The organism is Spirosoma koreense, from assembly GCF_054777875.1.
Map to the genome: position 1 here is coordinate 288,357 of NZ_BAAHAC010000022.1, position 115,343 is coordinate 403,699.

At 53.2% G+C, this 115,343-nt stretch carries 68 protein-coding genes (2 of these 68 cut by a window edge); 36 read left to right on the forward strand and 32 right to left on the reverse strand.

From position 1 onward, the window contains the following. From ACYVC2_RS14745 to ACYVC2_RS14760, 4 genes are all read right to left on the reverse strand, one after another. Nucleotides 1-92, reverse strand: partial view of an ATP-dependent Clp protease ATP-binding subunit gene (locus ACYVC2_RS14745; RefSeq protein ID WP_461103213.1) — the beginning only. It extends 2,557 nt beyond the left edge of the window; 92 of the gene's 2,649 nt are visible here — the first part of the coding sequence; it begins with the start codon at nucleotides 90-92; the stop codon falls past the left edge of the window. A 253-nt stretch (nucleotides 93-345) separates the two neighbouring features. After that, nucleotides 346-1,461, reverse strand: a complete 1,116-nt coding sequence (locus ACYVC2_RS14750; RefSeq protein WP_461103214.1) for a caspase family protein — start codon at nucleotides 1,459-1,461, stop codon at nucleotides 346-348. Nucleotides 1,462-1,480: 19 nt separating this feature from the next. Next, nucleotides 1,481-2,230 (reverse strand): hypothetical protein, encoded by a 750-nt coding sequence (locus ACYVC2_RS14755; protein WP_461103215.1) that lies wholly within the window; start codon nucleotides 2,228-2,230, stop codon nucleotides 1,481-1,483. Nucleotides 2,231-2,341: 111 nt separating this feature from the next. Then, nucleotides 2,342-3,118 (reverse strand): formylglycine-generating enzyme family protein, encoded by a 777-nt coding sequence (locus ACYVC2_RS14760; RefSeq protein ID WP_461103216.1) that lies wholly within the window; start codon nucleotides 3,116-3,118, stop codon nucleotides 2,342-2,344. 246 nt (nucleotides 3,119-3,364) lie between these two features. On the opposite strand from ACYVC2_RS14760, the gene ACYVC2_RS14765 reads away from it, so the two are divergent. After that, on the forward strand, nucleotides 3,365-3,703 hold the full coding sequence (locus ACYVC2_RS14765; RefSeq protein WP_461103217.1) for a YrdB family protein: 339 nt from the start codon (nucleotides 3,365-3,367) through the stop codon (nucleotides 3,701-3,703). Nucleotides 3,704-3,951: 248 nt separating this feature from the next. On the opposite strand, the gene ACYVC2_RS14770 is transcribed toward ACYVC2_RS14765, so the two are convergent. The 4 genes from ACYVC2_RS14770 to ACYVC2_RS14785 form a co-directional block, all read right to left on the reverse strand. Then, the gene (locus ACYVC2_RS14770) at nucleotides 3,952-4,485 is read right to left on the reverse strand and encodes a CAP domain-containing protein (RefSeq protein WP_461103218.1); all 534 of its coding nucleotides are present in this window, start codon (nucleotides 4,483-4,485) and stop codon (nucleotides 3,952-3,954) included. Between the two features lie 396 nt (nucleotides 4,486-4,881). Then, complete coding sequence (locus ACYVC2_RS14775; protein WP_461103219.1) at nucleotides 4,882-5,781, reverse strand: dienelactone hydrolase family protein; 900 nt, start codon at nucleotides 5,779-5,781, stop codon at nucleotides 4,882-4,884. Between the two features lie 95 nt (nucleotides 5,782-5,876). After that, entirely contained in the window at nucleotides 5,877-6,548 is a 672-nt protein-coding gene (locus ACYVC2_RS14780; protein ID WP_461103220.1) for a YceI family protein, read from the reverse strand. A 370-nt stretch (nucleotides 6,549-6,918) separates the two neighbouring features. Further along, nucleotides 6,919-7,269 (reverse strand): ArsR/SmtB family transcription factor, encoded by a 351-nt coding sequence (locus ACYVC2_RS14785; RefSeq protein WP_461103221.1) that lies wholly within the window; start codon nucleotides 7,267-7,269, stop codon nucleotides 6,919-6,921. A gap of 206 nt (nucleotides 7,270-7,475) precedes the next feature. Between ACYVC2_RS14785 and ACYVC2_RS14790 the strand changes: the two genes are divergently transcribed. From ACYVC2_RS14790 to ACYVC2_RS14820, 7 genes are all read left to right on the forward strand, one after another. Continuing rightward, nucleotides 7,476-8,567 (forward strand): efflux RND transporter periplasmic adaptor subunit, encoded by a 1,092-nt coding sequence (locus tag ACYVC2_RS14790; RefSeq protein WP_461103222.1) that lies wholly within the window; start codon nucleotides 7,476-7,478, stop codon nucleotides 8,565-8,567. A gap of 207 nt (nucleotides 8,568-8,774) precedes the next feature. Continuing rightward, on the forward strand, nucleotides 8,775-11,843 hold the full coding sequence (locus ACYVC2_RS14795) for an efflux RND transporter permease subunit (protein ID WP_461103223.1): 3,069 nt from the start codon (nucleotides 8,775-8,777) through the stop codon (nucleotides 11,841-11,843). Between the two features lie 26 nt (nucleotides 11,844-11,869). Beyond that, on the forward strand, nucleotides 11,870-13,201 hold the full coding sequence (locus ACYVC2_RS14800; protein WP_461103224.1) for a TolC family protein: 1,332 nt from the start codon (nucleotides 11,870-11,872) through the stop codon (nucleotides 13,199-13,201). A gap of 166 nt (nucleotides 13,202-13,367) precedes the next feature. Then, entirely contained in the window at nucleotides 13,368-13,940 is a 573-nt protein-coding gene (locus ACYVC2_RS14805) for an RNA polymerase sigma factor (RefSeq protein ID WP_461103225.1), read from the forward strand. Nucleotides 13,941-13,995: 55 nt separating this feature from the next. Beyond that, nucleotides 13,996-15,102 (forward strand): FecR family protein, encoded by a 1,107-nt coding sequence (locus ACYVC2_RS14810; RefSeq protein WP_461103226.1) that lies wholly within the window; start codon nucleotides 13,996-13,998, stop codon nucleotides 15,100-15,102. Nucleotides 15,103-15,326: 224 nt separating this feature from the next. Further along, nucleotides 15,327-18,602, forward strand: a complete 3,276-nt coding sequence (locus ACYVC2_RS14815) for a SusC/RagA family TonB-linked outer membrane protein (protein ID WP_461103227.1) — start codon at nucleotides 15,327-15,329, stop codon at nucleotides 18,600-18,602. Between the two features lie 22 nt (nucleotides 18,603-18,624). Next, nucleotides 18,625-20,352, forward strand: a complete 1,728-nt coding sequence (locus ACYVC2_RS14820) for a RagB/SusD family nutrient uptake outer membrane protein (RefSeq protein ID WP_461103228.1) — start codon at nucleotides 18,625-18,627, stop codon at nucleotides 20,350-20,352. A gap of 465 nt (nucleotides 20,353-20,817) precedes the next feature. Here ACYVC2_RS14820 and ACYVC2_RS14825 read toward each other — a convergent pair whose 3' ends face one another. Continuing rightward, nucleotides 20,818-22,401, reverse strand: coding sequence for a PQQ-dependent sugar dehydrogenase (locus tag ACYVC2_RS14825; RefSeq protein WP_461103229.1), 1,584 nt, complete (start codon nucleotides 22,399-22,401; stop codon nucleotides 20,818-20,820). A gap of 596 nt (nucleotides 22,402-22,997) precedes the next feature. On the opposite strand from ACYVC2_RS14825, the gene ACYVC2_RS14830 reads away from it, so the two are divergent. Further along, nucleotides 22,998-26,072, forward strand: a complete 3,075-nt coding sequence (locus ACYVC2_RS14830; RefSeq protein WP_461103230.1) for a choice-of-anchor Q domain-containing protein — start codon at nucleotides 22,998-23,000, stop codon at nucleotides 26,070-26,072. Nucleotides 26,073-26,457: 385 nt separating this feature from the next. Here the strand turns inward: ACYVC2_RS14830 and ACYVC2_RS14835 are convergent, their stop codons facing one another. Continuing rightward, a complete protein-coding gene (locus ACYVC2_RS14835) occupies nucleotides 26,458-27,216 on the reverse strand; it encodes a carboxypeptidase-like regulatory domain-containing protein (protein ID WP_461103231.1) in 759 nt (252 codons plus the stop codon). Nucleotides 27,217-27,650: 434 nt separating this feature from the next. On the opposite strand from ACYVC2_RS14835, the gene ACYVC2_RS14840 reads away from it, so the two are divergent. Continuing rightward, entirely contained in the window at nucleotides 27,651-28,715 is a 1,065-nt protein-coding gene (locus ACYVC2_RS14840; RefSeq protein ID WP_461103232.1) for a tail fiber domain-containing protein, read from the forward strand. 139 nt (nucleotides 28,716-28,854) lie between these two features. Here ACYVC2_RS14840 and ACYVC2_RS14845 read toward each other — a convergent pair whose 3' ends face one another. Together ACYVC2_RS14845 and ACYVC2_RS14850 are read right to left on the reverse strand one after the other, a co-directional pair. Continuing rightward, nucleotides 28,855-29,460 (reverse strand): hypothetical protein, encoded by a 606-nt coding sequence (locus tag ACYVC2_RS14845; protein WP_461103233.1) that lies wholly within the window; start codon nucleotides 29,458-29,460, stop codon nucleotides 28,855-28,857. Between the two features lie 187 nt (nucleotides 29,461-29,647). Next, complete coding sequence (locus ACYVC2_RS14850; protein WP_461103234.1) at nucleotides 29,648-30,667, reverse strand: hypothetical protein; 1,020 nt, start codon at nucleotides 30,665-30,667, stop codon at nucleotides 29,648-29,650. Between the two features lie 621 nt (nucleotides 30,668-31,288). Here ACYVC2_RS14850 and ACYVC2_RS14855 point away from each other — a divergent pair. Further along, entirely contained in the window at nucleotides 31,289-31,756 is a 468-nt protein-coding gene (locus ACYVC2_RS14855) for an SgcJ/EcaC family oxidoreductase (RefSeq protein ID WP_461103235.1), read from the forward strand. 123 nt (nucleotides 31,757-31,879) lie between these two features. Continuing rightward, on the forward strand, nucleotides 31,880-32,620 hold the full coding sequence (locus ACYVC2_RS14860) for a hypothetical protein (RefSeq protein WP_461103236.1): 741 nt from the start codon (nucleotides 31,880-31,882) through the stop codon (nucleotides 32,618-32,620). Between the two features lie 186 nt (nucleotides 32,621-32,806). Here ACYVC2_RS14860 and ACYVC2_RS14865 read toward each other — a convergent pair whose 3' ends face one another. Beyond that, nucleotides 32,807-33,652, reverse strand: a complete 846-nt coding sequence (locus tag ACYVC2_RS14865; RefSeq protein WP_461103237.1) for an AraC family transcriptional regulator — start codon at nucleotides 33,650-33,652, stop codon at nucleotides 32,807-32,809. Nucleotides 33,653-33,887: 235 nt separating this feature from the next. Here ACYVC2_RS14865 and ACYVC2_RS14870 point away from each other — a divergent pair, with 235 nt between their 5' ends. Further along, nucleotides 33,888-36,428 (forward strand): sigma 54-interacting transcriptional regulator, encoded by a 2,541-nt coding sequence (locus ACYVC2_RS14870; RefSeq protein WP_461103238.1) that lies wholly within the window; start codon nucleotides 33,888-33,890, stop codon nucleotides 36,426-36,428. A gap of 8 nt (nucleotides 36,429-36,436) precedes the next feature. On the opposite strand, the gene ACYVC2_RS14875 is transcribed toward ACYVC2_RS14870, so the two are convergent. From ACYVC2_RS14875 to ACYVC2_RS14925, 11 genes are all read right to left on the reverse strand, one after another. Further along, nucleotides 36,437-38,779: a tetratricopeptide repeat-containing sensor histidine kinase gene (locus ACYVC2_RS14875; protein ID WP_461103239.1), complete on the reverse strand. Its 2,343-nt coding sequence runs from the start codon at nucleotides 38,777-38,779 to the stop codon at nucleotides 36,437-36,439. Nucleotides 38,780-38,907: 128 nt separating this feature from the next. After that, nucleotides 38,908-39,477 (reverse strand): antibiotic biosynthesis monooxygenase, encoded by a 570-nt coding sequence (locus ACYVC2_RS14880; RefSeq protein ID WP_461103240.1) that lies wholly within the window; start codon nucleotides 39,475-39,477, stop codon nucleotides 38,908-38,910. 49 nt (nucleotides 39,478-39,526) lie between these two features. Beyond that, nucleotides 39,527-40,039 (reverse strand): MaoC family dehydratase, encoded by a 513-nt coding sequence (locus ACYVC2_RS14885; RefSeq protein ID WP_461103241.1) that lies wholly within the window; start codon nucleotides 40,037-40,039, stop codon nucleotides 39,527-39,529. A gap of 18 nt (nucleotides 40,040-40,057) precedes the next feature. Then, nucleotides 40,058-40,999 (reverse strand): ring-cleaving dioxygenase, encoded by a 942-nt coding sequence (locus tag ACYVC2_RS14890; protein WP_461103242.1) that lies wholly within the window; start codon nucleotides 40,997-40,999, stop codon nucleotides 40,058-40,060. A gap of 133 nt (nucleotides 41,000-41,132) precedes the next feature. Next, nucleotides 41,133-41,918, reverse strand: coding sequence for an alpha/beta fold hydrolase (locus ACYVC2_RS14895; RefSeq protein ID WP_461103243.1), 786 nt, complete (start codon nucleotides 41,916-41,918; stop codon nucleotides 41,133-41,135). A 72-nt stretch (nucleotides 41,919-41,990) separates the two neighbouring features. Then, nucleotides 41,991-42,818, reverse strand: coding sequence for an alpha/beta fold hydrolase (locus tag ACYVC2_RS14900; protein ID WP_461103244.1), 828 nt, complete (start codon nucleotides 42,816-42,818; stop codon nucleotides 41,991-41,993). A 761-nt stretch (nucleotides 42,819-43,579) separates the two neighbouring features. Continuing rightward, nucleotides 43,580-44,317 carry an alpha/beta fold hydrolase gene (locus tag ACYVC2_RS14905; protein WP_461103245.1) on the reverse strand — a complete coding sequence of 246 codons (738 nt, stop codon included), beginning with the start codon at nucleotides 44,315-44,317 and terminating at the stop codon, nucleotides 43,580-43,582. Between the two features lie 67 nt (nucleotides 44,318-44,384). After that, nucleotides 44,385-45,140, reverse strand: coding sequence for an SDR family oxidoreductase (locus ACYVC2_RS14910; protein ID WP_461103246.1), 756 nt, complete (start codon nucleotides 45,138-45,140; stop codon nucleotides 44,385-44,387). 54 nt (nucleotides 45,141-45,194) lie between these two features. Continuing rightward, nucleotides 45,195-46,697 (reverse strand): aldehyde dehydrogenase family protein, encoded by a 1,503-nt coding sequence (locus tag ACYVC2_RS14915; protein WP_461103247.1) that lies wholly within the window; start codon nucleotides 46,695-46,697, stop codon nucleotides 45,195-45,197. Between the two features lie 76 nt (nucleotides 46,698-46,773). Next, complete coding sequence (locus ACYVC2_RS14920) at nucleotides 46,774-47,595, reverse strand: alpha/beta fold hydrolase (RefSeq protein ID WP_461103248.1); 822 nt, start codon at nucleotides 47,593-47,595, stop codon at nucleotides 46,774-46,776. Between the two features lie 39 nt (nucleotides 47,596-47,634). Then, a complete protein-coding gene (locus ACYVC2_RS14925) occupies nucleotides 47,635-48,465 on the reverse strand; it encodes an alpha/beta hydrolase (protein WP_461103249.1) in 831 nt (276 codons plus the stop codon). A gap of 606 nt (nucleotides 48,466-49,071) precedes the next feature. Between ACYVC2_RS14925 and ACYVC2_RS14930 the strand changes: the two genes are divergently transcribed. The 18 genes from ACYVC2_RS14930 to ACYVC2_RS15015 all read left to right on the forward strand — a co-directional run bounded on the left by ACYVC2_RS14930 (nucleotide 49,072) and on the right by ACYVC2_RS15015 (nucleotide 91,249). After that, nucleotides 49,072-51,486, forward strand: a complete 2,415-nt coding sequence (locus ACYVC2_RS14930) for a sensor histidine kinase (protein WP_461103250.1) — start codon at nucleotides 49,072-49,074, stop codon at nucleotides 51,484-51,486. After that, on the forward strand, nucleotides 51,470-53,515 hold the full coding sequence (locus tag ACYVC2_RS14935; RefSeq protein ID WP_461103251.1) for a sigma 54-interacting transcriptional regulator: 2,046 nt from the start codon (nucleotides 51,470-51,472) through the stop codon (nucleotides 53,513-53,515). The genes ACYVC2_RS14930 and ACYVC2_RS14935 overlap by 17 nt, the downstream gene beginning before the upstream one ends. A 641-nt stretch (nucleotides 53,516-54,156) precedes the next feature. Next, nucleotides 54,157-58,290 (forward strand): ATP-binding protein, encoded by a 4,134-nt coding sequence (locus tag ACYVC2_RS14940; RefSeq protein ID WP_461103252.1) that lies wholly within the window; start codon nucleotides 54,157-54,159, stop codon nucleotides 58,288-58,290. Nucleotides 58,291-58,510: 220 nt separating this feature from the next. Beyond that, nucleotides 58,511-66,019, forward strand: a complete 7,509-nt coding sequence (locus ACYVC2_RS14945) for a beta strand repeat-containing protein (RefSeq protein WP_461103253.1) — start codon at nucleotides 58,511-58,513, stop codon at nucleotides 66,017-66,019. Between the two features lie 320 nt (nucleotides 66,020-66,339). Then, a complete protein-coding gene (locus tag ACYVC2_RS14950) occupies nucleotides 66,340-71,025 on the forward strand; it encodes a beta strand repeat-containing protein (protein WP_461103254.1) in 4,686 nt (1,561 codons plus the stop codon). Nucleotides 71,026-71,087: 62 nt separating this feature from the next. Then, nucleotides 71,088-71,402 (forward strand): antibiotic biosynthesis monooxygenase, encoded by a 315-nt coding sequence (locus tag ACYVC2_RS14955; protein ID WP_461103255.1) that lies wholly within the window; start codon nucleotides 71,088-71,090, stop codon nucleotides 71,400-71,402. Between the two features lie 364 nt (nucleotides 71,403-71,766). Further along, on the forward strand, nucleotides 71,767-71,922 hold the full coding sequence (locus ACYVC2_RS14960; protein ID WP_461103256.1) for a hypothetical protein: 156 nt from the start codon (nucleotides 71,767-71,769) through the stop codon (nucleotides 71,920-71,922). 12 nt (nucleotides 71,923-71,934) lie between these two features. Further along, nucleotides 71,935-72,123, forward strand: coding sequence for a hypothetical protein (locus ACYVC2_RS14965; protein WP_461107143.1), 189 nt, complete (start codon nucleotides 71,935-71,937; stop codon nucleotides 72,121-72,123). Between the two features lie 225 nt (nucleotides 72,124-72,348). Beyond that, complete coding sequence (locus tag ACYVC2_RS14970; protein ID WP_461103257.1) at nucleotides 72,349-77,058, forward strand: beta strand repeat-containing protein; 4,710 nt, start codon at nucleotides 72,349-72,351, stop codon at nucleotides 77,056-77,058. A 166-nt stretch (nucleotides 77,059-77,224) separates the two neighbouring features. Next, nucleotides 77,225-77,410: a hypothetical protein gene (locus ACYVC2_RS14975; protein ID WP_461103258.1), complete on the forward strand. Its 186-nt coding sequence runs from the start codon at nucleotides 77,225-77,227 to the stop codon at nucleotides 77,408-77,410. A 146-nt stretch (nucleotides 77,411-77,556) separates the two neighbouring features. Then, the gene (locus tag ACYVC2_RS14980) at nucleotides 77,557-79,107 is read left to right on the forward strand and encodes a class I adenylate-forming enzyme family protein (protein WP_461103259.1); all 1,551 of its coding nucleotides are present in this window, start codon (nucleotides 77,557-77,559) and stop codon (nucleotides 79,105-79,107) included. Nucleotides 79,108-79,118: 11 nt separating this feature from the next. Beyond that, nucleotides 79,119-80,792, forward strand: a complete 1,674-nt coding sequence (locus ACYVC2_RS14985) for a tannase/feruloyl esterase family alpha/beta hydrolase (protein ID WP_461103260.1) — start codon at nucleotides 79,119-79,121, stop codon at nucleotides 80,790-80,792. A gap of 304 nt (nucleotides 80,793-81,096) precedes the next feature. Further along, the gene (locus ACYVC2_RS14990; protein WP_461103261.1) at nucleotides 81,097-81,732 is read left to right on the forward strand and encodes an RNA polymerase sigma factor; all 636 of its coding nucleotides are present in this window, start codon (nucleotides 81,097-81,099) and stop codon (nucleotides 81,730-81,732) included. 70 nt (nucleotides 81,733-81,802) lie between these two features. Then, nucleotides 81,803-82,924, forward strand: coding sequence for a FecR family protein (locus ACYVC2_RS14995; RefSeq protein WP_461103262.1), 1,122 nt, complete (start codon nucleotides 81,803-81,805; stop codon nucleotides 82,922-82,924). A gap of 231 nt (nucleotides 82,925-83,155) precedes the next feature. Next, nucleotides 83,156-86,557: a TonB-dependent receptor gene (locus ACYVC2_RS15000; protein ID WP_461103263.1), complete on the forward strand. Its 3,402-nt coding sequence runs from the start codon at nucleotides 83,156-83,158 to the stop codon at nucleotides 86,555-86,557. A 13-nt stretch (nucleotides 86,558-86,570) separates the two neighbouring features. Further along, nucleotides 86,571-88,076 (forward strand): RagB/SusD family nutrient uptake outer membrane protein, encoded by a 1,506-nt coding sequence (locus ACYVC2_RS15005; protein WP_461103264.1) that lies wholly within the window; start codon nucleotides 86,571-86,573, stop codon nucleotides 88,074-88,076. A 72-nt stretch (nucleotides 88,077-88,148) separates the two neighbouring features. Further along, nucleotides 88,149-88,787, forward strand: a complete 639-nt coding sequence (locus ACYVC2_RS15010; RefSeq protein ID WP_461103265.1) for a 3-keto-disaccharide hydrolase — start codon at nucleotides 88,149-88,151, stop codon at nucleotides 88,785-88,787. Nucleotides 88,788-88,954: 167 nt separating this feature from the next. After that, complete coding sequence (locus ACYVC2_RS15015) at nucleotides 88,955-91,249, forward strand: DUF7133 domain-containing protein (protein WP_461103266.1); 2,295 nt, start codon at nucleotides 88,955-88,957, stop codon at nucleotides 91,247-91,249. Nucleotides 91,250-91,309: 60 nt separating this feature from the next. On the opposite strand, the gene ACYVC2_RS15020 is transcribed toward ACYVC2_RS15015, so the two are convergent. From ACYVC2_RS15020 to ACYVC2_RS15030, 3 genes are all read right to left on the reverse strand, one after another. Further along, on the reverse strand, nucleotides 91,310-92,095 hold the full coding sequence (locus ACYVC2_RS15020) for a hypothetical protein (protein ID WP_461103267.1): 786 nt from the start codon (nucleotides 92,093-92,095) through the stop codon (nucleotides 91,310-91,312). 719 nt (nucleotides 92,096-92,814) lie between these two features. Further along, on the reverse strand, nucleotides 92,815-96,786 hold the full coding sequence (locus tag ACYVC2_RS15025) for an ATP-binding protein (RefSeq protein ID WP_461103268.1): 3,972 nt from the start codon (nucleotides 96,784-96,786) through the stop codon (nucleotides 92,815-92,817). A gap of 297 nt (nucleotides 96,787-97,083) precedes the next feature. Then, on the reverse strand, nucleotides 97,084-97,980 hold the full coding sequence (locus ACYVC2_RS15030) for a helix-turn-helix domain-containing protein (RefSeq protein ID WP_461103269.1): 897 nt from the start codon (nucleotides 97,978-97,980) through the stop codon (nucleotides 97,084-97,086). 151 nt (nucleotides 97,981-98,131) lie between these two features. On the opposite strand from ACYVC2_RS15030, the gene ACYVC2_RS15035 reads away from it, so the two are divergent. After that, a complete protein-coding gene (locus tag ACYVC2_RS15035; protein ID WP_461103270.1) occupies nucleotides 98,132-99,118 on the forward strand; it encodes an aldo/keto reductase in 987 nt (328 codons plus the stop codon). 296 nt (nucleotides 99,119-99,414) lie between these two features. Here the strand turns inward: ACYVC2_RS15035 and ACYVC2_RS15040 are convergent, their stop codons facing one another. The 5 genes from ACYVC2_RS15040 to ACYVC2_RS15060 form a co-directional block, all read right to left on the reverse strand. Then, nucleotides 99,415-102,027: a glycoside hydrolase family 95 protein gene (locus ACYVC2_RS15040; protein ID WP_461103271.1), complete on the reverse strand. Its 2,613-nt coding sequence runs from the start codon at nucleotides 102,025-102,027 to the stop codon at nucleotides 99,415-99,417. Nucleotides 102,028-102,103: 76 nt separating this feature from the next. Beyond that, on the reverse strand, nucleotides 102,104-103,822 hold the full coding sequence (locus ACYVC2_RS15045) for a RagB/SusD family nutrient uptake outer membrane protein (RefSeq protein WP_461103272.1): 1,719 nt from the start codon (nucleotides 103,820-103,822) through the stop codon (nucleotides 102,104-102,106). 13 nt (nucleotides 103,823-103,835) lie between these two features. Next, complete coding sequence (locus ACYVC2_RS15050) at nucleotides 103,836-107,183, reverse strand: SusC/RagA family TonB-linked outer membrane protein (RefSeq protein WP_461103273.1); 3,348 nt, start codon at nucleotides 107,181-107,183, stop codon at nucleotides 103,836-103,838. Nucleotides 107,184-107,287: 104 nt separating this feature from the next. Continuing rightward, entirely contained in the window at nucleotides 107,288-108,415 is a 1,128-nt protein-coding gene (locus tag ACYVC2_RS15055) for a FecR family protein (RefSeq protein WP_461103274.1), read from the reverse strand. Nucleotides 108,416-108,532: 117 nt separating this feature from the next. Continuing rightward, a complete protein-coding gene (locus ACYVC2_RS15060; RefSeq protein ID WP_461103275.1) occupies nucleotides 108,533-109,144 on the reverse strand; it encodes an RNA polymerase sigma factor in 612 nt (203 codons plus the stop codon). A gap of 429 nt (nucleotides 109,145-109,573) precedes the next feature. Here ACYVC2_RS15060 and ACYVC2_RS15065 point away from each other — a divergent pair, with 429 nt between their 5' ends. The 4 genes from ACYVC2_RS15065 to ACYVC2_RS15080 all read left to right on the forward strand — a co-directional run. Then, nucleotides 109,574-110,443, forward strand: a complete 870-nt coding sequence (locus ACYVC2_RS15065; protein ID WP_461103276.1) for an AraC family transcriptional regulator — start codon at nucleotides 109,574-109,576, stop codon at nucleotides 110,441-110,443. Nucleotides 110,444-111,008: 565 nt separating this feature from the next. Next, nucleotides 111,009-111,620, forward strand: a complete 612-nt coding sequence (locus tag ACYVC2_RS15070) for an RNA polymerase sigma factor (RefSeq protein WP_461103277.1) — start codon at nucleotides 111,009-111,011, stop codon at nucleotides 111,618-111,620. 72 nt (nucleotides 111,621-111,692) lie between these two features. Then, nucleotides 111,693-112,742: a FecR family protein gene (locus ACYVC2_RS15075; protein ID WP_461103278.1), complete on the forward strand. Its 1,050-nt coding sequence runs from the start codon at nucleotides 111,693-111,695 to the stop codon at nucleotides 112,740-112,742. An 86-nt stretch (nucleotides 112,743-112,828) separates the two neighbouring features. Next, a protein-coding gene (locus ACYVC2_RS15080; RefSeq protein ID WP_461103279.1) for a SusC/RagA family TonB-linked outer membrane protein crosses the window boundary here: on the forward strand, nucleotides 112,829-115,343 show its 5' portion. Its footprint extends 1,001 nt past the window's final position; 2,515 of the gene's 3,516 nt are visible here — the first part of the coding sequence; it begins with the start codon at nucleotides 112,829-112,831; the stop codon falls past the right edge of the window.

A 115,343-nucleotide genomic window follows, 5' to 3' on the forward strand; every position in this document is an offset into this window, starting at 1 on the left:
TAGGTACAAACTCCTGAGTAGCGGAAAAGCCATTCGGTCGCTCCCCGACGTCCGTTTGGCGGAAGGGTATCCGATGTTCGGGAAAAAGCCAAGGCGTTGCCAGAATAGGCACAGTTTTGTATGCCATAACGTTGATAATCAGTAAATGGGCTGCGTTTTTTATTGAATATAGCAGGTAGTCTTTCCTACGGCCAAGTCCTTTTGAGCATACGGTTGGTTCCGGTTATTTATGGGCTATCGACCGTATAATCGACCTCTGCTGAATTGATCGGTAGCTTTTTTACTGGTTTTTATCGAGCCGTGCCACAGTTCAAACCGGAACACGGCTCGATAAAAACCAATGCGTTATTTACGTTTGAAGTAAAAATCATTCGTCAGTGAAGATGTATCCCAGGGGCGCTGCCGGTTGTTCGTTTGCTTCTGAACGTCGACCCGAACCCGTTTAAAAACATCTTCGATCGACAGACCCGGATTTTTTAAATTATTGAGCAGGGCGGCCGTGTAAAGACCATTGCGGCCTGTTCCGTCGGCGGCCGTGCTACCCGGTGCGGTGGCATAAGCGATGTACGATCCCGACGTTGATTTCATGGTTGCCAGACCACCATCGCCCCCGCCCCGGCTCAGGCTCCGCTCAAACGGATTGTTCCGGCAGGCGTCCAGAATGATGATGTTGGTGACCGTGCGGGCATCTTCCATTTTGGCCACCACCCGGTTTGCCGGTTCGCAATCGAACTCGATGTCGCCCGCGGTTTGCGGAGACGCATCGATGGGCACCAGGTAATTCTGATCCGCCAGGGCTACACCATGCCCGGCGTAGAAAAACAAGCCGACCTGGTAATCTTTCAGCTTGTAGCCAAAATCATCGACTGCTTTCCGCAGATTTTTTTTAGTAAGGTCGGTATAAAGCATGACTTCGAAACCCAGGTCTTTCAGGGTTTTGGCCATGTCCTGCGCGTCGTTGGCGGGGTTGGCCAGCCGGCTCGACGCCGGATACGCCGAATTCCCGATCACCAGCGCTAACCGCTTTTCGACGGGCAGGGCTTTCACGTAGGTAACCGTAAACTGAGACGACGACTCGCCCCCCGGATTCGTGGCCACCAGCCGGAGTTTGTTTGCACCTTCTCGTAAGGTAACGGCCTGCTTAAACGGCTGGTCGGCGTCGCTGACGGTTTTCAGATCCCGCTGCGCAGGCTGAAGTTCGTCGTTGAGATACAGTTTGACCGAACTTAATGGTTTCGCGGTTTTGATGAGCGCCTGTACGGTCAGATTTTCTGCTTCGACGGCCAGCTGGTTCCCCGAGCCCATGCGCCACTCGATCTGGGGCGGAGCCACGGCCTTAGGAAACAACGATTCGGTGTTGAGCCGCTGCGTTGCACTCTTAAACGTAGAGACGGCCTGTTCCTGTGCCCGCAGATAACCCGCGTTGAGCAGCACCAGGAGAATGATTGTAAAACGTTTCATGATCGATTGAGTGGATTGGCTAAAATTTGTAGGTAACGCCTAAACTGGCTGTCTGCGTGCCGGGTGTAATCTGAAATGCGGTCCGGCCAGGTTTGGGTTTATGCACAATCATGTATACCACGTTGGCCACGGCCAGGGCGGCTGCTGCCCCCGCGACGATGGTGAAGGTGCCTTTCTTACTGTCTACGGACGCTTTCAGGTCATTGAACCTGTTTAATTCGTCCTGACTTTCTGCGTATCGTTTTTCATTATAGGCATCGACGTCTTTGTTGATCGCAGAGGCCAGCGTGAAGGCGTAAATGGCTAACCCACCTGTAGCGACCCAGCCGACAACCGGAATGATCGGGAATTTTTTGACTGGACTAACCACCGCCGGGGACGAACTGACCGAAGGCTGAGTTCGCGAAGGGGCCGAGGCACTCAACGGGCGAACCAGCCGGATAACGGCACGCACTTCTTCATTGAGTGGAATCCCATCCCGGACGACATCCCAGGAAACGGTCTTGTTCGTACCGGGACGAAGCCCTTTGCCTACATCGCCCGTCACGGTCCGGGGCCGGATGGTATTACCCGATGCGGTTTCGAACTCGACATAGAGCGAATCGCCGGGTTGTACGGTCGGTAAGTCGTACTGAATAACTACCCGTCGGCTCGTTTCATCGATCCGGAACCGGATGTTCGTCGCCGACGAATTCTGTTGTGCCCGACTCTGGAAAACCAGCAGAAAAGCCGCCAGTGTACACAAACAGATGCGTATTGATCTAGACATAATCGTTACTGGTTTGCCAAAAGCATTCGTTATAGTCAATGGATTGACTGACAGATATTTTATTGAGTGATTGATTTTGTCGGAGCCATGCCACGGTTCCGACAAAATCAATCACTCGTCCTGAACCACCCGAAATCCGGCGCTGCGGGATTGTAGGCCCGGCGAAAGCGCCCCCCGGTTCGCTATTCGCATATCACTCACCCCGCCATCGTAGCCAGCGCCCCGCTGCACGCGCGACGAACCCGAAGCCGCGCCAGTAGGGTTGGTGGCGGCTGCGCTGCTGTAAGAGCCATACCAGTCGCTGCACCACTCCCAGGCGTTTCCGCTCATGTCGTAGATGCCCAGTTCGTTGGGTAGCTTCAGGCCAACCGGGTAAACGCTGCTGTTGGTCGCGGTGCTCGTGTACCAGGCTACCGCGCTGGCGGTGTTGCTGCCCGAATAAATATAGCCCCGGCTTTGCTTGCCACCCCGGGCTGCATATTCCCACTCAGCTTCGGTAGGCAGCCGAAAACGTTTGCCTTTCTGCTGACCGAGCCACTGACAATAGGCCGTTGCGTCGTCGTAGGTAATGTTGACTACGGGGTAAGATTCGGGGCGGCCCCAGCCGGGAGCGGGTGGAAGCGTCCGGTTCGTCTGGGTGCAGAAGTTCTGAAACTCGCGGTTCGTCACTTCGTATTTGCTGATGTAAAAATTTTTGACGGTTACGCTGTGAACTGGCTTCTCGTCTGCTTCACCGTCGTTGCTGCCCATGTTGAAGGTGCCCCCGGTTACGTAAGCGAGGTCGACGGCGAGCGGGTCGGTTCGGAGTTCTTTGGGATCGAGGTTCCATTTGGAACAGCCCGCAATGAACAGGATCGTACAAAGTAAACCAACTGAGAAAAAACGCATAGTTTAAAAGGAAGCGGCTCGTTTATAGTCCTTTGCGTATACCGGTAGGCGTTCATCTATAGTAACCGGAGCGACGCTGAAGGATGGGGTCAACTCATTCATCAGGCTTCAATTTTGACATAAATGGTATAGACGACGACAGGATTTGAGGGAACGGTAGAACATTTAATATTGCGGCCATAAACAGCCTGCGCGCTTTCCCGTAGCTTTGCTGAGCCACCGGTTGGCTTACCTTTATGTCAGGGGATGGAACTACTGAAAGGATTCAATCAAGTGCTTTATTTTCTGGTCGAACTGAGCATGTTCAGTTCGTTGGGCTACCTGGGGTTCCGGAGTGATTTGCCGGTCTGGGGAAAGTACCTGGCAGGTATTGGGCTGCCTCTGCTAGCCGCCACTTTGTGGGGGATTTTTGCCGCGCCCCGGTCGGCTTATCGGTTAGACACGCCCTACCGGGCTGTGTTTGCCCTGTTGCTGTTTGGGCTGACAGCCTTGCTCTTGTACCGAACCGGCTATCCGCGGCTAGGGATTACGTTTGGGCTTACGGCGTTGGGCAGTCAACTGCTGGCTTTGGTGCTCCGGCAATGATTGGGGCTGATTGGCGAACGGTATTGAGCACTCGGAGCGATCTATAAACAAGAAACACCTGATGCAAATGTACTAGGTGTTGTCCCTTAAACTTTCAAATCTCAAATGGTTTGAGTACTACAAAGATAACGAAATGCGAAACCGCTTCGTGCCTCTTTTACTTAATATAGCCACTTGTCAGTCTGGACAACTTATCAGACTGGGGCTGATTCGAGTGGAAAAGCTTACCCGAATCGGTCTGTCGTTCGCTACCGTGGACTGCCGAAGTCAGTGACCCAGTAGGCGTGATACTTCCCATCAGATGTGTATCTATATCCGATACCGACCTCTTTAATAGCACCATTCATTAGATTCTGGCAATGGCCGGGCGAGTTGAGCCAGGCATCCATCACGTCCCGGGCGGTGGGCTGCCCAGCGGCAATGTTTTCGGCAACGACAGACCATACGTAACCTTCCTGGGTTATTCGTTTGGCGGCATCGCGCGAATCACGGGCTGGTTCGGTATGCGATAGCTTCAGCGCGGAGGCCATCCAGTCGGCATGTTTTTGAGCCGCTGCCGTCAGCTTTTCATTGTACTTCAGCGGAGCCGCAGCCGGGTAAACCCGGTTGCCGCATCGGCAGGGCTTCGAACGGGCCTGATTGAGGTAAGTAAAAACTTCCTGGAGCATGCCAGTCGGCGGTGTCGCAAAAGTCGCCGAAGGAGCGATTACCAGGCTTTCTGCCGGATACGATGTCGCTCCGAACAGGGCGAATAACAGGCCTAAGCCGTACTTCTTGTTCATCGATGTATACGGGCGTCGGCCTAAACGGGCAAGTACTGTTGCAGAGCGACCCCTATTCTTATACGCTCAATGACTGCTTATTATTACCTCCTGACTGATTTCAACCGTTAGCGACTGTCGGCTGCCTAATGGGTTGGTATACGTTCAACAACGACGCTGTTTTAACTTTCTGGATCTAGTTAAACTGGCTTCTTTTTTTGTCATTCCGACCGTAGGGAGGAATCTTGATCTACCCCAGAGGAGACTTTAAGATTCCTCCCTACGGTCGGAATGACAAAAAAAGAAGCGAACTCTTCCTGGAAACCCAAAAATTGAGACCGCTTTAAAAAAGCAAACCAGCTTTCCTGATCAGGAAAGCTGGTTTGCGGTATCTGACAGCCAGTCGATGGCCAGGGATTACACCAGTTTCTCCTTGAAAAAGTCGATCGTCCGTTTCCAGGCAAGTTCGGCAGCCGCTTTATCATACCGAGGAGTCGTGTCGTTGTTAAAGCCGTGGTTGGCATTCGGATAGATGTAGGCGGTATACTCTTTTTTGTTCTCTTTCAGGGCGGCTTCATACGCTGGCCAGCCGGCATTGACCCCTTTGTCGAGTTCGCCATATTGTAAAAGCAGGGGTGCTTTTATTTTGGCCACATCTTCGGCGGGGGGCTGCCCTCCGTAGAAGGGAACCGCTGCCGATAAACCGGGCAGACGCACGGCCATCATGTTGGCGATCCAGCCACCAAAACAGAAACCGACAACCCCAATTTTTCCATTGCAGTTTTTATCGGTTTTCAGGTAATCGTAGGCCGCAATAAAATCCTCCAGCATCTCATTCCGGTCGCGTTTACTTTGCATCGCCCGACCTTCATCGTCCGTACCCGGATACCCACCCAGCGGGCTTAGCGCATCCGGCGCAATGGAGACGAAACCGGCTAGTGCCACCCGCCGGGCCACATCGGCAATGTGTGGATTTAAACCCCGGTTTTCGTGAACGACTACCACCCCACCCAGTTTCTGTTTTGTATCGACAGGCATCGACAGCAGGGCTTTGATGGTGCCGCCCCCTTTGGGCGATGGATAATTGACATAATCCGATTTCAGGCGCGGATCGTCGGCTTTAACCTGGATAGCGCCCTGGTAATCGGGCATCAGAAAGCTCATCAGCGAGGCAACCGTGAGACCACCAACGGCATAGGTAGAAAGCTTCTGGACAAAGTCCCGGCGGTCGAGCCGGTTGTGAGCGTAGTCGTCGTACAGATCGAATACTTCCTGTTTGATGTCTTCTTTTTTGATATTGGTTGGGTTAGTTTCCATACGGTTACTTGAGTTCAGGTAAGTTCATACTCCTTCACATCCATGCTTAACACGTAACCCCTGTCGGCGGCAGGACGAACAAGGGCTTATGGCTTTTACAGAGATGTTTTTGTCGCTACTAGTTTCAGATCGAGGGCAAACGTGTCGTCGATGATTTTGTCGGCTGCCGTGCCAATGATGGCCGCCCGGTACTTGATGTCGTAGTCCAGCCGATTGACGGGAAACTTAGCCGTAGCCTGCACCACATTTCCGGCAAGATTCACCGTGGCCGGAAAGGTCTGCGGTTTGGTTGTGCCCTTAATGGTCAGGTCGCCACCGATGGTGTAGTTAGGTTCTCCGGCTTTGGCGCCGGCAATGGGTTTGATGCTGGTAATGGTAAACGTTGACGTTGGGTATTTCTCTACGGCAAAAAAATCCTCCGACCGTAGGTGGTTGACCAGGCGCTCGTTGAAAGGACTGGTATCGCCTTTATCGATGTCGCGCAACGTCGTCATGTCGGCTACGAAGGTCCCCGCCGTGAGTTTGTTGCCATCCAGGCTAAGTTGCCCCTTGGCTAGTTTGACGATCCCGTTGTGTTGGCCGGTCACTTTTTTGGCATTCCAGCTAATTGTACTTTGGTCCGGATCGACCGTGTATACGGCGGCTTTGGCATGACTCTGCCGAAAGACAGCTGGTTTTCCGCCTTCGGTAGTGCCCGTGGTCAAAAGCAGATTTCCGGTCAGGAATAAAGAGGCCAGGGCGGCACCGATCAACAGGTTGTTTTGCATGAATGTAGGATGAATTTGAGTGAATACATTTACTGGTTTAGGGTAGATTGTAACGCGGGATCAGCCTTCGCCCTAAAACATAGCCAGTGGCTAAACGACTCGCGCTGATCGACGCGTAACGACAAGGCAATGTACGGTTAATGCACGTAGAGCAAACCTGCGTCGGCCACATTTTATCGAATGTCTATGGATCGGCATTCCAGCCAAACCATAGCCGGAGGCAAACGCAAACACCAGTCCGACTGATTTTTGACACAGCAAACTGGTGAAGAGGAAACTATTCAGAAAATCAATCTGACTGAGTGCCCGATTTCAGGCGGTGAAGGAAGCGTTTTGGGTGGCAAACGACGAAAACAAGGGCACACCAGGGTCAGAGTGTAGCGTTTTTCTGCTGAACCTGCGTAGCCGCATCGACGCTGTCAACGGCTTTCAGCACCGATGTCAGCACGCCCGGAAATTTTTTCTCCAGCTCTTCGGTCCGGAGCGAAATCAGGCTTTGGGTACCATACGGGCGTAAATGAATGATACCGGCTTCGCGCAACACCCGGATGTGATGCGACATGGTCGACTTGGCGACGGGCGTCGGGATGGTGCCACAGGCCTGTTCGCGTTCCGACTGGGCCAGACACTGTACGTAGTTTAACCGGACGGGGTCGCTAAGGGCGTGGAGCACACCGGGTAGGGTGATCTGGTCAGTAGTAGGATGCTGGTACTGTTTCATAAGTTAACCCCTTCTGGCGGCTTCGTCACTGCGGCTGGTTAATGAAGTAGCTACAGTAGTTGCCAACACAACAATGCGGCCAGGGAAAATAATTCATTAGTTTTTTTCAGAATTAAGAAACCATCTGTACGGGTCAGTTGTTCGACAACCATAAAACAATGAAAGTTCGATATTTGTAGAACAATAAAACAATACAACCTTATAAAATGAGAACGCTCAATTTTCGAACCCAGTCTCTGATTGCCGGCCTGATCGTATTGACCATCGCGCTGTTTTTAGTGACCCCCAAACTATTTTCCAATAAACCGTCAGCCGCTACCAGCCGTAAACTTTCGTCGCCCGCCCCACCCGCCGACAACAAGGTTGCTACCGACGCTTTTGTCGTGAAACGCGAAACCATCACCGACGAACTGCAAACGACCGGAACCATCCAGGCCAATCAGGAAGTCGATCTGGTCAGTGAAGTAGCCCGCAAACTGGTCCGGGTTTATGCGCGGGAGGGCAGCTACGTCGGCCAGGGGGCGTTGCTTTACAAGCTGGACGATGCCGATCTGCTCGCTAAAAAACGTAAAGTAGCCCTTCAGGAGAAACTAGCCCGGCTGGATGAAAAACGCTTCCGCGAGCTTCTGGCAACCGAATCGGTCAATCAGCAGGAATACGACAAAGTACTGACCAACCTCAACGTGCTGCAGGCCGAACTGGCCATGATCGATGTGGATCTGGTTAAAACCGAAATCCGGGCACCATTTGCGGGTAAACTCGGCCTCAAGCGTGTCGATGTGGGCGCTTACGTAACCCCATCGACGGTGCTCAGCTCGATCGACGACATCAGCCGGGTTGAGGTAACCTTCACGATTCCCGAAAAATACGCATCGGAGGTTCGGCCAGGCCAGGCCATTCAGTTTACGACCGAAAACAGCAGTCGCTCGTTTGTTGCGAAGGTGACGGCTACGGAGCCCAGGATGGAAGCCAACACCCGGAGCCTGCTGGTCAAGGCTATCAGCGACAACAAAGGCGGCAAACTGGTGCCTGGCTCGTCAGCCAAGATCGCTTACGCACTGCACGTGGCTCAGGACGGCATCATCGTACCGACGCAGGCCCTGATTCCGGACGCCAAAGGGTATTTTCTGTTCAGACTCAATCACGGAAAAGCCGAGCGCCGGGAGGTGAAGACCGGAAGCCGCACCAAAGGAACTGTGCAGATTCTGAACGGCTTAGCCATCGGTGATACGGTATTGACGACCAATTTGTTACGCCTGGACACAGGCGTTCCGGTGACAGCATCGACGATCGAATAACTGACGCTTTCTGAACTTTTAAGAATAATCTCCAAAGGGGCGTTTTTGTCATGCTGACGCAGGAAGCATCTTCAATCCTCCCAATTAGCAAGTAAGGGAACCTTAAGATGCTTCCTGCGTCAGCATGACAAAAAGGTGTCTGAAAAAAGTTTAAACGGCTTTGTTCTTTTCCCTTGTAGTTCTCCTTTGATTTAACAATACCTCATCATGAGTTTATCGGGAATTAGTATTCAGCGGCCAGTGCTGGCCGGGGTACTCTCTGTATTGATTATACTTTTTGGGTTCGTCGGGCTGACCTACCTCGGCATTCGCGAATATCCGGTGACGGATTCGCCCATCGTGACGGTCACGACCACCTATCCGGGGGCCAGCCCCGATGTGATCGCTTATCAGATTACCAAGCCGCTGGAAGAGTCCATTGGAGAAGCCAACGGCATCCGGACCATCTCGTCGGTATCACGGGAAGCGGCCAGCGTAATCACGGTTGAATTTAACCTCGATGCCGATCTGGAAGCGGCTGCCAACGACGTGCGGGACAAAGTGACCAAAGCCCGGCGACTGCTGCCCGGTGACGTCGATCCGCCCATCGTAGAGAAAGCCAACAGTGGCGACATTGTCATTTTCATGGCCGTGGAAAGCAAAACCCGCAGCATTCTGGAAGTAAGCAATATTGCCTCCACGGTCATCAAAGAGCGGATGCAGACCATTCCGGGCGTCAAACGGGTCGGTATTGCGGGTGAGAAAAAGTACGCCATGCGCCTTCGCATCGACCCCGCGAAGCTGGCCGCCTACCAACTGACCCCGTCGGACATTGAACAGGCACTCCGGAAAGAAAACGTGGACCTGCCCTCGGGCCGGATCGAAGGCGACCGCAACGAACTGACGGTCCGAACGCTGGGCCGATTGACGAAGGAAGACGATTTCAACAACATGATCGTCAAGCAGGCTGGCAGTAGTATCATCCGGTTTCGCGACATCGGTTATGCCGAACTGGGCGCGGAGAACGAACGGACGGCCATTCTGAACAGCCTCAAGGGAAATTCACCTACCATCGGTGTGTTCGTAGAACCCCAGCGTGGAGCCAACGCCGTTGCCATCGCTGATGAATTTTATAAACGACTGAAGGAGCTGCGCAAAGAAATTCCGGCCGATTACGAGCTGACCATCGGGAAAGACTTTACCGAACCCATCCGGGATTCGATTTCGGAAGTGGAAGAGACCCTATTCGTGGCGTTTGGGCTGGTCATTCTGATTCTGTTTCTTTTCCTGCGCGACTGGCGGTCGACGATCATTCCGGTCGTGGCCATTCCGGTGTCCATTGTGTCGGCGTTCTTCATTATGTACATCGCGGGCTACTCCATCAATATACTGACGCTGCTGGCGCTGGTGCTGGCGATCGGTCTGGTGGTCGATGACGCCATTGTGGTACTGGAGAATATTTACGCCAAAGTGGAAGAAGGTATGTCACCCTTGCAGGCGGCCTTCAAAGGGTCGTCGGAAATCTACTTTGCCGTCATCTCGACCACGATTACGTTGGCGGCCGTTTTTCTGCCGATCCTGTTCCTGCCGGGCATTACCGGAAAGCTGTTCCAGGAGTTCGCGGTGGTCGTGGCAGGCTCGGTGCTGGTGTCGGCCTTTGTGGCCCTGACGCTGTCGCCGATGATGAGCGCCTACCTGCTGAAACGGCATGACCGGCCCAACTGGCTGTACCGGAAAACGGAGCCTTATTTCGTGGCCTTAAACCGGGGCTACGAGCGGTCGCTGGCCTGGTTCATGCAGTACCGCTGGGTTGCCTTCCCGACTCTGATCGTCACCTTCGGACTCATCTATGTCATCGGCCGGCAACTCCCCTCGGAGCTGGCTCCGCTGGAAGACCGTTCGCAGATCAGCCTGGCCGTGGTGGCACCGGAAGGGTCGTCGTATGAATACACGGAGAAGTACATGAACGAAATCGCCCGGTTCTCGGTCGACTCGACGGCAGGCCTATTCCAGACGTACTCGATTCTGGCCCTGACCTTTGGCCCACCGGCTCCGGTGAATATTGCTATCCAGAACACCTTCCTCAAAAAAGCCGACCAACGCACCACGACCCAGGCCGACGTCTTTACGACCTACGCCCGAAATATCCAGAATTTCCGGGGGGTGATGGTTTTCCCGGTGCAGCCACCAACCATCGGGAGCCGGTTCGGACAGGCTCAGCCGGTTCAGTACGTCTTGCAGGGTCAGAACCTGTCGGCTATTACCGCCGTGCTGCCGAAGTTTCTGGATGAAGCCCGCAAAAGCCCGGTTCTGCGGTTCGCCGATTCGGATTTGAAAGTCAATAAGCCGGAACTGGTTCTCCAGATCAACCGCGACAAAGCCGCTGAGTTGGGGATTTCCGTGGCGGAGATCGCCCGGAGCCTGCAACTGGCGCTGAGTGGACAGCGGTACGGGTATTTCATTTACAACGACCGGCAATACGAAGTAATCGGCCAGTTGCAGAAACAGGATCGCGACACGCCCTACGATCTGAAAGCGATGTTCGTACGGACCCGAACCGGCGACGTGGTTTCGCTGGATAACCTGGTTTCGTTTAAAGAAAGCATCAGTCCGGCGGCCATTTATCGGTACGATCAATCCATTTCGGCAACCGTATCGGCGGGTCTGGCACCGGGTAAAACCATCGGGGATGGCGTATCAGAAATGAACCGTATTGCGCAGAAGGTCTTACCGCCGACCATCAAAACGTCGCTGGCGGGTGAATCGCGGGACTACGCCGAAAGTTCATCGAGTCTGCTGTTTGCGTTTGTGTTCGCGCTGGTGCTGATCTACCTGGTACTGGCGGCCCAGTTCGAAAGCCTGGTCGATCCATTCATCATCCTGTTGACCGTACCGATGGCCATGACGGGGGCGTTGCTGAGCCTATGGCTGTTCGGCCAGACGCTGAATATTTTCAGCCAGATCGGGATCATCACCCTCATCGGTCTGATCACCAAAAACGGCATCCTGATCGTTGAGTTTGCCAACCAGCAAAAAGAAGAAGGGTTGAGCACCCTCGAAGCCGCGAAAGCCGCGGCAGCCTCCCGATTCCGGCCCATTCTGATGACCAGCCTGGCGATGATCTTCGGTACCATTCCGATCGCGCTGACGGTGAACAGCCGAAATTCGCTCGGAACGGTCATTGTCGGCGGCTTATTATTCGCGGGTTTGCTCACGCTCTATATCATCCCGGCGGTGTATTCCTACTTCTCGCGGGTTCCGAAGAAAAAGGCCGAAGAACTCGAACTGGTCGCCTGATGTCAATTTTTTCTCACCATACGAATATGAAATACCCAACATACACCGTCGGCCTGTTGCTGGCACTTACCACAATAGCCCAGGCGCAGGTTCGCCAACTGACGATGGAAAGTGCCGTTCAATTAGCCATCGATAAAAACCGGGATTTGCAGGTAGCTTCGCTGGAAACGGCGAAGGCGACGCAAAAAGTGCAGGAAGCGCGGGGCTATGCGTTGCCAACCGTAGCCGCTTCAGCGCAGTACCTCTATTACTTCAACAAACAGGTTTCGTTTCTGCCCGGTAGCTTCGTCGGCCTGGGCGACGACCAACTGGCCATGTTTCGGGTTGGCGGCTCGAACGCGTTTCTGGGGGGCGTGGCCGTGTCCCAACCCCTGTTTCAGGCCAGCGTTCGCTCAGGTATTAAAACGGCTCAGATCGACGGATTAGCCACAGATCAGGCGCTGGCCGAGGTTCGGGCAAGTGTCGTTACCGATGTTCGGAAAGCGTACCTGGACGTACTGATCACGCAGGAACAACTCCGATTGCAACAGCAGAGTATCGCCCGGAACGAGCAGGCCTTGAAAGACGCCCGTTCGCTGCTGGCACAAGGCCGGGCCTCGCGCGTGGATACGTTGCGTGCGTATGTGACGGTCGAAAACCTGCGACCGACGATTATTCAGTTGACCAACCGGATCGGTATCACGAAAACGGTGCTGAAGCGCACCGTGGGCCTGGACGAGCGGGAAGAGATTGAGCTCCAGGATTCGCTGCGGTACGACGATGCGTTGTTCGTATCGCCGGGTACCGATGCCTTTCTTGACGCGGTGCAGGCTCGACCCGACGTGCGCCGGCTGGAGTTGGTGGAGCAACTGAACCGGGAGCAGATTGCGCTGCAAACGGCTGAGAAAGGCCCGAAGTTAGCCGCCATTGGCCTGGTGCAATCGCAATCGCAGGCCAATAATTTTCGGTTGGGCGATTACCAGTGGCCGGTAAGCTCGTACCTGGGTTTGCAGCTCAATGTACCGATTTTTACCGGTTTTCGGACTAATTCGCGGATTCAACAGGCGCAGATAACCCGTAAACAAAGCGAAACCCAGTTGGCGAATCTGAAAGAGATCGTACGGGCGCAGGTGAAAATAAGTCTGGCAAACGTACAGGAAGCCCGGCTGCGCATCCAGACTCAGCAACAGACGATTGCCGTCGCTGAGCTGGGCTACCGGATCACCCGCGACCGCTGGAAACAGGGTATTGCCTCCCGGCTGGACCTGACCGATGCTGAGCTTTCGCTGACCCAGGCGAAGTCGAACTATTTCCAGGCTGTGTACGATTATCTAACGGCAACCGTTGATTTAGACAAGGTGTTAGGCCGGATCAGGTAAGCCGGTTTATACACGGCTGGTACCAGGTTGTCGGATCGGTTGGCAGATGCCTCATGGTTGGAAATTATGCCAACTTATCGGTTAACGATGGGGGCCAGTATAACAAAGCCCAGGTTGCTGGATAACAACGATCTTGCTTGCCTGATTGGCAAATTTATTTGGTTACGTGGACGAACAACAACGTTGGCAGGCATTCCAGGCGGGGGATGAAGACGCATATACACAACTCTATCAGAACCACATTCGGGCGATGTACCGGTACGGCATGAGTTTAGTACCCGCTTCCGAAGCCTTTGTCCTGGATTGCGTGCACGATGTTTTTACCGAACTGTGGGCGAAACGAACCCGGCTGACTACGCCCGATAACGTACGGCATTACCTGCTGAAGGCGCTTAAGATTCGGATTATCCACCTGCTCGAACGGAAAGAGCGACCAAGCCAGTCCCTGGCCGAAGCCGACTACGAAATGCTGTGGGCCGAACCCAACGAGTTAGAATTACTCGAAGAGCTGGAAGCCGCCAGCACCCGCCAGCAACGGCTACAGCGACTCATTGCCCAGCTTCCTCCGCGTCAGCAGGAAGCGCTGAAGCTGCGTTTCGTCGAAAACATGAATTATAATCAGATCGGTGAGCTGCTGGATGTCAATCAGCAGTCGGCTAAGAACCTGGTTTTCCGGGCTGTAGAGAAACTGCGTCGGTGGGTGGTGCTGCCTTTTTTAATTATTTTAACTTTTTTTTAGGTTTTAGTGAGTACGTTTTTCGAACGGGGTCATCTACTGACAAAATCAGTAGTTCGTGCAACCCCTTTACGAAACCTTCTCAGCCGCTGACTTCCTGACGGACGATTACTTCGTCCGTCACCAGCTTAGCCCAACGCCCCAGTCGGCTCAGTTCTGGGAAACCTGGCTGAATGAGCATCCGCATCGGCAGTCCGAATGGCAGCAGGCCGTCGACCTGTTGGCCGCTATCCGGCTGGGGCTTGAAACGTATGCGCAGACGTACGTACCTGAAGAAACCATTCGCCAGCTCCTGATTCGAATTCAGCAAACCAACGCGCCGGTCGGTCAGCAGGAAACACCTATTCGTCGGATCGGGTGGATACGGTGGGCAGCCGCGGCTTCCGTCTTGCTGGCCCTGGGCTATGGCGTCTGGTGGCAGACCAGGCACCGGGCGTCGCCGTATGAACAACAACTGGCCACCCTAACCCAATCGTTTTCCGAAAAAGTAAATACCAGCCAGCAGGTACAGGCCCTGCGGTTGCCCGATCATTCGATGGTCTGGCTGGCTCCAGAAAGCCGATTGAGCTATGGTGCCGACTTTGGCCAGCAAAAGCGGACCGTCTACCTCTCCGGCGAAGCTACGTTTGCGGTGACCAGCGATGCCAAAAAACCTTTTCTCGTTCACGCCAACGAAGTCATCACGAAGGTCGTGGGTACACGGTTCACGGTCCGGGCTTTTGCTGCGGAAAACCGCGTGCGGGTGCATGTCCAGTCGGGCCAGGTGTCGGTCTACCGCAACGGACCGGCTTCGGTGCCGAACCGGCCGAAAGGCGTGATGTTGCTGCCCAACCAGCAGGTAGTTTTCAACCGGCAAACCGACGAGTTCGATAAAATGCTGGTCGAGACGCCCAGTCTGATCAGCCCCCGGATCCGGCAGAAGAAGACCCCTGCCTTTGTGTATAACGATACGCCCATCCCTCAGGTGCTTCGGGAATTGAAAGAAGCCTACGGGATCGACATCCGCTTCAACGAAGAGGCTTTGGCCAATTGTCAGCTGAACTCGTCAATGACCAACGAATCGTTCGAGCAGAAACTGAACATTATTTGCCGCACCATCGGGGCTACCTACGAGATCATCGACGGACAGGTGCTCATCAGTGGCGGCAACTGTCAACAAGAATAAACCATCCGCTGTCTGTTGCCTATTTTTTAACTCTCTAAAACGTGTATGAACCAAACCAGCCTGTCTGTAGCCCATCAGGGACAGGAATGGGAGCGACCCCATCGGCTAAACGACTCTTCGTTCATCCATTCCGCGGTAAGCCGACGAACGGGCTTACGCTCATTTCTTTAACCTACTAAACTAAATACCGTATGAAAAACCTCAATCTTTATTTTTTCAGGTTTATGAAACTAACGTGTCTACAACTCGCGATCGCGCTGTTGTTCGTGGGGGTTTCATGGGCTGACGATGTTTCGGCTCAGGAGCTTCTCGACCGACGGGTAAGTCTTAGCATCCAGGACCAGAACATCAAGTCTGCACTACGCAGCATCGAAAAAGCCGCCAATGTTAAGTTTTCGTATAGCCCCCAGATTGTCCGCTCCAAACATCTGGTGACGATGCGGGTCATGAACGGCACCTTGAAAGAAGTACTGGAAAAGCTGCTTACGCCCCTGAAAGTCAACTTCAGCATTGCCGGCGAACAGATTGTTTTAGCCCGCACGGCCGACGCGCCCATCAGTATTCAAGTGGGTGATGCCCTCGACGAAACCACCGCGCCCGCCGAACGGACGATTACCGGGGTCGTATCGGATGAAAAAGGCGAGGGGCTACCGGGTGTCAGCGTCGTCGTGAAAGGCCTGACCCGTGGATCGGTAACGGACGCTTCAGGAGCCTATCGCCTGACGATTCCCGACGGGCCGCAGACGCTGGTTTTTAGTTTTGTAGGCTATGCTACCCAAGAAGTTGCCGTCAGCAATCAGACGACCCTGTCGGTTCAACTGAAGCCGGATGTAAAATCCATTAACGAAGTGGTGGTAGTGGGCTACGGTTCGCTGAGCCGGAAGGAAGTGACCAGCGCCGTGACTCACCTGTCTTCATCGGATCTGCTGCGGGTCGGGAGCAATAGCCCGCTGATGTCTATCCAGGGAAAAGTAGCGGGGCTGTCGGTTACCAACACCGCTTCGGGTGACCCGAACTCCACCCCAAACATTCAGCTCCGGGGCGCTTCGTCGCGCAGTGCCGGTCTGGGGCCCCTGTTCGTAATCAACGGCGTGCCGGGCGGTAACCTGGATAACATCAACCAGAATGAGATCGAGTCCGTCGACGTGCTGAAGGGGGGAGCGGCCTCCGCCATCTACGGAACGCGCGGCAGTAACGGCGTGATTGTCATTACGACCAAGAAAGGCTCGTCCGAATCCCGTATTTTCTACGATGGATACACCTCGTTCGATTTTATCACTAACCAACTCCACGTACTCTCGAAAGACCAGTTTCTGGCGGATAAGCGTGGCGTCGATCTGGGCGGGAATACTGACTGGACGAAAGCGGTGAGCCGGAATCCGGCCATCTCGCAGAAGCATACCCTGCAGTTTTCGGGCGGCAATGGTCAGACCAACTACTTTACTTCGCTGGACTACCGGAATGCCACGGGTATCGACCTGCGCTCATCGAAGCAGGAATACGGCGGCCGGGTGAACATCAACCACACCTCGGCCAACAAGCTGTATGCGATTACGTTCACGGCTGCTCCGCGCTACGCTACCACCAACCAGGCCGATTACAGCGGGTTCAACTATGCGCTCACCCTGAACCCAACGCAGTCGATCTACAACAACACTGGTCAGTATGCCTATATCACCACCGGTTTTTTCGCCAATAACCCCGTCGAGCAGGCCAAAAATGTCATCTCCCGGCAGGAGATCAAATACCTGGATATCAACACCGCGTTCAAGCTGAATCTGCTCGATAATCTCTTCACCCAGGTAACCATAGGGGAAGTAAGTTCGGCGTTTCGGAATGAAAACTTTACACCCTCTACGCTGACTACGGTGGTCAACGGTACCAAGCGCAATACGGCTTCGCAGGAACTGGTTGAAAATGATCAGAAAAGCCTTGAGTGGATCGGTAACTACGCGCTGGATGCCCAGAAGCATTCGCTGAAGGTATTGGGCGGCTATTCGTACCAGTATTTTACGAACTCACAGTTCAAGGCTTCCAACGAAAATTTCCCATCCGACGTACTGACGTATAACAACCTGGGGACGGGACTCTGGAATTTACAGCAGGGTATCAATAACGTGGGTTCGTACCGGAACAACTCTAAACTGGCGGCTTTTTTCGGGCGCGTAAACTACGATTACGACCAGAAATATTACCTGTCGGCTAGTTTGCGGCACGAAGGGTCGTCAAAGTTCGGGTTCGATAACAAATGGGGTAATTTTCCGGCTGCTTCGGTGGGCTGGCGTATCACCCAGGAGAAATTTGCCCAGGGCCTTTCCTGGCTGAACGAACTGAAACTGCGGGCCGATTACGGGGTAACCGGAAACCAGGACTTCGGCAACTATCTCTCGCTGGATACGTATAGCGGTTACGGTTATTACCTCTACAACGGCACTTCTTACCAGGTTTGGGGACCAAGCCAAAATACCAATTACAATCTCCGCTGGGAAAAAGCCATTAATTTCAACGTCGGCGTCGATTTCGATGTGTTCAAAAACAGCCGCCTGACGGGTAGCCTGAACTATTACGTTCGGACCAACAAAGACCTGCTGGGGTCCTATACGGTAGCCAATCCGCCGAACGTACAGGGGACGACCTTTGCCAACGTCGGAACGATGCGGAATTCCGGTCTGGAAATTCAGCTGACAGCCGGTATCGTGTCGAACAAGGATTTCAGCTACAACCTGACCTTTGCCGGATCGACCAACAGCAATCAGTTCGTGTCGTTTTCCAATGATGCCTACAAAGGCCAGAACTACATCGATGTCTTGGGTATGCCCGCTCCGGGTAGCCCCGGTAATGCCCAGCGGTTACAGGAAGGTACCCGGATCGGTAGCTTCTATATGCTCCGTTCCGCCGGGGTCGATGAAACCGGTGCCCTGCTCGTTTACAATAAAAAGGGCGATGTGATCCAGGCCAATAAAGCCAGCAACGACGATAAACAGTTTGTGGGGAATGGTCTTCCCAAGTTCACGGCGGGTCTGACCAATAATTTCAAGTACCGGAAATGGGATTTGAGCGTCTTCCTGCGCGGCACGTTTGGCTACCAGATTTTTAACGTCTACGGTTTTTATTTAGGGACGCCCGCTACCCAGCAGAATGTCAACACGCTGACCTCGGCGTATAACGGCAGCAAGTACTCGAAACTGACAAACCCGGCAACGTACTCGTCATTGTCCGACTACTTTCTGGAGCCCGGCAGCTTTGTTAAAGTAGATAACGTAACCCTGAGCTACACGCAACCCGTGACGAGCAAATTTCTCCGCTCGGTGCGCATCTACGCGACAACCCGCAACCTGAAGACCTTTACCAAATTCACCGGGGGCGACCCTGACCTGGTTCAGATAAATGATTTGTATCCGGGCATCAATCAACGTGTCGATAATGGTAATACGGTCGGTACGCTGAATTATTTCCCATCGACAACCCAGCTTTTACTGGGTCTTCAGGTCACTTTCTAATTCAATGCTGCTCAATTAACTCATGAAACGAAATCAATTTTTCAATTCCATACGTGTGGCGTCTGTCTCGTTGCTGCTGGTAGCGGCTGGCGGCTGCACCAATCTGGACGAGGTACTCTCCGACCGGATTACGTCCGGTAACTTCCTGCAAACCAAAGAGGATGTTATCCGGGATTTCCTGCGCCCCTTCGAGCACAGCTACTGGACAATTCAGGGTGGCTCGACGTTTATGTTGCAGGAGGATAGCTCCGACGAACTGATGACCCCGAACCGCCAGGGCGACTGGTTCGATGGCGGGCAATACCAGCGGGTGCATTATCACACCTGGACACCGAACGACAACTACACCAGTGACGCCTGGAATGCCCTGTACGGAGGGGTTACGCTGGCCACGAATACGCTGGAAGATTTACAGGGTATTTCCGACCCGGCTAAGTTCAGCATGACGCAGGCCGAACTCGACGACATGATCGCGGAGGTGCGGACGCTACGGGCCTGGCTTAACCTGAGGCTGCTGGACTTCTACCGCAACATTGTGATCGTGACGAAAGTAAAGGGCGAAACGCAGGGCGGTCCCCAGGTTACGCCCCAGGAAGCGTTCAATTTCATCGAAAAAGAGCTGAAAGAATCGTTGCCGAAACTGCCCACCCGCCAGAGTCTGGGCGCCAACGCCGTCGGGCGCTGGACGCAGGCTGGAGCCGCGGCTCTGCTGGTCCGGCTCTACCTGAACGCCAAGGTGTATACCGGTACCGATCACTTTGCCGACTGTGCGGCCGTCAGCCAGGATATTCTGGATGGTAAATACGGGCAGTATGCGCTGGAAACCCGCTGGGACGCTCCCTTCGATTATACCAACCCCACGTCGCCCGAAACGGTCTTCGGCTTTCCCGGTAGCTTCGGGCTGACCCACTGGCAGTACGACGGAGGGATGTATTTCTGGATGTTGCCGGTCAATGCGACGTTCTATTTTGGGTTTACCGATTTTGGGACGGCCAACCCCAAATACGCGCTGCAGCCCGGCCGGGATGTGGATAGCACCGAGTACAGCTTTACGCTGGGTAAGCCGTTCATTAAATTTCAGAAATATCCCGACGATGTCCGGTTGAAAACCTATAAGAACCTGGGCAACAGCAAACGGGAAGGGATGTTTCTGCAGGGCTATCTACCCTACACTAATTCGGCGGGTAAGCTCGACACGGTCCGCTCGACGAAAGGCCCCTACGCACTGTTCTTCCGCGATCAGGTGGGCATGTTCCTGTCGGCCAAACCCGGTACAAAAATCGCCGACAAAACTTCGAACATGAACAATGCTGATCAGAATTCTGGAATCACGCCCGTGAAGTACCCGTACTATCCGAGCAGCGATCTGAACAAGATCTCGTCGGCTTATGCCGAAATCCGGCTGGCCGAGATTTATTATTCGCTGGCCGAATGCAAATACCGGGCGGGAGACAAGGCCGGAGCCGCCAAACTCCTCAATGCGGTCAGAGCCAGAAACTACCCCGCAAACTCGCCCAGTTTGTATAAGCCGGACGGCAGCCAACTGACCGATCAGGAAATGATCGATGAATGGGGGCGGGAGTTTCTGGTAGAATCCCGCCGTCGTACGGACCTGATTCGCTGGGGCGTTTTCAATACCGGTACCTGGTGGGATAAACAGCCGGATGCCGACAACCATACTGCTATTTTTCCGATTGGTCAGAATGTGCTGAATGTATCTCCTCAACTGAAACAGAACCCAGGTTATTGATGCCTGCTACTGAGCAAACCGACTGATCGACGGATGCTATTCAGCGATTCCCCGTCATCAACGACACGACTACAAGAATCCGGGTGTATTGTCGTGCCGTTGATGACGGGGTTTTTTATGCAAGGATCACCCGCGAAAAGCGCATTACACGGTATTGGTTATCAGCGGTATATGGTTCTGACTGCTCTTTTTCGGTAAAAATCGAAGGGTTGTAGAACAGCAGTTTGTAAGTGGCCCCATGCCGTGGCGATGTACGGTAGTATGCCTTCTGGCGAAGCCAGGGGTATGTTTTTCAATCGAAAAAGCAGGATGCTCCCGGCATCGAAAAAGCGGGTCATTCCGCGATTAATTGCATCAATGTTACCTTCTGCGCGGCAAAGCGATGACAGGAACGTCCTGGTACGGCTATTTCCGTTTCAGAAACGTATACAGAACAGGTAGCCAGGTTTCGACAGGCGGGTAGCCTCACTGCTGGAAATAATCGATCTTGTCTGCGTCGCTGTTGTTATCCAGGTTAACCTCTCCACCTCCCTCGACCGTAGCACTCAGGCTCAGCGCACCGGTGGTGCCCCCTGCATTCAGCGTGCCCGTTAGCCCAAATGAGCGGCTACCTCCACCGGTCAAGGGTTGACTCGTGCGCAGAACGTAGTACCCTGACACCGAACCATCAAAACTCCACTGATTGTTCTGCACCGGCTTTCCTCCCACGTTCGTCAGGCTGTTATCGAAGCTCAGGCTTAGCTTGGGGTCTTTGGTGAGCCGGACAGTGACGGAACCGGTGGTAGGCACTGAGTTAAGCTCAAACACATCCACGACCAGACTTACCGGCGCAGTACCGTTGACGCTGGAAGGCTGAGCGTGCAGGATCGTCGTCAGATCCGGTCTGGGTGTTATAGGGCCCGTATAAACAATTCGGTACAGCGAAGCCGAGTTTTTGCTCAGGTAATACAGGTACCCATCCGTACCTAACGTCAACCCCAGACTATTACCAGATAGGTTCGTCGCAAAAGTAGATCGAACAGCGGTCGAACCGGATACATCCAGTACGTTTATCCAGTTGCTGCAGTAATCCTGATAAAAGTATTTTCCAATAAAGGAATCAGGGTAGCGGCTTATCGTCGGGTTATAGAAAGCACCCCCGGTGATGGCGCAGCCAAAACCATCGCCACTGCCATGATGATACGTATAGACCGGGTTGGTATAGGCCGTATTGGTACTTGTTCCCTCGGCATTGGGCCAGCCGAAATTCAAGCCTCCCGTCGTGGCATCGTTGATTTCTTCCCAGGTGACCTCGCCCACATCGTTCACAAACAATCGACCACTCGCCGGCTGGAACGTGATTGTATAGGGATTGCGTAGGCCGTAGCTCCAGATGCGTTTTCTAGCTTCGGAACCCGTCGGGAAGGGGTTTCCGGATGGCACACTCCCATCCGGATTGATGCGCAGAATTTTACCTAAATAGGTATCCAGATTTTGAGAATTAGCCGAATTGGCATTCTCACCGACACCAACATACAGTTTCTGATCGGGTCCAAACACAATCGAGCCACCGTTGTGGTTTGTGGCTGAACTAAGCGCGTTCAATTCCAGTACGATCGTTTCACTACCTGCCACCGCCACGTCCCCATTGGCTTTAAACCGGCTAATCCGATTGTGCACGGTAACTGATCCACTGGTTGGGACCGTGTAATACAGGTATATATATTGGTTGGTGGTAAAGTCAGGATCGAAAGCGATGCCTAACAAACCCCGCTCGCCCGCTGAGTTTACGGTGAGCTGTATGAAGGGGGTCGGCAGCAAACTTCCGTTTTTGACCACCCGTACAGTGCCGCCCTGCAGGGCTACGAAGAGTCGACCATCTGGGGCCGCCACCGCCACTGTCGGTGCACTCAGACCGGAGGCAACCGCTACCTGCGTAAAATTAGTTGGGAACGTCTGGGTGAATGCGGTCTGGCCCTTGAAAAACACCAGCAGGAATATGCACCAACCAACGACCAGACTTTCTAATCGGGTCGACAGAAGACACTGTGAGCGGATAAATAGATTCATAGCGGTAGTCGAGCTGGCTTGTGATAGACTATACCTTAAATCATTAATACTCAGGGGGTGTCAAATTGTTTGAATAATTTACTGTTCCGTTAACTTACGGCGTACGTGTATATTTATTATCATTAGAATTGCGCCAATTAGTTGAAGAAACTTCTGATGTAGTTTATGAGACATCTTCATCAACGACCCCGATTATAGCTTCGTGAAGTAGCCGACAATAAAGCTGATCGTCCCTTTCTGGAAGAAGGCCTTTACTGATTCAGGCTCTTTTTCAGCCGGTTCTTTTCTCAAGGTCTCGAACGTACGCTTGCCTGGGTGTCTCGGCTGTCTGGGCCAATCCGGATTATACATTTGCGAAGCCAGGCGCCGTTTCCGCATCAATCCAGAACCGTGTAATAGCTTTCTGGTCTGCATTAGGTTGCTGCCTATTCGATCTTTTTAAAAGAATATTTCATATACGTAAAAAGGAAAAAGTAAACTTGTATGGGATCTAAAGTGGTATATGTTGACGTATATAGGGCTCATTATATTGCAGTTAGTGCATAGTATATAGTATAAGTTGCCATTTTTGTTGATTCACCTTCTTTCTCGTACTTATGTTGCTCAATCTCTCCGTTCGCTGCCGACCAGCGCTGGGTCAGCTTTTCTTTTCACTGCCTTTTCGAGCCGTTATTAAACGGACTTCTTCAGTAGTATCTTACGGTCATTTCTGGTTTACGCTCAGTATTGGCCTGGCTCTCGCACTAAACGGGTGGGCCACCACCTTTACCGTTACCAGCACAGCTGATGCAGGAGCGGGTACACTGCGGCAGGCGCTCCTGAATGCGAACGCCGATCCATCGGCAACGGCCAATAGCCCTCACCTGATTACCATCACTGCTACGGGCATTATTAGCCTGCAAGCCCCCTTTCTGGTTATTACCAATCATCTTACCATCCAGGGACCCGGACAGGCCAATCTTACCATTAGTGGGGGGAACAGTACGCGTATTTTCTGGATTCAGAACGGGACCATCACGATCCGCGATCTGACGCTGGCCAATGGGTTAGCCCAGGGAGGAGTCGGTTCAGGGGGGGGTATGGGAGCTGGAGGAGCTATTTTCATGCACGAAGGTCGTCAGGACCCAGCTAATGCTACGGATGTGTTAGCAGGTAGTATCGATCTGCGACTGGTGAATGTGGCACTGACAGGCAATTCGGCTCAAGGTGGAAGCGGTGATTTTAACGCTGGCGGAGGGGGCATGGGAGGTATGGGCGGCAATGGTAGCCAGGGCGGTGGCGGTGGTATCCTGGGCAATGGGGCGAGCTCTATTCAGGGTGGCGGGGGTGGTAGTGTTACAGATGCTACCTCCATAACAGGTGGCGCGAATGGAGGTATTAATATTTTTGGATCAGGTGGAAATGCGGGAAGTCCCGGTGACAATGGTGGTTTTGGGGGCGGTGGGGGCCTATCTAATGTGGCCAATAGTGGACCAGGGGGAAACGGTGGATTAGGTGGTGGCGGTGGCTCAGGAGCCGATAGAGGTGCAGGTGCCTCAATGCCTCAAGCGGGAGGAAATGGAGGCTTCGGGGGCGGGGGTGCTACTGGCGGGGTCAATGGTACTCGTGGCGGCAATGGTGGCAATGGTGGTTTTGGGGGCGGTGGGGCCAGAAGTACATTTATCGGTGTAGCTGGTAGTGGGGGTTTTGGAGCTGGCTCTGATGGGGGTGGTGGCTTGGGCGGTGGTGGAGCCATCTTTGTCGCTAGCGGCATACTACAGATGACCAACGTAAGCTTTATGAATAATTCAGCAACGGGAGGCACTTCTACTAACGACAATGATGGAAAAGGCTATGGCGGAGCCATCTTCATCTTTAACAAGGCTGACAACGGCGGTAATGCGGCTCCGGGTACCACCCACGACCCCAGCGTATCGGCTTGTGGGGTGAGCTTTTCGGGGAACACGGCCTCAGATCAGGCGAACCAGGCCGGTAGCAATGATGCCAATCAGTACGGGGCGATCACCAATAATGCACTGGCCATTACCCAGCAACCGACCAGTAGCTCTACGGTAGCCCTCTTTAGCAGTGTTCGCGTACCGGTCGGTATCAGCGGTAGCCCTACCAGCTTACAGTGGTATCAGAGCGGCCCATCCGGGGGGGCAACCATCGTCAGTGGCCAGACCTCGGCTACGTTGACACTGACCAATGTGCAGACCGCCCAGTCGGGCAGCTATTCACTGGTAATCACCAACGCCTGCAATAGTGTCACTACCACGGCCTTTAGCCTAAGCGTAACCACTCAACCTATTCGCTACGTCAGAGCCGGGGGCAGTGGCGATGGCAGCAGTTGGGCGACGGCCTCAGGGGATTTGCAGGCCATGATCAATGCCGAAGGGGTCCAGCAGGTTTGGGTGGCACAGGGCACTTACAAACCCACCAGCACTACCGCCCGGGATATTAGCTTCAGCATGAAAAACTGGGTGGCCATCTATGGGGGATTTGTGGGCAATGAGGCTGCGCTGACCGAGCGGAGTCCCGCCAGCTACACGACGGTGCTCAGCGGGGATATTGGTGCGGTAAGCGACGCGACTGACAACAGCTACAACGTTATCAACAACCCACCAGGGCTGACCCAAACGGCCGTGCTAGATGGAGTGGTTATCACCGGGGGCAACGCGTCGGATGCTTCTGGCGGGGGAATGTACAATGAGAACAGCAGTCCCAGCCTGCTCAACTGTATCTTTTTGGCTAATACCGCTACCACTGGCGGAGGGATGTACAATTTAACCAGTAGCCCTAGTCTGATTAACTGTAGCTTCCTCAATAATACCGCAACCCTTGGCGGAGGGATGGATAATAATAGTAGCAGTCCTACACTGCTTAATTGTAGCTTCCTCAACAATACGGCTGGCTTAACTGGGGGCGGTGCAATACACAATTTCAGAGGTACTTTAAGTATGACCAATTGTGTGGTGTTTGGCAGTGACGGATCTAACACGTTTAGAAATCCTGGTGGCGGTCGGTTGACCGCCAGCTACAGCCTGTTTGAGGCCACCGTGACGGGTTATACCAGCGGACCGGGTAACCTGACGACCACTACCTCCCCCTTTGTCGGAACGGCCACCACGCAGCTTGCGGCTGGCTCCCCGGCCATCAACGCAGGCAATAGTCTAAGCTACACCGCAGCGGGTGGACCAGCTACCGATCTGGGGGGCAATGTCCGGATTCAGAACGGCACCATCGACATGGGAGCCTACGAGCTGGGCCTGCCTACCGATCTGACTCCGGTGGTCTACGCCCGCACCTTCCAAACGGGAGGGGAAACTACCCTAAGTCTGGTGGTGGATGTGTTTGAGATCAACATCGCCCCGACCACGGCGCCCCTGACCGTGCGTATCACCAAAGATGCCAAAGTGGCCCTTTCCTTCGACAACAGCCTGAGTAGCGTGGGCGGTCGGTCGGTGCAGAACAGCGCCTGGAGCTTCGATGCCACTCAGCCGGGCTATTACCAGCTGAGCACTTCTCAGCCTATGACCGGTGGTGCTGTTCGCTCGGTTGGCCTGACGGGTAGGCTGAGTCCTGGCGGCACGGCTGGGATGATCAGTTTAAGCGCCACAGTGGCAGGGGGTGGGGAGGACAATCTGGCGAACAACACCGATGCGGATAAGATCGAGTATTTTCAGCAATAGCCAAATAAAATATAGCCCGAAGAGTTCGCAAAGGCTTTGCCGAGCCACCTCAAACTTGGTGAGTTAGCTATCAGAATCGGTCGACCTCTAGGCAAAAAAGCCTGGCCTCATTGAAGCCTGGCTTTTTTGCTCTTTATTCTTAACGTATAATTAGTTAGCCAGCTGATTAACTAGTAAGCGAACAGAGCCTGTATCGATAATCGTATTGTTTATACTGATAGAAAAGCCTAAACCCGTTGGTAGTCGGTATGTTTATTACACCTTGCCGGTCGTCTTGAATCACCCGGAGGATGCCCACGACGAACGAGGAGCAGAGTCGACTACAATGGCGGCTGAGCCGGGCGCTGGCTCAGTTTGAAACCAGCGCCCAACCAGTAGCGAACCATTACAGATCCCCTACCTCAACCACTAATTGATAGCGATCCGAACCGGTAAGAATTGGCTCGAAGACGCCCGTTGTAGACCGCTGATAACTTTTGTCATAATAGTAATTCCTAACCGCCAGGGGGGTGTTGGTAGCCACATCACGAGCCGTGATTTTATACTGACCAATGGGCACATTGTAGGAGTACAGCCAGTCAGGACGTGCTACCTGAGTTTCACCAGCGCTACCGTCTACCAGTGGACCAACGGGTTCCAGCGTAACTTCAATGTTGGGAAAATGGGCGTTGCTGGTGTGATTGTCCACTTCAATCGTTCCGCCATACCAGCCGCTGTCCCCGAAGTTTGAGCGTGGCCCCGCAGTCATCAACTTTAAATTTTTAACCGCCCCTGCTTCGGGCGAGAAGGCACTGTCATCTTCCACAAACAGGGCCAGCTTGAAGGGATGATTCAGGTAGTTAACCGTGAGATGGCCCCGGACATAATAGGAGCCGATTAATGGACCACCGCCGGTGCTGAGTTTGATGCGGTAGTTTCCGTTAGCGTCCGAATAGCCAATCAGATTATTGACGACTTCGCCTGTATTATTGATGGTAATCTCAGCTCCTTTGATGGGCTTACCCTGGGCGTCGCGCACGGTACCCGAAACGTACCCGGCCTGTGGGGCCGTAGGACCGGGCGAAACCGAATCGCCTGCCGGTTTAGAACAGGCCACCAGGCTAATCAGGCTGGCCATTGCCAGAAAACGTATCATTCGTTGCATAAACTTAGCGTAGTTGTTTAGTAAACAGCGCGTTTTTTCGTTGAAGGCGCTGTCTGGATGGGACAAAGTTGGCGGATGTCGCACACCGGCCGAAGCAGATGGTTTGCTAATCGCCGGAATTGACGTATGAAGTGTTGAATGTGGTGTTCGAATCAGGAGCCAACTATTGGTTACAGGCCGGGCGATGATAGCTGAGCGGAATTGGTGGTGGGCCTGCTGGCGTTGGTTTGGCAACCATGCAGGCGGACAGAAAGCAGCTCAGGGAAAAGATTCCGACGGATGGGGGTCTTTCTTGTTGACCGTTCCCTCAAAACTTACTCAGGATTGTCCTGAAACCGATACAACTTACCTCCAGGTATGTACTCCTCGGCTCATGGAACGAACATGGCACTACGGTTCGGGAGTTTTTAAGTTATCATTCAATTCTTTTCATCATGAAACAAGTTGTCCTTGCGACTCTGTTGGTAGTAAATTCGGTGAACCTGTATGCCCAGGTGGGTATTGGCACGACCACGCCCAAAGCCTTCCTCAACGTACCGACCGGGCGAACCGTGCTCTTCGGCCAGGATACTAACCAGGTAAGCGATACCAGAAAACTCATTTGGTATGGCAGCATAGGTGCCTTTCGGGCAGGCATTGTCGTCAGTAATAACTGGAGCCGCTCAGGGCCTAATGATTTCACCAATGTCGGGGACGGTTCGTTTGCGACAGGCTACAACACCAAGGCCTCAGGCACTTTTTCATTTGTCAGCGGCTATTATTCTGTCGCCACAGGCTATAGCGCTACGGCCCTGGGCCAGTATGCCAATGCCACGGGTTATGGGGCCACGGCCCTGGGTTACTCTCTCTTTGCTTCCGGGCAATATGCCACAGCCCTGGGTGCCTATACAAACGCAAATGGTGAGTATTCCACGGCGATGGGTACTTCGGTGGAGACCAACAGCCATGCTGGTTCATTTATTATTGGCGACAAAAACTTAGCCATTAAATATAGAAATTCAGCCGATAACCAGATGATGATGCGTTTTGGAGGTGGGTACATGCTCTACAGTAATAACCCAGGCAATCAGGCCACCGCTGTAGGTGTGCAACTACCCGCTGGTGGCAACGCCTGGACAACCATTTCCGACTCGACCCGCAAGGAGAACTTCCGTAAAGCCGACGGCGCATCGTTTCTGCAAAAGATTGCCACGATGCGACTAGGCAGCTGGAACTACAAAGGCCAGGATGCCCACCAATATCGTCACTATGGTCCCATGGCTCAGGACTTTTTTGCCGCCTTTGGGCACGATCAACTTGGTACAATCGGCGAAGACAAGAGCATCAATCAGGCGGATTTCGACGGGGTGAATCTGATCGCGATTCAGGCGCTGATCAGGGAAGTGAACCAACTCAAGGCTGAAAACGCAGTCCTCAGGCAACAGGCGGGTGAAACGGCCTCATTAAAGTCGGATATGGAGCAGGTCAAAAAGCAACTGGCCACATTGCTGAAGCAGTAATACATCCGATCAGCCAGCCCCGTCAATCTTGGCGGGGCATTTGCACGCGGCAGAACCGTGTGCAAATGAATGGGCTACAAATACCCGGCACTATCGGCACCGGGTTTTCGTGCCCCATTCTATACAGAAAAGGCTTTTCTTACCGGCGGTAGGTGGTCGTTGCCTGCTCATAGATTCGCACGCCAGGTATCTCGCGTATCCCATTCGCAACATCTGCTTTGATAGCTCCCTCATCGATGATCCAGTAGCCATTAGGCACCTGGTTGGGGTCAACGATCTCAAAACTCCATTTCATCTGTACCCCTTTTGGTATTGCCACCAGCGCTACCTCTGGTGTAAGCCAGTTGGTCTGCTCATTCTCCTCGGCGGGCGTATGCTCAGCGGCCTCTTCAAGTTGATGCTGGCGAATGCGCAGCATCTCCCGGTTGTAATGTTCTATGGCTTCTTTCAACGGTTTCATGGCCGTCTCGATAGGGGCTGTCATTTCTTTCTCGAGCTCCATCCAGTCGTGTTTCTCTTTGTCGAGCTGACGGGTGATCTTGAGCCGCTCTGCCCCAACCAGCTTAATCAGGTCGTGGCCTTGCGCAATATGTTTTAGCAACGTTTCCTGCTGATCGGCGCTACCGCAGATGGCAGGCTGCTTGCGAAGGAAAGAGACGTACTCTTTGATAGAGGCCTGTAGCAACTGCCGGCCGTTCGAATCGTTGAGGGATAGTCCCGTGTTTGGCTTGGTCTGTGTATCCATGTACCTAAAAACACGTAGTATGTATAAATGTTAGTAAAAGTAGGCTTATAGGCTGTAGTAAGTGCTGTTTTGTGAGTTATTTACCCTTCCCATTCCTGGATGCCTGTCTTAATAAAGTGGTTCTGGAGCAGAACGGTGCTGCTGTCCATCGATGCGGCTTTCCTGTCAGCAGACGGCAGTCATTCTCTTACTGATTCGCATACGTAATGCGTCCGATCAGATACAGTTTACGCTCCGGTAGCACCCCCGAGCTGATGTAGTAGCGAGTGACTCGCCCCTGTTTATCATACTCATAGCGATAAGTTTGAGTCGTGGGGTTAAAACCCGTTGGATAGTAGATTAATTTAACGATCAGGTTCCGACTGGCGGTGCCCAGAAACTGGTGGGGGTTTGGAATATTGGGCTGAGCAGGATCGTATTGACAAAGCGTTCCGAAGAGTTGGGTTTCTGCGGGGGCAGCCGGTGTGCCCGGCTGGGTCAGGACGCTACCAGTTACATTACCCGCGTCAATGGTACGGCTCAACCGCCAGTGTCTGTATACCGCCTGATTGGAAACCATGGTCGTTTGGGTCAGGTACCCCTGTTGGTCATAGCGCCGTAGCGTGTCTTGAGCCCGGTCCTCAAAGCTAGCGTTAAAGAGCATACTGACTCCGCTGTAGCCATTATCCCCTTCACTATAGCGCCCCTCAAACCGGGGCTGGCTGGTGACCAGCCCTTGCTCAGTGAGGGGAAGATACTGTTGAGTAGCGAAGGTGCCATACGTATATGAACCACTCATCCGTTTGCCTTCCTTGAGTATGGTCACCTGAGTGGGGCTATAGCTGTAGGTATACGTTTGAAACGATTGAGAACGCCCATACTCGGTGTCGTTTCGGTACCCATTTGTTCGCTGTGTGGTTAGTCGTTGCTGGCTGTCATAGCTGAAGGTGCTGCTGGTTGCTGTGGCAATGGAATAATAGGCATCATCGATTTTGAGCCAGACAAGCGTATCGCCAGTCTGTACCGTAGCCGTGTTGGAGGCAGGTCCTGATACAGACCACTCCTGCAACTGGGCAATCTGATCGGTTGAGCGGGGCGCTAAGGGCGTTTCCTGCTGACAGCTGAAGCTAGTGAGTAACAAACAGGTTACGGCTAAATAGTTGACCACCTGATTGGGGATCGATGCTGTCCCAAAAATGCACTTGTCAAGTTGATCGATTAAAAGCATCTAAATACGTCTTATGGCTGTGTCAATTGTACTAGGCTTTGTAATGGTTCGGCCATCGTCATCGATAGCCCTTAGCCTGGGACTTTCTCATGGAACAGAGCCATTCCAGATGAATACCTGAAAATACCTGGCCTCATTGGCGCCATTTTTTTCATAACCTACTCCATAAAGCCAATTTGCTGGGTCAACTAATCTTCGATTGCCTGAATTCTTGTCTCCATGAAACCATGCATCTACTCCTGAAAGGCACGCAGCTCTTAAAGCAGCAGGAGCGCTCGTTGCGGCTGGTTAAGCCAAAATAGCCACAGTATCAACTTAACGATCAGGTTCCGACTGGCGGTGCCCAGAAACTGATGGGAGTTTGGAATGTTGGGCTGAGCAGGAGCTGTTCATCGGCTAGTTGTGTAGCCAACCAACGACGAATACGGAATAGAAGCTGGGCCGCAATGAGTAAGCACTTACCCAGAAACGCAGGCTTTCATTTCAGGCTGGGGACTACTCAATTCAGGCGCATTCCCTGGCTATTCATGCACAGACTGGTAGGGGCTTATAGGATTGACAGTCACCTTTGTGGGCTCATCTGGTTGAGCTACCTTAACGTAGGCAGTTAACAGATTTTCCATGCCCTCTCCAACCCAATTCGCCAATCAACATTCGGCCGATACAGCCGCCATCCTAACCATCGTTCAGCAGCAAACCACGGCCTGGAATCAAGGCGATGCAGTAAGCTATGCACAAGCCTTCGCAGCCGACGGTACCTGTACCAATGTGCAGGGGATGTTCTTGCAGGGCCATCAGACCTTTCTGGAAAAACATGCGCTGATTTTCAACGGCGTCTATAAAAATACCCGCTTTGATCAAAAGCTTGTCTCGCTACGCTTTGTGAGTGCTGATGTAGCGATTGTAGAAACAATAGCCTCGCTCTGGGGACTCTCGGTTACTCCGCCCGCTGGCATTCATTTCGATAGCAACGGCAGACTCAACACGCGGGTGTTGCAGGTACTGGTCCGAGAAACCACGGGCTGGAAGATTACGGCTTATCACAATGTCGATATAAAGGCCGGCCTGCCGATACCGGAGCTAGAGTAATTGCAGGCAAGGTGATGAATCAGAATGCGGTGAAGTTTGTTGACTCAACCGAAATAGTAGCGTGAGTTACATCATCTTTGCTGCTGTACCGGTTGGGCACAAGACCGGTCATCATTGTTGTGTATGAAGTCAGTGTTGTCTCTGCCTGTTGTTTTTTTGCTGATTGCGTTCCACCGTCCGACTCCGCCTGTCAGTGCTGATGACGTGTTGCAGCGTACACTTGCCAGGCTAACGGCCCTGAAAACGGTACGCTATCAGTATTACCGCGACGTGAATTACCGGTCGGAATCGTATCGCAACGAACTGTCGGGAAGTATGTACCTTGACTTTCAGCAGGGGAAGAATCCGGTAGGATTCTGGTTTCAAATCGATAGCGATGTAAACAAATTGATTTACAATGGGGAAACATTGCTGACCCTGGACAAGACGGAAAAAACGATGCGTGTGGAGAAGCAGCCTAGTATCAATAGCTTTTCATCTATTTCTTTTTTCTACAACTCAATCGTCACGCTGCGCAATTCGCTTAAATTCATTACTGCCGATACAAAGATTCCTAAAACGCTGGTTGATACGACTGTCTATGGCAAGCCTTGCTACCAGGTGAGGTTCGCTTTGCAGAGTCGGGTGCTGGAAAATTTGGGACGCTTTAAAGAGCTAACTACTGAGCGGGTCATTATCTACAAGGTGATCGTGGATAAGCAAACGTATCTACCAACACTAGTACTGCAAACCAATAACGTAACCCCGCAGGATTACGTACTCACCCGCTTTTCAGAATATAGCCTGGACGGAGTTAAACCTGCTGACACGAGCTGGTATTATCTGACCTACGTCAGCGAGTATAAACCCTTTTTTCAGAAGTGAGAGTTGGAGTGATTTAGCGGAGTTGGGCCGCTAGGTAAACAGCCTGCTTGTTCATTTTCTATGGATCTGGTCGTGGATTAAGATGGACATTTTCCTGTATCACATTGATTAGCTGAGTAATATGAGGCAAGTAAAGGCAACAATGCTTACCTCAGGCACCACCGGATTAATCGCAGAACAACGGCTCTAGGATGACGCCAGGCTACGGCGGAAATCAGTGGGGGTGTACCGATAATATCGCTTGAATAACTTGTTTAGATGGCAAACGTCGGAGAAGCCAAATTCATCGGCAATCTGCGAGATGGTCATCGTGCTTAGGCTCAATCTTGTTTCAATCTGTTTGAGTTTATAGCGGATCGTATATTGCTGAATGGATTCGCCCACCTGTTGTTTAAACAGGGCCCCTAAGTGGCTTGCCGAATAATTGAAGATATCCGCCAGTTTATCCATACGTAATAGATCGGGCTCCGTAATGTGCTGACCAATATAAGCCACGATCCGTTGAATAAACGCCGAAGGATGTGCTGACCGCGGGTGTCCGCCATACGAATGTTGAGCAAGATGACGATCTACTATACTCAGGATCGTCTTCATCAGCGACTCGACGACTGGGTTCGATAGAAATGGGTAAAGACGCTGCTGCTCCACGACAAGAATTTCGACTAATGTCAGCAGGTTCTGTTGATCGGTTGGGTTGGCAACTACTGTACCTGATACCGGTGCGCTGTACTCGTTAATGTGCGGCCATACATGGGTATTCGTTGTTATTAAATCGGCTAAAAATAACCTTGTAAACGACAGCTTATAAAAGCTGGTCGTTTGAAATAGGTTGAAGCTATGACTGCCGGAAGGGCGCAGAAAAAATACATCCCCTGCCTGGTAAGTGAACCGATTCCCATTGACGACAAGCTCACCCATACCTGTCTGAATAAACACTAGTTCATAACAAGCAGGTCGTTGTACTGGTGTAGACCAGTGGTTGGTTTCAACATATTCGATAAATAGCGGTTCGTGCTGGATGGAATAGCTCATGACAAAGGCGATTTAAAAGAAGTGAGTCTGCTTTACAACCTCCATTGCCAACACAGTGCCACCATGTCAAAAAGATTGACATGGTGAATATATATGCCTGAATATTAGTAAGATAAGTAGATTTTCGAATTGAAAAAGTGGCTCCAACATAATAGAGACTCCAATATGTTGGAGGTAGGTACTGGAGTAGATGGTACGTTGTACCTTTACGCATCATCAATGCGGTTAACGTACGATGGACTACCCTACTGAATTAACCCGTCTACCTTCGCTACTTGTGGTGGAAGATGAGTTTTTAATAGCGCATGACCTTAGCCGTATCCTGATAAAAGCGGGGTATCAGGTTATTGGTCTGGCCGGATCGGTGAACGAAGCCAAAACGATGGTGGCTGAGCAAACTCCGGATATTGTGCTGCTGGACATTTTCCTGGATGGTCATGAAACTGGAATCGATCTGGCTCACTGGCTGAAGGAGCAATCGATTCCTTTCGTTTATCTGTCCGCCAACCTGACCGACGGCCTCCTGGAAGCGGCTAAACACACCCAGCCGTTTGGTTTTCTGACTAAGCCATTTCGGGAGAAAGATGTGCTGACAACCCTCGAAATAGCCCGTTACCGTCATGCGCACAGCGAAGAGGCCAAACTTCGTCAGCAACAGACGATTCAGATTGCCGTTAACAATGCCATAGTCAATATCCAGGATCGGGAGCAATTGTGTCTGGCCATTGCCCGCCAGATCAACCAACTTGTGCCTTTTTCCTTTCTCAACCTGCGTATTGGCCTGCCTGACGAATCGTCGTTTTACTGGCTGATGCTGGGAAAAACCGCGGCAAATACGTTTGTCCGGGTGAATCTGGCCGCCCTGTTGCGCAGTGAAGCGGATACGCAATTGCTTGATAAGCTGGACCGCGAAGCACCGGATCGGCTGGGCGAACAAATGGGCGTATTCACCGGCGAAGCCTTCGACCAGCTTTGCGACAACTACGTAACCGCCCGCTCGTGCCGCGATTATTTTGGGGTTCGCTCGCTGATGCTGTTTCCTATTCCGACCAAGCGGAATTCGATGACGACGATCATTTTGTCCAGTGCGTTAGCGGATGGATTTACTCAGAAAGATTACCAGGCGGTTAGTTTGATTACACCCCAGATTGCCCTGGCACTGGATAGTTTGCTGGCGTATGAAGAACTGGAAGCCCGCCAACAAATAAAAGCTATTGAACTGACGATTGTGAATGCCTTCTGGAATGGAAGTGATTTAAAGACAATTTTAGCCCAGGTGGCCGGCAGTATCAATGAACTGATGCCCGTCGATCTGGTGGCACTCTACCAGGTTGGCCGATCGTCGGAAACTGTGGCGATCGACAGCCTGGTCCATAAGGAGGCTGGCTCTTTTATAGCACTGACCGAACAGCGGTTACTTCACCAGTATGGGATTCAACGGGCCGACTGGAAACAGGCCCTGTCCGATATGCGCTCCTGGCTAATTAAGCCAACGCTCAGTGTAGGCTGTCAGTTTACCGCCGGAGACCCCGAAAACGCAACGAATAGCTTATACCGCAAACTGGGCTTACAGTCAGCGATGTACGTCCCGATTTTTATTAAAGACCAGCCGATGGCGTCGCTGGTACTGGCTAGCCGGGCACCGTATTCGTTTACCTACAAAGACCTTAGTACGCTACAGGATATCAGCATTCAGATGGGCATGGCGCTGGAGAATCTACTGGCCTTCGAGCGAATCAAAATTTTGAGTGAGCAACTTGAACTGGAAAAAACCTACCTGACCGAGGAAATAAAAACCACTCATAATTTTGAGGAAATAGTCGGTGTCAGTTCCGCTTTACACACCGTTTTTAAAAGCATTGGACAAGTGGCTCCCACAGACTCAACCGTACTGATTCTGGGCGAAACCGGAACTGGTAAGGAGCTGGTCGCCAGGGCTATCCACAATTTGTCGTCCCGAAAAGGCCGGACGATCATCAAAGTGAACTGTGCTGCACTTCCTGCCCAACTCATTGAATCCGACCTGTTTGGGCATGAACGGGGTAGCTTTACGGGAGCGATCGAAAAACGAATTGGTAAGTTTGAGCTGGCCAACGGAGGTACGCTGTTTCTGGACGAAATCGGTGAACTTCCCCTCGAATTACAGGCGAAACTGCTGCGGGCGATTCAGGAAAAAGAAATCGAGCGCCTGGGTGGGAAAGGTCCTATTCAGATCGACACCCGGATCATTGCGGCCACCAACCGAAATCTGCTGCAGGAAGTGGCCAATGGCCGATTCCGTTCCGACCTATATTACCGACTGAATGTATTTCCCATCATCGTGCCGCCCCTCCGGGAGCGCCCCGACGATATTCGCCCGCTGGCGATGCATTTTCTTCGACGCATCAGCAAGAAACTGGGTAAGCCCCTGACCAGCATCGCCAATACCTCGCTTCAGCAATTGCTTACGTATCCCTGGCCGGGCAATATTCGGGAACTCGAACACGTGCTGGAGCGAGCGGCCATTTTGTCGCCAACGGCTACGCTGGAACTAGCCGAACCGCTACGAACCAGTCCATTTACAAACTCGCCGATTATTACCAGTCTATCAGTGGAGGAGGTGCAGCCCATTGACGAAACCATGCGGGCGGCTATTCTGGCAGCTCTGGCCAAATCTGGAAATCGGATTCGGGGCCGCGGTGGTGCAGCTGAACTACTAAACCTGAAACCGACAACGCTGGAAGCTCGGATGAAAAAGCTGAATATTGCCCCACAAGCCAAGCCGTCTACGTTCTGAGCCCTCAATCAGACTGAGATCTGACTCGGTCTGGTCTTGTTGACTTTTGCCGTTTGGCTGAATTCTAGCTGGATGTGTACACCTGCATCGTGCTGAATGACCAGCGTTCCTCCCAACTGGCGGCTTAGCCCCCGAATTATGGTCAAGCCCAGCGTCTGGGTGCGGTTGAGATCCAGCCCGGTGGGTAGGCCTACGCCGTCGTCGGCAATCGTCAGCCGGTACGTTAGCGTTCCCGCCGGCTGAAATTGTACCGTTATCAGCCCTGAGCGGTCCAGCGGAAAGGCGTATTTAAGCGAGTTTGTTACGGCTTCGTTAATGATCAACCCAATCGGTATAGCCTGCGACACATCTAGCTGAATAGCCGACACGTCAAGTTTTGTCCGGATCGATTCCGTATCTGGAAAGGACTCCACCAGATAATCGACAATCTCGCCGATTAATTCGGGCATATTCACCAACGCCAGATTTTCTGACTGATACAATTTCTGATGAATCAGGGCCATGGCCTGCACTCGGTTCTGGCTGTCTTTGATGGCGGCTATAGCTTTAGGCTCCTGCAAAAAATCCAACTGTGCATTGAGCATACTGGTAATGATTTGCAGATTGTTTTTTACCCGGTGGTGAATCTCCCGGAGCATCCATTCTTTTTCTTCCAGCAACCCTTCTTTTTCGCCCAATACCTGCTCCAGTGAGCTATTTTTCTGATTGATCTCGGCCTGCTTGGCATGAAGCAACTGGTTACTTCGCTGTTTGAGCCGATACCTATTATAGCTGACACCCAGCAAACCGGCGAGCAGCACCGCTCCGGCAATGATCCCGTTGCGCGTCGTTTTTTCGTGCGTCAGTTCGATTTGCTGGAGCCGGCTTTGTTTACGGAGCAGGTCAATGTCATGCTCTTTCTGGCGGGTATCGTATTTGATTTGCAGGCTGGCAATCTGTTTACTTTTGACTTCGTTAAAAAGCGAGTCGTTCAGGGCTTTGTGCGTTCGAAAATGACGAATAGCCTCCACGTAATTCCCCTGCGCCGAATCTATTTTGAATAAAAGCAGATGAATGTCTTTTATAGTCGATAGCGAATTTTTCTGCGGAAAAAAACTAAGCGCTTTTTCTAAATGATAAGTCGCTTGTTTAAGGTCATTTTGCTTAAAATAGAAGGTTCCCAACTCCTGTTCGGCCTGTTGGGAAGCCTCAAAATCGAGGCCATTTTTGGCGTACCAGGCCAGCGTTTCTTTGTAATACTGTTCGGCTAACCGCGTGTTATGCAACGCTTCGTAACAGTACGCTAAATGCTGGGCGACGCAGGCTTTCTGAATGAAGGTGTTGGTCGGGATTTCCTGGACCAGTTTTTCGATTAACTGAAGCGCTTGCTTTGGTTTTTTCTGCGCAATCAACTCTTTCGCAATAAAACCAGCGGTATTATACAGCGCAAAGTTGGGTAACTTTTCCTGCCTCCATTTGGCAAGTGATTTTTCCTGCCATTCGATGGCTTTCCGGTGATTGCCTGTCTCCTCATAGATCCGCCCCAGGTCGCCGTAGAAGGCAGCCGCCGAAACCGTATCGGCCGTCTTATGCATACTGTCAATACACAGCATGGCGTAACGCAGTCCCTTTTCGTAATCACCCATCAGCGTACCCACGCTGGAGAGGGCATTATAGGTATAGTGTAACTTGGGATAGCCGATTGCTTTATAGCGGCTTAACACGTGTCGTAAAGTTGCCTCAGCGCTGTCTAATTTTCCTGCATAGAGATATGTGTCCCCGATTTCTTTCAGAGCGTGGATTTCTTTTTCGGGCTTATGTAACGCTTTATAAAGAGCGGCTGCCTGACGAAAATTGGCAAAAACAGGCCTGTAATCCGGATCAATGTTTCTCAGCCAGATACCCAGCCGGAAGCGGGTATTGGCTTCACCCATCCGATCGCCTTTCTGCTGGCAATCGCGAATCAGCTGCGCAAACCGGGTCCGACCAACCCGATTGTTGCCGCCTTCCATATCCGCAATCACCAGCATACTTTCAGCGTCGTGTTGCCAGGTTATCCGGTGCAGGGAGTCGCTTAGTTTTTTGGCCTGGATGAGATACGTTCGGCCGCTGTCTAAATCGATTTGGGATTCTCCCGGTTTGTAGATGTGAAACTTACCCAGCTCGAGCAGGATAGGGAGTCTGTTTTCGTCGGGTCGGCTGCTGCGCAGTTCACCGAGTAAACGGTTTACCTGCTGCCGATTTATGTTTTGCCCACCAGCGGGTAAGGCCAGTAAACCTAGTGCCCAAAAAAGAACCAGTCGCTTACAACGGCATACCCTTAGCCGGCTGGCAATCCATCGGACAATGACCCTATCCCTCTCTGGCGGCATACTGCTTTTCAGGTTTTACAGGAACACCCCTACTATCGGTAAGCCAGTGAAAATCGGCGGAATAGGAACGTGTTTTACAAATATAAGCTTAACCGCGTTTTCTTGCCGGCCAATTCATAGGGGTTCGTTCAGGAGGCATACAACCATTTGGCCACCAGTCGAACGTAGCGGGGCATAATCACAAACGTCATCAGGGCAACAATAATCGAACTCGTCAGTAAACTTTTGAGTAAAGGAACAGCCAAAACGGGAAGTGATTGAACCACAGGGTCGAGTAGTTGCGGAATGAAGTAAGAGAGCGGAAAAATAGCCGACAGCGTCACTAGAAACTGCTTGTAAGGTGGGGCCGTCTTAGGGCTATGTGGGGGCGTAAACCAGAACTCAAGCCCGGTCTTGATGTCAATTTTTTCATTTTCATTCAGCAGAGGCCGCACAGTCTCGATCATTCGTTTGCGAGTATCAGAATTGAGCCAGTTTCGCAGATTTGCTTCCGAATCGAAGTGCAGAACAATGGTATATTCATCACTCTGTCCGTGCGGTCTGATTACGTTGACACCCCGATGCCCGACGGCCGCCTGCGCCAGGGGGACAATTTCCTGTAGCCAGTTTTCATACGCCTGAACCTGCTGTTTCAAGGGCCGCTGTACGATGATGGTCGTAACGGCACTATCAGCTTTGATGGGAATACTCGCTGACATACTACGCATTGTTTAGGGCTCGATATGCCAATATAACGTATTTCGGGTTTTACGGTTGACTGATCCGTAGTAAATACGTATGCTGCCCCGAGAGCACCAGCTCACCCCGCTGGTTGTGAACAGCAACCGCCGTTACGACCTGACCCGTATCGCCCTGAGACACCAGGTCTGTAATAGTCAGGGCTGAATACAGCGTGTCGCCGGAATGGACTTCTTTCAGAAACGTACAGGACAGTTCACTGAAATTGATAAATACCTCGCCGATGAAATGCGGAAACAGCGTAGCGCCGGGCGCAGTAAACGCCAATACCTGAAGACCATGAACCACCGGGGCCGAGTGCCCATGCTTGCGAGCCCACTCCACATCGTAATGCACCGGGTGATTATCGCACGAGACCGTCTGAAAAGCCGACGCATGGGCATCGGTCAGCGTGCGGCTGGGAGCCCGAAACACGTCGCCGATGCGCAGGTCTGCGAACGTTTTTGGCGGAACGATCAGAAAGGAGTCAGGATCGAATGAGTGGCTGTCAGCAGCGGATGGAGGAGTGGTTACACTATCCATAGACTTGTATCGTATCGTTTAGTTTGTCTTCAACTGGGGTAAGCTTTGCTCGATCTTCGCCCGTGAGGCTTCGTACTGCTTCGGCAGTTTTAGTCCGCTTCCCAATTCGGCCAGCGGTTCGTCGACCGTAAAGCCAGGATTATCGGTAGCTATCTCGAACAGGACACCGCCGGGTTCGCGGAAGTAGAGCGAGAAAAAGTAATCGCGATTAATTTTTGGGGTGATTTGCAAGTCACTGGCCAGGATCTTTTCCCGAAATTCCATCTGGATGGCCTCGTTGGCGACCCGAAACGCTACGTGGTGATTCGTCCCGGCAGCATTACGCCCGAGCCTGCCGGTTGGCTCTTCCAATAAATCGACAATCGACGCGTTGGGCACGGCGTCCGTTTGGAACCGGTAGCGATTGCCTTCCTGCGCCAGTTGCCGATATCCAAACACATCGGTCAGCACCCTGGCGGTGGCGTTAATGTTTTGCAGCGTCAGGGTAACACTGTGAAAGCCCTGCGTGGCCATATCCTGCTTGATGTCATCCGTTTCCCAGGCTGGGCGACCGTCTGGCTGTTCAGATACAATGAGTGAGGCCGCGAGTCCGTCGGGATCGGTAAACGGCAGATAGGTTTCTCCGAAGCGCTCGGCCTGTTCGCCCATCGACACACCCGACTCCCGGAAACGCCCGATCCAGTTATCCAGGCTACCCTTCGGAACGGAATACCCAATTTCGGTGGCCATACCCACGCCGTTTCTTCCAGGACCGATGCCTTCCCAGGGAAAAAAGGTCAGGATGGTACCGGGCATACCTGTTTCGTTGCCGTAGTAAAAATGATAGGTGTTCGGATCATCGAAATTGACCGTCTTTTTCACCAGACGCAGGCCCAGCACATGCGTGTAAAAATCATAGTTGCGCTGCGCATTGTTGGCGATGGCCGTAATGTGGTGCAGGCCTAAAATGGAATCGTTCATAATGAAATTAGGGGCATTTTATGGTCATCGGTGGGCATTTTGTAGTCATTAACAATCATTCAATGCTCAAGGGATTTCAGAGCCAGAAAACCAATGACGATCAATGACCATAAAATGACCACCTATGACTGACTTACTTCGTTCCCAGCTTCCCGGCCGCTTCGATAATGAAGGATGCGATTTTTTCCGGTTGCGCCAGCATCGCTACGTGGCTGGTTGGCACTTCCAGCGTGGTGGCTTTAAGCTTTTTAGCCAGCGTCCGTTCCAGATCGGGATTGATCATCCGGTCGTTAGTCGCTACAACGTACCAGGAAGGTTTGGTTTTCCAGGCTGCTTTCGTGATTTTTTCCTGCAGGGCCGAAAACGCCTGTGGTCCCTGCGTAGCCAGAATCAATTGCTGCTCCGACTTGGGCAGATCCTGTGCAAAATCTTCAAAGATGCCTTTGGGAGACATACTCACAAATCCGTATTTATCGGGACGAATCTGATCGTTGCCGGGCGTGGCGGAGGCAGTCTGTACCAGTTCTAAAAACGACTGGCCTTCGTCGGGGGCCGCGGCTGCTACGTAGACCAGACCAGCCACCTGGTCGTGATTACCTGCTTCCGTAATCACGACGCCACCCCAGGAATGACCCACCAGTAAGACTGGACCATTCTGCAGCTCGATAGCACGTTTTGTAGCGGCAACGTCATCACCCAGCGAGGTCAGCGGATTTTGCACCGCCAGGACGTTGTAGCCTTTGGCTTCCAGCAGCGGAATGACCTTCGACCAGCTTGAGCCATCGGCCCAGGTGCCGTGCACCAGCACAATGTTTTGTACTCCCTTCCCAGTGGTCTGAGCTGGTGTTTCGTCGGTTGTTGACAGCGTCATGGTTATAATGATTGAGGAAATGGCCAGCAAGCGTTTTAGGGTTGCCATAATGCAGTGTTATTGAAAGAGGATCGACAGCGTATAGGGTCGCAACTCGTCGATGCCCTTCTGAAAAGTGGATTAAACTTCCGATTGAATAAAGGCCAGTAAGTCAGCGTTGATGGTGGCCGCTTCTGTGGTAGGCATACCGTGCGGAAATCCGGGATACGTAATCAGACGGCCATTCTTGAGCAATTTGATCGCTTTGCGGGCCGCAACATCGATTGGTACTATCTGATCATCTTCGCCGTGCAGCACCAGAACCGGTATGTCGATATTCTTGAGGTCTTCCGTAAAATCGGTTTCGGAAAACGCTTTGATGCCGTAATAATGCGCATTGATACCGCCCATCATTCCCTGACGCCACCAGTTATCCCGCACACCCTGCAGGGGAGTCGCACCGGGCCGGTTGTAGCCGTAGAAAGGCAAGGTAAACTCGTTGAAATATTGCGGACGTCGGGTAGCCGTACCTTCCCGAATCTCATCGAACACCGACATCGGCACCCCGTCCGGATTGGCTTCGGTTTTTACCATCAGGGGCGTAACGGCACTGATTAGCACCGCTTTGGCCACCCGTCCCTGTCCGTATTTGGCTACGTATCGCGCCACTTCTCCGCCACCCGTGGAATGGCCGATATGGATAGCCTCTTTCAAGTCCAGATACTCCACCAGTTCGGCAGCATCGGCGGCATAGGTGTCGATGTCGTGTCCGTTTGGCGCCTGAGATGAGCGCCCGTGTCCCCGGCGATCATGGGCGATTACGCGATACCCCTGTTTCAGAAAGAACATCATTTGGGCGTCCCAGTCGTCGCAGGATAACGGCCAGCCATGATGGAAGACGATGGGCTGTCCGGTTCCCCAATCCTTATAGTAAATCTCGGTACCGTCTTTGACTTTTAACGTAGGCATAGTTTTGGAGATGTAAGAGTTGACAATTTCGAGGAGATCTAAATCTCTTCGATTACCGAGACAAAGTTGGTGGGAAGTGGTTTGCCAGTAGCGGTACGAATCGAGGGAAAAACGGTATAAATTGACGGTTGTATAGAGCCGTAGACCAAGGGTTGCGGTCGACAGCTAGCCCCGTTAATCAGCGGATCTCCATTCAAATAGAGTTTTTCATGAACGGTTTTGATCGCTGAGTATATCAGATTGAATCAATGAATATAGGGGGTAAATTAGATTGATAATTCGTCCGGTAGCCCATGTTCATCGTAGAAGAAATGAATGCTTTCAATGGCTAACTCAATAAGCATAGAAAGGTCATTGTATTCATTATCAGTGAGATACTGCTTTTGGTTGTGCCTTGACTCACGGAGCGCAACTGGGTCATCGAGGGCGTGTAGATAACTGGGTTGGTTCGATCATTGCCCAGGCGGGTGTGCTTAAAACCCCTTTCTGTTTGCTAAAGTGATACCCCCTATAAAGCAGGGTAGTTAGGTTCTGTTTTTAACCTCGAAAGCCTGGTAGGATTATCCTGAAAAGACAACATGAATTGGTATAGAACCCAGAAAGGATAAAATAATGGCACCTTTCTGGATTCTATACGGAGCTAGTTTTTATACTTCTATATGAATGTCATACTCTCGGGATTAGAACCTAACAGCCAAGCGCATAGAGGGCTTGTCGATAGCGGAACACTTCTCCGATGGCCATGTAACGGTGAAGTATACTTACTGCACCGTTACATGGGCGGCCGCTTCACTAATGAAGTTGGCTACTTTGTCCGGTTGTGACAGCATGGGTACGTGACTGGACGTAAGCGTAAGGGTGGTCGCTCCGATGTTTTTCGCGAAGATATGTTGCAGATCGGGGTTAATCATGCGGTCTTCACTGGCCGCAATGTACCAGGCGGGTTTGGTTTTCCAGGCGGCTTTCGAAATTTTTTCGGTTGGTGCAGAAGCGGCCCAGGAGCCCTGCGTCGCCCAGATTAGATTTCGTTCGGCAAGGGGTAAATCCTGTGCAAAATCCTCCTGCACCCCTTTTTGCGTTAGTGAGAGAAAGCCCGATGCATCCGGTTTCGCTTCACTAAGACCGGGAGCGGGTGGTACACTCTGGGAGGCATCAATGAGCGACTGTGCATCATCGGGCGCAAAGGCCGCAACGTAAACCAGACCAGCCACAGCCGGGTCATTGCCAGCCTCCGAAATGACTACTCCGCCCCACGAGTGACCCACCAAAAGTACAGGGCCGTTGAGTAAGGCGATTGCCCGTTTGGCGGCTGCTACGTCGTCGGCCAATGAAGTCAGCGGATTTTGCACCGCAATAACGCTTAGTCCTTTGGCTTCCAGCAGCGGAATTACTTTAGACCAGCTCGATCCATCGGCAAAGGCACCATGAACCAGCACAACATTCGATACGCCCGTTTTTGCCAATTGGGCGTCAGCGGCTGAGAGGGTTGAAAGGGTCATAACAGGAGTGGTTAGTGCGCTCAAAGCGCGATTCAGTGTATTTATGAACTGTTGGCTCACGTTGACATTAGCCCATCGACATACCCCCGTCCACGATGAGTTCGGCACCCACCACAAACGAGGAATCATCCGAGGCAAAGAACAGGGCCACTTTGGCTATCTCTTCCGGTCTGCCAAAGCGGCCAAGCGGAATGGCATCGATAATGCCCTGATTCATTTGGGTGAGTTGCTGGTCCGAAATTCCTAGTTTAGCCGCACTATGCAACGACGTATCGACAGGCCCCGGACTGATGGCGTTGACGCGGATCTGGCGGGAGATCAACTCGACAGAAAGGTTTTTGGCCATGGTCAGCAAGGCTCCTTTCGTGGCGGCATACACGCTGGCACTCGGTGCGCCAACGTGCGCATTGATGGACGTATTGAGCAGGATGGAGCCACCATTTTTGAAAAAAGGCACCAGCGCCTGAATCGTGAAATAGGCTCCCTTGAGATTGGTGTTTACACTTTCGTCGAAGATGGCTTCTGTCATGCTCTCGAAAGGAGCGAATTTGGCAACCCCGGCATTGACAAACAGAATGTCGATGGAGGAGAAGGTTGCCTCAACGAAGGCGGCCAGATGCCCGGCATTTCCCGGAATACTGGCATCCCAGACGATACCGTAGGCTTTTTCGCCCAACTCAGCAGTGAGTTGATCCAGCGACTCCTGACTGCGGCCGGTGATGAGAACAGTAGCTCCCTGAGCGATAAACTCTTTGGCGGTGGCCAGGCCGATACCACTACTACCACCGGTAATGATGGCTACTTTGTTTTGAAGACGATTCATGGTTCTATGATTAAATGGGTACGACGTTTAGAAGCGGAGCCGATACAGATAAGGTTAGAACGGATACTGTCGGGCCACTTTCTGAACACTCACCCATTGAACCGTCGTCAGTTCGTCCAAAATAAAATCACCGCCAAAGCGCCCGGTTCCCGACGACTTTTCGCCCCCGAATGGCGTATGTACTTCGTCGTTGGCCGACTGGTCGTTGATGTGCATCATCCCCGTTTCCACCTGCCGAGCCAGCTGCATACCCCGGTAAATATCTTTGGTGTATAAGGCCCCACTTAAACCAAAGTCGGTTGCATTGGCCAGCTCAATGGCTTCCTCATCGGTAGCGAACGAAACCAGCCCTACGGCCGGACCAAAGATTTCCTCTTTGAAAATGCGCATAGCCTTCGTGACACCCGATAACACCGTAGGCTGCAGGACGTTACCGTCGGCTGCATTTCCGGTTTCGACCACAGCGCCATCGGCTACGGCACTTTGCAGAATGCCCAGAATACGCTGAACCGATTTATGGTCGATCAGCGGGCCGACCACCGTGTTTTTATTTGCCGGATCACCGTAGGGAAGTTGCTTTACCCGGCCGACAAATTTGGTTCTGAATTCATCGTACAGGCTTTCGTGAATGAGAATGCGGTTGGTTGCCATGCAAACCTGACCCTGATGCAGAAAGCGTCCGAATACAGCACCATCGACGGCTTTATCCACATCGGCATCATCCAGCACAATGAACACATTGTTGCCGCCCAACTCCAGTGCCGACTTTTTGAGGCCTTCCCCGGCAATTCGCCCGATCCCTTTGCCTACCGGTGTTGAACCGGTAAACGAAACCATCCTCGAATAGGGGTGAGCCGTGAAGTAGTCGCCCATGATCTCCGACCGACCGACGACGACATTCAGAACGCCAGCCGGTAGCCCCGCTTCTTCCAGCAGTTTGGCAATAATGGTTCCGCCGGTTACCAGCGATTGGGAGGCCGGCTTGACAACCATGCTGTTGCCGACAGCCAGTGCCGGGGCGATTGTCCGCATGGAGAGGTACAAAGGGAAATTCCAGGGGCTGATCAGGCTGACGATACCTAATGGTCTTCGGTATACGTATGTCTCTTTCCCATCAATCGTCGACGCGGTAGTACGTCCGTGCATGCGGGTAGGGAACGAGGCCGCTTCGACCAGAATATCGTGAGATTGCTGCACTTCCAGCCATCCTTTCAAATAAGTACTTCCGGCTTCTCGGGTCAGCCAGTCAATAAACTCCTCCTGACGTTCCAGCAGAAGAGCAGCGGCTTTCAGAAATACATCCCGACGAACGAGTGGATTCGTGGCGGACCAGGCCGAAAAAGCCTGTTTGGCGGCTTCAAAGGCTGCGTCCACATCATCCGTTCCTGCCGAAGGCAGCGTATGGATTACTTTATCCGTAAATGGATTCAGGTTGTCGATCAGGGTGGCTTCCCGTCCATCAACCCAATGTCCATGAATAAATTGCTTGTTTAACTCGGTGTAAGGAATCGGTCTCTGTAAGGCATCGAGACCAATGGGGGCTTCTAAGGTTAGCATGGTAGTAAGGGAGTTTAGACGGTTGAGAATAACCCCTCGCCTGTCGTAGAGAAGAGGTTGGCGGGGCGGGAAGATTTTATTGGCCAGGTGTTTGTTTTGCAATAGACACCAGCAGACTCGTCACCTCCGCCGGCATCGACAGAAAGGGGCAGTGGCTGCTGTTGAGCGTAAAGGTGGTTTTGATTCCAGCGGCAGCTACCATACGTTTTTGCAGATTTAGTCCTACCGCATGATCCTGCGTGGTATAGACATAATATTTGGCTACTTTGCCGAAATTGGCTGCCGTCAGCGTAGCTGGGTTGATGAAGGGATTGGCCGGTTCGGCCCGGTAATTGTCCACCACCTGCTTCTTCACGGCATCCGATCCATCCTGAATGAAAATAGGAACTAAATTCTCGGGCTTGATCCCCAGCGTAAACTGGTCAGCAGAGGGTACTAAAGCAGGTCCCAGTTGGGAGGTACTATCGGTGGAAGCCAGTGCCAGTAAGCTTTGCCCGTTGGCCGGCAAAAAGGCCCCGATATATACCAGTTTGTCGATACGGCCGGGAATCTTTTCGGCGGTTGCCGATATGACCATTCCGCCCATGCTATGGCCAACCAGAATTACATTTTCGGAGAGGGCATTAATGGCGGCTACTACTTTGTCCCGATACGTATCCATCGACAGGCTGGCAGGAGCGCTGTTATCTGTTCCGTGGCCCGGCAGTTCGACGACAACGACTTTGTGGCCCTGGCCTGCCAGCTGATCTTTTACCGTTTGCCAGACGTAAGGGGCCTGCCAGGCTCCGTGAACCAGCACAAACGTTTTGGAGACAGATGGAACAGCATCATTTTTTGAACAGGACGACAAAAAGAGAACCGCTGCCAGGAGCAGCACGGAGGAGAGGAAGGTTTTCATAGCAATTGATTGATTCGTAGGTGGAAGAAAGAGGGAGCATTAATCAAGATCGATTTTCATGTACTGAGCGGGCATTTCAGCCTGCGGTAATGCCCTGTTAAGCCAGGCCAGAATGTAGTCGGCATCTTCTTTCCAGGTGGGCTGACCCAGCACAAAGTGATTGCGCCCGGTAAATTCTTTGTAGTCTGTAATGGAGTCGGCATGCCGGTATTTCAGGTAATTATCGTAGTTGAGCGAGGCCGGAATGGTATGGTCCGTGCTGCCCGATGTAAGCAGTAACGGAGCATGAGGCTGGCTAAAATCTACGTGAGCGGCTGAGGTAATCGTATCCCGGACGATAAGCTTGGATTCCGGAATGGCGAACCGCTGGTAAGCCGATTTTTGCTGTTCCAGGGGCATGCCATTCGTAAAGGCATATTGCCAGTCCTTGAACGACATCAGATACGACGCATGGGTAGACGTGAAAAAACCGAGGGCCTTCCAGCCCGCTCTCAGAAACGACAGCTTAAAAGTGAATATTCCCTGTGGCGGAACCGAGTGAATAGCAATGCCTGCTGCCCCAAGATTCCGCTGGAGCAAGAGCTGAACCATCAGGCCACCAATGGAATGGCCAATCAAAATAGGCTTTTCGGGAAGTGTCTCCGCAATCCGGGCGTAATAATTTGTCAGGTCCGTCAGCCGATTGGAGGCAATCTGAGCATCTGGCTGTCGGTTTCGTAAAGCGTCGGCGGGGGCATCTTTGTGGGGCCAGGCCGGTGCGAGGGTCGTGTAGCCCTTTTGCTCAAAATAAGCTTGCCACTCCTGCCAGCAATCATTGCTGACAAAGGCACCGGTGATAAAGAGGATGGTTTTGGAACGAATAGGTTTCATGATGTCAATGAGCTGGTTAAACTAGATTCAGGATTCAATCACGTTCAGGAGACTACCGAGCTGCCTACCAAGTGTCGTACCAAACCCGTCAGGCCGGTTCGGAAAGCACCTGCCCGCCACCTGAAAGTCGGTCTGGGCATTGGTAAAGGGGTTTATGAAGCCAAATGAACGGAGCCGGTTGCCTTTGTCGACCAGTCAATTGACTTAAGATCTCTGGTAGAATCTGGAGATTACTGGAGATTTTCGGAGATTCCGGGAGGGCGAAAACGTAAACTTTCGCTATTCAGGGCCATCCGATGTTCCTGGACCCGATGGCGCCGATTGGCATTTAAATTGATTTAGGGCTTCTGGGAATCAACGTAACTCAGACCCGGCTGAAGGTTGGCGTGGCGCTAAGGTTGGCTAAAAACCATTTATCGGTCAACCGCTTATCGGCTGTTCAGTACTATCTTGACTCAATATTCATAGGCAAGAAAATAACTGCTTATGCCAGTAATAAACTATTCGGTTCATCTCATTTCATTGACTCGGCAACGTACCGATCAGCCTTAGTAACGTTTCCTATACTGCCGTCAACCTATCAACCCGACTTAACCGCTCCTTTCTATGGCCACTTTGCCGCGTTGCCGATATGTATATGTGTGGGTTGGGCTTTGGTCGCTATTGACTAAGGAGTTATGCAATGCCTTTCAGAAGTCATCGCGCAAGTTGCAAGCGATTGATCGGCAGAGTTTACTCCAGCCAAAACCGAATACGCTGAAAAGGCTTTTCTTGGTAATCGGAATGGTTTTAGGCTTAGCCGAACCAGCTTTTGCGCAACTGACATTAAATAAACCCCTGGACCAGATACAAACTCAGTATCGCAATCTTAAATCGGGTGACAAACAGGTGGAATTTGCCCTGCAAATGGCCATTTATTACATGTTTAAAAATGAAGCAACACGATTTGATATTGACAGTGCTTTTACATTTATCAAACGAGCCGAGGAAGAAAGCATTAAGCTCCGTTCCCTAAAATGGCGAGAAGAAATACGCTACTTTTTGGGTGAGTATTATTGTAAAATAGGCGATATGAAGCGAGGGGAATTTTATTTTTTACAGTTAAAAACCTCCATTAATAAGATAAGGCCTGTTGAGAATCAAATAAAACTTTGGCACCGGATCGCTTTTTTTCTGCCAAAAAGAGATACAACTGGGCTGACAAAGGAAAATTGTTTTGAACAAATAGCTGCTTTATACCAGCGATTGAACAACCCGGTGAAAGTTTTAGAGACTCAAGTTTATATTGCGGATGTCCACTTGATGCAGGATAAATTTGATCTGGCTGAAAAAGAATTTTACCAGATACTCGCTAAGTATAAAGCAATTCATTTTCCAAACCTTCATTATGTGTATAACTACCTCTCTGTAATTAATAACCGGAGGGGTGACTATAAAAAATGCCTGCACTATTCACTGCTTTGCGTGGAAAGCATAGAAAAAACGGCCGACAAAACCGGTGCTGTCAATCTGTATAGCCGCTTAGCGAATATCTACCATGAATTAGGACAGGCAGAGAATTGCGTAATATATTACAGGAAAGTATTCAACTGCTCTATTTCGAATCCAGTTGACTTTTACACAGTTAGAGAAGCTGGCCTATTTGTTCGGGAATTACTTGCTCTACACAAGGCTAAAGAGGCATTCAATTTTATTAAAACATTTGCAAAAGATCATCCCCCTGCCGATTACTATGGAAAAGCTAGTTTAGCCAGAACATTAGCTTATTATTACAATAGTATTGGTAATCATTCATTAGGGGAGAAGTATACTAAACAGATGATTGAGTTCTCCAATTTTCTAGGAAAATTCAATGAGATCACAGGTGATGTTGAATATGATATTGGCTGTTATTATTACGATAGAAAAAGGTTTATCAGTGCAAGTACTCATTTCGAAAAAGCATTATTCGAAGCGCATCATGTCCATGCATTTACTACAATAAGAGATATTCAGCAAATGCTATTTAAGGCAGATTCAGCAAAGGGTGATTATCTATCGGCTATTACTCATTTGAATCAAGCACAATCGATCAATAAGGCCTTGTTTAATGAAGCCAAAAATAAGCAGATTCAGGAAGTACAGGTTAAATATGAAACAGCTAAAAAAGACTTAGATATTCGATTTTTAACTAAACAGGGGTTATTGCAGAAAACCCAGTTGCAGCAGGCCAATCAACTGAAAAATGTTACCTTATTCAGTATCGCTCTTTTATTACTCATTGTAGCCCTACTTTGTAATCGATACATCATTAAATTAAGGAATAGCCACCGATTAGAACGGCACCAAAAAGAAATCAACGACAAAAATCAGTCGCTTCAGTCGCTGGTTAGCGAGAAAGAATGGCTTTTGAAAGAGCTTCACCACCGGGTCAAAAACAATCTGCAACTGACGATCAGCCTGCTGCATACCCAAAGCAAATACCTCTCCGACCAGGGTGCCATTCGGGCTATCGAGCAAAGTCAGCATCGGGTGCGCGCCATGGCGCTTATCCATCAGAAACTGTATCGCTCCGACAGTATATCGCAGGTCGATATGCCAACGTATATCCGCGAGGTAGTCGAGCAACTGGAGGAATCGTTTAATCAAAACGAGCAGATCACCTTCCACTACCAGTTGTCTCCTCTGGAACTGGACGTCTCGCAGGCAATTCCGCTGGGTCTGATCATCACCGAAGCCATTACCAACGCCCTAAAATACGCCTTTCCTGCGGAGTACCGGCCTAATGGGCAAAGGGGGACAATAAGCCTGTCGTTGACCGACATAGACGCCGATAAGTACCAGTTGGTAGTTCAGGATGATGGAGTAGGTTTGCCGGCGGATGTGGATCTTCGCCGTCAGGGCTCTATGGGGGCAAATATCATGCGTCGCCTGACAAAACAGTTGGGGGGTATATTACAGGTTGAAAATAGAGGGGGTGTCCGAATATCCGTTTTATTTCCGCTAATCAAAATTCAGTCGCATCATGCCCACCTCAACTAATCCCGCCGTTGCGGCAAAAAAGATGAATCCGGTCGCCCGGGTGCTGATTGTAGAGGATGAACTGCTCATTGCCGACAACCTGGAAGATATACTCCTGGAAGCTGGTTATACAGTCGTCGGTATTGCCGTCAGCGTACAGGAAGCCCAGGAACTTCTCGTTGAACATCAGCCGGATCTGGTATTGCTGGATATTTACCTGAAGGGTGGCGAAACGAGCCTCGAGTTCGCTCGTACGTTGGGAGGGCAGCATATTCCGTTCATTTATATTTCGGCCAACGCGAATGATAGCGTTCTGGACAAAATAAAAGCAACGCAGCCGTACGGGTACATTGTCAAACCCTTTCGTACGAAGGACATCCTCTATACGCTGGAAATCGCTTTCTATCGCCACGCCCACAGTTTGGAGCAGAAGCTTCGGGAGGAAAAAATGCTTCAGATCGCGCTGACGAATGCCCTGTCTGAACCCGGCGACTGGACACAGAGGCTGCTAAATGTAGCGACCTACCTTCAGCCTTTTATCCCGTTCGACTTCCTTACGCTTAGCCTTGATGAAGCAAAAGCTACCCGGTCCTACAGTTTCTTCAGAATCGGCCCGAACGAGTATCAAACCATTCATCCGGCTGATTTTCTACGAATGACGGGCCTGACGGCGCAGAAGTACGACCAGTTACGGGCAGACCTGCCGCCCCTTGCCGGTCTTATCCTGCTTACCGGGAATGAGTACGCAGCGTTTTGTCAACGCTTTCGTTTACAGCAGATTATTGCCAGGACGTTCTCTCTGCAAGCTGGTTTGCTAGCCACCATTGCCACAACGCAGGGAAGCCTCTTTACCGTCTCTTTTTATAGCCGCCAGCCGGATGCCTACCTTCCCGACCACGTATCGCTGCTGGAGCGCCTGCAGCAATCGGTCAGGCTTACGCTGGAGCGCCTGCTGGCTTTCGATGAGATTGCCCGTCTGAATGAGCAATTAGGCCGGGAGAATAAGTATTTACAGGAAGAAGTAAAAACGACTGCCAGCTTTAATGAGATTGTAGGAACAAGCCCTAACCTGCAGCAGGTGTTCCAGCAGGTCGAGAAGGTGGCCCCCACCGATGCTACGGTACTTCTGACGGGTGAAAGCGGTACGGGAAAAGAGTTGTTTGCCCGCGCTGTTCATAGCTTATCGTCCCGAAAAGATAAGCTGCTGGTCAAAGTCAATTGCGCGACGCTGCCCGCAAACCTGATCGAATCGGAGTTGTTCGGGCACGAAAAAGGGGCTTTTACGGGCGCAACTGAACGGCGAATCGGGAAGTTCGAACTGGCGCATCAGGGTACCATCTTTTTGGATGAAATTGGTGAAATGCCGCTGGAGTTGCAGACGAAGCTCCTGCGCGTATTACAGGAAAAAGAATTCGAACGATTAGGCGGCAAAGGAACCATTCAATCCAATGTACGGGTGATTGCCGCCACAAACCGGCATTTAGAAAAGGAAGTAGCCGAGGGGCGTTTCCGTCTTGACTTATATTATCGGCTGAGTGTGTTTCCAATCCTGTTACCCGCCTTACGGGAAAGGCAGGGAGATATCCCCCTGTTAGCTTATTTCTTTGCCCGAAAGTATAGCCAGAAAATGGGAAAAGCTTACCAGGGAATCAGTGAAGCAACCCTGGCGGAACTCCTCCGCTACACCTGGCCAGGCAATATCCGGGAGCTGGAGAATATTATTGAGCAGGCTGTTATCATCAGCGATGGCCGTGGTCCGCTCACGCTGGGCCGGTCGCTGGCCAGCAACTGGATTATCAATAGCCCACTTGCCAGCCAACCAGTAAACAATTCGCTCATTACACAGCCTAATCCGATTTCATCGGTAGCTGAACCAAAGACATTGTCTGACGTAAAGAACAGGCATGAACAAACCGAGCGTGATTATATCTTATCTATCCTCCAGCAAACGAACGGGAAAATTAGGGGCAAAGGAGGAGCCGCCGAGTTATTAGGTCTGAAACCCACCACGTTGGAATACCGTATGGAGAAATTGGGTATTAAAAAGTAACGCCTTAGTCTGAATTATTCGGAGGGTTTCGTGGATGATTTTTGTTAATAGCTCCCTCTTGACATAAAACTCACTACCGACAAAATACAAGTTGAGTGAAAAGTGACATCGGTTGTCCGATCAAACGCTCAATTCTAAAGGGTCATGGCTAAAAAGGAGTGGGACACGGCCGGGGAAAATCAGGTAGTGAACCGCTGTTGTGGTTCGTTCACGCAAATCACTTTAATTAGGTATAGTTGGCAACATCCGCGCTCCTTTTTCAGGAACCATCTCTACAAAATAGTCTCAAGGTGGATAGCAGGCTACATGCGCAACCAATTGGATGATTCGACTAGCCTAAGCATGGGGCTACCTCTGACTAACCAGGAATCTGTAGAAAGTTAGTTACGTTGGCGGAATGACTGGCCGACATTAGGCCTAAACTCGGTGAATAACGTTTCTCAAAGCAGCCGCCCTTATAAAGAACGTTGCCATCCCAGGAATGGCTAGCTAACTAAACCCAACTCAGTTAGTAAAGCCAGGAAGGCTGATCTGAGCGCAAAAAGAGTAGCTTTGTTATAAATCTAATTACTCAACAAACAGGCGTTGCTTAGCTGTTTACACCCAGCCTGAAGGGATGAACATAAGCGAGTCATTTCGGAATGAGCGAACACATACCCGCTAGTATCCGCCTAGTATTTTTTCTGCTCATCAGCCTGACTTTATCAGGCGGTCTGCGGGCGCAGTCGTTTCAGTTACACCAACCCCAACTCATTACCGATCGCCAGGGACTCCCGCAGGCCTTTGTGGCGTCAATTCTTCAGGATAAACAGGGCTTCATCTGGGTCGCCACCCGCGATGGCTTGTGTCGCTACGACGGCCAGCGGTTCAAAGTCTTTCAACCCGACCCCGACGGGCGGCCCTCGATTTCCTTTGCCGGACTCAACCAACTTGAACTGGATCGGCACGGCCGGATCTGGATTGCTTCCGAGCGGGGAGATATCGATGTGTTCGACCCACGAACCGAGACCTTCACCAACATCTCCCGACTAGCTGCCTTTCGCCGAGTGGTCAAACCCGGCACTTCGTATGGTTTGCGCATTGACCGACGGGATCGGCTCTGGCTGACGGTTATTGGCCAGGGTGTCATTTACTGGGATGTGGCCAAAAAACAGGGGCAGTGGTTTCGGCACCATCCCCGGCAAGCTACCTCCATCGCTCACGATGTGGTGTATGATGTACGGGAAGGAACAGATGGGACCATCTGGCTAGCGACGTTAAACGGGCTCGACCGCTTTGAGGAAGCCACCCACCAGTTTACCCACATTCGACACCAGCAGGGCCAAGCCCAGTCGCTGCCCGAAGATTCGTTAAGCGCCATTCGGCTTCGACCGAACGGCGAACTGATGCTCTTCTCCCGGCATTACCTGACCCTATTACAGCCCCGTACGGGCCAGGTGCGAGCCTATCGATTACCCGCCCAGGGGAACGAATGGCTAGGCGTTCATACTGCCATCGACCGGCAGGGAGCGGTGTATTTCGATCAGAATAACATCCTGTTCCGATTCACCGACCAGCAGGGCGTTCAGGTCGTAGCTCACTGGAGCCAGCCCAACCATGGCTGTAGCAGTTTGTTCATCGATCGAACCAATGTCTTATGGGTAGGCACCGATGGGGCGGGTATCAAAACCTACGATCTGCAGCCGAGCCCGTTTCAGAAGCGCCCTTACCACCGGAGCTTTTATCAGGATCTGCTCACCCGCGATTCGCTGGGGCTACCCCCGGTTTCCTCAGTGGTGCTGGCTGCCCTGACAGGGTCGACCGACTATAATTTTCGCTCGACTTTCGATCGGGCGGGCCGTTTCTGGTTCAATGTAGGCACATCGGATCTGTATCGGCTGGATCGGAAAACGGGTCAGGCTGAGCATTTCCCCTTGCCCGTCCGCTTGCGTCGGGATAGGAAATACATTATTCCTTATCCCATGACCACCGATCCCCAGGGTCAGGTCTGGGCGCTGCATGATACAACAGCGTTCTGGTTCGATGAGGCCACGCAGCGCTGGCACCGGTTTCAATACCCAATTCCCACCAACCAATCGTCGGGGCCTATTACAGAAGTGGTGGTCGATGAGCAGGCGCTCTGGCTGGCCAGTCAGGTAGGCGGACTCTGGCGGCTCGATCGCCACACGGGCCAGGTCCGCCAATTTGTCCACCGGCCCGGCGATGCCACCTCGTTGAGCAACAATTCGCTCTACTGCCTGTCGGCCGATCCAACCGATGCCAATCGGTTGTGGATCGGCACCTTCGGCAGTGGGTTGTGTCTGTTCGATAAACGAACGGGGCGGTTTCGCCGGTTTACCCAGGCTAACGGACTGCCCAACAATGTCGTCTACTCGGCCCTGCCCGACCGCTATGGGTATTTGTGGGTGGGTACCAACAAGGGGTTATGCCGAATGAACCGCCGGAGCTTTACCACCCAGACCTTTACGCGGGATGACGGCATCATGGCCGATGAGTTTAACCGCAACCACTACATCCAGTTCCCGGAGGGTAACATTCTGCTGGGCGGATTAGAAGGGTTTACTTTGTTCAATCCCCGGCAGATTCGTCAGGATACGGTTGCGCCCGTCGTCGAACTGACTGAACTTCAGGTAAATAATCAACTCATTCAGCCCAATCAGCCAGGACCCGACGGCACGGACGCCCCCACGTCTGCCAACCGATCTGTGCCGGGAACCTCCGTTCAGGGAACTTCCGTGCTGGGCTTCTTACCCATTCAGGCAACCGATCAGCTCACCCTGGCCCATAATCAGAATTACCTGACCGTTGGCTTTGCTGCCCTGCAATTCAATCAACCCGCTACAAATCGGTACCGCTACCGCCTGGAAGGCCTGGAAGACACCTGGAAGGAGACGGCCCGGCCCGAGGCTGTTTATACCAGCCTGCCACCGGGCGAGTATGTCCTGTTGCTCAATGCATCCAACACCTCAGGAACCTGGAGCCGATACGTGCGTAAGCTGGCCCTTACCATTCAGCCGCCCTTCTGGGCCACCTGGTGGGCTATACTGCTGTATTGCCTGATCGGCCTGGGCCTGGCCTGGGGTCTACTCCAGGTTTATCTGAATCGAATCCGACTCAACCAGACCATTCAGCTCCGCCAACAGGAAGCCGACCAGCTTCGGGCCGTCGATACGATCAAGACCAACTTCTTTACCAACATCACCCACGAGTTTCGGACGCCTTTAACGCTGATCCTCGGGCCCACCGAACAGCTAATTCGCCAGGATGTTGAGCCCCTAAACCGCCGACGTTTATTACAAACGATCGAACAGAATGCGCACCAACTGCTGGGTCTGATCAATCAACTGCTGGATCTCTCCAAGCTGGAAGCCAGCGTGATGCCCATTCACGAGTCGCGCGGGGATCTGACCGAATTTATCCGGCACTGGCTGAACCCCTTAACCGACCAGGCCACCACGCAGGGCCTTCGCCTGACGTTTACCTCGGACGTATCGGGCGACTACTGGTTCGACGCCGAAAAGCTCGAACGGATTGTGTATAACCTGACGGCCAACGCCCTGAAGTTCACCCAAGCCGGCACCATTAGTGTAACGCTGACGGAAGCTTCGGGGCGAATTCGGTTAACCGTTGCCGATACGGGCGTTGGCATTGCGGCCCGGCACCTGCCCCATATTTTCGACCGCTTTTATCAAGTCGGGCCGCGTTCGGTCGGTGATACGACGGATCGGGTATCGCCCTGGGGCGTCGGAACCGGCCAGAGTAGGACCGGTTCAGATCGGGGTACAACAGCTGCGCCCGGCACAGGGATCGGTCTGGCGCTGGTGCAGGAACTAGTTCAATTACAGGGAGGGCACATTTTGGTCGAGAGCCAGCTCGGCCAGGGGACTACTTTTCTGGTTGAGTTGCCTTACAGGAAGGCCGAGGGTATAGGGCAGGATGCAGCAGAGCCGGTAGACCCTGAGGGTAAGGATGTCGACCCGTCGAACCGCGACCCATCGGACCACCTCAGTCCGGCTTCCCATGCTGACTTACTCGTCGTGGAAGACAATGATGAATTAGCCCGCTTTATTATTGACAGTCTGCCACGTGACTACCGCATTCGCCGGGCTGTCAACGGACTCGATGGGCTTAAAAAAGCGCTGGAACACCTGCCCGATCTGATCCTCTCCGATGTGATGATGCCCCTGATGGACGGCCTGACGCTCTGCCATCAGTTGAAAACCGACCTGCGCACCAGCCATATCCCCGTTATTCTGCTGACTGCCAAATCGTCGGTGGAGAATCGCCTGGCGGGTCTCTCACTGGGGGCCGATGACTACCTGACCAAGCCCTTTCAGATTACCGAACTGCAACTGCGGGTGCGTAATCAGCTGGTGAGTAAACAGCGCCAGCGGGAGTGGGTGCAGGCCAGTCTGCGGAATCCCGACCCGGCTTCTCCTCCGCCATCTCCCGAATCGACCGACCCGTTCCTGACCCGCCTATATGCCCTCTTCGATGCCAACCTGAGCGACGCCAATTTCGGACTAGACCAGCTGATAGGCGAACTGGGCCTGAGCCGCACTACCCTGTTCCGCAAAGTGAAAGCGCTGACGGGACTAACGGCCCACGAGCTGCTGCGCAACTACCGCCTGAAACAAGCGACCCAACTGCTACGCTCGGGCGTCTCGGTGAGTGAGACGGCCTATCAGGTTGGCTTCGAGAGTGCGGCCTACTTCAGCAAGTGCTTTCGGGAGCTCTACCAGGTGAGCCCCAGTGCGATGATGACCCAAGGTTGATCAGTCATCTTTCCCTCTTGTTTTCTGGTGATTTGGCCCAAAATGGATCATTTGTTATCCTATTTGGATCATTTGTTATCGTCTGACGGGGTACTGGCTGCCTACTTTTGAGTCGGTCCTGGAAGGAAAGACACCGGTCTGATTCAGCTACTCGGGTGGCGGTTGCTGACCTGCGTTATACCCTCCGGCTTGACCATACCTACTCAAGTAATCTACGCGTATGAACCACAACTATTATCGACTGGGGCTGCTGCTGGCCCTGTGGCCCCTGGTCCAGCTGGCCCTGGGCCAAGGTCTGACCCTCAGCGGGTTCAGTCCGTTCCCAAACGCCCCCTCGGCGCCCCAGACCACCAATGTGACCCTGCTCTTCAATCAGGGGCTCAATAATAATGCCGCCACGCTGGGGGGCTTACGGGTGTTCAGCGCCCAGCGGGGTGGCCTGCTGCGCAACGGGCCGGGAGGAACCGCCAGTGTGAGCGGCAGCACGTTCAACTTCAACCCGACGACCAACTTCAAACCCGGGGAGACCGTGTTCGTCACCAGTACGACGGCTATCCAGAGCACCACGGGTGCTCGGCTGAGCCGGGGTTATGTCTACGGGTTCACCACCGGGGTGGGGGGCACGGGACAGGGCAACTTCACCACCCCGGCCACCAACCCGGACCCTGGCGTAGGGAATTATCCCGCCAGCGTGGCGGTAGGAGATTTGGATGGGGACGGCGATCTGGACCTGCTCTGCGCGAATGCCAGCAGCGCTAATGTGAGTGTGCGGCTTAACAATGGGTCGGGCAACTTCACCCCCCCGGCCATTAACCCGGAGCTTGGGGTAGGCAGTTCTCCCGCCAGCGTGGCGGTAGGGGATGTGGATGGGGACGGCGATCTGGACTTTGTAACCGCTAATAGTGGCAGCGACAACGTGAGTGTACGGCTCAATGATGGGTCGGGCCACTTTACCGCTCCCGCTACTAACCCGGAGCCTGGGGTCGGGGATGCTCCCCTCAGCGTAGCGCTGGGGGATGTAGATGGGGACGGGGACCTGGACCTGCTGACCGCGAATCGGGGCAACAACACGGTGAGTGTACGGCTCAACAATGGGTCGGGCAACTTCACCCCCCCGGCCACCAACCCGGAACTTGGTTTAGGGGGGGGACCCAACAGCATAACGCTGGGGGATGTGGATAGAGACGGTGATCTGGACGTTGTGAACACGTATGGGGGCAACAGCAACACGGTGACTGTTCGGCTCAACGATGGGTCGGGCCACTTCACCGCTCCGGCTAACCCTAACCCGCCGGTAGGGGCTGGTCCCCGCAGCGTGGCGCTGGGGGATTTGGATGGGGATAGGGATCTGGACTTGGTGACGGCTAATGCTGGTAATAACACGGTAAGTGTACGGCTCAATGATGGGTCGGGCTACTTCACTGAATCGGTCAACCCGGAACTTGGGGTACAGGGGGGACCCTCCAGCATAGCGCTGGGGGATGTGGATGGGGACGGGGATCTGGACCTGCTCACCGCGAATGCTAACACGGGTGACGTGAGTGTGCGACTCAATAACGGGTCAGGTAATTTCACCCGCCCGGTGGTCAACGCTAACCCTACTATAGGGGATGTGTATGGTCCCTCCAGCATAGCGCTGGGGGATGTGGATGGGGATGGCGATCTGGACTTTGTGACCGCTAATAGTTATATTGACAAGGTGAGTGTGCGGCTCAACGGCCTCTTTCCCCTCACCCTGTCCGGGCTGACCAACAACGGCCCCATCTGTGCGGGCCAACCGATCTCCTTTCAAGCTACCCTGGGCTACCTCAGCGGCAGCTACAGCTATACCCTCTCGGGTGGCAGCAACACCACCACCGGCACAGCTACCGCGTCGGCCTTTAATCAGCCCCTGGCTGCCAGGGGCTCGGGCGTGCAGAGTTTCACCCTGACGGTCAGCAACCAGGGACGAGTCGCCACCGCCACCACGAATGTGACCGTTACCCAATGCCTCATCAGTACCGGACTCAATCCCGTTCGCAACGCCCCCTCGGCGCCCCAGACCACCAATGTGGGCCTGACCTTCAATCAGTCGCTGAGCAACAATGCCGCCACGCTGGGGGGCGTACGGGTGTTCAGCGCCCAGCGGGGTGGCCTGCTGCGCAACAGCCAGGGGGGCAGCGCCAGTGTGAGCGGCAGCACGCTCAGCTTCAACCCGGCGACCAACTTCAAACCCGGGGAGACCGTGTTTGTCACCAGTACGACGGCCATCCAGAGCGCGGAGGGGAGTACGGCCCTTCGTCAGGTCTACGGGTTCACCACCGGGGTGGGCGGCACGGGTCGGGGCTACTTCACGCCCCCGGCGGTCAACCCCAACCCGGGGGTGGGAGACACGCCCTTCAGTGTGGCGGTAGGGGATGTAGATGGTGATGGGGATCTGGACCTGCTCACCGCGAATCGGGGCAACAACACGGTGAGTGTGCGGCTCAACGACGGCTCGGGTAACTACACCGCCCCAGCCACCAACCCCAATCCGGGGGTCGGCAATGGTCCCCGTAGCGTGGCATTGGGGGATGTGGATGGAGACGGGGATCTGGACCTAGTAACCGCGAATGAGTTGAGTAGCACCGCCAGTGTGCGGCTCAACAACGGCTCGGGTAACTTCACCGCCCCGGCCACCAACCCCAATCCGGGGGTCGGCAATGCTCCCGTCGGCGTGGCGTTAGGGGACGTGGACGGCGATGGGGATCTGGACCTGCTCACTGTTAACTATAACAGCGACAACGTGAGTGTACGGCTCAACGACGGCTCGGGTAACTTCACCGCTCCAGCCATTAACCCTAACCCGGGGGTCGGAGATTATCCCCAAAGCGTGGCGTTGGGGGATGTGGACGGGGATGGCGATCTGGACCTGGTGACGGCGAATTATAACCCTAACACGGTGAGTGTGCGGCTCAACGACGGGTCAGGCAATTTCACGGCCCCGACCACCAACCCGGAGCCTAGTGTCGGGAGTGGAGCCAACAGCGTGGCGCTGGGCGATGTGGATGGGGATGGCGATCTGGACCTGCTGTGCGCGAATCGGGGTAGCAACACGGTGAGTGTGCGGCTCAACGACGGCTCGGGCAACTTCACCGCTCCGGCCACCAACCCCAACCCGGGGGTAGGTAGCGCTCCCTATAACGTGGTACTGGGGGATGTAGACGGGGACAGCGATTTAGATATGCTGACCGCTAATGGTGTCAGCAACAATGTAAGTGTGCGGCTCAACGACGGATCGGGTAACTTCACCGCCCCGGCCCTCAACCCGGAGCTTGGGGTCGGGAGTGCTCCCTACAGCGTGGCAGCAGGGGATGTGGATGGAGACGGGGATTTAGATCTGCTCAGCGCGAATGGGGTCGGCGACAACGTGAGTGTGCGGCTCAATGGGCCAATCCCCCTCACCCTGATTGGGGTGTCGGCCAGCTCCAACCCCGTCTGTACGGGTCAACCCTTCTCGGTGACGGCCAGCGTGGGTAACCTTGCCGCCAGCTACAGTTATACCCTCTCGAACGGCAGCAACACCATCAGCGGCTCGGCCACCACCCCCACCTTTAGTCGGAGCCTGACAGCGGGCGGTTCGGGGGTGCAGACCTTCACCCTGACGATCAGCAGCCAGGGGCAAGTCGTCACGGCTACCACGGAGGTGACGGTTACCCAATGCATTGCCCTCACCGCGTTCAGTCCGGTTCGCAACGCCCGCTCGGCGCCCCAGACCACCGATGTGTCCCTGACCTTCAATCAGGGGCTCAATAATAATGCCGCCACGCTGGGGGGTGTACGGGTGTTCAGCGCCCAGCGGGGCGGTCTGCTGCGCAACGGGCCGGGAGGCAGCGCCAGCGTGAGCGGCAACACGCTCAGCTTCAATCCGGCGACCGACTTCAACCCCGGGGAGACCGTGTTTGTCACCAGCACGACGGCTATCCAGAGCACGGGTGGGGGGCGGCTGATCCGGGGTCAGGTCTACGGGTTCACCACTGGGGTGGGCGGCACGGGTCGGGGCAACTTCACCCCCCTGGCGGCTAACCCCAACCCTGAGGCCGGGAATGGCTCCCGCAGCGTGGCGGTAGGGGATGTGGATGGGGACGGGGATCTGGACGTTGTAACCGCTAATCGGGGCAGCAACACGGTGAGTGTACGACTCAACGATGGGTCGGGCAACTTCATTCCTCCAGCCACCAACCCCAACCCGGGGGTAGGTAGCGCTCCCTATAACGTGGTACTGGGGGATGTGGATGGGGATGGCGATCTGGATATGCTCTGCGCGAATCAGGGCTACAGCAACGTGAGTGTACGGCTCAACGACGGGTTGGGTAACTTCACCCCCCCGGCCACCAATCCGGAGCCTGTGGTAGGGAACGGCCCCGTCAGCGTGGCGTTGGGGGATGTGGATGGGGATGGCGATCTGGACTTTGTGACGGCTAATGCTACCAGCGACAACGTGAGTGTGCGGCTCAATGATGGGTCGGGCAACTTCACCCCCCCGGCCATCAACCCCAACCCTGGGGTAGGGGATCTTCCCGTCAGCGTGGCGTTGGGGGATGTGGATGGAGACGGCGATCTGGACTTTGTGACGGCGAATCAGTTCAGCGACAACGTGAGTGTGCGGCTCAACGACGGCTCGGGCAACTTCATTCTCCCGGCGGTTAACCCCAACCCGGGGGTCGGGGTTGATCCCTACAGCGTGGCGTTGGGGGATGTGGATGGAGACGGCGATCTGGATTTTGTGGTCGCTAATCAGAACAGCAACACGGTGAGTGTACGGCTCAACAACGGGTCGGGCAACTTCACCCCCCCGGCCATCAACCCCAACCCTGGCGTAGGGAATTATCCCGCCAGCGTGGCGTTGGGGGATGTGGATGGGGACGGCGATCTGGACCTGCTCTGCGCGAATGCCAACAGCGGCACGGTGAGTGTGCGGCTCAATGACGGCTCGGGTAATTTCACCCCCCCGGCCATCAACCCCAACCCTGGCGTAGCGGGTTTCCCCTCCAGTATGGCGTTGGGGGATGTGGACGGCGATGGCGATCTGGACTTTCTGACCACTAGTTATAACAGTAACAACGTGAGTGTGCAGCTCAACGAGGGGCTTACCCTTACCCTCACCGGCCTGCCGTCGGCCAGTCCCAACCCCGTCTGTACGGGTCAACCCTTCTCGGTGACGGCCAGCGTGAGTAACGGCAGCTACAGCTACACGCTCACCAATGGCAGCAGCACCACCCTCAGCGGCACGGCCACCAGTTCGGCCTTTAGTCAGAGCCTGACAGCCAGTGGCTCAGGGGTGCAGACCTTTACCCTGACGGTCAGCAGCGGAGGGCTAGTCGCCACCGCCACCACCTCCGTGACGGTTATCCAATGCTTTGTTCTCACCGCGTCCAATCCGGTTCCCAACGCCCGCTCGGCACCCCAGACCACCAATGTGGATCTGACCTTTGACCAGTCACTGAGCGCCAGCCCCGCCAGTCTGGGGGGTGTTCGGGTATTCAGCGCCCAGCGGGGCGGTTTGCTGCGCAACGGGCAGGGGGGCAGCGCCAGCGTGAGCGGCAGTACGCTCAGCTTCAACCCGGCGACCAATTTCAAACCCGGCGAGACGGTGTTTGTCACCAGCACGACGGCCATCCAGAGCACGGGTGGGGGTCGGCTGATCCGGAGTCAGGTCTATGGGTTCACCACTGGGGTGGGCGGCACGGGTCGGGGCAACTTCACCGCCCCGGTGGTCAACCCGGAGTCTGGCGTAGGGGGTAATCCCCTCAGCGTGGCGGTAGGGGATGTGGATGGGGACGGCGATCTGGACCTGCTCACCGCGAATGCCAGCAGCGCCAGCGTGAGTGTGCGGCTCAATGATGGGTCGGGCAACTTCACCGCCCTGACCTTCAGCCTTGGAGTAGGGGATGCTCCCGCCGGCGTGGCGCTGGGGGATGTGGATGGGGACGGGGATCTGGACTTCGCAACCGCTAATTATAACAGCGACAATGTAAGTGTACGGCTCAATGATGGGTTGGGCAACTTCACCGCTCCAGCCATCAACCCAGAGACTGGCGTAGGGGATAGTCCCCGCAGCGTAGCGTTAAGGGATGTGGACGGAGACGGCGATCTGGACTTACTTACTACTAATGCTAGCAGCAACAACGTAAGTATACGGCTCAACGACGGCTCGGGCAACTTCACCGCCCCAGCCATCAACCCCAATCCTGGCGTAGGAAATAATCCCCGAAGCATAGCGGTAGGGGATGTGGATAGAGACGGCGATCTGGACTTTGTGACCGCTAATCAGTTCAGCTCCAGCGTGAGTGTGCGGCTCAACGACGGGTCGGGCCACTTCACCGCCCCGGCCACCAACCCCAATCCGGGGGTCGGTAATTCTCCCAACAGCGTAGCGTTGGGGGATGTGGATGGGGACGGGGATCTAGACCTGCTCACCGCGAATGGTGGAAGCAGCAACGTGAGTGTACGGCTCAACGACGGGTCGGGCCACTTCACCGCCCCGGCCACCAACCCCGATCCTGGGGTAGGAAGTGCTCCCACTGACGTGGCTTTAGGGGACGTGGATGGAGACGGGGATCTAGACTTTCTCTGCACTAATGCGAATAGCAGCAACGTGAGTGTGCGGCTCAACGACGGGTCGGGCAACTTCACCGCCCCGGCCACCAACCCCAATCCGGGGGTCGGGAGTGCTTCCTACAGCGTGGCGTTGGGGGATGTGGATGGAGATGGCGATTTGGACCTGTTAACCGCTAATTATAACAGCGCCAGCGTGAGTGTGCGGCTCAATGGGGGGGCTCCTTTGACTCTCACCTTGTCTAGCCTGTCGGCCAGCCCTAACCCTATCTGTGGAGGTCAACCCCTCACGGTGACGGCCAGTGTGGGCAATCTCACTACCAGCTACAGCTACACCCTCTCCAACGGCAGCACCACCCTCAGCGGCTCGGCCACCACCCCCACCTTTAGTCAGAGCCTGACGGCCAGTGGCTCGGGCGTGCAGAACTTCACCCTGACGGTTAGCAGCGGAGGACAAGTGGCCACGGCCACCACCGCCGTCACGGTGACTGCTCCCCTCACGGCCAGTGTCTCCGCGTCCTCCACGACCGCCCTGGTCGGCCAGGTCGTTAGCCTGAGTGCCAGCGGTGCCGCCACCTACCAGTGGGCCGCCCCCGCTGGGGCCACCCTGAGCCTGCCCACCACGGGGGCCACCGTCTCAGCCACGCTGACCAGTGTTGGCACCCAAACCTTCACCCTCACCGCCAGCCAGGGCAGTTGCAGCCAGACACTGACGCTGGACGTGACGGCCATCCAACTGCCCGACCTGACGCTGGTGCTCTATGCCCGGCCCTCGACACTGACTGGCAGCAAGTCCATCAGTGTGGTGGTGGATGTGTTCGAGCTCAACGGGTTGCCCACCACCGCTCCGCTGACCCTGAAGATATCCAAAGATGCTAAGGTTAATCTAAGCCTGGATACGGGCCAAAGCAGTGTGGGGGGCATGCCGGTTCAGAACAGCCAGTGGCAGCTGAGTGGTCCCAGTGGCGGGTTCTACACCCTGACCAGCAGCGGGGTGCTGAACGGCACTAGCTTGTCGGTGGGTTTGACGGGCACGCTGTCGGCAGGTTCCTCGACGGGGGTGGTGACGGTGAGTGCGACGGTGGTGGGGGGCGACGAGGCCAGCCTGGACAACAACACTGATGCCGACAAGATCGAGTATTTTCAGCAGTAAGGCCCGCCAACCCGTCCGCCGGGACCATGAGCCTTGCGGACGGGTTGGGTTGTGTTCCTGGCAGGTGCCCACCGGTGTACCCCCACCGTAGCGTAGCGGCACCAGGGTTTACTACCGCCTTTTCTGGTGATTTGGCCCAGGATGGATCATTTGTTATCGTATTTGGATCATTTGTTATCGTCTGACGGGGTACTCACACCCTACTTTTGAGCCAGTCCCGGAAGGGAAAAACACGGGTCTGAGTCGGCGGCTCGGGTGGCCGACAATGGCCTGCGGTATACCCTCCGCCGGGACCTTACTCAATCAAGTAATCTACGCGTATGAACCACAACTATTATCGACTGGGGCTGCTGCTGGCCCTGTGGCCCCTGGTCCAGCTAGCATCCGGCCAGAGTCTAACCATTGCCCAGCGGAGTCCTTCGGCCAACACCAACACGGCCGTTACGAACACCAACCTAACCCTGACCTTCAATCAGACGCTCAGCAATGATGACCTTACCACGGGGGGGCTGCGGGTGTTCAGTACCCAGCGGGGCGGTTTGCTGCGCAACAGTCAGGGGGGCAGTGCCAGCGTGAGCGGCAGCACGTTCACCTTCAACCCGTCGACCAACTTTCGCCCCGGCGAGACGGTGTTTGTTACTGCCACCACCGACATCCGGAGCACCACTGGTGCTCGCCTGAGCCGGGGTCAGGTCCACCAGTTCACCACCCGGGTGGGGGGGACGGGCCGGGGGTATTTCACGGCGCCTGCTACCAACGCCGAGGTGAACGTGAAGGATCGTCCTAAAAGCATTGCGGTGGGCGACTTAGACGGGGACGGGGATCTAGACCTGCTCACCGCTAACGCGAACACCAGCGTGAGTGTGCGGTTCAACGATGGGTCGGGCAACTTCACCCCGCCTGACAATGACCCGAATAATTATGTGGGTAGTGGTGCCCAAGGCGTAATGGTAGGCGACATAGATGGGGATGGGGATCTGGACATGATTGTCGCTAACAGTAACAGTACGGACGTGAGCTTGCGGTTCAACGATGGGTCAGGCAATTTCTCGAGGCCCGCCACCAACGCTGAGGTGACCGTGGGTGACTCTCCCTATAGCGTGGCGTTGGGGGATGTGGATGGGGATGGGGATCTGGACCTGCTGGCCGCTAATTTTTACGGCGCCAGCGTGAGTGTGCGGCTTAACAATGGATCGGGCATCTTCACCGCCCCGACTCTCAACCCGGACCCTGGTGTAGGGAGTCGTCCCTACAGCGTGGCGTTGGGGGATGTGGATGGGGATAGGGATCTGGACATGCTCGTCACTCATTTATACAGCGACAACGTGAGTGTGCGGCTCAACAATGGGTCGGGCAACTTCACTCCCCCCGCTACCAACGCTGAAGTAGGCGTGGGTGAATTACCGCAAAGCTTGGCGGTAGGGGATGTGGATGGGGATGGGGATCTGGACTTTCTGACCGCTAATGCGGGCAGCAACACCGTGAGTGTGCGGCTCAACAACGGGGCGGGTGCTTTCACGGCTCCCGTCACTAACTCAGAGGTAGGCACAGGAGGTGGTCCTACAACTATAGCGCTGGGGGATGTGGATGGGGACGGGGATCTGGACTTTGTGACCGCTAATTCTAATGGCAACAACACCGTGAGTGTGCGGCTCAACAACGGGTCAGGCAGCTTCATTCCGCCCATCACGAACCCGAATGTGGGCACGGGAGAGGGTGTCTATGGCTTGGCGCTGGGGGATGTGGATGGGGACGGGGATCTGGACTTTGTGACCGCTAATTATTACAATTTCAATTACGGCGAATACATCGTGAGTGTGCGGCTTAACGGGCCTTTTCCTGCGCCCACCATCACGGGGCTGACCACCAGCCCCAGCCCCGCCTGTGCAGGCCAACCGCTCACCTTTCAAGCCACCCTGGGCAACCTCAGCAGCAGCTACACCTACACGCTGACTAATGGCAGCACCACCATCAGCGGTACGGGCACTACGTCGCCTTTTAGCCAGAGCCTGACGGCCAGTGGCTCAGGAGTGCAGACCTTCACCCTGAAGGTGACCAACAGCCAAGGACAAATCGCCACGGCCACCACCAATGTGACGGTCAGTCAATGCGTTACCCTGTCGGGGCTATCGGCCGACCCCAACTCCATTTGTGCGGGCCAACCCATCGCCTTCCAGGCTAGTGTGGGTAAGCTGGGCGGCAGTTACAGCTACACCCTTACCAATGGCAGCAGCACCACCAGTGGTACGGCCACCAGCTCGGCCTTCAGTCAGTCTCTGACCGCCAGCGGCTCGGGGGTACAGACCTTCTCCCTGACGGTGGCCACCCCCGACCAGCGCGCTACGGCCACCACCAGCGTGACGGTCAGCCAATGCATCACCCTGTCGGGGCTATCGGTCAGCCCCAACCCCGTCTGTGCGGGCCAACCCGTCACCTTTCGGGCTAGTGTGGGCACCCTGAGCGGCAGCTACAGCTACACCCTCTCGAACGGTAGCACTACCCTCAGCGGCACGGCCACCGGCACGGCCTTTACGCAGCCCCTGCCAGCCAGGGACTCAGGGGTGCAGACGTTTACCCTGACGGTGGCCACCCCCGACCAGCTCGCCACGGCCACCACCACGGTGACGGTTAATCAATGCCTCACCAGTACAGGGCAAGCGCCGAGCCGCAACGCCATCTATGCGCCGGTGCAATCCGGGGTGAACCTGCTCTTCAATCAGCTGCTCAGCAACAATGCCGCCACACTGGGGGGCGTGCGGGTGTTCAGCGCCCAGCGGGGCGGTTTGCTGCGCCACGGGCAGGGGGGCACCGCCAGCGTAGCGGGCCTGACGGGCGGCAGCTCTAACCGGCTGAGCTTCAACCCGTCGACCAACTTCAAGCCGGGGGAGACCGTATTTGTTACCAGCACAACGGCCATCCAGAGTACGGGGGGGAATACGGCTCCTCGTCAGGTCTACCAGTTCACCACCGGGGTGTTGGGTACGGGCCAGGGCTACTTCACTCCCCCCGCTACCAACCGGGAGCCTGGGGTGGGCGGCACGCCCTATAGCGTGGCGGTAGGGGATGTGGATGGGGATGGGGATCTGGACCTGTTGACCGCTAATTATAACAACGCCAGCGTGAGTGTACGGCTTAACAACGGGTCGGGCAGCTTCACCCCCCCGGCCACCAACCCGGAGCCTGGCGTAGGGAGTTATCCCCGCAGTGTGGCGTTGGGGGATGTGGATGGGGATGGGGATCTGGACCTGGTGACCGCTAATTTCGGCAACTCCAGCGTGAGTGTACGGCTCAACAACGGGTCGGGCAGCTTCACCCCCCCGGCCACTAATCCGGAGCCTGGCGTAGGGGATGGTCCCATTAGTGTGGCGTTGGGGGATGTGGATGGAGACGGCGATCTGGATCTGGTGACGGCCAATTATAGCAGCGCCAGCGTGAGTGTGCGGCTCAACGATGGGTCGGGCCACTTCACTACTCCGGCCACCAACCCTAACCCGGGGGTAGGCGATCAGCCTCGCAGCGTGGCGTTGGGGGATGTGGATGGGGACGGCGATCTGGACCTTTTGGCCGCTAATTATAGCAGCGCCAGCGTGAGTGTACGGCTCAACAACGGGTCGGGCCACTTCACCCCCCCGGCCACTAATCCGGAGCCTGGCGTAGGCAGTCGTCCCTACAGTGTGGCGGTAGGGGATGTGGATGGAGATGGGGATCTGGACCTGGTGACCACTAATTATTTCATGAACACGGTGAGTGTACGGCTCAACGATGGGTCGGGCCACTTCACCCCCCCGGCCACTAATCCGGAGCCTGGCGTAGACGGTGCTCCCGTCAGCGTGGTATTTGGGGATGTGGATGGGGATAGTGATCTGGACCTGGTGACCGCTAATGAGTTAGGCACTAGCGTGAGTGTACGGCTCAACAATGGGTCGGGCAGCTTCACCCCCCCGGCCGCCAACCCCAACCCGGGGGTAGGCTATGTCCCTCGCAGCGTGGCGTTGGGGGATGTGGATGGAGATGGGGATCTGGACATACTGGCCGCTAATTTTAACAACTCCACCGTGAGCGTGCAGCTCAACGGGCCCCTTCCTCTCACCCTGTCGGGTCTGTCGGCCAGTCCCAATCCCGTCTGTGCGGGCCAAGCCCTCTCGGTGACGGCCAGTGTGGGCAATCTCACTACCAGCTACAGCTACACCCTCTCCAACGGCAGTACCACCCTCAGCGGCTCGGCCACCACCCCCACCTTTAGTCGGAGCCTGACGGCCAGTGGCTCGGGGGGGCAGAGCCTCACCCTGACGGTCAGCAGCCAGGGACAAGTCGCCACGGCCACCACCTCCCTGACGGTGACTGCTGCGCCCACGGCCAGTGCCTTTGCTTCCTCCACGACGGCCCTGGTGGGCGATGTGATTAGCCTGTCGGCCAGTGGAGGAACCAGTTATCTGTGGACCGCCCCACCGGGCGCTACCCTCACCTCGCCCGCCACCACTTCCACCGTCTCGGCCACGCTGACCAGTGCCGGCCTGCAGACCTTTACCGTCACCGTCAGTCAGGGCAGTTGTAGCCAGACGACCACCGTGACCGTGACGGCGATTCAACTGCCCGACCTGACGCTGGTGCTCTACGCCCGTCCCTCGACGGCTAGGGGCAATCAGCCCATCAGTGTGGTGGTGGACGTGTTTGAGCTCAACGGGTTGCCCACCACCGCTCCGCTGACCCTGAAGATATCCAAAGATGCCAGGGTCAATCTAAGCCTGGATACGGGTCTGAGCAGTGTGGGGGGCCAGCCGGTGCAGAACAGCCAGTGGCAGCTGAGTGGTCCCAGTGGCGGGTTCTATACCCTGACCAGCAACGGGGTGCTGAACGGCACTAGCTTGTCGGTGGGTTTGACGGGAGTGCTGTCGGCAGGTTCCTCGACGGGGGTGGTGACGGTGAGTGCGACGGTGGTGGGGGGCGAAGAGGCCAGCCTGGACAACAATACCGACGCCGACAAGATCGAGTACTTTCCCCAGTAAGGCCCACCTACCCGTCCGCCGGGAGCATTAGCTTGGCGGACGGGTAGGTTTATGTTCTTTATATGTCGCGTTACTGTTTGAGTTATGGCTGGTTGGTATGGCTGTCGGTACGGGCAGGCTGCCTGCCGGAAGTTAACCGCTTGTTTGAGGGCTCGCTCCGTGGGGTGCTGGCCCATCAGCCGGGCTTTATCGAGGCCCAGTTTTTAACCGAGCCGGGCCAGGATCGGTGTCTGGTAGTGAGCCTGTGGGTGAGCGCAGACTGCTGTCAGCGGGCCCAAAGCAGCCATGCCTGCCAGACGGTGTTTCAGCAACTGGGGGTGTATTTTGCGGCCCAGCCCACGGTAGCCTGCTGTGAGGTGATGGGTCAGATCAACTAATCTTATCCGAAATCGTATAAGTCAATGCTGGTTTGTCAGGACGATACAACGGTATCTAGTCCCTGTTTTTTACGGACGTTTTTCTGAATGGTTTTGACAACTTACGATGACTTGTTCAATGAGTAAAGATGATTGCCTCTCCGGCACCGAGTATCGATGAATAGATCCTACAAATACCTATAAAGTACACCTTATAGCCACTTGCCCTTACCGACTCACCAAGCAACAGGGCTACTGCCGAACAGCGTGGTCTGCGACCTGTGATGATACCCCGGCTGGCTTCGGGTTCTGCAACGCTCTTTCAGATTACCGAACTGCAACTGCGGGTACGTAATCAGCTGGTGAGTAAACAGCGCCAACGGGAGTGGGTGCAGGCCAGTCAGCGGAATCCCGACCTAAATCGACCGACCCTTTTCTGGTCCGCCTGTATGTTCTCTTCGATGCCAACCTGAGCGATGCGGGCTTTGGCCTTGACCAACTGATAGGCGAACTAGGCCTGAGCCGCGCCACCCTGTTCTAGAAAGCAAAAGCCCTGACGGGGCTGACGGCCCACGAGCTGCCGCCCAACTACCGGCTCAAGCAGGTTACACACCGACTACGCTCGGGTTTCTCGGTGCGTGAGACGGCCTATCAGGTGGGCTCCGAGCGTGCGGCCTACTTCAGTAAGTGTTTTCAGGAGCTCTGCCAGGCGCGTCCCAGTGAGGCTGTTGCGCAAGGCTGATCAGGCACTTTTGCTCTTATTTTCTGGTGGTTTGGCCCAGGATGGACCAATTGTTATCGTATTTGGATCATTTGTTATCGTCTGAGGGGGTACTCACGCCCTACTTTTGAGCGTGTCCTGGAAGGGAAAAACACGGGGCTGAGTCGGCGGCCCGGGTGGCCGACAATGGCCTGGGGTATACCGTCCGCCGGGACCTTACATCAGTCTGTAATCTACTCTACGCGTATGAAACACTACTACTACCGACTGGGGCTGTTGCTGGCCCTGTGGCCCCTGGTCCAGCTGGCCTTGGGCCAAGGTCTGACCCTTAACGGGCTCAATCCGGTTCGCAACGAACGCTATGCGCCTGTGCAATCCGATGTGACCCTGCTCTTCAATCAGGGGCTCAATAATAATGCCGCTACGCTGGGGGGCGTTCGGGTGTTCAGTGCCCAGCGGGGCGGTTTGCTGCGCAACAGTCAGGGGGGCACCGCCAGCGTGAGCGGCAGCGTGCTTAACTTCAACCCGTCGACCAACTTCAAACCCGGGGAGACCGTGTTTGTTACCAGCACAACGGCCATCCAGAGCACCAGTGGTGCCCGGCTGAACCGAGGTCAGGTCCACCAGTTCACTACTGGGGTAGGGGGAACAGGTCGGGGCTACTTCACTCCCCCGGCGCCCATCTCTAACCCTAGCGTAGGGATTGGCCCCTCCAGCGTGGCGTTGGGGGATTTGGATGGGAACGGGGATCTGGACCTGGTGACGGCTAATTTTAATAGCTCCACCGTGAGTGTGCGGCTCAATAATGGCACGAAGAGCTTCATGCCCCCGCTGAACGAACCTCGGGTAGGGTTGAATCCTTCCAGCGTGGCAGTAGGGGATTTGGATGGGGACGGGGATCTGGACTTACTAATCGCTAATTATGGCAGCAACAGCGTGAGTGTGCGGCTCAATGATGGTGGATTTGCTAACTTCACTAACCCGAATATTAACTCTGACCTTGACGTAGGGAGTGGTCCCTACAGCATAGTGTTGGGGGATGTGGATGGGGATGGCGATCTGGACTTTCTGACCGCTAATTCTAACAGTACTAACGTAAGTGTGCGGCTTAACGACGGGTCGGGCCACTTCACCGCTCCCGCGACCAACCCGGAGCCGGGCGTAGGAGATGGCCCTTCCAGCATAGTGTTGGGGGATTTGGATGGGGATGGCGATCTGGACCTGCTCACCGCTAATCGGTACAGTAACAGCGTGAGTGTACGGCTCAATAATGGATCGGGCAACTTCACCGCCCCGACCACCAACCCCAACCCTGGAGTAGGCAGTGGTCCCGTCAGCGTGGCGGTAGGGGATGTGGACGGGGACGGGGATCTGGACCTGGTGACGGCTAATTTTAATAGCTCCACCGTGAGTGTGCGGCTCAACAATGGGTCAGGCAACTTTACCCCCCCGGCTCTCAACCTGGAGCCTGGCGTAGGGGATAGTCCCCTTAGCATAGTGCTGGGGGATGTGGATGGGGATAGTGATCTGGACCTGGTGACGGCTAATTATAAAAACGACAACGTAAGCGTACGGCTTAACGACGGGTCGGGCAAGTTCACCGCTCCGGCCATCAACCCTAATCCTAGTGTAAAAGCCGGTCCCAGTAGCGTGGTGTTGGGAGATATGGATGGAGACGGGGATCTGGACCTGCTCACCGCTAATACTCAAGACGACAACGTAAGTTTACGGCTTAACGGCCCCTTTCCTCTCACCCTGATCAGCCTGTCGGCAAGCCCCAACCCCGTCTGTGGGGGCCAAGCCCTCACGATGACGGCCAGTGTAGGCAACCTCAGCGGCAGCTACAGCTACACGCTCACCAATGGTAGCAGCACCACCAGCGGCACAGCCACCAGCTCGGCCTTTACTCAGTCCTTGACCGCCAGTGGCTCGGGGGTGCAAAGCTTCACCCTGACGGTCAGTAGTGAGGAACGAGTCGCCACGGCCACCACCAGCGTGACGGTCACTGCCGCCCCCACGCCCAGTCTGGTCAGCAGTGGCTCGCTCAGCTGTGCCAGATCCAGCGTAACACTGACGGCCTCGGGCGGGGGGACTTACCGCTTCAGTGCTGGCGCTACCCCGCTCAATGGGGGTAACACCGCCACGGTAAGTACGGCCGGGGTGTACAGTGTGACTGTAACGGCAGACAATGGCTGCTCGGCGGTGGCCAGCACAACGATAAGCAATGGCCCCCCCATCAGTGTTAGCAATCCGGCCACTACCTCCCTGGGGGTCGGTCAGGGGGTTACGCAAGCCTTCACGGCATCGGGGGGGGCGAGTCCCTACAGTTTTAGTGTGGCCAATGGGAGTCTGCCCCCAGGGCTGAGTCTGTCGAGTACGGGCCAATTGACAGGCAGTCCCACTCAGGTGGGTAATTTTACGGCCATCATTCAGGCTACCGATGCGGTTGGCTGCTTTGGGCTGGGGGCTCCCTACGTAGTCAACGTAGCTCCCTTCAGCATTACCGGTCAGCCCCCGGCCAGCCTGTCTGTTTGTGTGGGCAGCCCCGTCAGTGTGGGCGTGAGCATTTCGGGTACACCCACCGCCTACCAGTGGTACAAGGACAATACCCTCTTATCGGGCCAGACCTCGGCTACCCTCTCGCTGGCATCGGCCAGTTCCCCGGATGCGGGTAGTTATTTTGTCGTGATCACGGGGGGAGGAGTGAGTCTGACCAGCACCGCCGTTAATCTGACGGTTCGGCCCTTGTTGCCCGCCCGTCTGTACGTCAACGCCAGCGCCACGGGCGCCAACACTGGCCTGGACTGGGCCAATGCCTTTACCGACCTGCAATCGGCCCTCAACGCGGGCAGCGCCTGTGGAAATAATCTGCGGGAGATCTGGGTAGCCGGGGGCGTTTACAAACCTACCGCCACGGGCAATCGCTTCGTTTCCTTTCAACTGCTCTCCGGGGTGGCCCTTTACGGAGGGTTTGTGGGGAACGAAACGGCCCTCTCCCAGCGCCCAGTGGTCAATCCCAATCCCGGTCCTGGCGGGGCATCGCAGCCCAGCAGCAGCACCCTGAGTGGGGATATCGGCCAACCGGGAAATGCCCTGGACAACAGCCAGGGGGTCGTTGTCGGGAGAGAGCTTGCTCCCACCACTGTGCTGGATGGCTTTGTCATCACCGGTGGCCGAGCCGAGGCATCTGCGGGGGTTGTTGGGGGGGGGCTATCGAACTACGCTAATACGGGCAGTGGTAGTCCCACGCTGACCAACCTGCTCTTTACGAACAACTACTCCGCTAGTGCGGGTGGTGCCATCTTAAATTATGGGCTTGGCGATGCGGTTAGTCCGACCATCAGTAATTGTCGCTTTGAGCAGAACATGTCCGTTACTGGAGGGGCAATCACCACCGCTTCTTCCAGCGGCAACAGCCGTCCGGTGATCACCAACTGTTTCTTTGCGGGCAATAGTTCTACTCAGGGCGGAGCCATGGCTAGCGTTTCGTTGGGGGGCACGCTGAGTTTGGTGATTACCAACTGCGCCTTTCAGGGCAATAGCGCTCCCCAGGGCGGAGCGCTCTATCAGGCCACAACCCAGACGGGGATCATCAATGCCCTCATTACCAACTGCTCGTTTGGGAGCAATCGGGCGGGGGCGGGTGGCGCTCTCTACAATGCTACCTCGTACGGGGGGACGTCTGGCGGCTCAATCGGGCTAACGCTGGCTAACAGCGCGCTGTTTGACAATGGCGGAGCCAGCACCCTCTCTAACTCGGGTTCGGTGACCTTGGCCGCCCGCTACAGCCTCCTGGAGACTTCGGTCACGGGCTATACGGGTGGAGGGGGTAACCGAACCACGGCCAGTTCACCCTTCGCCAATCCCACCAGCCTGCTTTTAGGAGCGGGCTCGCCGGCCATCAATGCGGGTGATAACGGGACTTACCAGACGGCGGGGGGACCTTCCACCGACCTGGCAGGAAACGTCCGGATCCAGCAGACCACCATCGATATGGGCGCTTACGAGAATCAGACGCCCTGCACACCAGTGGCTTTCACCTCACCTCTGGCGTCGGGCTCGGCCCTCTGTGTGGGCGGAAGCGTGCAGGTAACGACTACACTCAGTGGAGAACCCATCTCTTACCAGTGGTATAAAGACGGCGCTTTGCTGGCAAGCCAGCGCAGCGCTACGCTGAGTTTGACGGGTCTTCAACTGAGCGATGCAGGCCGCTATGCGCTGGTAGTAACCGATGGCTGCAATCCCGCAACCCCCACCAGCCTGACTTCGGCGGCCTTCAGCCTGACGGTGACTGCTGCTCCCACGGCCAGTGCCTTTGCGTCCTCCACGACGGCCCTGGTGGGCGATGTGATTAGCCTGAGTGCCAGTGGCGGAACTAGTTATCTTTGGACCGCCCCACCGGGCGCTACCCTCACCTCGCCCGCCACCGCTTCCACCGTCTCGGCCACGCTGACCAGTGCCGGCCTGCAGACCTTTACGGTCACGGTTAGTCAGGGCAGTTGTAGCCAGACGACCACCGTGGCCGTGACGGCGATTCAACTGGCCGACCTGACGCTGGTGCTCTACGCGCGTCCCTCGACGGCCAGGGGCAATCAGCCCATCACCGTGGTAGTCGATGTGTTTGAGATCAATGGCATTCCTACCAGTGGTCCCATCACGCTGAAAATCGCCAAAGATGCTAACCTCACGCTGAGCTTCGATGGGAGCTTGAGCAGTGTGGGTGGCCAGCCGGTGCAGAACAGCCAGTGGACGTTTGGGGGTCTCTCGGGCGGGTATTACACGTTGACCAGCAGTGGGGTGCTGTCCGGCACAAGCTCGTCGGTGGGGCTGACGGGCACGCTGTTGGGAGGGTCCTCGACGGGGGTGGTGACGGTGAGTGGGATTGTGTTGGGGGGCGGGGAGGCAGCCCTTGACAACAACACCGATGCCGACAAGATCGAGTACTTTCAGCAGTGATGGGCTGTTAGTCCAGTTAGCTTATGACTGAGTTTAGAACCAGGCTCGTTAAATCAATGGGTCTTTGAATCCCCTGGTATCCGTTCAAGGCTTCCTCAGCGAGTGGGCTAAGCACTACTTGCTGAGGAAGCCTCGAACGGACGGTACAGGCAACCAACTTTACTCTATGACCAAGCCTGATATGCTGAAACTACCGGGTCTTGCCCCGCTGGCGCTGAGCCAGGTGCTTTACCTGCAGGGAGCCGGCAATTACACGATCGTTCATCTACTCACGGGTCGGCGTTATTTCCCGGCCAGCGGCAAAGTTATCGGCGAAATCAGCCACCAGCGTGCAAAAAAAGTTTGTCTATAAGTATCAGCGGCATATCGACAGCTTATACACCTGAACCGGTCAAAAAGAGAACCGGTCTGGCTGCCTGTCACTTCTTTTAGGCCTTTAGTGATTGCCGGTTGGATAGGAGAGTGAGCATAAATCGATGACATGATCCGTAGCGTAATATGTATCCGTTGACCATCAACCATTGGCTGAACTTCCATGCCCAGTTTCGTCCCGATCACCTGGCGTTTGTTTTTGGGGAGGTCCGCCTGACATTTGGGGAGTTGAATCAGGGGGTTAACCGAATGGCCAATGCATTCCGGTCGGCAGGTATTGAAAAAGGCACTTGTGTGGCTACGGTGTTACCCAACAGTCCAGAGCTTTATCAGGCCTTCTGGGCAGTAGCCAAACTGGGCGCCGTATTAGTGCCGATGAGTCCGCTGGTGCGGGGCCTGGGCTTAGTAAATCTCCTCAATGATGCCGATTCTGTACTTATCCTGACGGATAGTGCCCATGCGCCCTTTCTGGACGAAATCCGTTCTCAGCTATATATATCCGGAACAAACTACTGGCTAACCGACGGTACGTTACCTGGCTGGCAATCCTATCCAGATCTATGGCGGTCGGCCTCCGCTGCCGAGCCCGCTTCGCCCGACCTGGTTGGCGACGATCTCTACGACATTATGTACAGTAGCGGCACTACTGGGTTGCCCAAAGGAATCATGCATTCTCATTTTGTTCGGTCGATGTATGGTTCGCTGTTCGCCAACGCGTTCCGAATTCGGCCCGAGAGCGTTGTTCTGCATTCCGGCTCCATCGTGTTCAACGGGGCTATGCTGACGTTTATGCCTGCTATGTTCATCGGTTGCACGTATATATTGTTGAAAGAATTCTCGGTTAAAGCCGTTTTGGGGACGATCGCCCGCGAAGAGGTCACTCACACGATTCTAGTGCCTACGCAACTCTCGGCCTGCCTGCAAGACCCAACCTTTACGCTGGGTCAGCTTCCCACGGTAGAATACATTCTGTCGGTAGGTGCTCCATTGCTGAGCGAACAGAAACAAGCGCTGATCCGTCGATTTCCGGCGACGTTTTACGAATTGTATGGCTTAACGGAAGGCTTCATGACGGTGCTGGACAAAACCGTTTCGGATCTGAAAACCGGCTCGGTCGGTCGTCCACTCTGGTTTTCAGACCTGAAAATCGTCGGCGAAGCGGGTGGCGAACTACCCGCCGGCGAAGTTGGAGAAATTACGGGCCGTGCTCCCTTCCTGATGACAGGCTATTACAAAAATCCGAAGCTAACGGCGGAAGTACTTCGTGATGGGTGGCTATATACCGGTGACCTGGGTTATGTGGATCAGGATGGCTATCTTTATTTAGCAGGCCGGAAGAAAGAGTTGATTATTTCAGGTGGGGTCAACGTGTACCCCAAAGACATTGAAGAAGTAATGATTCGTCATCCGATGGTCAGTGAAGTGGCTGTGTTCGGCATACCCCATCCCAGCTGGGGCGAAACTCCTGTTGCTGCCGTCCGTCTCAGGACCAATGTGGCACTTACGGAGCTGAAAGACTGGACGAATGACCGTCTGGAAGCGCGCTATCAACGCATTTTCGACGTGATGCGGGTAGATGAATTTCCCAGGAACGTAGCGGGTAAAATTCTGAAGAATGACTTACAACGGCAATATGCCGACCTACTCGCAAACCGCTCAGGTACAGGCTTATCCTAACGACGACCGATATGACACGGCAAACCATTCGGCTACTGCTTACGCTGTTCTACGTATTGACTTATTCAATCGTAAATGCCCAGACAACGGGTAGACTTTCCCGGTCCGATTCTGTCCGCACTGGCGTTGCTGCGAATCAAAATGACTGCGGCTGTCAGCAGTTAGGTAAACTAGCCCTCCCAGGCGCAACAATTACTACGGCGGAATGTGTCTCCGCCGGGACGTTTACACCGCCAGGAAGCAACCAGCCGATTACTGGTTTACCCTCGTTCTGCCGGGTAGCGGCAACATTGACCCCCGTCCCAAATTCGGCTATTCATATTGAAGTCTGGCTGCCGACAGCCAATTGGAACGGACGATTTCTGGGAACGGGTACGGGTGGGGGAGCCGGTAGTGTTGCGTATGAGGCACTGGCCAATGGCGTTAAGCGAGGATTCGCTACCACCAATACCGACATGGGTACATCACCCAATGCCAACCAGGCCGTCGGACATCCCGAACGTTGGACCGATTTTGGGCACCGAGCTACCCACCAGATGACGGTAAGTGCGAAAGCCATTACCCAGGCTTATTATAAAAAACCTTTCCATCATGCTTATTTTGCCGGTTGTTCGACGGGGGGCCAACAGGCGTTAATGGAATCCCAGCGCTATCCGGACGACTATGATGGTATTTTGGCGGGTGCACCCGCCAACAATCGGACGCACCTGCACACCGGCTTTGTGTGGAACTACAAAGCGACCAATCAGATACCCGGCAGTGCGTTTCTACCCAAAGAAAAACTAGCTCTCATCACCACTGCCGTCATGAAAGCCTGTGCTGGTAAAGACGGTGGAGCGCCCGGAGATAATTTCCTGACCGACCCCAGAGCTTGCCGGTTCGATCCGGAAATCCTACCCCGATGTCCAGACGGAACCGACGATGGAAACTGTCTCACCCAGGCGCAGGTAACGGCCCTGAAAAAAATATATGCAGGGCCGATCAATCCTCGGACGGGCGAACGGATTTACACACCCTTACCCCTCGGCAGTGAAGCCGGAATCGAGTATCAGCAAAATCCGGCTCAGGCACCCGGCTCTCTTTTTTATCAATACAAATGGGTATTCGGCGCTGATTTCGATTATACAACCTTCGATTTTGACCGCGATCAGACCCGACTGGATTCTGTACTGGCTCCGATCCTGAATGCAAATAACCCTGACTTAGAATCCTTTAAGAAGCGGGGTGGGAAATTGGTAATGTATGCTGGAACGGCTGACCCCTTGGTTCCTTATCAGGATGCGCTTCATTATTATGAACGGGTTGTTGAGCGGCAAGGCGACTTGAAACGGACCCAGGCGTTTTTTCGGTTTTTTCTCATCCCTGGCATGGCTCACTGCGGAGGAGGGCCGGGTTTAAATGACTGCGGGCAACACCTGTCGCTTCAGGGAAATCAGGATAGCAGGCATGATCTACTCAATGCCTTGATTAACTGGGTAGAACACGACTCTGCCCCTGATCAACTGATTGCCACGGCGTATAAAGACGGTATTGTTACGAATGAGATCCGATTCCAGCGTCCGATCTATCCGTATCCGAAGCTTCCTACCTATAAGGGTGGTGACCCCAATTCTCCAGCTAGTTTTCAGGGGATTGATTATCCATACGGTAACGTCTTGAAGCCTGCTGAAAAATATGTTAAGTGAATTTATACCTGTTGAGGTCTTATCCTGATTTATACCGGGTTTTCGCAGGTATTTTCGAACAGGCTTTAACCTAGGGCAACAACTTAGTTTGCCAATAGTGATCCAGTTGAAAAACCATTATTAACCTTTCTGTAACCGCGTTCAGGTTTATAAATTATCGGCTGAATTGATAGAACTTCAGCTAAAATATATTTTTGTATAATACTGAGTATTATTTGAATTATCTCCCCTATTAACCAGCATATCCACTTCCGTCGGGACGTACAAGGCTAGTTAATGAATCGCTCTTAATAGGGAAGAGATTATGCTGAAACTCAACATAGACCAGCCGGCACCTAATACTTGGGAGAAAACGGACGAAACGCTGATCTGGCAGCAGTTTAGAGAAGGTCATCAGGAAGCCTTCCAGAAGCTGGTGCAGCATTTTTACCGGGAACTTCACTTTTACGGTGGACGATTCACCCGCGATTCTGATCTGCTGAAAGATTGCCTGCAGGATCTGTTTCTGGATATGTGGACCTATCGGCACAAGATTGTGCAAACGCCTTACATCCGGCCTTACCTCTACAAATCATTAAGGCGAAAAATACATCGGGAAGTGATGCGCCATTCGGCTCTTATCAGTGAAGATGGTGTTCCGTTCGATGATGTCAGTTCAGAAGAGATTACCGCCGAACAAGCCCTGATTCGTACTGAATTGTCTGAATACCAGACAGCTCGCTTAAACACACTGCTGGCAACCCTTTCCGACCGGCAGCGCGAAGCCATTCACCTGAAATTTTATGCGGAATTATCGAACGATGAAATCGCTGATGTACTGGCGGTCAACAAACAATCGGTGGCGAATCTGCTGCATCGTGGTCTGAGCCGGTTGCGGGAAAGCTGGCCATCGCTGCTATCATTGTTCGGCTGGTGGTTAAACGAGTCGATTTCCAAATAACCATTGCGTACTGAGTATACTCCTGCTTAACATCCCAATTTATTCCCGAACTGGCTGACTCTCATACGCTATGAAAACGTATCAATACTATACCGTCGAGGATTTTCTGACCGATAACTGGTTTCTGGCCTGGGTAAAACACGATCACCCCGAAGCGCGGCAATTCTGGGAGGAATGGCAAAAACAGAATCCAGCCCAGCGGCATACGTTGCTGTTGGCTAAAGACATGGCAGAAGCCCTTAAAAATCGTCCCCATGCCTTGTCTGCCGATCAGGAGCGTCTGGAAGTGGACCGGATTGTTAAACTGACCCGACACGTACCGACGCAATCAAAATGGCAAATCCTTAAAAGCGCTTGGAGTCCGTATCACTGGCTGGCTGCCGCTTTGGTGGTCCTGGTCCTGGGTGCAGGCTGGTGGTTTATTGAAGGACGACAATCGTTACCATCTTTAGCCGGGAAGAGCCCCTTTTTCAGCCCAGAGAAAGCCTCGAATGATCGGTGGGTAAATCAGGTGAACGGTACCTCTCAGCCAGTTCGCCTTTCGCTGCCCGATGGGAGCCAGATGACCCTGATGGCGTATAGTCAGGCATCGTACCCACGCTCGTTCGATGCCGATAGGCGCGAGGTTTACTTGAAAGGAGATGCCTTGTTTTCGGTTGTTCACGAAGGAAAACGGCCGTTTCTGGTTTATAGTGGCACCTTGGTTACCCGCGTCCTGGGCACCCGTTTTCGGGTTCAGGCGCGCCCAGGCGAAACCCATATGCGGGTATCGGTTATATCCGGGAAGGTATCCGTTATGGACCATAAAGCCTGGATGGCTTCCCGAACGTCGAGTAGTAACCCGGTGTCGGGCGTGGTACTGACGGCCAATCAGCAGGTAACGTACAATCCGGGTCTGAATAGCTATCAGAAAGAACTGGTACCCAGGCCTATGGTGGTTCCTGCAGCCGCAGAAAATCATGAAACCTTCCATTTCGACGATATCCCGGCTACGAACGTTTTCGACCGACTAAAAAAAGCGTATGGTGTAGAAATCATCTATGACGCTTCGGCTTTGCGGCATTGCACCCTCACAGCCTCGTTGGCAGGTGTTCCGCTGTATGATCAACTGCAATTATTATGTGCCTCCATCGGTGCATCGTATGAGGTAGTCGATACGCGGATCATCATTACCAGCAAAGGCTGCTCGTAAATAAGTGAAAAATGAAGAATGAAAAGTGTAGAATAGATTACGTGTTGCTACCAAACAGCCCTTCCATTTCTTCATTAGTTATTCTTCATTTTTCACTCTTCATTCTTCATTAAAAAACCCGCTATGCTGCGAACATAGCGGGGGTATTGGACCGATCGGGCGGCTATTTCGGGCCACCGCCGACCGGTGTAGCTACTCCTTTGCCCGGAATAACTAAACCTACCCCAAGTTATGTACAAGTTTACAAACCACGAAACGATTCGGATGCTTATGCGAATGTCGCTACTCCAGTTGTTGCTTACGGTGGCATTGGCGAATGGAGCGCTGGCCGCGAAGGGCCAGGAGCTTCTGGAGCAACGGGTCAGCCTTCGGCTGGATAATAACACGATCCGACAGGCACTCCTAACGCTGGAAAAAACGGCGCATGTCAAGTTCGTCTATAGCCGACAGATCGTTCAGATTGACCGAAAAGTTTCCCTGTTGGTTTCGGAGGAAAAACTGGCTACGGTGCTCGAACGGCTATTGAGGCCCCTGCAACTACGGTATGTGGTGACCGGTAGTCAGATTGCCATTGTGCGTGGGCCATCCGCAGACGATATGGGCGACGTGGGGCCTGCTCCCTATGCCGCATCCGCCGAGTTTGCCGACCTAACCATCACCGGGACGGTCACCAGCGAAACGGGCGAAGGACTGCCAGGGGTGAGCGTCGTTCTCAAAGGTACCACGCGTGGCACCACCACCGATGCGGAGGGTACCTACAAGCTGGTTGTTCCGGATGATCCGGGCAGCAAAGCCACGACAACGCTGGTCTTTTCGTTTGTTGGCTACAGTAATCAGGAAGTGCTCGTTGGCAACCGCACCACAGTGGATGTACAGCTTGCGCCCGATCAGAAATCGCTGAATGAAGTGGTAGTCGTGGGCTACGGTACGCAGCAAAAAGAGGATATCACGGGCGCTATTGCCATTGCGTCGGCCAAAGAGTTAAAAGATCCGCCGGTAGCGCAGGTGGCGCAAATGCTACAGGGTAAACTGGTGGGGGTGCGTATCGACCAGGTAAGCGGACGCCCTGGCGAGGGCATGAACATCAAAGTTCGGGGGTCCGTGTCTATTACGGCTGGGGCTAACCCGCTGTATGTCGTTGATGGAATGCCGATTACGGGCGATATCAACACGATCAATCCGGCCGAAATAGAAAGCATCAGCGTGTTGAAAGACGCGGCTTCCTCCTCGCTCTATGGATCGCGGGCCGGTAATGGGGTGGTCCTGATTCAAACGAAACAAGCGAAAGCAGGCAAAACGCAAATTGATTTCAACGCCTACTACGGCTTTGAAAAGATTCCCGATGCCCGGAAGCTGAAAATGATGAACGCCGAGCAATACGCCCAGTTTCAGAAAGAAATTGCCGAATCGAATGGCAGGGCCGTAAATCCGGCTTTCCAGAATCCGGCGCAATACGCCGGGAAAGGCACCAACTGGTTTGATGTGGTTACCCGAACCGGTGCGGTTCAGAGTTATAATCTGACCCTCCGTTCCGGGGCTAAAAACTTCCTTACGTCCGTGACCGGTGGTTACTTTAAAGAGGATGGGGTTGTCATTGGGACAGGTTTTCAACGACTTTCGCTTCGGATCAATACGGTATTTACGCCCACCGATAAAGTCAAAATTGGCTTCAATCTGGCACCTAATTATGCTTATAACACCAATTATGCAACCGACGGAGGACCGTATGGTACCGAAAACATCATTTCCGGCGCGCTGGCAACAAGTCCACTTGCCAGTCCCTACAATGCCGACGGGAGTCTGGCGCTGACGGCCTCGGACCCAGCTTCGTTTGGAAACCCAAACTGGCTGCGCGTGGCTCAGGAAAAAGTGTATAAGAACAAAACCCAGGCATTACTTTCGAACGCCTACGTTGAATATGAAATCCTAAAAGGCTTAAAAGCCAAGACAACGGCCAATATTCAGCTGAGTAACAACAACATATTCCAGTTTAACCCATCGACCATTGGCGTTTTGTTTACCCCTCCGCCCCGGATTCCGAGCGGCTCCGATAATACGACGCGGATGTATAACTGGATGAACGAAAACTCGCTGACGTACCAGAAGGAAGTTAACGGTCATAGCATCGACGCGCTGGTGGATTTCACGGCCCAGCAGTTCCGAAGCGAAAACAATCTGATTACTGCCACCAATTACACCGATGATAAGGTGCAGGCCGTAAGTGCCGCCGGACGAACTGTCGTTACCAGCGACGTACAGAAATGGGCCTTGCTGTCGTTTCTGGCTCGTTTAAACTACAATTATAAAAGTAAATACCTCTTTACGGCCTCGGTTCGTCGCGATGGTTCATCGCGTTTTGGGCCCAACAACCGCTGGGGGAACTTCCCGTCGGCTTCGGTCGGCTGGATTGTTTCGAAAGAGGATTTCTGGCGCGTAACGCCCGTTTCATTTTTTAAGCTGCGGGCTAGCTACGGGATCACGGGTAATTTCGAGATCGGTAATTACTCCTTTCGGTCAACGGTCGGGCCGGTCTACTACGACTTCGGCAATACGCTTTTTCAGGGTAGGGCGGCCAACAATCTGGGCGATAATAACCTGGGCTGGGAACGAAAAAAGCAGTTTAACATCGGGGCGGATGTCTACCTGTTGAATGACCGGATTCAGTTGACGTATAACTATTACCGTACAACCTCCAGCGATCTGCTTTATAACGTATCCGTTCCCGTGTCATCCGGGTTTAGCAGTATTCAAACCAACATTGGCGAGTTGACATTCTGGGGCCATGAAATTGGCCTCAGCACGACCAATATTCGCAACAACCGGCTCACCTGGACAACGACTCTCAACCTGTCTTTCGACCGGAACCGGGTCGAAAAACTATCGACCGAAAAAACCAGTGCGATCTATCAGGGTATGGTCAACTACGGGTTCTACAGCCATATCTCGCAGGTGGGTTCGCCCGTTGGGTTGTTTTACGGAGCGGTTTGGGATGGCGTTTATAAAAATCAGCAAGATTTTGATAACTCACCCAAATACGCTGACTCGCAAGTAGGAACCATCAAATTTCGGGATCTGAATGGCGATGGGAAAATCACATTTCCGGAAGATTATACCACAACCGGTACGCCCTGGCCCAAGTTTATCTTTGGTCTGACCAACCAGGTCAATTTCCGGAATTTTGATCTCGGCCTAACGATTACGGGCAATTACGGAAACCAGATTCTGGCGCACTACGAGAACTGGCTGACCAATCTGGATGGGCCGTTTAACGTGCTGGAAGAAGTAAAAGACCGCTGGAAATCACCTACCGACCCCGGTGCTGGCAAATATGGCAGTGTGCAGCAGGGAACAACCTATCTGGAGCGCGACCGCTGGAGCACCCGGTACCTGAAAGACGGTAGCTTCCTGTCGTTCAAGAACATCACCCTGGGTTATACACTTCCGGTAAAGATAAAAACCATTCGGAGCCTGCGCGTATACAGCAGCATTCAGAATGCCTGGCTGATCACCAACTATCCGGGAAATCCGGAGGTGAACACGCGCAATGCAGCCAGCGGCAGTTCACCGGGTGTCGATGAAGGATCGTACCCCGTTCCCCGCACGGTTAGTTTCGGAGTAAATATCGGTTTCTAAAAAAGGATTCGTCATGAAAATCAAACTCATAGCCTTAAGCATCCTGTTTTTTTCGCTAAGTGCCTGCCGTGAATTTCTGGATGTCATTCCGGAAACGTCGTTAACGTCCGATAGCTTCTATAAGTCGCAGACCGACTTTGAACAGGCCGTCGGGGGCATTTATGCACCGCTTCAGGGACTTTATAATCAGGATTGGATCCTGAACGAGATGCGTTCCGACAATACCTACTTTATTTATAACGTAGCCCAGCGTGGCGGAAAGCCGCAGGAAGATCCAGCGACCTTTACGCTGGAAACCAACAATACGTATACGTCGGGCAAGTGGACCAACGGCTACCTGATTATTGCCCGTGCGAATCAGGTACTGAAAACAATCGATGCGGCCGGTTTCGATGACGCGGTTAAATCGAACCTGAAAGGGCAGGCGCTTTTTTTGCGGGCGTATGCGTATTTCGATCTGGTAAAAAACTTCGGGGGTGTTCCGCTGTTTCTGGAGCCAGCTACAGGCTACAAAGACACCTTTAAAGCAAGGGCTGAAGCTACCGACGTGTATAAGCAGATAACGATTGATGCCGCAGCCGCTGCCAAACTGTTGCCTGCCAAAGCGTCGGCACCGGGCCGGGCCACGTCGGGAGCCGCATATACGCTTTTAGCCGATGCCTATATCAATCAGAAATCCTGGCCGGAGGCCGAAACAGCCCTGAAAATAGTGACCACGCTTGGCTATAGCCTCTTGCCCAACTATGCGGATATTTTCAAACCGACCAACAAAGGCAACAGCGAACTGATCTTCGATGTGCAGTATGCCGAGGGAACCTCACAGGCAATTTATAATGCCTTGCCGTATCTGTTCATTCCCATACTGGCCGATCCATCGATACTGACGGGGGTAAAGCCTGCCTCGCAGCAGAATTACGGCGGCTACAACGTACCGACACCCGATTTGCTGAAGGCTTATGAAGATACACTCAAAGACCAGCGGTTTTCGGCATCTATCGGCTTCTATACGGGCCCCTCGCCCCTGATCGGTATTACCTACAATCATACACCTTACATCAAAAAATACCTGCATCCACACGCGGTCTATGGGCAAACGGCCGACAATGGGCCGATTTACCGGTATGCCGAAGTACTGCTGATGCTGGCCGAAGCCACGAACGAGCAAGGCCGTCAGGCCGATGCCGCTGGCCATCTGAATCAGGTTCGGGCACGGGCGGGCTTGCCTCCGCTGGCTGCTGGCAGTCAGGCTGATATGCGAATGAGTATTCTGAAGGAACGCCAGATTGAGCTGGCTTTTGAAAATAAGCGTTGGCACGATCTGGTTCGGAGCGGATTAGCCGTTCAGGTGATGACGGCTCAAGCTGCCAAAATCAAGGCCAATCCACAGGCGTATTACTATCCGGCGGGTAGTGCCCCCATCGCCACCGCTTTCAATATTACGGAGCGGGACCTGCTCTATCCGGTTCCCGTGAGTGAAATCATTACCAATCCTGATCTGAAGCAGAATCCAGGATATTGACTTGAGATAGCCTGTACTACCCCTGCCTTAGCGGTAGTACAGGTTCCAATCCTTTAATTTACGTGTATAGTGATGAAAACGTTTCTGTGTGTTTCTGCAATTATAACCCTGTTTCTAACTGGCTTTTTACCTGCTCCTGGCAAAAAAAACGTCTCGCTGTTTGACGGCAAAACTTTCCGGGGGTGGGAGGGAGATACGGTAAACACCTGGCGAATCGAAAACGGTGCCATTGCTGCTGGTCAACCCGGCCAGATGGTCCCGCATAACGATTTCCTGTGTACCACGCGCAGCTATGCCAACTTTGTGATGCGGCTAAAAGTCAGGCTGACGGGCACGAAAGGATTTGTCAATGGGGGCATACAGTTTCGCAGCAAACGACTCACGAACCCGCCTTACGAAATGATCGGCTATCAGGCCGACTGGGGACCCAAATACTGGGGGAGCCTGTACGACGAATCGCGCCGGAAGGTAACGCTGGTCCAGCCCGATTCCGTGCAGATGGCCAAATGGGTCAAAATCAACGACTGGAACGCCTACGAGATTCGGGCCGAAAATCGTCGTATTCGGTTGTATATCAACGGGAATCAAACGGTCGACTATACCGAATCGGATGAAAGTATTCCACAGTCGGGGTTGATCGGTTTGCAAATCCACGGAGCTGGCATAACGCAGGTTGCCTACAAAGATATTACGCTCGACGAACTTCCCTGACAATCAATAAGTATACTGAGTTTTCTGTCATTCCGACGAAGGAGGAATCTTCGGAAATATAAAAACAGCTTCATCCAGAAGATTTCTCCTTCGTCGGAATGACAGAAAACTCAGAAGAAGTCAAAACAACCATCAAACTATCAGTTACAGTGATGCTGCTAAATACCATGAAAAATAAGTTCTGGATTACCGTCATCATCAGTCTCTTTTCAATACTGTTTATCGCGGCTTATCGGGACTCTGGTAGCTCCGTTGCCATTTCGCAGGAAGACCCGTTCGAAACGCCCCGTACGGTTAGCCAGACGCCCTCTAGGGTTCCGCTTTCGCCCCTCGAAAGCATGAAGACGTTCCGGCTACCCAAGGGGTATCACCTTGAACTAGTTGCCAGCGAACCGATGATTTCGGAACCAGTGGCGCTGGCCTGGGATGGCAATGCCCGCTTGTATGTGGCGCAAATGGAAACATACATGCAAACCGTACTGGCTACGGGCCAAAGCCAGCCCCGAAGCCGGGTCATGCTGCTGGAAGACACCAATGGTGACGGCAAAATGGATAAAAGTTCGGTGTTTATCGATCACCTGTTGATGCCCCGCGCCATTCTGAACGTTGGCCATGAATTACTCGTCAATGAAACGGACTCCTACGACATTTATGCTTATCAGGATACCAACGGTGATGGTAAAGCCGATAAAAAAAGACCTGTCTTTCAAAGCAAACGGAAGGCGTTTGGCAATGTCGAACACCAGCGTAGCGGGCTGGACTGGAACCTGGACAACTGGATATACGAAACCATCGATCCAATTCGGTATCGGTACAAAAACGGTGTTTTGAAAGCCGATACCTTACCTAATGCCGCCGGTCAGTGGGGCCTGACTCACGACGATTACGGACGGGTGTTTTTCAGCCGGGCGGCTGCTGGCATTGCGGCTTCCGGTTTTCAGATCAATCCCGCTTATGGTCAGCTCGATTTCCCCGATGCGTTTGAGGAGGGATTCAATCATGTTTGGTCAGCGATCAAAACGCCCGATGTGAACGGTGGTCCAAAAACATTGCGCCCCGACAGTACCATGGCCGATTTTACGTCGATCTGTGGGCAGTCTGTTTTTCGGGGCGACCGGCTGCCGGCCAGTATTTTCGGAGATTATATCGTAGCCGAACCGGTTGCCCGGGTGATCCGCCGGGCCAATATTCAGAACAAAGATGGCAAAGTGTTGCTGGCCAATGTCTACCATCAGGACGAGTTCATCTCATCGACCGATATGAATTTTCGGCCCATCAACACCTATACGGGGCCGGATGGCTGCCTGTACATAGTAGATATGTATCGGGGCATCATCCAGGAATCGACCTGGGCACAGCCGGGCAGTTATCTTTACGATCAGATCAAAACAAAAGGATTGGATAAGAACATTCAGCGGGGCCGAATTTATCGGCTGGTCTACGATGGCCTGAAGCCCGGTCCGGCTCCGAAACTATTGAGCGAACCGACTCGTAAACTGATCACCTATCTGGCACATCCCAATGGCTGGTGGCGGGACAATGCCCAAAAAGAAATCATTGTCCGGAATGATAAGTCCGCGGTGGCATTGCTCAGACAAATTGCTCTGGGCCAGAAAGGGATACTAACCGAAAAACCATCAACCCTTACGCGTATACATGCATTATGGACGCTGGAGGGCCTGGATGCCCTTGATCAGGCAACGGTACTGACTACGCTTGGCGACCCTAATCCGGAGGTGCGCAAAACGTCGGTATGGCTCAGTGAACCCTGGCTCAAAAAGAATGATGCCCAAGTGCTCGACAAACTGGAGTCGCTAAAAAACGACGGGAGTTACGATGTTCTTTCGCAACTGGTGTTGTCCCTTTCGTATAGCAAAACAGCTAAGGCAAAAGCCATTGCGCAATCCGTTCTGGTCGCTCATGCTGATCACGTCGTGCTAACGGGTATAGAGCGTACGTTGAAAAAAGCGGAGGAAATCCGTAAAATAGGTAGTAGTCGGCTGGCGGCTTTGAACCCGGCCGATCGGCAGCTGGTGCAGGAAGGCGCTCAGATTTTCACCGCCCTCTGTGCTGCTTGCCACGGATCGCAGGGTGAAGGAACACCCTCAAAAATTGCCCCCCACCTGGCCGGCAAATTCAAACTGCTGGAAAATCGTGACGAAGTCATCAAGATCCTGCTTCAGGGGTTGACGGGCCCCGTTGAGGGCGTTACGTATCATGAACTCATGCCACCCATGGGTACCAACAGCGACGAATGGATTGCCTCAGTACTTACCTATGTTCGGCTGGAGTTGGGTATGCAGAGCTTCCCGGAAATGTCGTCGGGCTACATGAATAACTTCGTTATCGTTAAGCCCGAGCAGGTCAAAAAGATTCGTGAACAAACTACCAGCCGGACAAAGCCCTGGACCTGGGACGAGTTGCTCAAGGAACGCGATCTGTTGCGGCAGAGCAAAAAGTAAGTGTCCTGCTAATCTTAAGCTGCTAGCCAACCCACTCTAAGCTATAATTGACAATAAGTCTTATAATTCACTTTCTGTTTCATCGACTTGACGCTCATCGTTGACCAGGTCAGTGCTCTCTGGCTGCTTGGGGCATCTACGTGCTAGCTCTTTATCCGCTTTTACTAATTGGCTTTTACTATTTTGCTCATTACCGTACAAATTAGTTCGAATCCACAAATAGTTGGAAATAGCATAACAGCAATCCAGGCAATTGGTTAGTTGGGTTCCAATGGGCGTTTTGCTATAATTCCAGTCTTTACCTTTCAGGGCAGCATCATAGCCAATGGTCAAGTGTTTATCAACCATATTGTAGTGGGGGCGAAGGCCGTACTGTATATAGGCTTCAATATTTGAATAGGCAGAATCTGAGGTGATATTTCTAACAATAAGCTGCGTATTTTGGAGCTGTATATTCCATTTCATATAGGCTTCGTCATAAAGGTTTTTTCGCTGCTTGATTTCTTCCAGACCTGCCTTTCGTTTTAACGATGAAGCTAGAAAACTAGCCGTTGTGTAGCGCTCATACATCAACTCTGAGATTTTTGTGACTGCCGCTAATCCCGACTCCTGCTTTGCTTTGATTTGTTCGAGTCGTTTCTGCGTCTCTAATTCGCCACGCTTGATACTATTGGTCAATATATCGCCAACTCCCCATGTAAGTAAAAAACCCAGCAACAGCAACGTGATTGGATGCGCACTCCATTTTTCCCAGCGGCTTTGTTTAGGCTCCTCTACTATTTTTCTAACGCGTCGTCGGAGTTCTTCATCGCGAATCAACCGGTTCAACGGATCTATTTCTTGCATAGCCCAACCTACTAAAAATAGTAATTAACTCGGGGGCAATTTATTAAAAGGTGAGCTAAGGCATGGATTGTTTAGTAAGTCCAATTAGGCTCAGGTCAACAGCCCGGATTTGAATTGGGGACTGGCCACTAGTTCGGAAGTTGTTGTAAATTCTTGGACAATGGCTGGTTGCCTAAAGCCAGCTGGATTGCGGCAGAAGTGCCTGTCGGAAATTCTGTCCAATCCAGTTGCCAATCATCTGGTTTCAGTAAGCGGTCCGCCAGTAGCTTTTAGGCTACCGGCGGACAAAGTATCAACGGCTCAACGTTGTCTAAGCCGGGTTGAACCAGCACGCTTAATGGATGCATTCAGTGATAAGATAGCTGGGGTGACTTATTTATTGTACCGGCGGTAAGCCTCAGTAAACAGGACTTTACTGCTGAAAGTATTCGATCTTGTCGGCATCGGTGTTGTTGTCAAAAGCGTCTTCTGGCGGAAGTAATCGATGGCATCATCGGCCGAGCTTACCGACAGCCGCCCTTCCAGAATACGAGCGTACATACATTACCGAAAACAAGAATACAATCGATGGCCTGGCACCCTTCTGGTTGTGCTGAGAACACGGGGCTTAGCTACGGCCAAAATTGGCCCAGATTGTCAGGAAGGAGTTAACACAGATGTACCAAATGCGGCCACAGATGTTCCCTTTTAGGCTTGTAAGGGGTTTCTCAGCCTATTGTCTATCCGTTCTGTTGGTGGGTGCGGGCAAATTCTCCGGGCGTTGAGCCATAAAGCTCCCGGAAGCATTTGGCGAAGTAAGACAGATTCTCAAAGCCGACACGCATGGCTGTCTCCGAACTGTTGAGCCCCTGACGAAGCAGCTTCGTGGCTACTTTTAAGCGGTACGTACGGATCAGCTCATTGGTGGAAAAACCCGTCAGAGCTTTGACTTTGCGGTGAAGATTAGTCCGACTCATGGCCAGTTCGTCGATCAACTGATCGACATTCAGCCGGGGATTATCCAGATTGGTGTCCAGCAGGGCATACAGTCGAATCAGAAAAGGGTCTTCGGGCAACGCAGGTTCGTTGGCTGGGCCAACCGCAGTCAGTGTCTGCTGAAGCCACGCCCGTTGCCGCCGACGCTGCTCGAGTAGGTTGTGCACCCGGAGTCGTAGTTCTTCTACGTGAAAGGGCTTGGTCAGGTAATCATCGGCGCCCAGGGCAAGGCCCTCCAGACGGTTCTCAATGGTCACCTTTGCCGTGAGTAGAACCACCGGAATGTGGCTGGTCCGCAAATCCGTTTTTAGTTTACTACACAGCGCAAACCCATCCATTTCAGGTTCGGACCGTCCAGTCCCGGACTGGACGGGCATCATCACGTCTGAGATAATCAGATCGGGCTGGTAGTCCAGGGATTGTTCCAGTCCATCCCATCCGTTGACTGCCCGACGGATACGGTAAGCAGCAGGCAGGCTTTCGGCAATGAAATGAGCCAGCTCGTCATTATCCTCCACGATCAGAATCCGGGGTACGTCAGTTTCGCTGTCCGACGAAGCGGACGCATCTATAGGATCCGGCTGAAGTGGCTGATCCACATCGGCCGGATCGCTACTGGCGGCTACCTGCTCATAGGGTAATGTAACGACAAAGACACTTCCTTTACCGACGGTACTTTCGACTGCAATGGTTCCCTGTTGCAGGTGAATCAGCTCTTTCACCAGGGCCAGACCAATACCCGTTCCATGTTGGTCGGGGGAAGAATACCCCGCCTGACTCGGCCGTAATGTTCCGACTGGTCCGCCGTCGCGGGGGGACTGCGTATCACTGGCCTGATAAAAGCGGTCGAAGATATGAGGCAACTGGCGCGCAGAAATGCCAATGCCCGTATCGGCTACGGTAAGTTGAATCCCGATGGCCAATGGCTCGAGCGAAACAGTTATCGTTCCGACTGGCGTAAACTTTAGGGCATTGGCTGTCAGGTTATAGACGATACGTTCGAACTTTTCCACATCAAACCAGTAGCTACCCCTTACCGTCGAATGAAAGGACAGGGCGATCCCCTGCGCGGTGGCCTGTTCGGTAAGTGGTTGCAGCCAGTGTAAAACGCAGTTCGTCAACTCTCCGCGGGAGGGATTGACGGGCATAACGCTGGCTTCCAGTCTGGACAAATCCAATAGCTGGTTAATCAGTCGTAGCAGTTGATGCGCGTTTTGTTCAATCGTCGTCAGCCGACGGCGCACGCGGGGTTCGAGGTCATCGCCCATGAGCTGTTCGGTAGGAGCCAGAATCAGGGTCAGGGGCGTGCGGAACTCATGGGTAATATTGGCGAAAAATCGGTTTTTCATCCCATCCAGCGCCCGTAGCTGCTGGGTTTCGTGTTCTTTCAGGCTCATCGACTGCTGCAACCTGAGTCGGTTGACGTAGTTTTTAAACAGCCCATACCCTACACCCGCGACCAGACCAGCGTAGAGGATGTAGGCCCACCAGGTTTCCCACCAGGGCGGGTCGATACGAATCGTCAGGCTTCGGATGTGTGAACTCCAGCGGCCCGAAACATTAGAGGCATTCAGCCGTAGCGTATACGTTCCTGGCCTCAGCCCCGTAAAGACCGCTTCCGATCGGCGGCTCTCCACCCAACTCTCGTCCAGGCCTGCCAGTTGGTAGCGATAGCGATTCTTGGCTGGTTTGTTAAACTGTAAAGCAGTAAATTCAACTGTCAGAAAATTCTGGTGATAGGGCAGGGCTAACTTAGAAGTTGCCTGGAGCGGCTGTAGCCCCAAGGGCGAGTTTGGCCCCGGCAAAACGGGTTTGTTATTGACGAAGAGCGTCGTCATTTCAACCCTTGGCTGGAAGGTATCCGCTTTGATCTGACCGGGGTTAAAAGCTGTAAGGCCCTCCAGCCCACCCATCAGTATGCGGTCGTCGGGCATATGCAGGAAATGGAACCGGTTGAACTCATTGGCCAGGATCCCGTCGTCGGTGGTGTAGGTCTGGATTGCCAGCGTGCGTCGGTTCATTCGGGCAAGGCCTTTATTGGTGCCCATCCACAGATCGCCGTGGTGGTCGGGAATTACCGAATAGACGACATTGTTGGGTAAGCCATCGGCCAGCGACAGCCGCTTAACCAAACCCGTTTTTTTATCGAAGCGGCAAAGTCCGCTGCCGAATGTGCCAATCCAGAGCCAATCCGGATTGTCGGGGTCGGTGGCCATGCAGAGCAGCGAGTTACTACTTAGCGAAGCCGGATTACCACGAATGTTCGTATACGTTTTGGTTTGTCCATTGCTGCGGTCGACACGTAGCAACCCGCCGGAAGATATACTTATCCACAACGCCTGTTCATCCACAGTTAACATCTGGAGGGCCTGATCCTTCCGATAAGGGATGCGGTAGGGAAGAGAAAGCCACTGGCCATGTAACTCATCGAACCAATACGCTGTCTGATCATAAAGGGCCCATACCCGCCCCGCCGGATCAGTGGCCAGTGGACAGGTTACCGGGCCAATAATGCCCGTGCGGAACTGAATCGGAAAACGAATCGGAACCGTTTTTTTTTCTTTAATGTCGATTCGGAACAGATCGGAGGATCCGGTATTGTACCAGAGTCGACCCTGTTTATCGAAGGTATAGCGAAAGTTATAGCTCGTTAAGCCGGGATAAAAGGGCGGAATCGCACCGGAGGGCAGGTTGAGCCAATTGCGCATGATATCCGGGACAAAACCTGTCTGGTAGCGGGCGGTCTCGAACGGCTGGGTGCGCAGATCGTATTTGCGTACACCCGCCCCCGCTGTACCAAGCCAGAGCACATCCGACTGGTCGATAAATGCACACAAGTACGCATCCTGGGGTTGGTTACTGCCTGGATCGAGTAACCGAACGCCCTGTTCCTGGGCAAAGGAAAAAATCTCCGTGTTCCGGGCAAAATAAACGGTGCCATGCTGATCCTCCGCAAAATGTGAATAGCTGACCATGTGAATGGGGGCCGGAAGCGGATGTTTTTGAACTTGACCGGAAGTCGGTTCAACAACAAGCAGCCAACGATCCGTAGCCACCAGTACATCCCCAGACGGGCGAACCCAGAGCCCTTTTGGAGACGTTTCCAGGTCTGAAGGATTTAGATAATGGCGAATTGCGTGCGTTTTTTTGTCAAAACCATCGAGCCCGGTCCTGGTCAACGCCCAGATCGTACCTTCCCGTCCCTCCTGGATATCCACAATGGTATTGTCACTGAGTGACTGAGGCTGATCAGGCTGATACCGGTAGTGTTGCAACCGACGGGTAGTCAGATCAAGACAAATCAGCCCTTTATCCGATGCCGCCGTCCAGAATCGGTTCTGCTGATCAATACAGAAGCGATTCAATCGAGTCGAGAGAATAGGCAGTTTACGAACCGGATTCGCTACCCGGCTCGTAAACTGCTCCGTAACCGGATCAAATAGATCTACATCACCCCGTTCATTGGATATCCATAGGTTACCTTGCCTGTCCAGATGAAGCAGGGCAACGTCGGCCGATGACAGGGAAGGCCGGCCATCGGGATCGGGCTGAAATACCTTGAAGCGGCTGCCATCGTAGCGGCATAAACCGTCACGGGTACCCATCCAGATAAACCCCTGTTTGTCCTGTATAATGGTGGGGACAAACGCCTGCGGCAATCCCTGCCGATCGGTAATGCGTTCGGGCTGGGGTAACATCTGGGCACGGACATTCACCAGATGAATCAGACAATAAAGAAACCAGACTCGAGTAATTTTAGAAGAGGCAGTCCCTATGTGAGCAAAAACCATCGATTAAGTGGATAGAACCCTGTAATTTACGTGGCGGCTAGCTATACGGCAGCGGCACGCCGTCGTGGGACCGTCCTGAATGTAGCATGTAGCATTCCATCAGGGCTTTGTCAAGGAGGTGGCAAACCTGTGCCAATACGTATGACCGTGCTAAATTTTGCCGGTAACTCGTGCATTTATTTCCCTTACAGAAGCGGCTTCTGCCGTTAGCGAGTTGGCGCTTCAGTTTAGGGATCGGTAGTCATTGGGTGTAACGCCTACTTTTTGTTTGAATAAACGACTGAAATGCTGGGGGTATTTAAAGCCCAATTCGTAGGCAATGTCACTCACCGATTTATTCCTGTCGAACACGCGCTCTTTGGCCACATCGATCACTTTGGATTGAATGTAGTCCTGAGCCGATCGGCCGGTTTCTTTCTTCACCAGGTCCCCAAAATAGTTGGGCGATAAATGCAGGGCTTCGGCGCAATAAGCGACGGAAGGCAAACCTGCATACTGCGGTTTATCGGATGAAAAATAACCTTCCAATACGTATTCAAACCGTTCCAGGATTCCTTTGTTTGCCTGGTCGCGCGTAATGAACTGGCGGTCGTAAAAACGGATGCAGTACTTGAGCAGCAACTCGATGTTGGCCGCAATCAGTCCTTTGCTGTGCTTGTCTATAGTTTGATCGAGTTCATACTCGATTTTTGAGAAGCAATCCATCACAATACGCTTCTCTTTATCCGACAGGTGAAGCGCTTCATGGACAGCATACGAAAAGAACGAATAATCCTGCATATGTCTGCCCAAGGGAGTGCCGGTTATCAGGTCGGGATGAAAGAGCAATGTCCAGCCTTTGGGGGCAACTAGTTCAACGCCGGGTTGCACCCCTACCACCTGTCCGGGTGCCACAAATATCAGACTCCCTTCCTGGTAGTCGTAGTGCCTTCGTCCATAGCGCAATTGGCCATTGTTCCCTTCTTTCAGCCCCACCGCATACAACCCAAAGTTGAATGACCTGGCGGGCATCGGTTGCGCTTGGGAGAGGTCAATCACCGTCACCAGCGGATGTTGGGTCGGTACGCCCCGCATGGTATTGTACTGCGCGATGCTGCTGATTTTCACAATCTCTTCCATGCCTTCTTGGTTTATCAGGACAAACTTACAGGTTCCGGCAAGTCCTTTTTATCCCGGCCTTCTCAATCAGTAATAATGGTAGAGAAACCCGTAATCTGTATACAGGATGGCTCGCCCGGCCGCCACAATTTTGCAGCTCAAAACATCTAACATGAAAACACGACAAGTAGGAATCTCAGGATTAGCCGTCTCCGAACTTGGTTTCGGCTGCATGGGGCTAAGCCACGGTTACGCGAACCAGCCGGATCGGCATGAAGCTATTCGCGTGTTGCGCGACGCCGTGGAACAGGGTATTACCTTCTTTGATACGGCCGAGGTGTATGGCCCTTACACCAACGAAGACATTGTGGGGGAGGCTCTGGAGCCGTTCAAGGGCCAGGTGGTGATCGCCACCAAATTTGGATTCAGGAATGGATCGAACGCTGAACTCGACAGTCGCCCGGAAACCATCCGCAACGTGGTAGAGGCATCACTCAAGCGCCTGCGCATCGATACGATCGACCTCCTCTACCAGCACCGGGTGGATCCGGCCGTTCCCATGGAAGATGTGGCTGGCACCGTGAAGGATCTCATTGCCTCGGGTAAGGTGAAGCACTTCGGGCTATCCGAGGCTGGGGTCGTAAACATCCGTAAAGCTCACGCCGAGCAACCGGTGGCGGTGCTGCAGAGCGAGTACTCCCTTTGGTGGCGCGAACCCGAAGAAAAGGTTTTTCCCGTACTGGAGGAGCTCGGGATCGGTTTCGTGCCCTTCAGTCCACTGGGCAGAGGCTTTCTGACCGGCAAACTGAGTGCCGATACGGTCTTTGCGAAAGAGGATGGCCGGAGTTACTTCCCCCGTTTTCAGAAAGAGGCCATGGAAGCTAATCAGGCCTTTGTGGCTGTTCTCGACCGCGTTGCGACGGAGAAGGGAGCCTCCATTGCGCAGGTGGCGCTCGCCTGGATCCTGGCCCAGAAACCATGGATCGTTCCGATCCCGGGTACTACGAAATCGGAACGTGTGAAGGAAAATATCGGCGCGGTGGCTCTGGAGCTTTCTCCTACGGAGCTAAGCACGATCACCCAGGGCGCAGCTAGCATCGAAGCCAGGGGCGGCCGGTATCCGGAAAATCTGGACAAGGTGATAGACCGGAAAGCGTAGACGATTGTAGGATCGACCCGATGGCAATTTCCATCAAGACCGGTAGCTGGCTCTATTCGCAGAGCCGACTACCGGTTTTGTACCCAAGCCACACTAATACCGGCAGGCAGTTGAGGTAGCGTTGCCACTAACCTGTTACCACAAGGGAAGTGCCCAGGCATTTCTCCAGCGATAAGAACGAACAATGGCGCCGAAATTCCGCAGGTTGGCTTCGGCGTTTACCCGATTCTAGTCTCGAGACTACTGAGATGGTGCGTGAGGCACTTGGCTCGGCTTTTAAACCTCATGGCCGTGTATCACTTTAGTATATACGCTTGTCCAGGCTGGGTCTCAAAATCCTGTACCAACCCTTTTGGCGCTGGATTGGCAACGGAGGTTGCCGTACGATTGCCGGTGGATTCGGTTGGGTTGATAAAGGAAAATAAGGGGTTGGGGTTCCGACCGGTTGCCGGAGACGCCTTTGCATTCATTATCACTACTTCGCGATTTGTCCGCACTCGGCACAGTCCGCCCAAGTCCGACCGAATGACTGCGTTTTTTAATTTGCCATTCTGCCACTCCAGGTCCACCTCGAAACCTCCCCGCGTTCTCAGACCAGAAACTTTGCCATTGGGCCAGGCTGCCGGCAGGGCCGGCAGCAGATAGATTTCGCCGGCGTGGCTCTGAACCAGCATTTCGACAATGCCGGCGGTGGCACCGAAATTTCCATCGATTTGGAAAGGAGGATGCGCATCGAATAAATTCGGATAAACACCTCCACCCACCATCTTCGTGTTCTCTTCCTTCACCAGGTGCAGCAGATTCGTGAGCAGCGCATGGGCCTTATCGCCGTTTTGCAAACGGGCATAGACGTTTATTTTCCAGCCCATCGACCAGCCTGTCGCTTTATCGCCCCGGCGTTCCATGGTTTTGGCCACTGCTGCGCTCAGCTTTGGGGTGGTGTTGAGATTGATTTGATTCGATGGGTGAAAGCCGTATAGATGAGAGATATGCCGGTGTTCCTTTTCGCCATCCTCAAAATCGAATTGCCACTCCTGCAGTTGCCCATATTTACCGATCTGATAGGGAAGCAGCTTAGTCAGTTTCGATTTTATATTGGTGTAAAGAATCGAATCCGGCGTGCCTAATCGATCCGATACCTCAATAAATCGCGCGAATGACTCTCGTACGATGGCCATATCCATCGTTGGCCCTGGGCTCAAGGTTGATGATTTGCCGTCATCATAGTGGAACGAGTGCTCCGGTGAGTGGCCAACCGGCGTTACCAGGTAGCCGTCCTTATTCGGCACCAGCCAGTCCTTGTAAAATAAAACGACTCCTTTTAGCAAAGGATACACTTTGTTTTTCAGAAAGACTGTATCCCCCCGAAACAGGTATCGTTCCCAGTAATGGCTGGTCAACCAGCCGCCAGCCATCGGCCAGAAGGAGCAGTGGCAGTAGTCGACCGGTTCGGTATGCCGCCAAATGTCGGTGTTGTGATGCACCACCCACCCTTCATTTCCATACATAGCTCTGGCCGTAATCGCTCCGTTGACGGCCAGTTCGTTTATCGCTTTTAGGAAAGGCTCATGACATTCCGATAAATTAGTCAGCTCAGCGGGCCAGTAATTCATCTGCGCATTGATATTGACGGTATAAGCGCCATTCCAGGGAGGAATAATTTTATCGTTCCAAATGCCCTGTAAGTTCAATGGCTGCCCACCCGGCCGCGAGCCTGCGATCATCAGATACCGCCCAAACTGATAAAGCAACCCAATCATCGACTGATCTTTGCCATTGGTAAACATACTGATTCGTTTATCCGTGGAAAGACGCGACTGTTCGCTAAAGCTGCCTATCTGAATCTGAGATCGGTTGAAAAGTTTCTGATAGTCAGCCTTGTGCGTATTCAACAAGTCGTCGTACGAGCTGCCCCTTACCAGGGTCAGGTACTTCTGGGTGGAATCGGCCGGGTTCAATCCATGCGTTACCGGGCTTTTGTCGAAGCCATTGAAACTGGTAGCGCAGGTCAGCACCAATAAGACCTCGCTGGCATCATGAATGCTGATTTTTTGCTCGGCTACCTGAACCGTGCCGCCCTTATGAGTAGCCTGTAAGCGGGCTTCGAACGCCATGCCCAATCCATTGGCATCATCTCCGTAAAGCACGTCAGCCGCGTTGGGCAATACGGACCCGTCTTTAGCAAACACTTCAGGATATTTGTACTGATCGCCTATTTTTTGTACTCCTTTCAGGGTTCTACGGAGCACAAAACCCGGTGCTTTTCCAGTCATGACCAATTGATTACCGGTCGTTGAATAGGCGGCTAGTGGTTTGTGGGGCGTCGAAAAACTAATCTCGCCATTGAGTTTTTCGACGCCCTCTGCCGATAATTTGATGACGATGATGCGGTTAGGATAACTGGCAAAAATTTCCCGGCGGTAAGTCGTTGTATTTACCACGTATTCAACCCGTGAGACCGCCGTGGACAAGTCGAGCGAACGACGGTAGTTCGTAACGGAGCCGGTATGGGTAAATTTCATCCATAAGTCGCCGAGTGGCTGGTAATCCTGATGATTTCGGCCCAGCCATTCGGCGTCCACGATAGTTTGTGCTTCGTTGTACTTTCCTTCTTTGAAAAGCTGATCGACGTCTTTGAATTTTTTCCGCACGTCGATGGCGGTGAACGTGCCGGTTGGATCGCCGGAATAAAGCGTTCCTTCATTGAGTTGCAAATGTTCCTGCTCAACACCGCCGTAGATCATGGCTCCCAGATGACCGTTACCAATCGGCAGGGCCTCGGTCCACACGTTGGCGGGTTTATCGTACCAGAGCGTAAGGTCCTGACGGCTCGTAGGATTGCTGGTTTTACCCTGAGCCAGCACTACGTTCGCCCAAAGCAAGGCCGCACTAATAAGAAATACGTTCATTCAACTAAAGAGAGGAGTGTAAGTGAAGCCTGCCGAATAATGCCATTCAGCAGGCTGGATTCATACCAGGCAACCGTTAATTATACCCCGGATTTTGCTCAAGGGTAGCGAATACATTCCGGTTGATTTCGCTGAATGGAATTGGCCAGAGATTGTGGTACGGTTCAATGCTCAAGCCAGCCTTCTCATTGTATTTTTTGTTCCGATCATACAGTTTACCCATTCGGGTGAGCGTAACCATTCTGAACTCTTCCCCGTAGAGTTCCCGCATCCGTTCGTCAAGCAGAAAATCAATCGTTACGTCAGCAGCCGTGATAGGCGTGGCTTTGGCTCTGGCCCGTATTATGTTCAAGTCGTTCGCAGCACTGGCCGTATTGCCCTTCATGATGTAGGCTTCCGCTCGTAAGAAGTAGGTTTCGGGTAACCGGATCAAATAATTATCCCGGAATAAATCGCTGCCATTGATCAACAATCGACCACCCAGGGGCGATGAGAGCACATTGCCAGCGGCATCGCGTTGAAAGTACGCGTCTGGAAAATCGCCCGCTGAAATCGTATTTTTCTTCAGGATGGGATACCAGTAGCGGATTGTATCGATAAAGCCCGTCGCTTTTGCTTTGTAGCCATCTTTGACGTACCACTTGCCGTAATCAGGTGAGGTGGAAGGAACAGCATCGATCTGAAAATCCCGAATGATATTGTATTCCGAATTGCGGATGTCGTCTTTTCCGCTATTCCACATGCCGTACAATACGAACGAAGTTGGCCGTATCCAACCGACTCCGCGACCCGACCATTTTTCGTTCGGTCCTTTTACTGCCGCAACCGTTTTGCCATCTACCGATGATTTAATCGTTATATTCTGAATCCCCGACATGACGGCCCATTGCATAGCGTCGCGCTGGGTAGAAGCCAGATTCAGATAGTCGGACTGAATCACGTACAAACCCTCCCGGTTGCCGCTGGCGCGGTTTTGATTCCCCAGTTCAAACAAATCGCGATATACATCGCCGGGGTTAGCCCTACGAGCCCCGAAACGGGTCGTCATCAAACCAACGCCGGGGTAGTTGATGACCTGCGTTGCTGTGGCTATGGCGTCGTCGTAAGCCTTCAGTGAAATATACACCTCAGACAGAATATGCTGAGCAACCTGTTTATTCACGGCCCCGTCTTTTACCGCATCAATATTGGGGAGCGACGTGATGGCTTCGATCAGGTCTGTTTTACACTGCGTGTACACCTGATCGCGGGTAGCCCGCACCAGGTCTCTACGCGGTACGCTGATTTCTTCCGTTACCAGCGGCACACCGCCATACAGATTAGCCAGCATGTTATAGCCCCACGCTCGGAAAAACAAGCCCTGCGCTTTGTACAGATTTTTGTCGGCATCTGATAGTTTGGTAGATAGCTTAGCCCGGTTGATAACTACGTTGGCGTTGGCGATGATCTGGTATACGTTCTGCCAGATTACCTGCGGTACGTTATAGGTAGGGACCATCGTATTCTTATAATCGTTCAGCTTAACGGCCGGCTGGTAGTCTGTGGCATTAACGGCAAAATCCGTAGCGTAGCGCAGCGCAAAATACGAATCGAGGTCAATACCGCCGAAGGCAATGTTCCGCAGCCGATTGTGTAAATAGTTGATCGACAACTGAAACTGAGCACTTGTTTCCAGCGAATTATCGGGCGAATAAAAGTCCAGCGGTTCCTCTTTCAGGAATTCGTCTTCCTTACAGGAGATAATAAGACTCATGCCGATCAGGAGGATCAAACTGTAAATAAGTATATTTTTCATCGCGGTAAGGGGATTAAAATTCGATGTTCAGGCCAGCCGTATAATTCCGTAGGAACGGATAAGCAGACCGGTCCAGGCCGGTTCCCGTTTCTGGGTCCCAGCCATCCCAGCCGGTGAGAGTGGCCAGGTTTTTGCCATTCAGGAATAGTTTAACCCGGTTCAGCTTAATTTTCCGAATGAGCGTCTGAGGCAGACTATAGGCTAAGGTCACATTCTGGAGCCGGATAAAGCTGCGCTGTACGTAGGGAGAGAACGTTTCACCCAGGGCCACCGTGTAGAACCCAAGCTGCCGATAGCGGGCGTTGGGATTTTCGGGGGTCCAGTAATCAAAGTTGAAAATGTTGCCGTTTGAGATGTTATCCGGATTGGGCAGTGTACTTCCTGGCTGGCCGTAGTAGTACTTACTACCACCCTGAATGGAATTAATAAAGAAACTGAACTCCCACGATTTGTACCGGAAACTATTCTGAATACTGAAGCTGTAGGAGGGATCCGTGTAGCCCAGGATCTTACGGTCGGCCGCTGCGGTGTAGGTACCATCGCCGTTAATGTCTTCTACTTTATAGGTGCCGTAAGTAAATCCGGCCGGTATTCTGTTGGCTTCGGCATCCGCAACCTGCCACATCCCCGTAATGTTGAAATCATACGCAACGCCATACGGGTGGTTGATAAAGATCTTGGAGGATACCAAATCGTCTTCCACACCATCTTTGTTGGCATCGATACCCAGAATGCTGATTACCTTGTTGCGGTTGCGGGAGAAGTTGACGGTAACATCCCAGCTAAAATCTCCCTTCTGCACTGGCCTGCCCGATAAGGTCAGTTCCTGACCCGTGTTTTTGAGCTTACCTATATTGGCCGGGCTACTGGTAATACCATTCACAACGGGCAGATCAACGTTGAACAGCAGGTTGTAGGTATTGGAAATATAGGCATTGAAACTACCAGACAATCGGTTCTTGAAGAGCGCGAAGTCAAGCCCGAAATTGAATGCCCTGGTCGATTCCCATTTTAGATCATTATTGGCCAGCGCGCTTAGGTACTGCCCCTGCTGGGCAGGGGCTCCATCGCCGTATAGATAACCGCTGGCTACGTTGGCCGTTATTTTGGCCAGCGTTTGATAACGACCGATCGTTCGGTTGCCGCTAATTCCGTATGAAGCCCTGAATTTCAGTTCATCCAGAAATGGAGCCCGATCTTTGATGAATTTTTCCTCACTCAAGGCCCAGGCAACGGCTATCGAAGGAAATACCCCGAATTTATTGGTCGTACTAAAGCCGGAAAAACCATCCCGCCGAACTGTACCCGTTACAATATACCGATCGTTGTAATTATAAATCAGACGGGCCATCGAATACAGGCTCGCTTCTTTCCAGGCCGTTGATGTTGTCGTCTGCTGGGCGGCCTGGCCCGCATCTAATTTATTGAAGCCCAGAATGTCGTTGGTAAAGAACGCTGAATACGCTCTGGTACTGTCGAACGATCGTTTTTCAGTGCCGTATAACAGGGTTGCATTGACCGAATGCGGTCCGAACGACTTCTGATACGTTACAATATTGTCGAGGGTAGCCAGGTATTGCTGTGCATTGGCCTTAAACGCTTCCCCGTTAAAATTCTGGCCGAACGAGCTGAAGTTGTTGTTCCGTTTCTGAATTAAATTCTGTGAGAAATTCAGTCGGTAGCTCAGCCCTTTGACGAACGGAATATTGATGTCGGCGAACAGTAGACCAAAAAGCGTACTTCGTGTCTCCTGATTCGTCTGCGCGATTTGCAGTAGCGGGTTTACGCGGGCGCCATCCGGCAGGCGGACCAAGGCCCCGGTGGCATCATAGGGCGCTAGTTGCGGCACCTGAAACTGCACATCGTCGAGACTGGGTGCGGCTCCCGAATAGTCACTCAGTCCGTAGAAAGACTGAATTCCTAATTTCATCCAGCTGGTCACTTTCGTGTCCAGGTTAACCCGGAAGTTGTAGCGTTTATAGTCATCGTTCTTTACTACATTCTGCTGCTTGGTATATCCCAGCGAGAAGAAGTAGGAGCTTTGCTCGGTCCGTCCGCTAATACTCAGGTCATTACTCGAAATAAAAGGCCGTCTGTTGGTCAGCAGTTCCCACCAGTTTGTGTCTGTTCCGTTCTGCATGCCCGCCAGCACTTGCGGACTCACGTATTTGGTAACATCGAAGGTAGGATTTGCCTGCAACAGACCAGCACCGGTGCGGCTGAGCGATATGTACCGGTCTGCCTTCTTCCGAAGAAAGCCAGCCGCATCGTCGGGCAGCATCGCTTTGTTGGTAATTTCCTGTAACGAATAAGACGAGCTGAATTCGACGGTTGGCTTTTTGGTGGCCTTACCAGTTTTCGAGGTGATCAGGATAACGCCGTTCGAAGCCTGTGAGCCATACACAGCAGCAGCACTAGCGTCTTTCAGCACGTCGACGGAAGCAATATCATTTGGGTTGATATCGACTATGCTGCCCCGATAAATAATACCATCCAGTACGATCAGCGGAGCCGTACCGCCGGATATGGAGTTACGCCCCCGAATGCTGATAGCCGGATCCTGACCAGCTTGAGTGGTTGCGCCTACGTTTAGGCCGGGTACTGATCCCTGCAAGGATTGCAGAATGCTCACATTCGGCGCTTCTTTAAACGCGTTGATATCAGCTCTGGCTACCGCTCCGGTAATGTCCCGCCTTTTGGCCGTACCATACCCAACCACGACAACCTCATCGAGCGATTTGTCGTCCTGCCTGAGTGTAACGGCAATAGACGAACGATTGCCTACCGTTATTTCCTGGGGAGCGTAACCTACAAACGAAAAAATAAGCACTGCGTTTTCGTCGGGAACACGGATCGAATACCGACCATCCACATCGGTGTTCGTTCCTTTTGTTGTCCCTTTTACCAAAATACTTACCCCAGGCAGCGCTTCACCTTTCTCGTCAACAACGGTGCCGGTTACCGTAATATCGGCTGGAGCATCTCCTGTCGGCTTGCTTTCGGTAGTCTGGTACGCACTTTTCTCTGACCCATTTTCAACAGGCCCCGGATTGAGGATCACTTCATCGGCATCGACCCGATACTCGATTTTCAATGGGGTTAGTAGGTCGTTCAAGACCTCGCCCAGCGCCTGATTGCTCGCATTGACCGTCACCTTTCGCTCGGCATGTATCAGGGAAGAACTGTAGGTGAATCGGACGTTCGTCAGTTTGCTCAACCGGTTGAGAACCGTCTTAATGGATTGATTAGCGATCTGGAGCGTTACCCGGCGGGTAAGCAGTTCCTGCGCATGGGTATTGTGAGCCATAGTGAGGCTCGTAAAGACCAGTGCGATCAGAATCTGATATAGAGTTAGTCGCATAAATGTATACAGTAACATACACGGTGGATGTAGAATTGGCATAGTGTTACAGGGTTTGAGGTTTAGTTTTGCTCACTCGCCCCGCAGGGCTGAGTGGTGGGTGGTCAGCAGCCAGTGCTGATAATGATCAGTTGGCCATCTACCACTTCGTAATAAACACCAATAGCGCTGCAGATGTGGTTAAGCCGTTGATACAGCCCTTCATTGGCCGATAAAGTTGTCGTGATCAGACACTGGCTTAGAAGCTGCTTATCGAAGATGATATCCAGTCCGTATTGCTTTTCCAGGACGGTTAGTACTTCCGAAAAAGGTTTGTCTTCAAAGCTCAGCACCTGGGATGCGGCTGACGACGATACGATTACCGGCTGCTCAATCAGGTCTTTGGCTAATTGGTTGGTGGCCCGTTCAAACGTGGCGCGTTGGTTGGGCGTCAGCACCACTCCGGCTACCTGCGAATCTGGGCGTTGGGCGATCTGATCGAAATTGTGACGGGTAAATACGGATACCCGGCCCGTGCGAACGACTACGCGAACGGTTTTATCCTGTTCGTAGGCCTGCACCCGAAAACTGGTGCCAACCACTTTCGTGACGGTTCCGCCCGCAAAGACCAGGAAAGGCCGGGCCGGGTTTTTAGTGACCTCAAAAAAAGCTTCACCCTGTAGGTAAACCTCGCGCTTGTTGGCAGCAAACGATTTGGCGTAACGCAAGCGACTGTTGGGCAGTAGGCGCACCGAACTACCGTCGCTTAATGTGATGATTCTAGGCTGGGCAGTATTGTTTACTTCTTCGTGCTGATTTATAGCATCAATTGAGGTTGTCAGCGACGAACGGTCAGCAGTGAGGTGGGTTATACCGTTTCTGTTGAACCACCAGCCTACTCCTAATGCCAGTACGATACCAGCAGCAACAGCCCAGCGGTTCCATCCTGGACTATATCGCCTGATTCGTCTCACAGGCACTTGTGGCTCGTCTTCCTGCCTGATCCGACTGCGTAAATTTTGCCAGATGGCTTCCAGCTGATCTGCATCGGTTGCCAAGAGTTCTCCGGGTTCAGTTGCCCGGTTAAGCTGCTGCACCAGTTGGATGGCCCGCACTACGGTAGCGACCTGTTGCGGATGCTTCTGTAGCAACCCGATCCAAAACTGATCCGTCGATGGATCAGGCTGCATTACCCACCGCCGAAAGTCCGAATCGGCGGCTAATTCTTCCGCGCTGTAATTGGTATATTCCATTCTACATCTTATCTCAACGACAAGAGTGGAACAATACTGGTTTTAACTCATTATTTCTAAAAATAATTTTATAAATGGCCGACGCGAGATCACCAGGTGGCTTATTCTTCCTGGTGTTTATGGGATTAGTGTAGTAAGCCACCAATAGACGAACCACATTGTGTTGGACAATAACTGGCGCAGTGTGTGAATAGCCCGGTTGATATTGTTGGTTACCGACTGAGCGTTTATGCCCATAAGGGAAGCTATTTCTTCGTTGCTGAGCTGGTGATAATAAGCCAGCACGAGGGCTTCCTGCTGCCGGGTTGGTAATGAATTGACGGCTTGACGCAGCCGGTTTACCTGATGCTCCCGCGTGTCCAGATCCGACAGCAAGGTTTCCATGGACGGTATGCTCAGCAGGTTTTCGATACCCTGCAGCTCATCGGCCTGGTACAGTGGATCGGATCGGAGAGCAGGGTTCCCCACCAGCCGATTCCGCAGGATCCTCAACAAGTAATACCGGACGTTTTTAGGCGTGGTCAATGTGGTACGATATTTCCAGATTTCCAGAAATACGTCCTGTACGGCATCGGCTACATGGTCTGAGCTGGCATGCAGTCGTTTCCCATAAGTAAGCAGCGGACCGGCATGAACGCGGTAAAGTTGTTCAAATGCCTGCTCATTGCCTTTAGTGAATGCATCCCATAGTAGGGCATCAGTTGGAAAAGTGTTGTAACGGCCATTCACCAGGGTATGTATCTACTTGTTAGACCTATCCAGTATAGCCTCATCCGCATGGCCGTATGCCCGAAGGCAGAACTCGATCACTCAATTCACAGGACGATCTTGCCCCTTAGGGCTAAATTCATACCAGCAACTTCTTAAAAAAAGCTCAGCCGTAAGACGAACGAGCTTTTAAACTACCAACCTATCTTTAAGAAATTAGTGTGAGGCTCGGCCTGATTTCATGCCGGGCCTGTGGGCATAAGCCTTTGTTATACAGATGACTTCACCGTGCAATCCAGGGTTGACTTTTTGAACCCATGGGCATAGAATAAAACGATATCGCAAAATAATAGTACTATACTAAGGAAAAGTTTTATTCAATTAGCTAATTTTACCATTATTTTGGCAATGCGACTAAACGGAGATACTTTTTTGAGTCAATAGAACGGTATGAAACCGCAATTACTGAAAGTTCCTGTTTTGTCTAACTGCTCGTTCAGCATTCGACAGGACACAGCGCCTTTTTTTTATAATCGCTGGCATTATCACCCCGAGGTAGAGTTAGTCTATATCGAGCAGGGAACCGGCACGCAGTTCGTAGGAGACAGTATACAGAGTTTTCAGCCGGGGGATATTTTGTTGATTGGCCGGGATTTACCGCACTACTGGCGTTGTGATGACGCTTATTTCGAAAACCGTCATGACTTGTATGCTCAGGCAGTCGTCGTTCATTTCCGGGAAAATTTCTGGGGAGATGCATTCCTGCAACTGCCCGAAAACCGAACAATTGTGCAGTTGCTGAGTAAAGCCAAACAGGGAATCCGATTGCGTGATCAGACTCGGGAAGATGTTAAACTAGTACTGCTTAGGATGTTGACCGAGTCAGGCACAAGCCGTATCGTATCGCTGATTCAGATCCTTTCAGCAATTGCTTCCTCAACGAACTGTGAGTTGCTGTCGCTAAGCAATTATTCGACCCAGTTTGATGAAGCAGACACGGACCGTATCAACCAGATTTATGTTTACTCGCTGGCTCACTTTCAGCGGAAAATTACACTGAAAGAAGTTGCCGCCGTAGCGAACATCAGCCCTCACTCGTTCTGTCGCTATTTTAAAGCCCGCAGCCGAAAATCCTATTCACAGTTTCTCCTGGAACTGCGCGTTCACCATGCCTGTAAACTGTTGATTGAGAATCGGATGAGTATTTCCCAAATCTGTTATGAAAGCGGTTTTAACCAATTTTCAGGCTTTAATAAATACTTCAAGCAGATTATGGGGAAAACTCCCATAAGTTACCGTAAAACGTTCAGAAGAGAATAAAACCAATTTTTAGCTAGCGTCGCTACTGGAAATAAGTGCAAAGTCCAGTATGGATTCTTGTCTCAATGGCTTCCGGGCGGATAGGAAAAAGACAACTCGACTCTTTACCCGGAAAGTCGCCCAGGCTTATTGGGCTGAACGGGTCCGGGTACTATTATCACAGCTTGCCTGGCGATTACTATGATATAATATCGGCGTCTTGAAAGTTATGTAATCATGTGTGATACTGAGTAATTCTAACGTAAAGAGTAGCCGTTACAGCACTTTTGATTCGTCTTCAATGAGCTTAAAAAAGCTATGAAGTTGGATTCGCCAGTATTACGTAAAGACCAAAGAGCCGGCAGGACAAAAACATAAGTATGGCCTTACAAGGTTTACGAAAATGCGTCGATCAGTAAGCGTCTGCCTGAATTGATTGGGTTTTATTCGGTAAGTTGAAAAGAGATAGGCAGATTTTATTTTCAGCGCAACTGACTTAGATATTTCTTCCGAACATTAGCTTTTCCGGCAATCGGGCTTACTGGTAATAGTGTGCATAACTTTTATTCGTTAGAACAGTCGACAAATGGGTGTTATACCGCCGACCAACGAACAAGTACTCTGGCTTGCGTTCCAGTCAGGCGATGAAGGTGCTTTCCGACAACTTTATCAACTTCATATTCGGCATCTGCTCAACTATGGGCTGCGTCTTTGCGACTCTTTAGCAACCGTTGAAGACTGTATTCAGGATGTATTCGCCGAACTTTGGCACTACCGACAACGGCTTACCCAACCGGCTTCGGTGCGCTTTTATTTGCTGAAGGCACTTCGCAACCGGCTCAAAGCCCAGTATCGCCGGGAGAAACCGTTCATATCGGGCTGGGATGATGATCGGGATGAAATCGGTCAATCGTACTTTAGCATCGAGCCGTCTGCCGAACAGCAGCTCATCGCTTTGGATATTGATGCTGAGCGGGCAGCGAAAATCCGGCTGGCTATGAATGCCTTATCACCCCGCCAACGCGAAATTATTTATCTCCGTTATTTTAACGACCTCTCCTATGAGCAGATCTGCGAGTTGATGAACATTAACTATCAAACGGCTCGTTCTCAGATTTATGCAAGTTTAAAGCAGTTGCGTATGCTGTTGAAAGACAAAGAGTTATCTCTGTTGCTGTCTATTGTATTCTTCAATTAGGGGAATTTTTTACATTTTTTATACTACAAAAAGCCGTCTTTGCTTCACTGTATGATTGATTAACCCGATGGTATGAAATCATATAGTGACTACCTGCCTTACGATGCCGAAGCATTTCTGATGGATGCCTCCTTTCGGGCCTGGATTGCGAAACCAACTCCAGAGATGACGGCATACTGGCAGGGGCTGGTGGAAACCTACCCACACCTTCGTGACCCATTTGAGCAAGCGCGGTTACTCGCTCAGGGATTAGTGGCTACCTGGATTCCCTTCTCTGAAGCGTATACGGCTGATTTATTTCAGCGTACGCTGGCTAATCGGGTGCCCGAGCGAGTGGAGGACACCGCTACGATTCGACCAATGCCACACGTATCGTATTGGACCTATGCCGCTGCCGCGCTGATTCCGTTGCTGGTGGGTGTATGGGGCTACCTCTATTTTTTTCAGGAACGGCTGATCCGGAACGGAAATGCCCAGTTTCAGACACTGACCTTGTACGATGGCTCGGAAGTCAGGCTCAATGCCAACAGTCAACTGCGTATTCCCTCCCGTTTCCACTGGCGGTCGAACCGGGAAGTCTGGCTGACCGGTGAGGGCTTTTTTGCGGTTCAGAAACAGAAAAATGACGAGACGGGGAGCTATCGGAAATTTACGGTTCATGCCGAGCGGGCCGAAGTAGCCGTATTAGGAACCCGGTTTACGGTTTATGCCAGGGCTCAACGGACGCAGGTACTGCTGGAAGAAGGACGGATTGCCCTGACCGACCCGGTTAGCCAAAAAACACTCGTGATGAAGCCAGGACAGCTAGCGACCTATCAGACCGGGGCGTCGCGCTACACACTCGTTAGGACCAATGCCGCTCAGCAGCGTCCGCTGACGGCCTGGCGCGATAAGCTATTGGTGTTTGAAAATGCGTCGATGGTAGTTCTCGGGCAACGGTTTCGGGAGGTGTATGGCGTGCAGCTAGTGTTGGAAGGCGAGGACTTTGCCGATCAGCAATTTACTGGCGAACTACCCCTCGATGATCAGGAGAAAGCTTTACGCATTCTCTCAGAAACCTTCGGGCTCAAAGCGGTACCGTATCAGAACCGCATCTATTTTATTCCCAGTCCAGTAAACTAACACAGGCCGTAGGCCTGTAAAAATAAAACCACACTCAGCGAGCGTGGCCTATTCAATTTATAATTTCTAAACAAAGAACGTAAAAAATGCCTAAACCCTTACAAAGTGAGTGCCTTCATTTTGCTGCATTGGCACTACTGACGGGCGGGATCGGTTCGGTTTCTGCCCAGACATTGGCCCTGGCTCGTTATCAGAACCCGTCGGGTATCACCCGGCCCGTACTTAATTCACTGGAGCTCAAAACCCTGCTTGGGCAACTGGAAGGCAAGTATGGAGTTCGGTTCAATTACCGGGCGGCTCTGGTTCGTTCGGTAACGATTTTGCCGCCCCCGCTGACCGAGTTTAGCGAGCAGATTCCCGAAACGTTGAATCGGATACTGGCGCCGAAGGAATTGCAGTGTATCCAGATCGATGCCCGTACGTATGTGATCCAGCCCATAAGCGGGACTAAAAAAGGGGCAAAGTCCGAATCGCCGAATACCGCAGACACCCGTTCAGTTCTTACTACGCCTTCACTCCCTTCCATTGTGTTTGAGCAGGTGCAGGAGCGTACCCTAACTGGGCAAGTTGTGGATGCCGCATCGGGTCAGGGGTTACCGGGGGTTAGCGTCGTGATCAAAAATAGCAGCAAAGGGACCGTTACTGATACGGACGGCAACTTTCGGCTGGTCATTCCCGATCAGGCCGAAGTCGTGGTTTTTTCATTCATCGGCTATATCTCGCAGGAGCTTTCGGTTAAAAACCAAACCATCCTGACCATCAGGATGGTCGCAGATACCAAAGCGCTCAACGAAGTGGTGGTGGTCGGGTATGGTACCCAGAAGAAATCGGACGTGACGGGTTCGGTTGCTACCATTACGGCCGACAAACTGAAAGCCCAACCCGTTGCGGGTATCGATCAGGCCTTAGCTGGGCAACTTCCGGGGGTACAGGTTACCCAACCGTCGGGTGCGCCAGGGGGTGGCGTTCGGGTTCGGGTGCGCGGGGCCGGGTCTATTTCATCGAGTAACGAACCGCTGTATGTGATTGATGGCTATCCGGTGCAGGGTAACTTCGATCAGAACTACAATCCGCTGACGACTATTAACCCGGCTGATATTGAATCCATTAACGTGCTCAAAGATGCCTCCTCAACGGCTATCTATGGGTCGCGCGGGTCAAATGGGGTTGTGATCATTACCACCAAGCGGGGAAAAGCCGGAAAAACGCGGATTGATTTCGATGCCTATGTCGGTACGCAGTCGCTGGATCGACCCATCAAGATGCTCAATGCCGCGCAATTAGCCGAAATCGGTACCGAAGCTCGAAATCAGTATTACCGCGATGTCATTGGGGGTAATCCGGCCGATAGCAATGAAGAGCGATTGAAAAAGACATCGGCCGGGCTGGCCCTGATCCCTCCCTTCTTTACCCAACCCAGTCAATACGATACGGACTGGCAAAAGGCATTTTACCGGGCTGCACCTATTAGCAGTTATAACGTGTCGGTCAGTGGTGGTAACGAACGGACTACGTTTTCGGTAGGAGCTGGGTATTTCAACCAGCAGGGCATTATCCCCAACACCAACCTGTTACGCTACTCGGTTCGGGCCAATATTGAATCGAAGGCCAGTGACCGACTCAAAATTGGGGTCAGTTTGCTTCCATCCGTGCGGACCCAGCGCGTCGTCGATGTGGAAGGACACGTATCGGTTGGGGCCATATTAGGTACGCTTAATTTTCTGCCCCAATTTCCGGTTCAATACCCGGATGGCACCTATAGTACCATGACGAACATTCAATATGGGTTTCAGACACCCGAAAATCCACTGGTGCTGGTGAATGAAGAAAATCGGCAGCAGTTGGCTTACCGGATGCTGGGAACGGTGTATGCCGACTACTCCCTCCTGAAAGATCTCAACCTGCGCGTAACCGTAGGGGGCGACCTGAATGCCTCGCGGGAAGATCGGTTTCGCTCCTCCAAAATTGGTAACCCAGGCCAGCCAGCACCAACTGTTCCCTCAGGATTCGCCAATGATGGGATGAGCTATAACTGGCTGAACGAGAATACCGCTACCTATACCCGACAGTTAGGAAGACATGGCTTCACGGCTTTGGCCGGCTATACGATTCAGAAAAACCGTTACTACGGCACATCCTTGACGGCCATCAATTTTCCCAATGATCTGGTCACCACCCTCAATGCGGGGCAAATTAACGGGGGTAATACATCGCGTGACGAATGGGCACTCTTGTCCTGGCTGGGGCGGATCAATTACAATTATCTGGATCGGTATCTGCTCACCGTGAGCTTTCGGCGGGACGGCAGCAGTCGATTTGGGGCGAATAACCGCTGGGGTAATTTCCCGTCAGTCGCGGCTGCCTGGCGAATCATCGACGAACCATTTATGAAGTCGGTCAAAGCGATTAGCGACCTGAAATTGCGGGCCAGCTACGGGCTGAACGGGAATAACTTTATCAGTAACTACGGCTCGATTGGACTCATCAGTACATCCAACTACATCACCGGGGCCGGTACAGGGGCACTGGCCAATGGGCTGGTACCGTCGTCGATAGCGAATCCCGATCTGACCTGGGAAAAATCCAAGCAGGTCGATGTAG

Bases quoted from the DNA above. Each gene is read 5' to 3' on its own strand.
- ACYVC2_RS14765 (WP_461103217.1), top strand. From the start codon at position 3,365: ATGGAACTACTGAAAGGATTCAATCAAGTGCTTTATTTTCTGGTCGAA.
- ACYVC2_RS14925 (WP_461103249.1), bottom strand. From the start codon at position 48,465: ATGAAACCTATTCGTTCCAAAACCATCCTCTTTATCACCGGTGCCTTT.
- ACYVC2_RS14865 (WP_461103237.1), bottom strand. From the start codon at position 33,652: ATGAGCTATTCCATCCAGCACGAACCGCTATTTATCGAATATGTTGAA.
- ACYVC2_RS14915 (WP_461103247.1), bottom strand. From the start codon at position 46,697: ATGCTAACCTTAGAAGCCCCCATTGGTCTCGATGCCTTACAGAGACCG.
- ACYVC2_RS14875 (WP_461103239.1), bottom strand. From the start codon at position 38,779: ATGCCGCCAGAGAGGGATAGGGTCATTGTCCGATGGATTGCCAGCCGG.
- ACYVC2_RS14995 (WP_461103262.1), top strand. From the start codon at position 81,803: ATGAAAACGTATCAATACTATACCGTCGAGGATTTTCTGACCGATAAC.
- ACYVC2_RS14820 (WP_461103228.1), top strand. From the start codon at position 18,625: ATGAAACGAAATCAATTTTTCAATTCCATACGTGTGGCGTCTGTCTCG.
- ACYVC2_RS14830 (WP_461103230.1), top strand. From the start codon at position 22,998: ATGTTGCTCAATCTCTCCGTTCGCTGCCGACCAGCGCTGGGTCAGCTT.
- ACYVC2_RS15030 (WP_461103269.1), bottom strand. From the start codon at position 97,980: ATGGAAGAGATTGTGAAAATCAGCAGCATCGCGCAGTACAATACCATG.
- ACYVC2_RS14910 (WP_461103246.1), bottom strand. From the start codon at position 45,140: ATGAATCGTCTTCAAAACAAAGTAGCCATCATTACCGGTGGTAGTAGT.
- ACYVC2_RS14870 (WP_461103238.1), top strand. From the start codon at position 33,888: ATGGACTACCCTACTGAATTAACCCGTCTACCTTCGCTACTTGTGGTG.
- ACYVC2_RS14930 (WP_461103250.1), top strand. From the start codon at position 49,072: ATGGCCACTTTGCCGCGTTGCCGATATGTATATGTGTGGGTTGGGCTT.
- ACYVC2_RS15020 (WP_461103267.1), bottom strand. From the start codon at position 92,095: ATGCAAGAAATAGATCCGTTGAACCGGTTGATTCGCGATGAAGAACTC.
- ACYVC2_RS14985 (WP_461103260.1), top strand. From the start codon at position 79,119: ATGACACGGCAAACCATTCGGCTACTGCTTACGCTGTTCTACGTATTG.
- ACYVC2_RS15045 (WP_461103272.1), bottom strand. From the start codon at position 103,822: ATGAAAAATATACTTATTTACAGTTTGATCCTCCTGATCGGCATGAGT.
- ACYVC2_RS14855 (WP_461103235.1), top strand. From the start codon at position 31,289: ATGCCCTCTCCAACCCAATTCGCCAATCAACATTCGGCCGATACAGCC.
- ACYVC2_RS15055 (WP_461103274.1), bottom strand. From the start codon at position 108,415: ATGGAATATACCAATTACAGCGCGGAAGAATTAGCCGCCGATTCGGAC.
- ACYVC2_RS14900 (WP_461103244.1), bottom strand. From the start codon at position 42,818: ATGCCTACGTTAAAAGTCAAAGACGGTACCGAGATTTACTATAAGGAT.
- ACYVC2_RS15035 (WP_461103270.1), top strand. From the start codon at position 98,132: ATGAAAACACGACAAGTAGGAATCTCAGGATTAGCCGTCTCCGAACTT.
- ACYVC2_RS14990 (WP_461103261.1), top strand. From the start codon at position 81,097: ATGCTGAAACTCAACATAGACCAGCCGGCACCTAATACTTGGGAGAAA.
- ACYVC2_RS14850 (WP_461103234.1), bottom strand. From the start codon at position 30,667: ATGCTTTTAATCGATCAACTTGACAAGTGCATTTTTGGGACAGCATCG.
- ACYVC2_RS14800 (WP_461103224.1), top strand. From the start codon at position 11,870: ATGAAATACCCAACATACACCGTCGGCCTGTTGCTGGCACTTACCACA.
- ACYVC2_RS15075 (WP_461103278.1), top strand. From the start codon at position 111,693: ATGAAATCATATAGTGACTACCTGCCTTACGATGCCGAAGCATTTCTG.
- ACYVC2_RS14845 (WP_461103233.1), bottom strand. From the start codon at position 29,460: ATGGATACACAGACCAAGCCAAACACGGGACTATCCCTCAACGATTCG.
- ACYVC2_RS14755 (WP_461103215.1), bottom strand. From the start codon at position 2,230: ATGTCTAGATCAATACGCATCTGTTTGTGTACACTGGCGGCTTTTCTG.
- ACYVC2_RS15070 (WP_461103277.1), top strand. From the start codon at position 111,009: ATGGGTGTTATACCGCCGACCAACGAACAAGTACTCTGGCTTGCGTTC.
- ACYVC2_RS15005 (WP_461103264.1), top strand. From the start codon at position 86,571: ATGAAAATCAAACTCATAGCCTTAAGCATCCTGTTTTTTTCGCTAAGT.
- ACYVC2_RS14935 (WP_461103251.1), top strand. From the start codon at position 51,470: ATGCCCACCTCAACTAATCCCGCCGTTGCGGCAAAAAAGATGAATCCG.
- ACYVC2_RS14785 (WP_461103221.1), bottom strand. From the start codon at position 7,269: ATGAAACAGTACCAGCATCCTACTACTGACCAGATCACCCTACCCGGT.
- ACYVC2_RS14775 (WP_461103219.1), bottom strand. From the start codon at position 5,781: ATGGAAACTAACCCAACCAATATCAAAAAAGAAGACATCAAACAGGAA.
- ACYVC2_RS15050 (WP_461103273.1), bottom strand. From the start codon at position 107,183: ATGCGACTAACTCTATATCAGATTCTGATCGCACTGGTCTTTACGAGC.
- ACYVC2_RS14940 (WP_461103252.1), top strand. From the start codon at position 54,157: ATGAGCGAACACATACCCGCTAGTATCCGCCTAGTATTTTTTCTGCTC.
- ACYVC2_RS14795 (WP_461103223.1), top strand. From the start codon at position 8,775: ATGAGTTTATCGGGAATTAGTATTCAGCGGCCAGTGCTGGCCGGGGTA.
- ACYVC2_RS14780 (WP_461103220.1), bottom strand. From the start codon at position 6,548: ATGCAAAACAACCTGTTGATCGGTGCCGCCCTGGCCTCTTTATTCCTG.
- ACYVC2_RS14885 (WP_461103241.1), bottom strand. From the start codon at position 40,039: ATGGATAGTGTAACCACTCCTCCATCCGCTGCTGACAGCCACTCATTC.
- ACYVC2_RS15000 (WP_461103263.1), top strand. From the start codon at position 83,156: ATGTACAAGTTTACAAACCACGAAACGATTCGGATGCTTATGCGAATG.
- ACYVC2_RS15010 (WP_461103265.1), top strand. From the start codon at position 88,149: ATGAAAACGTTTCTGTGTGTTTCTGCAATTATAACCCTGTTTCTAACT.
- ACYVC2_RS14770 (WP_461103218.1), bottom strand. From the start codon at position 4,485: ATGAACAAGAAGTACGGCTTAGGCCTGTTATTCGCCCTGTTCGGAGCG.
- ACYVC2_RS15065 (WP_461103276.1), top strand. From the start codon at position 109,574: ATGAAACCGCAATTACTGAAAGTTCCTGTTTTGTCTAACTGCTCGTTC.
- ACYVC2_RS14895 (WP_461103243.1), bottom strand. From the start codon at position 41,918: ATGGCAACCCTAAAACGCTTGCTGGCCATTTCCTCAATCATTATAACC.
- ACYVC2_RS14920 (WP_461103248.1), bottom strand. From the start codon at position 47,595: ATGAAAACCTTCCTCTCCTCCGTGCTGCTCCTGGCAGCGGTTCTCTTT.
- ACYVC2_RS14750 (WP_461103214.1), bottom strand. From the start codon at position 1,461: ATGAAACGTTTTACAATCATTCTCCTGGTGCTGCTCAACGCGGGTTAT.
- ACYVC2_RS15040 (WP_461103271.1), bottom strand. From the start codon at position 102,027: ATGAACGTATTTCTTATTAGTGCGGCCTTGCTTTGGGCGAACGTAGTG.
- ACYVC2_RS15015 (WP_461103266.1), top strand. From the start codon at position 88,955: ATGAAAAATAAGTTCTGGATTACCGTCATCATCAGTCTCTTTTCAATA.
- ACYVC2_RS14980 (WP_461103259.1), top strand. From the start codon at position 77,557: ATGTATCCGTTGACCATCAACCATTGGCTGAACTTCCATGCCCAGTTT.
- ACYVC2_RS14840 (WP_461103232.1), top strand. From the start codon at position 27,651: ATGAAACAAGTTGTCCTTGCGACTCTGTTGGTAGTAAATTCGGTGAAC.
- ACYVC2_RS14890 (WP_461103242.1), bottom strand. From the start codon at position 40,999: ATGAACGATTCCATTTTAGGCCTGCACCACATTACGGCCATCGCCAAC.
- ACYVC2_RS14835 (WP_461103231.1), bottom strand. From the start codon at position 27,216: ATGCAACGAATGATACGTTTTCTGGCAATGGCCAGCCTGATTAGCCTG.
- ACYVC2_RS14760 (WP_461103216.1), bottom strand. From the start codon at position 3,118: ATGCGTTTTTTCTCAGTTGGTTTACTTTGTACGATCCTGTTCATTGCG.
- ACYVC2_RS14950 (WP_461103254.1), top strand. From the start codon at position 66,340: ATGAACCACAACTATTATCGACTGGGGCTGCTGCTGGCCCTGTGGCCC.
- ACYVC2_RS14905 (WP_461103245.1), bottom strand. From the start codon at position 44,317: ATGACCCTTTCAACCCTCTCAGCCGCTGACGCCCAATTGGCAAAAACG.
- ACYVC2_RS14790 (WP_461103222.1), top strand. From the start codon at position 7,476: ATGAGAACGCTCAATTTTCGAACCCAGTCTCTGATTGCCGGCCTGATC.
- ACYVC2_RS14815 (WP_461103227.1), top strand. From the start codon at position 15,327: ATGAAACTAACGTGTCTACAACTCGCGATCGCGCTGTTGTTCGTGGGG.
- ACYVC2_RS14825 (WP_461103229.1), bottom strand. From the start codon at position 22,401: ATGAATCTATTTATCCGCTCACAGTGTCTTCTGTCGACCCGATTAGAA.
- ACYVC2_RS14880 (WP_461103240.1), bottom strand. From the start codon at position 39,477: ATGTCAGCGAGTATTCCCATCAAAGCTGATAGTGCCGTTACGACCATC.
- ACYVC2_RS14975 (WP_461103258.1), top strand. From the start codon at position 77,225: ATGACCAAGCCTGATATGCTGAAACTACCGGGTCTTGCCCCGCTGGCG.
- ACYVC2_RS14970 (WP_461103257.1), top strand. From the start codon at position 72,349: ATGAAACACTACTACTACCGACTGGGGCTGTTGCTGGCCCTGTGGCCC.
- ACYVC2_RS14955 (WP_461103255.1), top strand. From the start codon at position 71,088: ATGTCGCGTTACTGTTTGAGTTATGGCTGGTTGGTATGGCTGTCGGTA.
- ACYVC2_RS14860 (WP_461103236.1), top strand. From the start codon at position 31,880: ATGAAGTCAGTGTTGTCTCTGCCTGTTGTTTTTTTGCTGATTGCGTTC.
- ACYVC2_RS14945 (WP_461103253.1), top strand. From the start codon at position 58,511: ATGAACCACAACTATTATCGACTGGGGCTGCTGCTGGCCCTGTGGCCC.